The organism is Pedobacter sp. V48, assembly GCF_000523515.1.
Classification (GTDB): Bacteria; Bacteroidota; Bacteroidia; order Sphingobacteriales; family Sphingobacteriaceae; genus Pedobacter.
The window spans coordinates 391029-506371 of the sequence record NZ_AWRU01000034.1 but is presented as its reverse complement, the minus strand read 5'-3'; the positions used below and the strand labels follow the sequence as shown (position 1 = coordinate 506371).

Here is a 115343-nt window from a genome sequence, read left to right as displayed (position 1 = left end):
GGTGAAAATGGAATTGCTTTTGCGCGGCTTTTACCCCAATAGAACCTCCGTAAATCTATTGTTATACCGGACTACCTCCCTATTCCCCTGCTGAAACCGTTATCGCGTTCCTGGCTTTTCCTCAGTTCTTCCTGTTTCTCGCGCTCCAGATTGATTTGATCCTGGATTCTCTTTTGTTGTTTCATTTCAATATCCTCGGGGATTTTCATCACCCAATCCGGCAGTTTCTCTGCCATCGCAGTAATAATCCCGTTTTTGATAGTCATCAAAGAAGCCATTTTAAAAGGCTCATGCTGACCAATTGTACTTTCCAGTATATCTACCGAATCAAACTGATCGTAAAAACAAACCAGATTGTTTAGCCCTCCGTTGAAATTATTACTCACATTTTCCGCATCGACAAAGTGTCCTCCGGCTTTGACTCTCAAATCAACCCTATTTATAGATGCTTCAACAGAGGGTAACCCAATAAAGATCATTCTGGTTTCATATCCCAATTCTCTAAACTGATTTACGGTTTCCATTACTTCTTTTGTTCTGAAATTAGTCTCAAGTGCAAAATCACTTGAGGTAGTGATGGCTTTCTCTTTTCGCGTTTGAAACACTATACCATTTGCAGCTTCGTATAAGGTACCACTGTCGGTCATGGGGTATTGGTGTTTTAGTATTGCCATTTCTTTATCTCCATCAAAGATGTCCGTCCCAGGTGGAACAAATGTTTCAGACAGGGTCGATTTGCCAGCCCCATTGGGGCCGCACAAAACATACAACTGTAAAGGTCTCATTTAATTCAGTTTGCGAACCACCTGAATGCTACCTGTTCCGGCATCCACACTAACCAATTCCTTCCGATCTGAGTACTCGTTAATGAAAAGGTCCGGCGTTGTACAAAGTGAATTCTTATACGTAACAAACGATCCGTTTTCCAGGTTTGCTTTTTCGGCTTCACGTATCTTGCCCTCCAGGAGTTCTGATTTTTCCTTTAAGGATCTTTCATGAAAGGGGACAAATGTTAGATTGGCCATAAGTTTATAAAATGGGCTTTTAGGATCAATGGCAGATCGCAGCCTTGGCCAATCACATAAGAGAACAAGGACACCCTGCGGAATCTCTTTCGCATCCACATAGATGCTTAGTGCCAATGGCATAAAATCTGGTACACTCAAATTTATGGAATTTTTCATGCTTTATCAAGTTAGTGTTATAAGTTAGTGGTTATAGAAATAGTAGGCCAGCCAGCTGGCAAAAGCCAGGAGTAAAATCAGTATGAGAAATACGATGATCACCCGCTTGGTCAATTTTGCGAAGTGATGATGATGCTGAATAGGAATGACATGCGGTATCCTTGATACGAGTTCCTTTATATCGCTCATACTTTGATCCATANWTTTTTGATGGTTGCTATTCAAAAAAGTGTTTACACTTTGCTTGACGGCCTGCAAATCATAGCTGTAATCAGGCACTCTTAATTTGGGATAGTTGGGCACCCTGGATTCCAGTACCCGTATTCTTTCTCCCTGCAATTTCAAATTGCTTTGAATCTCTTTCAGTTCGTTTTGTGACATAATCTATCATCCTTTATTATTAAAAATCACATTCTCATTTGGTAGGACGGCTCCTGGCCCTGCCCCTTCTTTTTCTTCTTTTTACGTTTCGGTTCCTGTGGAGCTGAGGAAACCCCAGGATTGTAAACGGGCTCTAACATGATATTCAGGAATTTGCCGACCGTTGACCCCACTGCTTCAAGCATATTTGCAGAGGTTTCAAACATTCCTTTAGATACATCCTGCACGAGTTCAAGCATCATGTTATTCGGATTATGATTTAGTGGCTCCCCGGCAGCCAAAGTGTCCAGCTGAATTTTTTGCGCTAAGGTTCCGTTCTTTTGAATGTTGGCATAAGCCATGGTATCTATCAACCCACGTTCAAATCCAAATTGTTTATCAAAAAGTGTCTCACCGCATTGTTTGAATGCGACGCGATCAAACTGTCCCATTTTTTTAGAGTGCTCCACGTTTCTTCCCCGGGAACTGTTCATCGGGCTTAACTTAATTTTATTGGTCCAATCTTTTCTGCTTACAATAACCTGGATATGCATTTGGTCTCCCAACTTAAGCTCACCACGCTTTTTTGTTCCATCCTTAACTTCCTTGTCTGTGTGCCCATAATACCTGTGATGTTCCAATTTGGCAAACCAAACTAAATCCTTACTGCTATTGATCCCAAGCCGGTTAAAGTTGCGGGCATATTCATCCATTACGTTAACTGTATATTTTTTGAGCATTTCAGACATTCCAGGTCCACCATATTTTTCCTTCAAATGCTTCAGTTCCTTTTGACTGGGACTGATATTGACCAGAAAAAACTTTGCATCATCTTTCCCGAGCTTGGCAATGTTATTGTCTATGGAGCTCCGAACTTCATAAGGCTCATAATGCCGGCCTGAATGATTGAACCAGCGCTCCGGATCTTGATCCATATATAACCGGTTTTCTTTCTCCAGGTAATTCACCAATTGTCCGCTACTTCCTTTGTTATCTGCGTGTTTATTATCTGTTATATTGGTATACATCATTATAGGCGTTTGATCTGGTTGCGGGTTATGGTCAGCAGTTGTTCCTTTTCCTTCCTGGAACCAATACTTGAAACGTTATCCCGGGCGGAGGCATAACTTTCTAAAATATCCAGGAACAGCCGTTTTAGGTTTTCCTTCTCATGAAGCTGAGTTACTATGTTTTTGTATTGAACCTCCAACTGATGTAGATACTGATTCTGCTGATTCAGCAATTTGGGTATCACTTCATTTTGTTTCAAAAGACCGTTGAATCCGTTTATCACTTTTTTTTGGGATTCAGTCATGCGTTCCATTTCCCGCTTGGCAGGAATGAGCAAGTCTGCTTCCTGAACCTTAATAAACCCTATGTACTCTTTGTGCTGTTTCAATAATGTGGTTTTCAGCAGATCATCATTGATGTCAAGGGGGTCTTTTTTGGTCCTGTAGAAATAATCTATCATTTGCAAGAAGACCTGACGCTTCGACCTGCCCAATTTCAGGGACAGCTTATCCAGCTTTAAACCCTCAGCTTCAGAGTATTTTATTGATCTTAATGTATCGTTACTCATACTAATGTTCCTCATTAAAAACTGCCAGATAATAAGTTAGCAAAGTGGTTGGCTATATAGCTGATTATCTGTATATGCAGCTATATAGCTATAATGCACCTCCCGGGAGGTGCACAAAACCCATCCTATTGCACTTCAGTGCACCCCAAGCACCCCTGGAGGGTGCTTCAAACCTCACTAGCGATAGCGTGGGGCGAGAAAGGTAGGGCTTTGCCCAACCTCCGCTCGCTCCTTTTTTTGAAGGAAAAAAGGACAATAAGCATATCGCATAACCCTCATAATCTGCTAAACTATATTGCTGTCGGTTCACCATTTCATTGGTTCATTCATTCATTTGTTATATATGGTGGCGAAGCATCCGAGTCATCGAATTGTTCCAGCCACCAAATCTGGCTTCCTAGCTGGGGATGATAACTTGGCTTATAACCGATATATTCCTTTTCTCTGAGTTCGCGGATGCACTTATGGTAAGTCGCTACCGATGCAATCTTAGCATATGTCATCAGCATCCTTCTATTCACCATAAATGGACTGACGAAAGCATTGCGCTGCCAGCAAATAAACAGGGCGGTGAATAAACTCATATGGGTTGCAAGCAATGAATTGTCTCTGCTCATTCTCTTAAGCACCGGCAAAAACCCTGTTAAGGGTGATGATTCAATATTTAGCATACTCATTTTAATCCTCCTTCCAGTAATAAATTAATATCCTCTACTTTATAATAAAGAATTGAACCAACTCTTGTATAGCGGAGTGTACCGTTAATTCGCAAATTTTGAAGTGTGCCGGCCGAAATGCCTAGTAATTTTCGTACCTCTTGGCTTTTGAGCCATTTCTTCCCCAAGTTCTGTTCAGGGTTAAGTATCGAACGGATCTCTCCGATGAGTTCATTTTTAAATTCCTTAAGGTCTTCCTTTGTAATTACTTCAATTGCTGTCATAGGCTCTCTGTTTTTTATAGTTAAAATTGCAAGTAGCATCTTCATTCGCTACCAATATCCCTAGTAGGGATAAATAAAGTTTGATTCCATCTTTCGGCTCATGCAATATGCAGGTAAACCAAAGTTCAAAATGGGTAGAAAATCAGGGAGTCCCTGCTTTTGTCCGAGCCGGCATTTAAACGGATTAGTGTTAAATCATACTACCTCCTTTCTTGGGTACCCAAAACTCGGCACTAATCAGGGGTATTTTTGACCAAAGGAACTCGGATGGTCATTTTTGAAGATAAAAAACAGCAAAATCAATTAGCGTTAATTGACTCGCAAACAAACTGGTAACAATAGAAATTAACCAGAAAGACTAAGGCTTTCGTCCCGAAATTTTGATATGGAACAACTTGAATTTTTCCTTAATGGGGGCATGTTTTATACCCGGATCACGTTTATCGCTGGGAAAATATCGGCGGATAGTATCATGCTTAATTTCCTGGTTGTCCTCCCTGAAAAACTTGCAGATCATTTTAGTCCAGGCGGCCTGTGTTTGAGAAAATACCAGTTCTCTGCCATCGGGCAACGTCAGTCCCTGCATTTGGAGCATTAAATCAAGCAATGTATCGCGGTACCCTTCCCGGATATTGATGTAGTCGCTGGTATCCAGTTGTTTGAATTCTTTGAGCAGATTCACCAGCGTCTTATTTTGGCTTTCCAGTTCAGTAATTTTGATTTGCTGTTTAGCAATTGTTGCATCGGCGGTCTCAGTAGAATTCCACAGATCGATAGATTTCAAGAACTCAATTACGGAGACCAAAGTATCCTTCATGACCAAATTCTCAGCATTTTTTTTGCTGTAGATAGAAAGCTTTTTTAACCTTTCTAGATCATCATTCGCTTCATCAAACAGGTATTTATGAAATTTGCTTTCCTCAGCATTTTTCTGAGTCGCCCTGTAATATTCCAGGTGATAATAGTAAAAGTCAGGAAAGCGACCTGCACCTATCTGAAATATCTTTCTAAGAACGAAGCGATTCAGTTGGTCTCTTCTCCAATGCTTATGCCAGGTGCCAATATCGAAAGTATTCGCGGAGAAGCTGAATTGTTTTCGGGGGCAAAAATATAATTCACTCATAAGGGCTATGATTTATACAAAAATACACAACCTTGGAAGGAATAACCMMRYWCYTSAGTTKRGRRSWYRNTNMTTCSKCNCMGRSRWSRTSYATTTTWSYMKMNAWTCNAKAKCMSWWWWGARWGMWKTATMYKWTWRMCYMMRAAARCMRYYMAKMWWMMMSGCCAMTRNAAAAASRSYRSYSYWWWWAMARTGRMMTNTWTYWWMWWSWWATMYATYTYCTNACKTANNCNTTTCCTSACGTANNWTCMKCASRYAMTCMRNASANASTYYWRCAAKTTTTNNGNCWRWWWWWYCSTCKGNAANNARRYYCWMRRSAAWCWGGTNNTYAWWMYWWWCYKGTGWWTMTKCYKYTCCYNTKTWTMTRMMGSWMSNCTYTTTMTWMWKKAARWMWYKTKCTTMYTKAMWRMATRNGCTTNNTRAYWRMNAKWGSTTYAANNTRARTWNGYRRYTSMACAWRWRTWCGCAWNNNCTKMAMAWATWTANCKCNTTWRCWKMWMAYMTTYAWCNCKTWRNAGCTMAYYTNNTYAACMRNTGRSCTRWWYTGMYNARSWWTGGCNCNTSWRMTSCMAGGTTTNGCNCANNARATNCCAAGSNTNTTGNCCWMWRKAYYAMSCRWAYKRASSWMTRGATKRYMSKNNCKRMSKMWKASATGSKARNCWGNCNCTGAYATNNGYRWWYAKSMTGMNTAKTWKYAWTTNTSAKSMGKANGYRYCAMTTTNAKCMSGAAGSRNNAMWYWAYMMMKWRKKWWAWSRRCMWMYYGTWTTNTRSGCMTSMNGYANTTAYGCNATRMKCAKYMWKNTMKRYWCANCCANTTCKKTWNCAYCWNTTSWYYTKSAWCTYYNACCTGRARCWCMNAMSTGWNASCACNAKAAKYNGTYACCAYYWKNAAKSARTCASSWTTYNTTWMSSWRKYRKGYTKCMWNTYMYCKGGYNGTKCTKCNNGYYWTYKRKSAKWTCTWNGCYYNNTAWGATRTCTWKSMYNNTAASANGKCWWWGNTAATWWCNAGGYWWWSTWNTKWYSASSTTKTCWTNNTGANTGRMNTTGTCWTWYTKNASWSGMTTGNTCYKWYWTKNGMMKYWKGCTSMGAMWTKKNCNWTTAGNGCTGASNANNTWTCMKWTMSMRCTKWCWTATCARRNNCAWCTTTNCWTANNTCWNGSRTCKTTNCWKAWATCKGKRTSSYYCWGNATMTYGSTRWSMCYYWSSATMKKRMTGWCAYTKKCRAKWGKAAYNGTYRTYNGCAANNGTRTRMCWGKYRNTMKSAAAYGTAWGSYNTKKYWWKATGMMNNGYANAKGTSTKYKWNTKMTKYYRSATATGYSTKCNAYTTYYTKKWKAYWKGCGTTCATTTTCTGGTTACTGGCAATAGGCAAGACCCGTTCGCTATCCTCTACCTGTGGATGCTCCACATATTTTTCCAATATTTCAGCTGCGATAGGAAGCAGCGGAATATGAGTTGAAATTTTCGTCTTGTGCCTGTTCTTTAAAATCCACATGGTTCCATCAACCCCTTTCCTGACTTCTGATTTAGTCAGTTCCCGAACATCGATAAAACTCAATCCCGTATAGCAACAGAATAAAAAAGCATCACTTACCACCCGAAGTCTTGCAATAGCAAACTCTTTGTTATAAAGTTCTGAAAGTTCATCCGGTTCAAGTACGACCCGGTTTACTTTTTTGATCTTGTTACGGTGGCCAACGAAAGGATCAAAGGTGATCCAGCGGTTTGCTAAACAAATGCGTATCACCTTACCCAGATTTTTCAGATGCTTGACTGCGGCATTATTTGCACAGTTACAGGTAGCTCTTAAATAGAAATCAAACTCAGTAATGAAATGGTAATCCACCTTTGAAACAGCCAGGTCTGAAACCTTATATCTGGCTTTTAGAAAAGATTTGATGTGTTTTAGGGTAGTGTTGTACTTTGTTAGGGTGCCCTTGGTAAAGTCCTTACCTATTAATGCTTCCACCTTGTCGTTGTGATCCTGAAAAGCTACAACCAGGTTGTGCGGTGTTTCCTCAAACCCAAAATATTTGTTTTTGATGGTTTGAACAGATACATCCTTGCCCTCAATAACCAATTCCGTGTGGATCTGATCTATCTGCTTCTCTAAAGTAAACAGATAATGGTTAAAAGTCTTCACTTCCTCTTTATTGCCTGTCATCCTGTTGGCCTTTGCATTCCATCGTGCAGGATCACAACTCTTACCGGAAGTAAAGTCCGTTCTGAGGCCATCAACTGTGATTCTCAAGTAAATGGGCATCGGGCCAGAAGTGTAATTTTTTGGTTTCTTCAAATAGAAGAGGGTACTAACATTGTTTTTCATCATTTTACAGATTAAAAAGTAAACAAAATTAGCATTGCAACACTAAACTATCAAGACGTTCATTGATTGAAGTAGTTGATAATCAATTAATTATAACCATTCTGGTGAGTCATGTCATCCGACAGGGTGACTCACCGAATTCTCCCTTTACAGAGGAGAATAAATGAACCATTCGGGGACTTTTTGAAAACAAAAAAGCCTGCTATCGTATGATTTGCAGGCTTTCGTTAGTCTTTAAGACCTTTTGAGCGGACCGGACGGGACTCGAACCCGCGACCTCCGCCGTGACAGGGCGGCATTCTAACCAGCTGAACTACCGGTCCGTTTTCCCTATTTTCGTTTCGTTGTTTCGTTTCGGGATTGCAAATATAGCGCCTTTATTTAACTTTGCAACATTTATTTTAAAATAGTTATAACTCCTTAATTCTCTGAGAATTATTTTTTAGATCACAGATCCCTCTTTCATTTTCTCTGCATTCTCAGCAAATTGTAAAGCATCAATTAGCTCCTGAACACCTCCATCCATCACTCCACTTAGGTTATAAAGCGTTAAACCAATGCGGTGATCCGTTACCCTTCCCTGCGGATAGTTGTACGTTCTGATCTTCGCTGAGCGGTCACCAGTCGAAACCATAGTCTTACGTCTGGCAGCAATATCACCATTCTTCTTCTGCAATTCAATATCGTATAACTTACTACGAAGCATCTCCATTGCAATAACTCTGTTTCCTAGCTGAGAACGTTCCTGCTGACAAACTACTACAATACCGGAAGGCCTATGCGTTAACTGAACCTTAGTTTCAACCTTATTTACGTTCTGTCCACCCGCACCACCAGATCTGGAGGTTTGCAAATCAATATCTGCCGGATTAATGTAAAGGTCTATCTCCTCAGCTTCAGGCAAAACAGCTACGGATGCAGCCGAGGTATGAACACGTCCCTGAGTTTCTGTGTCCGGTACACGTTGAACCCTGTGTACTCCCGACTCATACTTTAACTGCCCATAAACATCTTCTCCGCTTACTTTCAAGATTACCTCTTTGTATCCACCAGCAGTACCTTCGGTTACATCTACTGTTTCTACTTTCCATCCCTTTTGTTCAAAGAAACGGCTATACATTCTATATAAGTCACCGGCAAACAAAGCCGCTTCATCACCACCGGTACCACCTCTAATCTCAAACACGGCATTCTTTGCATCCTCGGGATCTACAGGGATAAGCATCAAACGAACTTTCTCTTCTAGTTCTTCCTGTTGTACCAATAACAAGTCAAGCTCTTCTTTAGCCATCTCACGCATTTCAGGATCTTTCTCGGTACTCAAGATTTCTTTATTTGCGTCAATGTTGCTCATTACATTCTTGTAGACTTTATACTCTTCTACAATTTTACCTAAATCTTTATACTCTTTATTTAAAGCCGCAAAACGCTTCATATCCTGCATGGTATCAGGATTACTTAACTGCTCCTCAACATCTTCCCAACGCAGTTTAATTGCTTCTAATTTCTCTAACATATTCTTTTATTTCAGAAACTTTATAATTGTACCGTTAGCAACAAATAACACAACCTGTTTGTTAACAGCATCTTTTATCCAGATAACGATTTTTTATTCGGGCAGCAAAAATACGGCTTTTTCAGTTAACGACACTATAAATTTTTATCAGTAAAATATTTAAGGCTCAGCACATCGCCATCAAAAACAGCATATGAATTATAGGTAATCCATTCGCCCAGGTTCACATACTTAGTTCCGCCACCTAAATCCAGATCTAAAGGCAAGTGTCTATGTCCAAAAACAAAAAAATCGTAATGCTGTTTTACCATTTGCTCTTTAGCATATATGGCCAGCCATTCATTTTCAATGCCTTCAAAAACTTCCACATTGCTACTGGCTGCCCTGCTGCTTCTAGACCACCCGTTTGCTATTCCCATTCCAATTCTAGGTGGCACCATTGAAAAGAGCCAGCGGCAAACCGGATTTCTAAAGATTTTCCTCAGCATCTTATATTTTTGGTCGCCGGGCCCTAGTCCGTCACCATGATGTAAAAAGAACCTTTTCCCATTTCTTTCAATTACAAGTTCGTCACTTATAATTTCAATCCCCATTTCCTTTGTGAAATAGTCGTTAACCCACATATCATGGTTGCCCTTAAAAAAATAGACCTTAATCCCTGCGTCTGTCATAGCGGCCAGTTTCCCCTGCAGGCGAATAAACCCTTTAGGTACCACAGTACTATATTCAAACCAGAAATCAAAAACATCCCCCATCAGGAAAAGTTCGTTACATGTGGGCTCAATGGCGTTTAACCAATGAAGAATGCGATCTTCCCGCTTACGACTTTCAAAAAAATCCGGAGAGCCTAAATGAAAATCAGAGGCAAAATATATGTTCTTATTCATCAATAAAACAAAGATAAGTAAAATATTAGCTCACTTTGTTGTCATAAGTTCTACGGAGTATCTAGATTATTTATAAATAGCATCGATATTATAACAAAAGTTTGTAAATTCGCACAAATTTTAAACACATGATTTCTACTGATATAGCCATAATTGGCGCCGGACCCGTAGGTTTATTTGCAATTTTTGAAGCAGGACTATTAAAAATGCGCTGCCATTTAATTGATTATTTACCGCAGGTGGGTGGTCAATTGTCTGAAATATATCCTAAAAAACCTATATACGACATCCCGGGCTACCCAACAGTATTGGCTCAGGAGCTTATAGATAACCTAATGGAGCAGGGAAAACCTTTCCACCCTGGTTTCACTTTAGGCGAGCGTATAGAAGGATTAGAGAAACGTGGAGAAGGTGATTTTGTGCTTACTACAAACATGGGTACTATTATAGAATCTAAAGTTGTGGTAATTGCCGGAGGTTTAGGTTGCTTTGAGCCTCGTAAACCGGCGGTATCTGGTTTAGAACAATTCGAAAACGGAAGAGGTGTAAACTATATGATTCTTGATCCGGAGCAATACCGTGGTCAGAAAATGGTGATTGCAGGTGGTGGTGACTCTGCCCTTGACTGGACTATATTTTTAGCCGACATCGTAGATGAATTAACTTTAGTACACCGCAGCGAAAGCTTCCGTGGCGCACCAGATTCCGTAAACAAAGTAATGGCATTAGCTGAAAGCGGTCGCATAAACCTTGTTTTAAACAGCAATCTAAATTCGGTATCCGGAAACGGAAAACTGGAAACTGTAGAGCTTATTCACAATAAGAGCTTAGAAACTACCGCAGTAGCTGCAGATCATTTAATTCCTTTATTCGGTTTAAGCCCTAAGTTAGGCCCTATTGAGCAATGGAACTTAAACATCAACAAAAGCGCTATAGAAGTTAATACCGACGATTATTCAACAAACGTACCCGGCATTTATGCTATTGGTGATATCAATACTTACACTAACAAATTAAAACTGATTCTTTGTGGATTCCACGAAGCTGCGTTAATGAGCCATAGTGCATACCAATACATGAACCCAGGTGTTAAATACACCATGAAATACACCACTGTAAACGGCGTATCAGAATTTTAAGCATGGAAGACAATAACATTACCCTACACGTACAAAACCCTGATGGCAGCTTAACTACTCTTGAGGCCCCTGTAGATATGGGATTAAGCTTAATGGAGTACCTTAAAGCTTGCGAATATGATATTCTTGCAACCTGCGGCGGCATGGCCTTATGCGCTACCTGCTGTGTAGATGTACTTGAAGGAGAAGATAAGCTAAATGAAATGACAGATGACGAGTATGCAATGCTTGATACTTTACCGGATGTACTTCCAAACTCAAGACTTGCCTGCCAGCTTCAACTAAACCCTGCTATGGATGGTTTAGTTGTTAAGCTACATCATGCTGAATAAAAAAGATCTTTAGTTTTCTGCTGTTGATATTGCTGCAATCGTTTTGGTGGGGCTGCCTATAGTTTTATATTCACCCTCACCTTTTAATACCGCTAGCATTTTAGTGGAGTTGCCTAACAACGCTTTAGCTGCCTGAAGCTCCTTGTCGTATTGGAATGCCTGAATAACCTTACCCTTCTCGTAATAATAACGGCTTACGATCTGCGTCTCTAAAACACGTTTTATTTCGGCTTTATAGGTGATAAGATCAGTTTTTTTAGCGCCAAGCATCTTATCCTTTAAATCATCCAGATCTACCTTAACAATACTCAATTTATTCTCTTTTTCGGCCTCATCTCGCAAATCAGACAACAAACGTTCAGTACGTGAAGCATATGAATAATCGTTACCATCTAATGAAGCTACAAATTGATTGTAATCGTTATCTGTCAATTGGAAATTAGCCGCAGGTGCAATAGTTTTATTTTTCTTTTTATAGTCATTGGCATAGTCAAAAAACAGGTTTTTGCTCATAATAGACATGGTAATGGGACTTGGCCTGCTCGAGTTCACCACCACGTCAGGATAAACCCCGTTTCCATCATAAACGCTTCTGCCTGCACTGGTATTAAACTTATGAGATAGCGAATCCGCAAACTTCAGTGTTTTCCCGTTTGCATCTTTATGCGCATAATCAAGGGCTTGAATACAGCGGCCAGATGGCGTATAATACTTAGCCACCGTAACCTTCACCAGGCTATTGTAAGGCAAATTAAAGGTTTGTTGTACCAATCCTTTACCAAAGCTTCGCTGACCGACAATAATCGCTCTGTCGAGATCCTGCAATGATCCTGCAACAATCTCTGATGCCGAAGCTGAGGAACTACCTACTAGCACTACCAGTGGCATATTCAACAGTAAAGGCTCAGTCAGGGTTTTATAAACAATGGTTTTTTGTGGATTCCGGCCCTTTTGTGTAACAACCAACACATCTCTGTTTACAAAGAGGTTAACTATTTTAACTGCTTCCTGCAAAATACCTCCGCCATTATACCTTAAATCAAGGATCATTCCTTTTGGCTGCTGTTTATTTAATGCAATTGCAGCATCCTTTACCTCCTGAGCAGAATTTTCAAGAAATTTATCTAAACGGATGTAAGCAATATTATCTTCCGTCATACCAGAATAGGGTACATTAGGTTGCTTAATCTCATCACGCACCAGTTTCTTAGTGATCACAGAACCGTCTCTTATAATCAACATATCTACTGTAGACCCTTTGGGACCACGCAACAATTGGCTGATCTGATTACGATCTTTCCCCTTTACCTCATTGCCATTTATCTTCACCAACTGATCTCCGGGTTTTACATCCTGCTTATCTGCCGGATATCCTTCAACTACTTCATTTACAAACAGCTTACCTTCAATAGAAACCGTGCTGGCACCAATACCACCGTATTGCGTGCTCACATACTTTAATTTATAATCTTCAATTTCAGATTCCGGAATGTATTCGGTGTAAGGATCTAGATTTTCCAGCATCGCATCGATGCTGTTTCGCATCAAATCAGATGGGTTGGTCTCCTCCACATAATTGATGGCAATCTCTTTATATAAAGAGGCGAAGATGTCCAGATTTTTAGAAACCTGAAACAAGTCCTCTTTAAAAGACCATGTTAAAGAAGCGAAAGCTATAAGCGCAAAAACGGCAGCTAGTTTATATTGTTTCATCGTTCACCAATCTGTTTAATGGTAAACTTACAAATAAAAACACTCCAAAAAAATCCAATATTGGATTTTAAATACAATTCAAAGCCTGGGAGAGCTTCCCATAAAGAAATGAAGGAAAGTTAAAGTCTGTTCCCATCAGGATCAGCCAGGGCCTTTTTTATGGTAAATTCAACATATTCTCTGTCTCTTTTAACCAAATCCATAAGCTGTTGTACAAGCTGATCTTCTTGTCCCGGAGCAAAAGAAAGATTTACTTGCGCCAAATCACGATATTTTCTTAAAAATTTAATTTTAACCTTTTGCCAGGTTTCAGGAGTAAGAGTAAAACTTGCCATAAATAAATACTTTAGCGCAAAAGTATGAAAATAAGAGATATCTCAGCAATAAAAAATCCCCGGTCATACAACCGGGGACTAACGAGAGATTACATTATTGGATTTTAAGAGTCAGTGTAGCTTTTTTAGTGAGGGTATTCTTATTAACCACCTCTATTTCCATAACCACAGAAGTGCCTTTTGCTAAATCACCAGGAACCTGATAACCAAGCAATAAAGAGTCTGTCCGGCTAACTGAAGAATACGCTTTTTGATAAGGAATGGTCGAAACAAGTGCCTGAGCATTTGCGCCTACAGTTGATCTTAGATTGATTTTATCAATTTGATCATCAGACCAATATCTCAGGTCCAACTGTACATTAGTTCCTGCCGCTACATTGGTAGTTTGCGGAGGTTTAACCGTAAATCCTGCCACTACAGGTACCTTCCCAATAATTGTAATATTATCTTTTAGCCATTGGTCCGGATCATTCTTCTTGCATGCCGAAAACACGATCATGGCAGTAAAAGCAGCTATAAAGAGTTTTGATATTTTATTTTTCATATCCTTCAATATTAATTAAACAACCATAATTTCACAGCCTGATTGGCTACCTGAGGAACATTTGGATTTCTCCCCGGCTCATTATCCGCATATTTTGCACGCTGCACGTAGCTTGTGCCCAATAGATTCTTAAATGGTGGAACTAAACCAGGATATATGGTATTACTATATTGATATCTTCTCATATCTGTCCAGGTTTCCATTTGCAGGAATAGCGCAATGTACTTTTGCAACATCACATCAGTAAGCGTTAAATTAGCAGAGCCTTTGCTGATTAGCGGATCATTAACATATTTATTAATATCATCCGTTCCGACGCCCAACTTCTGCATGTTACCCTTAATTCCGTTTAAGTATGCCGTATAGGCGCCTTCTTTGTTGGTCGCAAATAGTGCTTCAGCTCTTATGAACTGAACCTCGGCATATGTCAATATAGGCACAGGGGATGTTCTTGCACCATAAAAGGTTTTTTCAGTGATATCGCTATTGGCCAAGTTAGCTCCCTGTTGGGTACTCAAGGCGCCAACTGGTCTGCCGATATAAGTGGCTGCGCCAGCATTATCAAACAATTTCGGCAACCTTGGATCGATAAGTGCGTTAAAATACCCCGTTCCATTCATTAAATTAACCATAAAATAAGAAGGGCGGTGTTGTTTTGAGGCAATGGCAGGCTGACCAAGGTTGGTATACCAAGGGCTGGGTTTATCCTGAGTATATTTTACCTGCAAATCGGCTGTTCCGGTAACATCATCGATAGCCAGGGCAGCATCGTCAGCCGCTTTAAGTGCATTTGATGGGTCTTTAGTAGATAAATTGATGTAATACCGGGCTCTTGCACCATATGCCGCCTTTTTCCAGCTGGCAATTACACCTTTAAAAGCCAGGTCAGTAGCACCAACCTGTAATGCTGTATTTGTTGGCACCGGCTTATTCAAATCGGCTATTGCTCCGTCTAAAAGCTCTTTTAACGATACAGTGTATATATCTTGTTGCTTATCATAGGTCGGACTAGGAACTGAAGGTCCTTTAAAAGCCTCTTTGTATGGCAAATCGCCCCATAGATCTGTACACTGCATTAAATTTAAAGCAAGTAATAGCTTTCCAATACCCGCATATTGAGGAGCACCAGACACTTCCGATCTTTGGATAAGATCCTTTAAATTAGGCATTGCGTCCCTATAGGCAGATTCCCATATGTTATCAAACCCATACGGATTATACGAATCTATATTTGCCTCGTATGCATTAAATCCGGCAAGGTATTGCGGATAGGCATTACCATATTGGCCTGCATTAAAAAACGAGGTTGCCGTAAATTGAATTGTTGAGGCCAGCAAGCCCGAAATGGTTGCCTGTTCTGGCGTCAGTCTCGATGGATCATCATTAATGTCCAGCTGTTTCTTACATGCCCCCAATATTACAGAAGCAGTAAGTAGTGCGACAAAAACTTTAAAACTTATATTTTTCATAACTGAATCTTAGAAATTAACATTTAAACCAAGGAATATACTTCTGGTCGTTGGCACACCAGTACCTACATATCCAACAGAATTTGAACCTGCTCCATAAGCGCTTGCTTCAGGATCAAACCCAATAAAAGGAGTGCTTAACCACAAGTTATTTGCCGTTGCAGAAATTGATGCCGACTTAATAAAACTTTTGTTCAGCCAGCTTTTTGGCAATTCGTAAGACAAGGACACATTCTGCAACCTAATCCATGAAGCATCCTGGAATCCATTATTTTCAGGCGCCAGTTTGTATGGGAAGCTGTTCGCATAAAAAAGCTGATCGATAACCACTTGTTTATCATTTGGCGCATATATGGGAGCCTCCGGTGTTCCGATGTTTTTCACTCCTTTAAATATTACCTGTGTATCTCTGATTTGTGTTTCGGCACCTATACCAGTAGAAAATCTTTGTGTTTTAGGAATATCAAATACATCGCCACCCCTTCTAAAGTTAAACATGAACGAGAAGGTTATTCCTTTATATGCTAAGGTACTGCCCAAACCACCGGTCCAGTCCGGATATGCATTACCAATCAGGTAGTTGTTAGATAACGGCTGAGGAATAATCGGATATCCATCAGCACCGATAACCAGCTGCCCGTTATACTCACTATTCTGGTCTGTAACACGGGTATATGGCCAGCCGTACCAATCACCTGGCCTTCCACCTGTTTTTATAATTTGTTTTACCCATGGACTCTCAGGGTTGAACTGGATTTCATTTACTCCCGGAGGCATAGAAAGCACCCTTCCTTTTGTGCGCGACCAATTTGCACTTACATCCCATTTAAAGTCATCACTTTTAACGACTGTTGCTGTTAACAAAAACTCTAAAGATTTATTTCTAATCTTTCCGGCATTGGTTACAAAAATATCATAGCCTGATGCATAACTAATAGGAACAGGTACAATCTGGTCAATACTGTTCAGAATTGCATAGTTTGCATCTAAAGTTAATCGACTTTTAAAGAAGTGAAACTCACCCCCTACCTCTAATCCTTTTGTTCTTTCAGGACGTAAAGATTCAGAACCAATTCTAATGTCACGTCGTACACCACTCACACCATCAAATGCAGCCAATGTAGAGTAATACTCACCTATCTGATAAGGATCGGCATCTTTACCCACCTCCGCATACGAAAGCCTTAACTTACCGAAGTTAAATATGTCGTTTTGCTGCAAGCCCAAAGTCTCTGTAAATACATATGATAGGCTGGTCGACGGATAAAAGAATGAGCGGTTACTCTGCGGTAAGGTAGATGACCAGTCATTTCTTCCTGTTACACTTAAGAAAACAGTATTGTCGTAACTCACATTCAAATCACCAAAAATACCGATGATATTCTTTTTACCCGGATAAGTTAAAGTAGTATATACATTATAGTTATTAATACTCTCTACATTAGGAACAACCGCCTGAGCGCCATTAAGAGAGAGGTTGGTTCTGTTAATATGGGTATAGGAATGACCTAATAAGAAGTTTACCAGCCACTTCTCGCCAAACTGTTTGCTTGCTCTGGCGTAGAAATTAGAATTCACCTCGCTATAGCTAATCCTTTGCTCGGTCATAGACCCCAGCGTACTGATCAGCAATCCTTTTTCATTATAAATCTGTCTGAAATCGGTGTAATTGTCAATACCGGCTTTATAGTTAAACGTTAACCAGTCGTTCGCTTTAAACTCTGCTCCCAAATTTCCTATTACCCTGTTTACATTATCCTTTAAAAAGGCATTTTCAGTAAAATAGAATGGGTTTTGAATAGAGGCATTGTACGTTTTCTCAGTTCCATCCGGATTTAAGTAGTCTGCAGGGTCAACGGTATTGGTGTGGCGCATCAAATAAAATATGGTACCAGAGGTGATACCAGTACGAGGATTTTTACCGCCGGAATTAATATAATTTGCAGATCCTTCAAACTTGAATTTTTCTGAGGCCTTTAATGTTCCCGAAAGTCTGATGGATGTTTTGCCATAATCAGAATTCGGCACAACGCCCTTTTGTTCTGAGTTCGAAATTGAAGTAAAATAAGTAGCATTGTCATTTCCCCCGCTAAAAGTAAAGGAATTCTGTGTTTGATGCCCTGTTTTAAAGAACACATCGTAAGGGTTATAAACGGGTATACCGCTTTCAATTTTTGGCCCCCAGCTGTTTACACTCGGCACATATGCTCCACCGTTACCATTACCATAGGTCGTTTGTATTGGAGGTGTCTTTGTTACGTCGTCAAAACTAACGGAACTTTTAAAATTAAAGCTTGGTTTACCAGACTTACCTGNANYTWAGNTMGKAANGATGATGGCACCGTTGGCAGCCCTTAAACCATATAATACAGAGGCAGCTGGCCCCTTAAGGATGGTCATTGTTTCAATATCCTCCGGATTTATATCACCAGCACGGTTAGGGTTTTGAAAGTTATCACTGTTAATACCAATTAAATCAGTACTGTTGGAAATAGGAATGCCATCAACAACAAACAATGGCTGATTATCGGCCGAAGGGTTCAAAGAGTTAATTCCTCTGATCTGAACTCTTGTACCTGAACCTGCAGCACCACCGGAGCTTGTAATTTGAACACCGGACGCTTTCCCCTTTAACGCGTTTAGTACGTTAGACTGGTTAGTGTTTGTAATATCCGCAGCCTTAATGTCCTGAGTTGCGTACCCTAAGGATCTTTTCTGTTGTTTAATGCCAAGAGCGGTAACCACAACCTCACTTAGTGCTTTTGAGTCTGGAACCATGGCAACATCCAATGTTGTTGTGCTGCCCACAGTTTTCTCTTGCGTGACCATACTCACATAAGAAAAAACCAGCACATCATTTGTGTTGGCGTTAATACTGTACCCCCCGTTATTAGCGGTTTGAACAACGGTAGACGTTCCTTTAATTTTTACGGAAACGCCTGGGATGGGAAGCCCATCTTCAGTTGAGGTGACTTTACCTGTAATCGTTTTTTGCTGGGCAAATGTTTGGGAAATTAGCAAAAAACCAACTGTAATAAACAGAAGTAGTTTTTTTTTCATGAACGATAGTTTGGTTAATAAATTTAAGTTCTCGTTTGGCTATTTGCGGGGAAATACGGTTTTTCAAAACACGCAATTACACGCAAAAAATCAAACCTCTAGTAAATATCATAAATGTTTTTCACTTATTTACAAAATAAACAACTATTTCATTCTTGTTACACAAATCAATATTGCACAAACCTGCATAAACCCGCATTAAATTATTAATCGTTTTTTGTTACTTTAGTCAAAAATTAAACAGATGCTGAAAAAAGAGAGACATGATTTTGTGATGAGGCAAATTAACTTGCACAATCGCGTTCTTACCTCAGACCTTGTTCAGTTGCTGAATGTTTCTGAGGATACCATCAGGCGCGACCTCCAGGAATTATCGGACAACAACAAGCTCTTCAAGGTTCACGGTGGCGCATTGTCAAAATCTTACCAATCTTCTTTTGATGATAGTTCAGTGTATGCAAAGGACGCAAAGATCAGTATCGCCAAAAAAGCCATTTCCCTGATAAAGGATGGAATGGTTGTTTTAACTGGCGGAGGAACCACCATAATTGAAGTGGCCAAGCTTCTTCCAGAGAATTTACATGCCACTTTTTTTACCATTAGCCCTTTTGTAGCGATTGAACTGGCCAAATATGCAAAGATAGAGGTGATCCTTATTGGAGGTTTGTTCTCAAAGAATTCACAGGTAACTTACGGTGGGCATGTGATCAATCAGTTGTCGGAAATCAGTGCCGACCTTTGTTTGCTGGGAACAAGTGCACTTCATCCGACCGATGGCTTAACAGATACGGACTGGGAAATTAATCAGCTTAAAAAAACGATGCTTAACTTTTCAAAAAGAACTGCAGTACTTTGCATCTCCGAAAAGCTAGACATATCATTAAGGCTTAAAGTAGCTGCCCTGGAGAATATAGACTATTTGGTTACCGAGCTCCCTGCAGACGATGTAACCTTAAATGCTTACCATCGTAAAAACCTGCAGATTCTTTAAAAAGGCAAACAGATTTTACCCATACAAATTGATGGAACACCCGCCCTATCGCCAAAATTGATGGCAGTGCCCGTTAATGTTTCATTAGCCAATACGGCAAACAGAACAGCTTCTTTAGCATCCGGATTTATTTGCAGGTCTTCCGTGGTATAAAACCTGGCATTGGGCAATCCGTCTTTAAGCTGCTTTACAAGCAATGGGTTATGCATACCACCCCCGCTCATGTATATAGATGGTTTTTGGTTGTCGCCAAAGCATTTTTCAATGGCATCAACAATAACCTGAGCGGTAAAACTGCATAGGGTTGCCATTACATCTTCATTATTAAGGCTGCTGGTTTTTGATCGCTCCTGTGCAGCCTTTAAATACCTCAGATTAAACAATTCCGGTCCTGTTGTTTTGGGAAACTGTGCAGCTAAAAAATCTGATTGCATCAATTCCTTAAGCAATGCAGCACTCACTACACCCACTTTAGCTATTGAAGCATTTTGATCAAAATATAGACCTTCATAATGATGCTGAACAAATTGGTCCATCAACGTATTCCCTGGACCAACATCTGTAGAAAACACCTTTGCGGCATCATTATCACCTGGCAGATAAGTAAAATTGGCTATCCCTCCTATATTTAACATTACCCGATCTTCTCCCTTTTCAGAAAACAGCAGATAATCGCCATATACGGCCAGTGGCGCGCCTTCACCACCAGCTGCAATATGCTTTTGTCGAAAATCGCATAGGGTAACAATACCTGTTTTTACGGCAATATGATCTCCATCTCCTATTTGCAAAGTCCCATTCGGATAATTAGACAACTTGTGCAAAGAAGCCGGTGCATGAAAAATAGTTTGTCCGTGACTTGCAATTACATCAACATCCTCAGGCTTTAATTCCCACGATTCAATAGCCTTTAAAATCATCTCTGCATGGACTAATCCTATTTTTTCATTCATTAGGCAAACCATTTGCAGGTCTGCATCTTTTCTGGAAAATATCGCTTTAACCTCTGCTTTAAAAGCATTASAMTMWKKMMCYGYTTTAAAATTCTTAACCTTAACCTTAGTTGCTGCACCGTTTCCGCTAATACTGCAAAGGGCAATATCCAATCCATCAAGTGAAGTGCCCGACATTAATCCGATTATTACTCTTTCCTTTTTCTCAATGGTCTGAAAAAGTCTGCTCCAGTTAACATTCATAGTTAAAATTTTGTATCCGCAAGATATTAAATCCTCACATGATTCACACTTCATTCACAATTTCTTCACAAAAAGATACCTGTTTGTGGGTTTGTTATGAACAAGCTCCGAACAATCCTCGAAGAAACTCTAAATCAATTAAAAAAATATTTCAGGCTTGCTATTTTCAAAAACACCGTTTACTCAACATCTCAATCGATTGTGTAAAATGCAATCGGTAATAGCAACCGGTTAACGACCTGAATTTAGCCTTTTTACCAAATTAAAATTCTTGTTATACTCAATAGAGTCGCTATATTTACTGCTCCGTACAAACTTTAAGAACAAAAATAAATGGCAAGATTAAATCTTCTGGAAGAAACGCGTTTTGAAAAATTACCCGTTTCTGTCTTTGAAAACCCTAAAGCCGCATCACTTAGCGTGGCCAAACGTATCGGGGATCTGATTAAAGAAAAACAAAAGAATAACACTCAGGCTGTTTTAGGTTTAGCTACTGGAGCTACACCTATTGCAGTGTATGCAGAATTAGTAAGAATGCATAAAGAAGAGGGTTTAAGCTTTAAAAACGTGATCACGTTTAACCTGGATGAGTATTATCCAATGAAGCCAGATGCTGCGCAAAGCTATGTTTCTTTTATGAACGAGCATTTGTTTGATCACATCGACATCGACAAAAACAATGTTAACATCCCTGATGGGACATTGAGTCTAGAAGAAATTCCTGCTTTTTGCCTTGCCTATGAAAAAAAGATTGGAGATCTGGGAGGATTAGACATCCAGATATTAGGTATTGGACGTACCGGTCACATTGGTTTCAATGAGCCGGGTTCTGCACCAAATTCAGGTACTCGTTTGGTAACGCTTGATGACCTTACAAGACGTGATGCTGCAAGAGATTTTGGTGGTAAATCTTTTGTGCCTACAAAAGCAATTACCATGGGTATTGGTACTATATTCAAAGCCCGTGAGATTATTTTGATGGCATGGAACAGAAAAAAAGCTTCCATCATTAAAAAAGCTGTTGAAGGCGAAATTTCAAGTGATGTTCCTGCTACTTATTTACAGCTTTCTGAGCATGTTGAATTCATCCTGGATCAGGATGCAGCGTCTTTATTAACCCGTTTTGATACGCCTTGGTTGGTAAAAGATTGTGTTTGGGATGAAAAACTAACCAGAAAAGCAGTAATCTGGCTGGCAAATCATTTAGGTAAACCTGTTCTTAAACTTACCGAGGATGATTACAATAACAATGGCATGGCTCAGCTGGCTATTGACAGAGGCCCTGTTTACAACATCAACATAGACATCTTTAATAAATTACAACATACTATTACCGGATGGCCGGGTGGTAAGCCTAATGCTGACGACTCACAAAGACCGGAAAGAGCTGAACCTGCTAAAAAGCGTTCAATCATTTTCTCACCGCACCCTGATGATGACGTAATTTCAATGGGTGGTACTTTTATCCGTTTAGTAGATCAGAAACATGATGTACACGTAGCTTACCAAACTTCCGGAAATACTGCAGTATGGGATGATGATGCACTTCGTTTTGTTGAATTTAGCATAGACTTTTCTGAAAAAATGGGTCTTGGCAAAGACGAGTTAAAAGGATTGTACAACAACATGCGCGATTTTATGGAGAAAAAGCAACCAAATCAGGTTGATACTCCAGAAATTCAAACGGTAAAAGGCTTGATCAGAAAAGGAGAGGCTATTGCAGGTGCACGTTATTGCGGACTGGAAGATGACCATATCCATTTTATGGCGCTTCCTTTTTACGAAAGCGGAAAAAACAATAAAAACCCTGTTACCGATCTGGATATTCAATTAACAATGGATCTTTTACAAAAGGTTAAACCAGAACAAGTATTTGCTGCCGGCGATTTTGAAGATCCACATGGAACTCATATCGTTTGTTTCAATATCATTTTAGAAGCATTAAAGCGTTTAGCAAAAACTGAAAGCTGGGTTAAAGATTGCTGGTTATGGATGTACCGTGGTGCATGGCAGGAATTTGAAACGCATGAAATTGAAATGGCTGTTCCACTTAGTCCACAAGAAGTGGAAAGAAAGAAATTCGCTATTTTCAAACACCAGTCGCAAAAAGACAGAGCTGTTTTCCCTGGTGATGATGCCAGAGAATTCTGGAAAAGAGCTGAGGACAGAAACAGAGAAACTGCCCAGGCTTATGACAATTTGGGATTAGCAAACTACGAGGCGATGGAGGCCTTTGTCCGCTATAAATTTTAATTATATTTATAATCGCTATTGTGTTTACGCAATAGCGATTATTTTGTAATTAATTCCCCATTCATGACTTCTATATCAACTGCTACTACCGCTCCGGCAAGATTATTATCCCTTGATTTTTTTAGAGGTGCCACGGTAGCTGCCATGATACTTGTAAATAATCCCGGAGATTGGGGCAATATTTACACTCCTCTTGAACACGCAGAATGGAACGGCTGCACGCCTACAGATCTAATTTTTCCTTTCTTTCTATTTATTGTTGGTGTTTCAATTGCTTACGCGATGGGAAGCAAAAAAACCAACCCCGCAACACATCGCAAAACCATTTTAAAAGCACTCAAAAGAGCGCTTATCCTATTTGGTTTAGGATTATTCCTATCCTTATTTCCCAAGGTGTTTACTGATCCTATAGGTGCTTTTCAGCATGTACGCATTCCCGGGGTGCTACAACGGATTGCAGTAGTATTCTTTATTTCATCTATTATATTTCTTAAAAATTCCGAAAAAAACATCTTCAGGATATTAATTGCGTTGTTAGCAGTTTACTGGGCATTAATGACATTTGTACCTGTTCCCGGTGTGGGATATGCTAATCTTGAAAAAGAAACCAATCTTGGCGCATGGATAGACAGAGGCATACTAACGGAGGCTCACCTATGGAAATCGGCTAAGACCTGGGATCCCGAAGGCATCTTTAGTACCATTCCGGCAATTGCTACAGGCTTATCCGGAATCCTGGTTGGCGTTTACCTAAAACGTAAAGATGTTGATGCCGCTTCTAAAATAGCCTGGTTATTCACTACAGGTTGTGCTGCTGTAGTTTTAGGCTTGTTATGGGATTTACAATTTCCAATTAATAAATCGCTATGGACCAGTTCTTTTGTCTTGTATACTGGTGGTTTAGCAACTGTAATACTTGCGCTTAGTTATTGGATAATAGATGTTCACCAGTACAATCGCTTTACCAAGCCTTTTGTGGTATATGGGGTAAATGCAATTACAGTGTTTTTCTTATCGGGCTTAATACCACGAATATTAGGTATGATCCATGTAAAAAACAGCACCGGCACTGAAATAACCTTACAAGCCTGGCTTTACTCAGGTTTCTCATCCTATTTCTCGCCAATTAATGCTTCACTGGCTTGGGCAGTTACCTTTATATTATTCTGGCTGATAATTCTTTGGGCCATGTATAATAAAAAAATTATTATAAAAGTTTAAATTTAGCTCATTAACTATTTTTCATGAAAAGAACAATCAACACTCTCGTATGTGGGCTTGCCGCGCTTGTGGCATTTAATACTCCCGTACTTGCGCAAAAAAAACCTACAACTGTAAAAAAGACAGTATCAGCAGCTGCGAAAAAAGCCAATGGCACTTTGATCCCTAACGACCCTAATGTTAAAATTGGGAAACTGGCCAATGGTTTAACTTACTACATCAGAAAGAATGTAGAACCTAAAAACAGGGCTGAATTGTATTTGGCAACCCGAATTGGTTCGTTAATGGAAGAGGATGATCAGCAAGGACTAGCCCATTTTACGGAACACATGGCCTTTAATGGCACAAAAGATTTCCCTAAAAACGATATCATCAATTACCTTCAAAAGGCAGGTGTCCGTTTCGGTGCCGACTTAAATGCTTACACCGGCTTTGAGCAAACGGTTTATCAATTACCCATCCCAACTGATAGTGCCCTGGTATTCAAAACAGGTTTTAAGATCCTGGCCAATTGGGCAGGAAAAGTGGTTATGGAGGGTGAAGAGATTGATAAAGAACGCGGTGTGATCATTGAAGAAGATCGCCAGCGCGGAAAAAACGCTCAGGAACGTATGAGCAAACAATTGCTTCCATTATTACTAAAAGGCTCCCGTTATGAAAACCGCCTTCCTATTGGAAAGATTGATATTTTAAAATCATTTTCTCACGACAGGATCAGAAGCTTTTACAAGGATTGGTACAGACCAAATTTACAAGCTGTGATAGCTGTTGGTGATTTTGATGTAAATGAAGTTGAGCAGTTAATTAAAGTCAACTTCTCTGACCTAACTAATCCGGCAAATCCTAAACCTCGCTTAAATTATGATTTGCCCGACAACAAAGAGCCGCTTGTTAAAGTAATTACGGATCCTGAGCAGCCTTATGATGTTGCCATCATCATGTATAAATTACGTGGCAATGCGACAAAAACTACTGCCGATTTTAAAAAGAGAATCATGTATTCTATGGTGAATAGCATGCTGGGTGCAAGATTTGAAGAGATCTTGCAAAAAGAGAATGCTCCTTTTATTTTTGGACAAAGCTCATTCGGACCATATCAAGGCGGCTTGGTTTCGGGTATTAATGCTTTCCAAACTGTAGTTGCAGCTAAGTCGGGCGAGCAGCTGGAAAAAGCTTTTACAGGTGCCCTTGCCGAAAATGAGCGGATGAGCAAATTCGGTTTTGTGCAATCGGAATTGGATGTCGCTAAGAAAAACATTCTTGCAGGTAATGAAAAACAATACAAGGAGAAGGATAAGACAGCATCATCAAACTTTGTACAGCAATACCTGAATAACTTCCTTAAAGGAAGCACCATTCCTTCTATTGACTATACTTATGCAGAGACCCAAAAAGCGGTTGCTAATATTACCCTTGAGGAGATAAATGCCTTGGTAAAAACACTTACACCAAAAGAGAATCAAATTATTGTGGTTCAAGCTCCTGAAAAGGACAAAGCTAGTCTGCCAACAGAGGCCCAACTGGTAGCCGCTGTTAAAAATGCCGGTGCCGGAATTACGGCATATGTAGACAACTCATTAAACAAGCCCCTGTTAGAGAAAAAACCTACTGCGGGTAAAGTTGTCAGCGAAAGGAAGATTGATGCCGTAGGCGTTACCGAATTAACATTAAGCAATGGAATTAAAGTTCTTTTAAAACCTACCGACTTTAAAAATGACCAGGTCATCTTCAGTTCATTCTCTAAAGGGGGAATGTCTGTAGTTAATGATGAGGATCTTGAATCGGCACAGATGGTAAGTCTGATCGCTCAAAGTGGGGTTGGCGAGTTCAATCCAACACAATTATCAAAGCTGCTAGCTGGTAACACTGGCCGTGCTGGTGCTTATGTAGACGACCTTTATCAAGGCTTTAGCGGAAGTTCTTCTCCAAAAGACATTGAAACAGCTTTTCAAATGATTTATGCCTACGCTACCAATCCAAGAAAAGATAGTGAGATATTTAACAAGAACATTTCTGATTATAAAGTAGTATTAGGTAATAAAAACGCAAACCCTAACAGTGTTTTTAGTGATACTGTTCAGGCGGTATTGTCATCGTACAACAAGCGAGCTATGCCTACCAATCTACAAGATCTGGATAAAGTTTCGCTAGACAAGGCTTTTGACTTTTATAAGGATCGCTTTGCCGATGCCAGTGAACAGACGTTCATTATTGTGGGGGCATTTGACATTAACGCCATTAAGCCGTTTATTGAAACCTATATTGCCAGCTTACCTGCTCTGAATAAAAAACAGGATTTTATTGACCGCGGAGTTAGGGCACCTAAAGGAAAAATCAGTAAAACCGTATATAAGGGTTTGGAAGATAAGGCCGCTGTTGAATTATACATCCACGGAGATTATACCTTTAATGCCGACAACAACATCCAATTAGATGCGCTAAAAGGTGCCCTGGAAATAAAGATACTGGAGCGTTTACGCGAAAAAGAAAGTGGTGTCTATAGTCCACAGGTTGGCTTAAGTCTGGAAAAGTATCCTGCCGGGCATTATTACTTCAATATTTCGTTTAGCTGTGCTCCTGCCAATGTAGAAAAGCTCATTACTGCAGCACTTGATGAAGTAAACAAGATTAAAGCTAGCGGTGCTTCTGTGGATGATATCACCAAATTCAAATCAGAAGCACAACGTCAGTTTGAGCTTAATTTGCGTAACAACAATTATTGGTTAAGCTACCTTAGCAGCCGTTTAAAAAATGGAGAGAATTTAGACCAGCTATTGGGTGAAAAGCAAAGATTAAATAGTGTTTCGGTTGAAAGCACAAAAACTACTGCTCAGAAATATTTAAATGAGGATAATTATATCCGCTTAGTTTTGTTGCCACAACAAAAATAGAGCGGATTATTTAAGCAAGAAGGGGGTGGTTCAAGAGATCTCTTCTATCGTCGAGATGGCGACCGTCCCCTTCTTTATTTTAATGTATTACTAGTTTGGCGCCAGGGCTTCTTTTGCCTGTATACCTACCGGCCCGCTAGGTTCACTTTCATTCTTTAACCGATCCAGTGCCGTAACCAGGTAATTATATCTTTTACCACTATCTACATCAGTATCTATATAGGAGGTAAATTCTTCAAAACTTATTTTAAGAATATTTCTTGCATTTAATATCCCTATTTTCTCACCTTCTTCAAAACGGTAAATCACATATCCTGATGCTGTTTCTCCATCTTCGGCCGGAAGAGGTTTCTCCCATTTTAGATGCACACCATCATTTAATGCATCAGCAATGAGTTGCTGTGGCTGGTTAGGCATTACATCATCCAGCCATGGCATTTGAGGTGGAAGTGCCGGGTATTTATAAAAATCGTTTTTTAAGGAATCTCCAAATGCACGTGCTACAGTAGAGAACGACTTGGAACTGAAGTACACACTACCCTGTACCCGATTATTTTTTCTGATATACCTGATCTGATCAGGCATCTGTTTGGGTAATCGCCACGCAGCCTCCATTCTTTGGTTCACCAGATAAGCTGCCTGTCCTATATAAAGATGCCTGCCATAGGTATTATTACTCCACCAATCTACTAGTGTAGCAAATGGCGCCACTCTGCGTGTAAAGCTAAAATATATCTGAGGGTTAATGTAATCTACCCAACCCTCTTTAACCCATTTTCTGGAGTCGGCAAAAAGCTCTGCATAATTAGACAATCCACTGGTTTCAGACCCAAGTATATCTTCAGATCTGTTTCTCCAGATGCCGAATGGGCTAACGCCGAATTTAACATACTTTTTGTAGTAATGAATGCTGTCATTCAATTGCTTAATAAGTACATCAACGTTGTTTCTTCTCCAATCATTTATATCTGTAAACCCATTCGCATATTTACTAAATGTTGCGGCATCATTTATCCGTTGGCCTTCAACTTTATATGGATAAAAGTAATCGTCGAAATGTATTCCATCCACATCGTACCCTTTTACAACATCCAGGATAACCTGCACAATATATTCTCTAACCTCTGGTATTCCAGGATCAAATTGTTTTTTACCTGCATAAGTAAAGAAAAGCTCAGGTCGTTTTCTGGTCATGTGGCTTTCATGAACCACTGAATTGGGGCTCATTGTAGCTCTGTAAGGATTAAACCATGCATGAAGCTCCATCCCTCTTGAATGTGCTTCTTTAATAGCAAAGGCTAATGGATCATAACCCGGGCTTGGCGCAATACCTTGTCTGCCCATTAACCATTGGCTCCAGGGTTCTCTTGGGCTTGCATAAAATGCGTCTGCAGCGGGCCTAACCTGAAGCATTATGGCATTCATACCATTCTCTTTGTGCTTCTCCAGGATGCCAATAAGTTCCTGCTTTTGCTGATCTACACTAAGGCCGGGTTTAGAAGGCCAGTCTATATTAGCAACGGTTGCCACCCAAACCCCTCTAAACTCTCTTTTTGGAGCAATTTTTGATGTGTCTTGCGCAAAAAGGGATAATGGTTGTACTATGGTTAATAATAGTGCATAAAAAGTGAGTTTAAACATCCTTTCTAATTTGTGATAGATTAAAATTTAGTTTCATTTGTTGTGTTCAGAATACAGTTCAGTTCCCTAATCCTAGCAAGTAAACGATTTTTTTCAAAGTCTCATACAAATAGAATGTTTTTTTTACCAATTGTTATATTTTTATTTATGTTCGCGCCTCAACCTAATTTAGTTAAGAATTGAAGTAATGTCAGATAAGAGTGATCCAGTAAATAAAGGCGACCGCAATAAAATCTACTTTTTAGTTGTTGTTATTGTGGCTTTATTAGGTACCAACGCCTACCTTTTTATCAAAGATAAAAAGGAGAACGAACGATTTGTTACGGTTAGCACAGAGAAAGATCGTTTAAGACTGGAGGTAGAGAAAATTGAAATTGAACTNWGANWMGGWANARCGNCKTKKARSSWWASWKTNWAGWKMWMRRTKAATTAAGGAACAGGAACTTGCCCGTGGAAAGATTGCCGATCTTAAGGCAGCACTCCAAAATGGTGAGCTCACCCAGGAACAGCTTGTTGCAGCTCAAAAAGAAGTTCGGGAACTTCGGGAATTTGTGAAAATCTATAATGAAGATATCCTTCGTTTAAAAAAAGAAAATTCTCTTCTTAAAAGCGAGAGAGATAGTCTAAAGGTCTCCGTCAACGTTGCAAGCGAGAAGGCCAATGAACTGGAAAAAAGAAATCAGGAACTCAGTGCAAAAGTAAAAACCAGTGCCGCGTTAAAGGCAGCTAATGTGCATATCATTGCCTACAGGGTAAAAAGCAGCGGTAAAAACATTGAGGTAACAAAGGCCGGTTCAGCAAAAAAATTAAGCGTAAAGTTTGACATTGCACCTAATCCGCTTGCCCAAAAAGATTATCACAAGATCTACCTCCGTGTATTTGATCCGGCAGGCAACCTCATCGCAAACGAAAACAACATGTTTGAAGCTGATGGACAAGAGATGCAGTTCAGTTCATCCACATCTATCTCCTACAATGACGACAACACTAGTTTTAACATGGATTGGATTAATCCTAATGAATTTATAAAAGGAGAATATTCGATCATTCTATATGCAGATGGCTACACAATGGGCCGCGCAGAAATTGTTTTAAGATAAAGGGAAACTCAGATAAAAAGTAGTACCCACCTCACCAAACGATTTAAACTCCACCGTTCCACCCGCATTCTCTACAGCTTGTTTAACAAAAGCTAACCCCAAGCCAGTCCCAGACGATTTTGTTGTAAAATTAGGCACAAATATTTTATCCTGTAAAGAAGAATCGATACCCTTTCCATTATCCTCTACCTCAATAAATACACGCTCCTGATTATTGGAGATATTTACCTTTATAATACATACCGTATTCACGTCAGCAGCCTCAATTGCATTTTTAAACAAGTTGTTAAAGGTACGCAGTACCTGATCCTTATCGCCCAGCACAACAACATCTATATTAGTGTTATTAAGGATGTAAATTTCAGCATCCTGGGTATTTCTGAAAACATCCCTGGCCTGCCCAATTATAGGTAACAACTGAAGCTTCTCAAGCTTTGTATCAGGCATTTTAGCAAAATTAGAGAACTCTGATGCGATGGTAGAAAGACTGTCGATCTGCTCAATGAATGATTTGCTGAATCTTTCAAATTTCTTTTGAAAATTAGGATCCTTTTCTTTCCACGATTTTTCGAGCAATTGTACGCCAAGCTTTAATGGAGTAAGCGGGTTCTTAATCTCATGAGCCACCTGTTTTGCCATTTCACGCCATGCACTTTCCCTTTCTGAGCGCGCAAGCTTAACGGCACTTTCTTCAAGCGCAGCAATCATCTTGTTGTATTCTTTTATCAGCGATCCAATTTCATCATGACGTGACCAGCCTATTGGCTGATTCTTTTGCCCCAGTTTTGTCTTTTTTATGCTGTCCTGAATAAATGTTAGCGGACTGGTAATTTGATTGGCCAGAAACACCGCAAGTATCCCTATGGCCACAAACACCAGCGCGTATATATTAATCAATGTGTTAATGAACACACCAATCCTGGTTTGATAATCTGCTTCGTTCGCATAATAAGGCATACCAATATAAGCTACGGTTTGATTCTGAGCATTTCTGATCGGCGCGTATGCTGAGGAGTAGATAAAATTACTTATCCGCTCAGAGGGGTTAATATAGTCTGATCCTTGTAATTGATTTAAATGGAGAAATGCCTTTGAAGCCATCCTTCTACTTATAATACCAAGATCATACATTTTTGGCGTCGACGTAAATATTAATAATCCATTGGTATCAAAAAGATTTAAATAGGCAGCATTTATATCCGCAAACTGGTTGAATTCGGTTACTGCTCTATCTGTGGGTGCAGGCACTCCTGTTGCTAAAATCAGTTTTTCATAAGATTGCTGCACTTTTCTCACTTTCTCTTTGATGAAATCCTGTTGTTGCCTCCTGTATTCATTACGGATATAGAAATAGGTAATCCAACCCACAATAAGTAAGGTTGCTACTACCGACAGAACAATAGAAAATTGAATCCTGGTTTTGTAAAGTATCTTGTTAGCATTAATCATTAACGAACGGTTAATGTTAAACCAACCGCTCCAGCTCTCATCAATATTTTTAAGTAACCAAATGAGCGTGTACAATGTGATGGAGAACAGGATGAACACAAGAAAGAAGAAAGATAATGTAGCCAGCTGTATGATAAACGATACGTCTTCTTTGCTGATTACAATTAGTTTTGAAGGCGTAGGATAATAAATCAGGTGCGAATAATTGAGGCTATCCTTAAAAAAGCCCACGGTATTATTGCGTGTGGCAAACCCATCGCTCGAAAGCTTATAGGTATAATTACCAGATTGTCCTTCCAGTCTGCCGTCTTTATAAAGCGCAATAGAGTATTTACTATAATTATCTTCGTTTTTAATGGACCTATCCATTAAAATTTCGGGTAGCTGACCTTTGTAATTATAAAGCTGGGATTTTAACTCAATAACCAGTGTCCCCAATATTTGATTTTCTTCATAGATCGGAATAATTCCAAAATAGTTTTGATACCCAAAAGTATCATTCAAACGATAAAAATAATTTGATTCAGGAACTTTTACAGAACCAGCCTTTACCAGGTTTTTAAAATAACTAAGTGGTATTGTCTGGATGCCGGTAGCCGATGAATCAAGATTATTATACTCGTATAAATTGTATTCAAACCTTGGCAGATAGCGCTCTATGTATTCTTTCTCTATGCTTTTCTTGAGTTCTATTGGACTATTAATATCAGGATCTTTAAAATAATTGAGTACAACCTTATTGGCCAGAATGGTTCTTTCCAGGTTTTCAATCGCACTAACAACCGTAAAATCATCCGAGGAGACCAGTTTCTGCGCCATAGCGAATCTATTTACATGCTCCTTCTCGTCGATAAACCTTAAATATTTAACCGATGATATAAAAGCAAGGCAGAAGAATAACAACGCAAAAACCGCGATTGAAAATTTGTTATTCCTGATGTAAAAGTTCCACGAAATAATAAAAATAAATAGCGCATATGCTATAAAAAAGATACTGAACCCGGTGCCTAACTTATAAATAAGACAGGCAAAAAAGGCAGCAAGAAAAAGAATAACTCTTTCCCTATTGGTCACATTTAATTGCAGCGTTTGCTGCATGAAAATATTTGCAACGAGGTAAATATTAAACCAGACCAGACACAAAACAATAATACTAACCCAACTTATCCCATCAAGATTTATAATATTGGTAATGTCAAAGTTTATTTTTGAATTAATGATCAGCCCAAGGAATACCTGATCAAATAAAAATGCAAGTGCACCAAAAATGAGCAACAGTATAAAGTGAAAGGCCAATCCCCCCAATTTACTTCGTGTTAGCCAACCTGGGAGCTTATATTTATCGTTATAGGTAAAAACAAACAATACCACCCATGTGATGGCTATTACGTTAAGCAGGAAGTCGCCGAGAGAAGGAAGGAAAAAGCTTTCAGCATATATTTTTGGACTAAATATGGGCAAATTAAACTGCCTGTTAAACCAACCGTATTCTAAATCCGTAACCCTTATCGTTACAAAGAAAAGCAAAATCAGAACCGTTGCCGGGACTAAATTACCCCGTTTGGCTAACCAGCCACAAAAAGAATTAAAGAACAAGCAGAAGCTAAAAAGACCCACTATCCACAGCCAAAGTTCTATTGTGCCATAAATACTTCTGGAGTAGGTTGACTTAAGTTTAACTTCGAATATGATTTTACCATCCAGATTACTGATGCCCTGTACTTCAGGATCGATAAAAGTAGCCAGGGAAAGAGAATTGTTATTAGACAGATAACGTGAAAAATCATTCTCGAGATATTGATTCTGGATACTGAATTGGTTTTTAACTTCTATCAAAAAGATCAGGGTATAATTACCCGTTGTTTTCTTAATAACTTCAAACCAACCATTTGCAAATTGAGAAAAAGACGACCCTTCTTTAATGGCTTCCGGATCTGGAGGAACCAACGAATTATAGCTCCAAAATTTAAGTTTATTATCTTGGTAGGTAAGAATATTGATACCCTTATTGCGATATTTATTAATGAAATTTAATCCATATTGATCATTTAGATGATACTGCTTAGCTTTTTCAACCTGAGCAGCATCATTTAAAAAATCGGCTACAAGTTTTTCATTTATGGAGAGATTCTTCTGAAGCTTTCCAGCTTCGTGGGCCAATAACTCCTTTTTTGTTATTGAATGCTTTAGCGATAATGCGGTAACAATACAGCAAGCACCTAATATCAATAAAAGAAATCTGATTTTACCCCCGATACTCACACTTAAATGTTAATTTAATAAAGGTAATATTACCTGGCTTAGATTATAGTTGCAGAACTTGTTGGCATTGCTCTATTCACCTTTTTTACCAGGCCTTGTAATACATTTCCCGGGCCAACTTCAACAAATTCAGTTGCTCCATCGGCAATCATGCGCTCTATGGTCTGTGTCCACTTCACAGCACCCGTTAATTGGGTGATTAAATTTGATTTAATTTTTTGAGGATCTGTATTTGGTGTTGGATCTACATTCTGATAAATAGGACACACCGGAGGCAATATGGTCACATTCTCGATAGCCTCTTTTAATTCTATTCTTGCAGGTTCCATCAAGGGAGAGTGAAATGCACCACCTACATTTAGCTTTAATGCACGCTTAGCGCCTGCTTCTGTTAACTTCTGACAAGCGATATCAACGCCTTCAATACTTCCTGAAATAACAATTTGTCCGGGACAGTTATAATTTGCAGCTACCACTACTTCATCAATGTCATTGCAAATATTTTCGACTACCTCATCTGCTAAACCAAGTATAGCGGCCATAGTTGATGGCTGAAGTTCGCATGCTTTTTGCATTGCATTTGCCCGTGCAATAACCAGTCTCAAACCATCCTCAAATGACAATGCTGATGCAGCAACAAGCGCCGAGAATTCGCCTAGTGAGTGTCCGGCAACCATATCTGGCTTAAATCCTTCGCCTAATGTTTTGGCTAAAATAACAGAATGTAAAAATATTGCAGGCTGTGTTACCTTAGTTTCTTTAAGTTCTTCATCCGAACCAGAGAACATGATATCACTGATGCGGAACCCGATAATTTCATTTGCCCTTTCGAATAATGTTTTGGCCTGCTCATTTTCGTATAGTTCTTTTCCCATACCTGAAAATTGGGCACCTTGACCTGGAAATACATATGCTTTCATAAATATGTTGGTTCTTTTTTAATGTAAGTTGGCTGTTATTAATCTTAAAAATTCAGCTCTTGTTTTATCTTTCGCAAATTCTCCTGTAAACGCTGATGTGGTGGTAACAGAATTTTGTTTTTGTATCCCTCTCATGGCCATGCATAAGTGCTTGCACTCTATCACCACTGCAACTCCAGCGGGCTGAAGGGTTTCCTGAATACAATCCCTAATCTCGTTTGTTAAACGTTCCTGAACCTGTAATCGTCGGGCAAAAGCATCAACAATACGCGGTATTTTACTTAAACCAACAATATGTCCGTTAGGAATGTAAGCAACGTGTGCTTTACCAAAAAAAGGAAGCATGTGATGCTCGCACATAGAAAAAACCTCTATATCTTTCACCACAACCATTTGACTATAGTCTTCCTTAAACATGGCTCCACGTAGTATCTCGGCCGGATTAAGGTCATAACCATGTGTTAAATACTGAAGGGCTTTAGCCACACGCTCAGGAGTTTTTATTAACCCTTCCCGTTCCGGATTTTCGCCTAACTGACTTAAGATATCTTTATAATGATTAGCTACCGAGGTGATTTTTTCTTCGTTATAACGGTCAATTTTTATATACCCGTCCTCTGTCTCATCTAAATGATCTGTATGATTCATATCTGTGATTATTAACCGAAATACTCAACAAAATTATTCTCGGTTTCGTAAATTTTTATGCAATGCAATTGAGCTCCTGATTCGGCAATAAGCGCATATAATTCATCCCATATTGCTATGGCTAAATTCTCTGTTGAGGCAAGTTTTCCTTTCATAAAATCAACATCAAGATTTAGGTTCTTATGGTCAATCTTATCAACTACCTGGGTATTTGTAATGTCCTTTAACCATTTTAAGTCGACCAAAAATCCTGTTTCAGGATTGATTTCTCCTTTAACCGTTACATACAGCTGATAATTATGTCCATGCCAGTTTGGATTAGCACATTTTCCATAAACTTCCGTATTTTTATCTTCAGTCCAGTCTGGCCTCGAAAGTTTATGCGCTGCGTTAAATGATGCTTTTCTTGTGATATATATCATTATAAAAGGTTATTGTTTGTAATTAACAAACAAATATACGCAGAAAGCTTAAAGTAGAAAGGTTTAACAGTAACTTAGATGTTTATGAAGATTCTGCTAGTTGTCGCCACAAGGCCAGAAATCGGGTTATTAATCGAGCATTTTAAGCTCCCTGAAAAAGATTTTATGCAAACTCCCGAATTTGACATCCTAATTACGGGCGTAGGAATGACAGCAACGGCATTTGCTTTAGGACAGCATCTATCGGCTAAATATAATCTTGTTTTAAACCTCGGTATCGCCGGATGCTTTGATCATTCAATTCCCCTGGGTTCTGTGCTAAACATAATTGCAGATGAGTTCGCAGAGCTTGGGGCCGAAAACAAGGAACATTTTATCAGTATTGATGAACTTGGATTCGGTAAAAGCAGCTATTCAGCATACAACAACCTGCTAAGCGAGTCAGTAACCAAGCTGAAAAAAGTAAAAGGGATAACCGTTAATCGCGTTCATGGAAATGAAGTAAGCATTTCTGCCGTTAAAACCCGCTTAAATCCTGTAACAGAAAGTATGGAGGGAGCTGCTGTATTATATGGGTGTGAAAAAGCCGGCATCCCATGCCTGCAGATCCGCAGCATTTCCAATTATGTTGAGCCAAGAAACAAAACCGCCTGGAACATTGGTCTTGCCATAAAAAACCTAAACGAGTGGACTCTTGGATTTTTGACAAATACATAACTATTCAACTTTTCATACTCCTTATCTTTAGGCCATGAAACTAAGTCTTGGCTTTTCTCCGTGTCCAAATGATACATTTATTTTTGATGCCCTCATACACCATAAAATTGATACTGAAGGTTTAGACTTTGAGGTATTCTTCGATGATGTGGAAACCCTAAACCAGAAAGCTTTCAGAGGAGAGTTAGACATTACCAAACTAAGTTTTCATGCTTTTGCCCACGTGTATAAGCAATATGCCCTATTGGACGCAGGAAGTGCCCTTGGATTTGGTGTAGGCCCTCTGCTTATCTGCAAAAATGAAAGCCTTATTCATAACCCAGAGGAATTAACAGCAAATCTTAAAGTTGGAATTCCCGGAAAGTATACTACAGCAAATTTTCTATTGGGGATCGCCTTTCCCCATTTAGTAGACAAACAGGAAATGATTTTCTCTGAAATTGAGTCGGCATTAATTAATAATAAGATTGATGTTGGCCTCATCATTCATGAGAATCGTTTTACTTATTTTGACAAAGGACTTCATAAGATTATTGACCTTGGAAGCTACTGGGAGCAATTAACAGGGTGCGCCATACCTCTTGGAGGAATTGTAATTAACAGAAATCTTGACAGAGAAATACAGGAAAAAGTAAACAGACTGTTGCGAAAGTCTGTTGAATTTGCTTTTGCTAACCCTAAATCAGGCATAGGTTTTATTAAAGAGCATGCTCAGGAAATGAGTGAAGAGGTCATGTATAAGCACATTGAGTTATACGTGAACAAATACTCCATTGATCTCGGTATTGAAGGAAGAAAAGCAATAGATGTACTGTTTAAGCTAGCCATTGAAAAGGGATTAATTCAGCCTATTGAACATGAGCTATATTTAATTCCCTAAGCCCTCAATTAGTTACAAGGCCCGTCAGGTATTTCTTTAGTTATTTTAAGCACTTTGGTTACTACCATCGTAGAATCAAAATCTGCGGAGACAATTAAACTGTCAGATTTGATTAAGTGACACTCCACTTCAATGTAAACGGGTTCGTACGGCTTCTCGAAATTGAAGTTACTATAAGCGAGCTCGAGTGTTTTTGCGCTATCTGCTACCCAATATTCCCTGCCCTCATCACAGTCTGTAAATGACTTTATTTCGGGGCCATAGCTATACAATCCTTTTATTACTCTTGTAGTTCCTGCTGTCTCTTCGGCATCCTTCCTGTTACAGGCCATAATTACTCCTGTAAGCAACACTAATAAAACTACTGAATTCTTATTAAATCGATTCATATGATTAGAGATCTTGATTTAAGTGGTTTATCTTCTTCACACTTAAGTTAGATGACAAAGCTGATGCCACAAAAGAAAACACACTTACAGTTAAAAACACCAACAGAAAATCCTTCCATTTAAATGCCACTGGATACGCATTGGTGATTACCAAATTATCTTGTGACATTTTAATAAGTCCGGTTTTTTGTTGTAATAAACAGAAGAGAAATCCAACCACCAAACCAACGATACAGCCGGTCATCGTAATCATCATTCCTTCAAATAGAAATATTCGTTTAATCAATTTTTTTCCAGCCCCCAAGCTGCTTAATACGGCTATATCCTTCAGTTTATCTATAACCAACATGGTTAAAGAACCGATTATATTAAAGATAGCGATAATTAAAATAAAAGTAAGAATAATATAAACCGCCCATTTTTCACTCCCCAGGATGTTATAAAGCACTTTGTTTTGCTGTATTCTGTCCTTTACTTCAAAACGCTTACCTATATTCTCTTCAATATTCTTTTTAAAGGCATCTGCATTAATTCCTGGTTTTAGATTGATCTCGATAGAAGTGATTTTTTGAGGTTCTCCTAATAAACTCCGTGCAAATTTTAAAGGAACAATAGCTACATTATCAAAATCCTGCTGAACTTCAAAAACTCCAGACACGGGAATTGATAATACCGTAAAATCATCTGCTGGATTAATCGAGCTCGTTTTACTGCCTTTTTTTGGAGAAAATATCTGCAATGGATTAAAGGGATCAGTAGTATTTACCATCAGATAAGTTTGAATTGCCGACCCGATTACAGCATAATTGCCACTACTATTTTCAAGCAGAAACTTACCTTCAATAGTAATGCTGTCCAAACTTTTATTTTTCAAATAATCCGGACTAACCCCTTTTATTAAACCAACGGACTGCTTATCATTATACCTTAACAAAGCATTTTCTGAAAGCACCTCGCTATAGGAATAGATGCTCTTATTTTGCTTTAATTTATTAAAATAACCCGTATTTGGGTCAAATGTTTTACCCTGAACAGGAGAAATAACAACCTGCGGAGTAATGGTATTAAACATTTTCAATACAACTTCCTCAAAGCCATTAAATACAGATAAAATAATAATTAACGCCGCACTCCCTACAAAAACACCAACCACAGAAATTGTAGAAATGATGTTTATAGCATTGGTAGATTTTTTCGCAAAAAGGTACCGGCGAGCTATGTAGAAAGGTGTATTCAATTATTTATTAATAAAAGTTACTGTAAAAAAGGATTATGTTGTTTCTCAAAGCCTATGGTTGTAGGTTGCCCATGCCCGGGGAAAACTTCACAATCATCTGGCAATATAAACAAGTTATTTTTGATACTNGYTNNGATCRRWTGCATGTGATTGCCTCCCGGAAGATCCGTGCGACCAATACTTGAATAAAACAGTACATCACCTCCGATAAGAAAATTATCAGCGGCAGCATAAAAACATAAATGTGCCGGTGAGTGCCCTGGCGCAAAAATTAAATCAAGTTCACTGCTACCAAATTTAACCTTACCCGTCTCGGATAAGAAAACCTCGGGTTCCGGAGAGAGTTCATAACGTAAACCCATTTGAGGCAAATAGCCTGGTATTGCTTGCAGCACATATAACTCGCCTTTATGGAATTGTGGTTTTAACCCCCAATTATCATAAACGAACTTATTCCCAAATACATGATCATAATGACAATGGGTATTTAGTAAGAGTACTGGCTTTAGGTTATGCTCTTTTATGAATTTAACTAGAATGTTTTGCTCTTCTCCGTCATACATCCCAGGATCTATTATTACACACTCACCCGTTTCATCGTATAGAACATAAGTGTTTTCCCTTACCGGGTTAAAAGTAAATCTTTGTATACTGATCATTTTAAATTCTTATCTGGCCTTATTTTATCCACTTAAATGTACTAATCATTCTGTCAATATCCTTTTTAATAAAGGAAACGACAGGTTGTATGGAATCGTACTGCGGTCGCTCGTTAAAATATAATGCCCCTCTAAAATAGTGTTTGGTGCTGTCTGTTAAAAAGAATTGAACGGATGACGCGGTATTTCCCTCTATTGCATAATATACTCCATAAACCTTCTTTTCCGGATAATTAATCAATTTCTGGTCTATTGAGTTTGCTTTAACTGTATGCTTAAATGCAAAAGTCCTTGCGTCTTCCACCAAACCTTCATATTCCTTTTTAGAAGAGATATCATAATATGTTAAATGTAAACGTGCGTTAAATTGATTAAAAGAAAGGTTGTACCAGCAAGGTCTGGTGTCCTTACTACTGTCTTTTAACATCTCTGCATAGACCGGGTAATCAAATGAATAAGCACMTYYCTTNTTAAWSRWTTTANACRCNWYKTTTRSMATTTCAATATTAAAATATCCTCTTGGCTTAGGGGAATAATCGCTCCCTGTGCAAGCATTGAGCAACATCATTAACATAGAAAGAGAAAAAAAAGTGAACTTATTCATCTATTTGTTCCAAATATACCAGGACCGCTCAGCCTGAAGATACAGCATTTCTAATCCATTTTTAACACTAGCTCCACTAGTCCCGGATTTTGCAAGAAATGTTGTCTCTTCCGGATTATAAACCAGGTCGTAAGCCAAATGACGCTCTGTTAATGCTTCATAAGGGATATCCGGGCAGGTTTCGGTATTTGGAGACATCCCTAAGGGTGTGGTATTTATCAAAACTGTATAATCCTGAAGTAGCTCTGACGTTACAGCATCATAAAGAATACTATCCAAAGTTGGCGATCTTGTAACTACAATAAAAGGAATGCTTAGTTTATTTAAAACATACTTTACAGCCTTAGCGGCTCCGCCATCTCCAAAAATGAGGGCCTTTTTATGGTGCTCATTTAGCATTGGCTTTAAAGACTCTTCAAAACCATAAGCATCAGTATTGTACCCTGTCAGTAATTCCTTTCCGTTATTACGATGAATAGAAATACAATTTACGGCCCCTATTTGCTCAGCAGCCTCATCTACTTCATTTAAAAAAGGCAGTACTGCAAGTTTATAAGGAATAGTTACATTTAAGCCTTCCAATTCAACATTTTTAGAAATAAGCTCAGGTAAAAGCTCAATATGTTCAATCGGAAAAAGCTCATATTCACAATCGGGAATATTTTCATTTAAAAATTTCTCAGTAAAGAATTTTTTTGAAAAGGAATGTGATAACGGAAATCCGATTAACCCAAATTTTCTCATTCTGATAAGTTATAATTAAAGGGTAATATTTATAAAATTACAACTTTGCCAAATTCAGGAAGTGATCAAAAGTATCCCCTCTCAGGCCTAAACGAATGGTTTCTAAAGGTATAACCTCCGCTGGAGCTATATTCCCGAGATTCACATTTGAGCCAAGTAGCTTAATAAACCATACCTGTTGTTCCTTTTGCGGAGCCTCCCAAATGATTGTTTCTTCCGGGATTTGGGTAAGGATCTCATCAACTAAGCCCTCTCTAACCTCTCCTGATCCTCTGTAAATACCTACGTTACCACCCTCTCTGGCTTCGGCGATCACTTTCCATGATCCAGCTTCTATTTCGGCCTGCATAAGTTTGATCCATTTATACGGGGCAAATATTTTAGCTGCATCTTTGGATCCTACTTCCGAGATTACGGTAACCTGCTTAGATAATTTTTGAATAAACTCGCATTTCAAATCATGCTCAATGGTAATTGAGCCATCAGAAACTTCAACGTATTCCATATCGAACTGTTCCAGCACGCGACAGTAATCATCGAACTGATTTCTGATAATAAATGCTTCAAACAGCGTACCACCAAAATAGGTAGGGATACCTGCAGACTTATAAATAGCCAATTTCTCTTTCAGGTTCGGAGTTACAAAAGAAGTAGCCCAGCCTAGCTTTACAATATCAGTATGTATTCCGGCAACGTCTATAAAATCTTCTGTTTGTCTTAAGCTTAGCCCTTTATCCATAACCATCGTAATTCCTTTGTTCCTAGGTTTTACAGGTCGTTCGGGTATATTATTCAATGGGTAATTCATATTGTTCACAAAGGTGAAAAAAAATCGGACAGTTTTCATCAGCATAACTAATAAAAACTGTCCGATCTTTTATTTTAAATAACGATTGATTACTTCTAGTATTGAACCGTTCTCCTGTAATTGGGGCAAATATTCAAATAATATGTAGTGTTTATCTGGATCTGTGGCCAATGCGGTCTCAAGATATAACAAAGCGTCGTTCTTTTCTCCAAGGGCAAACAAGTAAGCTACCATCCTATAATAGAGCTCAGCTGCATCAGGGTTGTTTTTTATAGCGTCAGCAATGGTTTCTGAGGCTTCAAGCAATTTACCTTGTTCATATAGAACTGTCGAAAAATCCAACCAGGCTTCAACATCCACCGGATTATATTCAAGAACTTTGTAATAAGCTTCAACAGATTGCTCTATCTGACCCAGCTTATAGTAAGCGTCGGCCATTGCAAACCAGAAGTCAGGATTCTCCTCATCAAGTTCAATCGCTTTTTTGTAAAAATGAAGTGACTCAAAGAAACGCTCCTCAAAATTAAGCGTTACTCCTATTCCAAACCAGGCATCAGCCATCTTGGGATCCATCTTTACAGATTTTTTATAATAGGATCTCGCTTCATCCATACGCTCCAATTTCTCGTAACATTCCCCAATTGCGCAATAGGTGTCAGCATTGGGCTTTTCGTATTCAAAAGTGTGCTTATAAACTTCTATAGCTTCTGCAAAACGATCAAGTTGAACTAAAGCATTTCCTTTATTATAGTAAGCAGACGCAAAATTATCCTTAATCAGGATGGCGTAATCATAAGCATCAATTGCCTTCTCAAAAAGATCCAGCTTGTGATAAGAATTTGCAAGATTATACCATGCGGCGTACGAATAAGGATCATTATCTATATATTCCTGATAAAACTGAATACTTTCTTCTTGCTTATCTAATATATCATAACAGAAAGCAAGCTCGTACAACCCGTCCTTGTTTTCCATATTCTGTTCCAAACTCTGCTTTATGTAAACAATAGCACTCTCGTAATCGAGCATGTTTTGATACACATAAGCAATTTGCAGCAGGATCTCATCTGTAGTTTCGGCAAATTCAAGTGCTTTTTGAAAATTATCCAATGCCTCTGAATACCGCTCAAGGCTATTATAGATATTCCCCCTAAGGATATAGATTTCTGCTTCCGATGCTTCGAGCATTTCTGCTTTCTGCAGTGCTAAAAATGCACGTTCGGTTTGATCAGTAACAAAGAACAACTGAGCCTGCTTCACCAGGAATACTGCGGCATAAGGATGCTGATTTAATGCATATTCAATTACCTGCAATGCCTTTACGGGGTCGTTCTTTTCAATGTAGTAATCAATAATATTTTCAAAAGCCTGGGCATCAAAAAAGTACTGATCCTGATTACGTATCATCTCTTCGTAACGTTCTACTGAACGTTGCGCATCATCGCTAAAATCAAAATAAAATTCCTCTTCCATGTATCAAATAATTAAAGAACAGATCCCTGTGTTAAAAATACATTATAAGTTTACAACAATTATTAGTAGTACTAACCAAATAATTTTCAACATACACACACCCTTGCCCATAAACAACTGAAATAATAATAGTTAGCCTAAACATCTACCCTCAGAATGTTTTAGCAAGATAGAGAATGAAACAAGGGTTCTGGTCCTAATTCAATACAAAATAACGTAACTTTATTTTAAGACGGGTAATATTCCCGTCAAGAAAACATCAACCCTTTATGCAACAGTTCATGAAAATGAAAAAATGTAACTTTTTAATTATTGTTTTTCTTACAACGGTATTTAACGTCTCTGCCCAAATCCAGCAACATGAAGAAGACCTTGTTAAAGGCACTATAAACAAATTGTTTGAAGGTATGAGAAATACCGACAGCGCCATGGTAAATGCTACCTTTGCGAGTAATGCAATCATGCAGACCATCCATAAATCCAAAGACGGTGAATTTAAATTAAGTGATGAGAAGGTCGCCGATTTTATCAAATTTACAGGAACGCCACACAAAGAAAAATTTGATGAACGAATTGTATTTACAAAAATTTTGATAGATGGGAACCTTGCCAGTGTGTGGACGGATTATAAGTTCTATATTGACAATAAATTTAGCCATTGCGGTGTCAATTCGTTTCAATTGTTTAAAGATAAAACCACCTGGAAGATCATCTATATTGTTGATACACGCCGGAAAGAGAATTGCCTATAAACTATTTAGTTATGCAGAATAATATCAGCCAGGTTTTAAAAAACCTAAACATACTGGATTTAAATCCGGCCTACAGCACAGGAAATCAATGGGGAGCCTCCTCAGACGCGAAAATAATTAACAGCGATTCTCCGGTTAATGGGAATAAGATTGCAAGCGTAAAGGTAGCCAGTGCCCAAAATTACGAAACAATAATCAAAAAAGCAGAAGAGGCTTATTCATTCTGGCGCAGCTTACCGGCCCCAAAGCGTGGCGAGATTGTACGGCAGTTTGGCGATGCACTCCGTAAAAACAAAGAAGACCTGGGCACCCTTGTTTCTTATGAAATGGGTAAAAGTCTTCAGGAAGGATTTGGTGAAGTACAGGAAATGATAGATATCTGCGATTTTGCAGTAGGCCTGTCCCGCCAGCTCTATGGCTTAACAATGCACTCTGAGCGCCCCAGCCATCGGATGTATGAGCAATGGCACCCATTAGGAATTGTTGGTATTATCTCTGCTTTTAACTTCCCGGTAGCCGTTTGGAGTTGGAATGCTGCATTGGCCTTAGTTTGCGGCAATGTTTGCATCTGGAAGCCATCAGAAAAAACACCAATCACAGCCATCGCATGTCAGCATATTATTGCGAATGTCTTTAAAGCAAATGACATTCCAGAAGGCGTTTGCAATCTGATTATTGGAGATAAGCAAGTGGGCGAGCTCATGACAAATGACAATCGTGTACCCCTGATATCCGCCACAGGATCTACCCGCATGGGAAAAGCTGTTGCTGTAGCAGTTGGTGCTCGCTTAGGAAAAAGCTTACTGGAGTTAGGCGGCAACAATGCCATTATTATCTCGGAACACGCAGACCTGGACATGAGTTTAATCGGTGCTGTTTTTGGAGCAGTAGGAACGGCTGGTCAGCGATGTACTTCTACCCGCAGATTAATAATCCACGAAAGTGTTTACGACGCGTTTACTACAAAACTGGTAAAGGCCTATGGTCAATTGCGCATTGGGGATCCCCTTGATCAGCACAATCACGTTGGCCCGTTAATCGACACCGATGCTGTTGCCAGCTACCTTGATTCCATTGAAAAATGCAAAACCGAAGGTGGAAAATTCATAGTAGAGGGAGGCGTTTTAGAAGGCCCGGCTTATACCAGTGGTTGTTATGTAAAACCATGCATTGCGGAGGTAAAAAATGATTACAAAATCGTTCAGCATGAGACCTTTGCTCCAATTCTATACCTGATAAAATACAAAACACTGGACGAAGCTATCGCTTTACAGAATGGTGTACCTCAGGGTTTATCCTCGGCAATAATGACGCTTAATCTGCGGGAAGCAGAACAATTTTTATCTGCTCAGGGCTCCGATTGTGGCATTGCCAATGTCAACATTGGGACCTCAGGTGCTGAGATAGGCGGAGCCTTTGGTGGTGAAAAAGAAACAGGCGGTGGACGCGAGAGTGGTTCCGATGCTTGGAAAGCTTACATGCGCAGACAAACCAATACAATAAACTACTCAAATACACTTCCTCTGGCTCAGGGAATCAAATTTGATCTTTAAAATATCATTGCATAAAAAAGCAGCGGGTACATCCAGCTGCTTTTTTTATACCGTAGAATTATTTTTTTAATTCTTTTTGTTGGCTGCAACCATTATCTGATTCAATGGAGTTGTTGTGGTTTTTAAAGCTACCAGGTGATCTGTGTCTAATTTAGAGATGTCGTCTTTTACCAAGTTATGATCTGCAGTTGTACCGCTTAACTTCAAATCAGCATGATCTTTTATATAAGTATACATACTTTCAGTATTTGCTTTCACAGTGGCCTTTGCATCATCTTTTAAGAATACCTGAAGATATTTAACATCAAACATACCATCAGTTTTCACTATAGCCTTATCTGAGGCATCTATACGTTGTAAATCATTTACTGAAACCAAAACAGTTATACGATTAGCTTCTGTTGAGTTAATGATTAAAGTATATCCAAGTCTTTTAATAGAGGTTTTGTCCAGATTGTAATCTCCATTTATGACTTCGATGTGCTCTCTTTTACCTTGCACCAAAATAACTTTTACATTTCCACTCACTTTAACCTTGTTAAAGGTCATCGGAGCAGCAGATTCAACTGGTTGTTTATCAATCCCGTTGGCGAACGTTGTTACAGCTGTTGAAGTCATAAAGATAACTGTCAATGCTGAGGCGAATAATGTTTTTGCTAGAGTTTTCATATTTTTGAGTTTTAGGGTTTTTGTAGGCTTTTTTGTTATTAAGACCCTCATTTCCAGCAAACGTTTCAGCCAATCCGGCTCTTTTATACCATCAGAAGTTAACTCACGACCAACGGTCTGATTCCCTCGACGAACGCTTTATAAAAATTTAGCCATATTATGAGATTCCATTTGAAAAGAACTTCAATTTGACGTATGTTTAAAGATTTTTAAATGCTTATCCTCCGATTATTTTAATCTTTAGTCAATGTTACGCGTAGATAGTACCAAGCCCTGCAAAATTGTATACTCATTGTGTAAACACGCGTATTTCGGATATTTAATCGAACCTCACATGGTTCAGTTAAATCCGCAGGGCGATTTCTCTCTTACCTATCAGCGCCTGTTCTCACATACTGCTAAAGAGTTTGCAAAACATTTAACAGATAATGATTTTAAGCTTATCAAAATCCTTGATGAGACAGAGCAGGACTTTATCATAAAAAAGCATCACAAGAAAGCGATAAGACCCGGAGAGTTCTTTAGCAAGTTTTTTAACGATAAGTTCTATGAAACTGTCCGTCCAAAAATTGAGAAGAAACTATCTGAAGTTCTGGAAGCCCTCAAAGCAGATGGTTCATTGTATTTAATGGATAATGATGGCTGGCCTGCAGAGCGAAAAATAGATATTGCGCTAGAGCCTTCTACGGTACTGTTCCATTTTAGACGTAATAATATTGAAACGCGCTATTTTCCTACCATAAAGTACCAGGGATTAAGAATCGATTTCATGTTCAAGGATGCTCAGATTATAAGTAATCAGCCAGCATGGTTATTACTTAATGATATGATCTATTTCTTTGAGCAGGATATTGAAGGAAAAAAATTACTCCCTTTTTTAAACAAGCGCTACATAACCATACCAAAGACCACCGAGGAAACCTATTTTGAAAAGTTTGTTTGTCCACTTATTGAAAAATACCATGTTTACGCCGAGGGCTTTGATATAAAAACAGAAAAGCATGATCCAACCCCAACGCTAAAAGTTATTTATGTAGAATCGGGAGTTTCTCAGCTTCAGCTCTACTTTAAATACGGGGAATATGCTTTTGCCATGGGTAATGAAAAAAAGGTAACTGTTCGTCTTGCCAAAGAGGACGACAACTACATTTTCACCCGTATAAAAAGAGATACTGCATTTGAGAAACAGAAATTTGATGCGCTGCTAAATCTTGGACTAAAGAAAACCAGCGCTCTTTTTCACAACCTCGAGGTTTCAGGTAATCACGATGAAGACCAATCTTATGCCATCATCAATTGGGTAAACGAACATATAGAAGGTTTAAAAAACCTTGGTTTTGAAATAGAACAACATCATGGAGCAAAAAAATTCTTATTTGCTGCCAATAAAATTGATTTTGAGATTAAAGAAGATAACGATTGGTTTGACATCAATGCCATAGTGTACTTTGGTATCTTTCCGGTACCCTTTCTATCTCTTAAACAACACATACTTCATAAAAAGAGGGAATTTACGCTTCCTGATGGCACAATTGCTATCATTCCCGAAAAGTGGTTCTCTCAATATGGAAGTCTTTTCAGTTTATCAGAAGGAGGCAAGTCGATACACCTGAAGAAACATCACATAGGGCTCATCAATGAACTGGCAGAGGACAGCATAGCCAACATAACCCTAAGCCGTAAACTTGAAAGATTAAATGATTTCGAGAACATTGCCGACACCCAAATGCCGCTCCATTTTAAAGGCGACCTGCGTAGTTATCAAAAGGCTGGCTACAATTGGTTTAGTTTCCTGCGTGAGTATAATTTCGGAGGATGTTTAGCTGATGATATGGGTTTGGGTAAAACCATCCAAACACTGGCAATGCTGCAAAAGCTTAAAGAAGAAAATGAGCAAAATTCAACTCATGGCACTTCTTTAATTGTTATGCCAACCTCCCTAATTTACAACTGGCTAAATGAAGCCAAAAAGTTTACGCCTAAGCTCAAAATACATGCCCATACCGGAACTACAAGAGATAAAGATGTAAGTATATTTGCGAAGTATGATATCGTGATAACAACTTATGGAATTACCAGGGTTGATATAGATATTCTGAAAAACTTCTACTTCAGCTACATCATATTAGATGAAAGCCAGAATATAAAAAACCCTTCGTCAAAATCATTTAAGGCGGTTAAGGCGTTAAAATCTAAATACAGACTAATCCTAAGTGGTACTCCTGTCGAAAACTCTGTAAGCGACCTTTGGACCCAGCTTACCTTTTTAAACCCCGGTCTGCTGGGTACGCAATCATTCTTTAACGAAGAATATGTTCAGGCCATCGAGAAAAGGAAAGATGAAGAAAAGGCCCGTAAGCTGCAAGCAATTATAAAGCCTTTTGTTTTACGCCGCACAAAAGAACAGGTTGCGGCCGAACTGCCTTCCAAAACGGAACAGGTGTTTTATTGCGATATGAGTGAGGATCAGGCTGCATATTATGAAAAAACAAAATCTGCTTATCGTAACGACCTGCTAAGCAGCATGGATGATGGCTCTTATGCAAAAAAACAAGTACAACTCTTACAGGGTCTAACGGCACTACGTCAACTGGCAAACCATCCGGTTATGATAGACGACACTTACGCTTCTGATTCAGGTAAATTCGAAAATGTAATCCATACACTCGATAATGTACTTAAAGGCGGGCACAAGGTCCTTATCTTTTCGCAGTTTGTAAAGCACCTGAATATCTTCAGGGCCTATTTCGAAAAAGAAAGCATCTCCTTTTCTTATCTTGATGGATCAACCAAAAACCGCGGAGAAATCGTTGCTGAGTTCCAGAAAAACACGGAATTAAAGGTATTCTTAATTTCTATTAAGGCAGGTGGTGTAGGTTTAAACTTAACCCAGGCAGATTATGTGTTTATTCTTGATCCATGGTGGAATCCCGCAGTAGAGCAACAGGCAATAGATCGTACACATAGGATTGGCCAGGAGAAGAAAGTGTTTATCTATAAATTCATTGCAAAAGATACAGTAGAAGAAAAGATATTGGCATTACAAAACCGTAAGAAACGATTAGCCAGTTCTTTGATCACCACAGAAGAAAGTTTCTTCAAATCCTTAAGTAAGGAAGACATCAAAGAGATTCTGAATTAATCTTTCAGGAATTCATCATATTGCTTGCGCGAAATCATTTCCGCCCCTAAACTCATCAAATGATCATTGGGCAGCTGGCAGTCTATTAGCTTAAACCTATCGGTTTTACACAGCCATATCAGTGCCGTTTTTGAGGCATTACTTACCAAGCTAAACATACTTTCGCCACAAAAAACATCACCCACTTCCACGCCATACAACCCTCCAACCAATACATTATCTTTCCATACTTCTACACTTTTAGCATAGCCCTTTTCATGCAAACTAATGTAGGCATCCTGCATTTCCTGAGTAATCCATGTGCCTGGCTGATCTTTTCTTCCCACCTTTGCGCAGTTAACGATTACCTCCCGAAATGCTTTGTTAAAGGTTACCACAAATGCGTCTGATTTAAGAACTTTAGCCATGCTTTTACTCACCTTCACTTCTGCCGGATATATTACACAGCGTTCATGCGGTGAATACCAACAAATCGGATCATCATCACTAAACCACGGAAATATACCATTGTGATAAGCCAAAAGCAATCTTTCAATGCTCAAATCTCCACCTACAGCCAGCAATCCATCCGGATCCGCCAAGGCCGGATTAGGAAAAACAATCTCATCTTCTGGTAGTCTAAAAACCATTTACAATAATAAAACATTAGGTTTAATGTAACTAATCTTGCTATATTTCATCCTAATAAAAAGCGTAACATGAACTTAATAGGCAATATCATCTGGATCATTTTTGGTGGAATATTTATTTTCTTTGAATACATAATCGGTGGTCTTGTCCTATGCCTTACTATTGTGGGAATCCCATTCGGAATACAGTGCTTCAAGTTTGCCTTTGTTGGCCTTGCTCCTTTTGGCGTTAAAATAACCGATACCTCTTCCAATACTGGCTGCTTATCGACCGTTATGAATATCATCTGGTTAATATTTGGGGGCTTCTGGATTGCCCTTACCCATCTTTTCTTTGGTATCTTGTTCTGCATTACCATTATAGGTATTCCATTTGGCCGACAACATTTTAAATTAATGAATCTGGCCTTTTCTCCATTTGGAAAATCGATAAGCTAATCTGCAATCAGCCCTATCTTTTTAGAATGTTCAATTGCATCTACACTGTTTTCAAACAAACAGGTACGGATGTTTTGTGCCTCTATTCTTTTCAATAATGCCCGGGTTGGCTCTTCCATATCCTTACGGATATTTCTGATGTAAACAGCCGCAATGTTTTTAGGGTATTTCTCTGCAATAGCAGTATATATTTCCGGGTCCTTCTGTGTATTGTCTCCAAAAAAGACAAACTTTTGATTTGGAAAAGCATCTAAAATTCTCATCACTCTCATCAATTTCCCTTCGTGACCGGTTTTACCCGTTTTAATAAGATCCCTCCACTGCTTAATCTGATTCAATAAAAAGGCACCATCCGGTAACTTATTATAGCTGAAAATCTCTACCAGATAATCATATAAATTCCACTCACTGCTGGATACATAGAAAAAGGGATTAGGCTGATCTGCCGTGGTATGTGAAATTGCCAGGGCAGTGTAATGCGTGTATGTACCTTTAAACGTTTTCCGGGTTCTTGGGTTTTTAATAAAAAGCTCTCTAAGTCTTCTTCTGATAGTTGCCGAATGCGAAACCATCACCGTATCATCAATATCAGAAATAAAAGCAAACTGAGTAATGTGAGGTACAAACACCTGACCTAGCCCTATCGCCAGTATTTTTCCATCCTTATCTAAAGCCTCAATCTTTACCCCATGCCATCCCGCATTCACGTTTTCATTGGCCGACCACTCAAACTTAAAAAAGCCATCGTATTCAGTTTTGCGGTATACCTCCTGCCCATTAAAAGTGAGCCTTACCTGTACATGAGGGTATGGCTTTAGTACAAATAACTTTAGCAAATGGATAATGTTGACGAATAAATTATTGCTAAAACCCTGCATTGTTTTGGCCCTAAATTTAAACACATGACCGTATACCACAAGGTTATGCGTGTGTCCGTATCCATGGTATACCTTAACACTTACAGATTTATTCATCAATAATTAAAACAGAGTAATTCTAAAGTTGTTTGTGATATTAAAGAAAATGTAATGGGAGAAAAATCCGACCAATTGAAATTGCTGTTTATCGTGAATCCGGGATCTGGAAATGGTGAGATCAATTTTGCCGATGCCATAAGCGCATATTTTGAATCGCTCCCTCATACTGCGGAGATTTATGAGCTGCCATTAAACTGTTCTTTCGAAAAACTTAAGGAAATAATAGCCTGTGCAAATGCAGACCGCGTGATAGCCGTTGGCGGCGATGGAACGGTGAAATTGATTGCCGAATGTTTGCTCCAAACAGATACCCCCATGGGTATTATACCTGCCGGATCTGCAAACGGCATGGCCAAGGAATTAGGCATTCCCACAACCATTAAGGAATCATTGGATATGATACTGAACGGGCAGCCCAAAAAAATACATGTCATAATGGTAAACGGTGAGCTATGCATTCACCTTGCCGATATAGGTTTTAATGCCTATCTCGTTAAAAAATTTAATGACCTGCCGCAGCGTGGAATGTGGGGATACACTAAAGCCGCATGGAAAGCGCTATGGAGTCATCATAAAATGGAGGTACTGATTAAGGTAAAAGATAAAACCATCCGTTCAGAAGCAGCTATGGTGGTTATAGCAAATGCCACCATGTATGGCACAGGCGTTAAAATTAATCCTGATGGCAAACTGGACGATGATTTCTTTGAAGTAATTCTGGTAAAAGAATATTCCGTGATGGAGATTTTAAAACTAAGGTTTACCAATATGGCTTTAAACCCGAAGAATATTGAATCCTTTCAAACCACTAGTCTCAACATAAAAACAAAACATAAAGCGCATTTTCAGGTTGATGGTGAATATATGGGCAAGGTAAGCAGAATTGAAGCCAACATAGTACCTGCGGCCGTTAGCGTTATTGTCTAATTGCAGTATTTAGCGATCTGCTCGTCCGCCAAATCATACCCCATGTTCTTCACAAACATAAAATCCTCACACGCGCCTTGCCTATCCTTCTGTTTCAGTTTCTTCAAACCATCATTTATCCTCATTTTCATATACTCTTCATCATAACCAAGGCTTGCTTTCAACGCTTCAATCCTTCGCTGCTCATCAGCAGTAAATTTACCTGTTGCCTTATGCCTGTAAAAATTAAGCACTGCATCTGTCATACCTACATTGGATTTATAGGTTTCTATAGCCTGTTTTATATCTTTCTGGCTTTTATTCTGGCAATCATCTCCAGACAGTTTAAAGTTTATGGGTACCACAACAGATATCGTAGTATCGTGATCAGCAGGAACTATCCACTTACCGCTGCTTAGTCTGATCAACCTTAGTGCCTCGTCATCAAGATCTGTTCCAATGCCTTTTTGAATCTTAGAGAAATAGACCTCTCCCGCTTTATTCAATTTAAAGCTTATGGTAACACTTCCATCAATGCAATTTTGTAGTGAATACCGGGGATAAACCTTATTGTTCATCACGAAAGACTCCAGCCCACCTTTTAAAGTTGGCTGGGCTTTAACATTTAACCCCAGCAAAAGAAATAATGCTAAAAGAATCTTTGACATATACCAATTTACGTATTTTAAAGTAAAGCCGATTAAAATGTGTGTTTTAAAATTACTGCAGGATCGGGGCAATTCTTTAGATAAATATCTCTTTTAGTGTATTGGCATACACCCGGATAATCACCTTTTAAAGCCTGCATATTATATATCAGTTGAAAGTGTAAATGCGGAGGCCAGTAACCATTTTCTTCCTTTTTACCAAAAGCAGCAAATCGCGTCCCGGCAGGAATAAACATTCCCTCTTCCAGCCCCTGTAAAGATTCCAGACTCAAATGTCCATATAAGGCATGAATTACCGCATCTCCCAAAACATATTTCAGAATAATGGTTCCTCCATAGTCACCAAAGTTATTGTTGAATTTAAAGCTATGGACCACTGCATCATGAAAATTGTAAACAGGTGTTCCCGCAGGCCCCCATATATCTGCGCCTAAATGCAGCCTTCTGGGTTCTTCGGCTGTATCAAAATGAGCACTGCGCGCATAGATAGACCTGTGTTCGTTATAGCCGCCAATGCCATATCTACAGTTATTTAAACACAATTTTTTATCAACCCAACTAGTAAAAAGGTCGGTATCATCTAAAATATCGCTTGTGAGTTCTTTATTTTCGACTGTAAGATCCAGAGGATACAGCAAGTCATGAGCAGGATCAAAATCGACTACTTTACCAATTATGATATCACTCCTATTTAAGGCAGCTAGAAGATCAATCGGCTTGCTCATCCGTCTCCTTACGGTCTCTGGATATTTTATCGAATAGCTTATCCATATGCTCTACGTACTCATTCGTATCGTCTAAAAAGAAGGTAAGCGTAGGGATTACGCGAGCCTGGTGACGAATACGTGCACCCAGTTTATACCTGATCTCACTTGAATGTGAATTCACCTCAGCAACAGATAAGGTTGTATTGTTTGTATTTAAAAAGCTCAAATAAACCTTTGCTACCGCCAAATCCGGAGAAACGCGAACCTTAGTGATAGTAACCAGTGTATTGGGTAAATATGCAGAGCCTTCGCGCTGAAAAATAGCAGCTAATTCCTCTTGTATCACCCCGGCAAATTTCTGTTGACGTTTACTTTCCATAATTTTTCTCTTTCTTCTTTAACGGCATTAATTAATATAACAGCTTATCATAAGGATAGCGCTCGGTATGCAAAGCAACAACTTTATCGTATAATAATTGTTTAAATTCCTCCAAATTCTCTTTGTGCAGGGCAGATATAAATATAGAAGGGGCATTATGATTTGCCATCCAGCTACGCTTAAAATCATCAAGCGTAAGCACAGCTCTTTCTTCATCTTCATGATCAGGCTCAGGACTCACATAAGCATCCATTTTATTGAATACCATGATGGTCTCTTTATCCCTTGCGCCAAGATCTTTTAAGGTCTCATTCACTACATTGATCTGATCTTCAAAGTTAGCATGCGATACATCCACAACGTGGATCAGTACATCTGCTTCGCGTACCTCATCCAATGTCGATTTAAAACATTCTACTAAATGGTGGGGTAACTTTCTGATGAACCCTACTGTATCTGATAGTAAAAACGGCAAATTCTCAATAACCACCTTTCTCACCGTAGTATCCAATGTGGCAAATAGTTTGTTTTCGGCAAACACTTCAGATTTAGAAAGCATATTCATAATCGTTGATTTCCCTACGTTGGTATACCCAACAAGAGCAACCCTTATGAGTTGTCCGCGGTTCTTTCTTTGTGTTTCGTTTTGTCTATCAATCTGGCTCAGCCTGCTTTTTAAAAGGGCAATCTTTTCAAGGATCATCCTTCTATCACTCTCAATCTGGGTCTCACCCGGACCTCTCATACCAATACCACCCTTTTGACGCTCTAAGTGAGTCCATAAGCGGGTAAGTCGCGGTAATAAGTATTGCAACTGTGCCAGTTCAACCTGAGTCTTAGCCTGTGCAGTTTGTGCTCTGCTGGCAAAAATATCAAGGATCAGGTTACTCCTGTCCAATATTTTAACCTGTAATTCCCGTTCAATATTTCTTAGTTGTGATGGTGAAAGCTCATCATCAAAAACAACCATATCTATCTCTTCAGACTTTACGTAAGCCTGTATTTCTTCAAGTTTCCCTGTCCCTACAAAAGTTCCACGGTCAGGTTTAAGCATCTTCTGCGTAAATTCATGTTCCACAACACCACCCGCCGTATCTACCAGAAAAGCAAGCTCATCCAGGTATTCCCTGGTTTCCTCCGGCTTTTCACCAGGCCTGATTACTCCTACAAGTACCGCCCGTTCCGGCTTAAGTGCCGTGTCGTAATATTTCTGTTTTCCCATGTAAAGTACAAAGATACAAAAGTTATACCGAGATCAATTCACTGACAAACTCTCTGATTGCAAGTCCCGGATCTTCAGTTTTCATGAAGTTTTCGCCAATCAAAAAGCCATTAAACCCGGCTTGTTTTAATAATTTAATTGTAGGAGTATCGCTGATGGCACTTTCAGATATCTTCATAAAATCAGCAGGAATCTGATCTGCAAGATCAAACGAAGTCTGAATGTTTACTGTAAAATCAGCAAGGTTTCGGTTGTTAACGCCTATGGCATCCAGATCCTTGCATATGCTCCTTTCAAGCTCTTCCTGGTTATGCACTTCCAACAGCACATTAAGCCCCAAACCCTTCGCTGTGCCCGCTAGCGTTGCAATTTCCTGCGGAGTAAGGATCGCAGCAATTAATAAAATGATATCAGCACCCCAGGCTTTTGCCTCAAGGATCTGATATTCATCAATCATAAAATCCTTTCTCAGAATAGGAACTTTGTTCGCAGCCCTCGCTTCCAGCAAATCTCGTTGATGACCTCCAAAGAAGTCTGTGTCTGTTAGTACCGACAATGCCGAAGCTCCTGCCGAAGCATAAGCCGTAGTGACATCAGCAACTGTAACTTTGTCATTAATAACACCCTTAGATGGAGACTGGCGCTTAAACTCAGCAATAATACCAGTTCGGTCATCTGCTAATAAAAACTCCTTAAAAGAATATGGATTGCGATTAAAGTGCTGTGCAGCTTCCAGCTGTTTAACAGAAACATGTTGCTTAGCCAAAGCCACTTCTTCCTTCTTTCTCAGTACAATTTTATCTAAAATATTCATATTAACTTTCTAACCAGTTCTGCATCATTTGTTTTCCATACTCAGTAAGCACACTTTCCGGATGGAATTGTACACCACGAACATCAAGCGTTTTATGGCTCAATGCCATAATCTCATCTGTTTCATCAGTTGCTGTAACCACAAAGCAATCAGGTAGCCCTTTATTACTAACCACCCATGAGTGATAGCGACCTACTTTAATTACATCGGGGCAATCTTTAAATAAAAGTTCACTCTTATCCAACACGGTAATCGGTGTAGCAATTCCATGCATAGGCCTGCCTAAATTTAACAAACTTCCTCCAAATGCTTCAGCAATAGCTTGCTGACCCAGGCAAACACCAAGAATACTCTTGGTAGGCGCATAGGCTTTGATTACATCAATTAGTAAACCCGCCTCTTCAGGTATCCCTGGTCCCGGCGAAAGCAAAATCTTATCGTACTGCTCAACATCGGCAAGTTCAAATTTATCATTCCTCCACACCTCAACATCCCTGCCCAATTCATTTACTAAATGCACCAGGTTATAAGTAAACGAATCGTAATTATCTATAACCAAAACTTTCTTTTGCATGATCTTATTATTCTCCATCTTAAATTTGCGCAGCCATTTCTATTGCCCTGCGCAAAGCAGCAATTTTATTATTTACTTCATTCAGTTCATTTTCAGGAATAGAGTCGGCAACAATACCGGCACCTGCTCTGTAATGAAGCTGGTTGTTTTTACTCATAAATGTCCTGATCATGATGCAGTGATTAAACTCATCGTTAAAGCCCATGTAACCAAGTGCCCCGGCATAAAAGTTCCTTCCAAGCCCTTCATTCTCATCAATCAATTGCATAGCCCTGTATTTAGGTGCCCCACTTAATGTTCCTGCCGGATAAGTGTCGGCAACAACCTTAAATGCAGATACATTTTCCTGCAGGTTGCCACTCACTTTAGAAACCAGGTGAATCAGGTGAGAATAGTATTGAACTTCTTTAAAAGATTTTACCTGAACACCACTGCAATGCCTGCTAAGGTCATTCCTGGCCAAATCTACCAGCATTACATGCTCAGCACTTTCTTTAGGATCCTCTTCCAGCTTTTTTGCTTGTTCCGCATCCTCTATGTCATTTCCTGTACGTTTAAACGTACCGGCAATAGGAAAAATATTAGCTACATTATTCTTTATGGTAATTTGAGCTTCAGGTGATGACCCGAAAAGCTTAAAGCTTCCGTAATCAAAATAAAATAAATACGGCGATGGATTTATTGATCTTAAGCATCTGTAAACATTAAACTCATCTCCTAAAAAACCCTGGTTATAAGCTCTTGAAGGAACAATTTGAAAAACATCTCCACGCAATATGTGCTTCTTAAGTTTATCAACCATGTTCATGAAATCTTCGTTTGTCAGGTTAGAATGCTCTTCACCATTCGTTTTAAAACTATACTCAGGATAGTTCTTGTTCTGAATAATGTATTCCATCTTTTCCAGGTCCTCATTATCATCGCCATTAAACCTGTTTTTAAACAAGGTGATCTCATTACGGAAATGATCAATAGCAATAATGTACCGGTAAATATGGTACTGCATTGTTGGGATCTCTTCGCCTTTCGGAGTTTCAGAAGAGAAGGTAATATCTTCAAAATGCTGTACAGCGTTCCATGTAAAATATCCAAACAAACCACTAGAAATATGTCTGTTGCCATCAATTACATCCGGTGTAAAAGCAGCCTTAAAAGCATCTATTTCTTCGGTTAGTACAAACTCCGTTTTTTCCGCTTTCCTTCCATCTGGAAAGTAAGAAGAAAGCACACCATCTTGCAGTATAATACCCGCAACAGGTTCAGCGCACACATAACTCATAGAGTTCTCACGACTATGGTAGTCGGAGCTTTCCAGTAAAATTGTATTTGGAAATACATCTCTCAATCTCAGGTAAATACTTACCGGAGTAGTGGTATCTGCAAGTCTCTTTTTATAAGCTGTGTTAATGGTATAATTATTCATAATAACATTTTTTTCAATTCATTTATTCAAATTGCCGGATCATAAAAAAACCCGGCGTGTGGTTACGTCGGGTTTTACAATGTGGTTTGGTTTAGGTTGATAAACTATAAGGTACACAAGGTTACGACGAAACTCTTTTCAGAATTACCACGCCACTGCCAAGTATGTATATTGTTAATCATGTGCAACAAAAATATAAATAAATCTTACTAAACAAAATTAAATTGTGAAATTTATGAAACTCCAAAAAAACTACGACTAGGATCAGCCATAGTCATCTGTATAATTGATGCGATAATCACGATTAATCCTAATCCAAAATATAGCGCAATAGTGCGATGTTTGCCCGAGGGATCCTCTACTCTTTTCGATCGTGCATTACCTACAGTAACTAAAATGGCAGCAAAAATCATCATTGCAATATGTTCCATTTTCCAATATCTTATTCCTGCTTCAACAAGTGGGCTCACAAAGTACAATACCAAACCAAATAAAATTTGGATATGTACAAAGATTAAAGTAAACACATTCAATTTTCTATTTCCTTCTGTATATGGTTTTTTTCCAAGCCATCCTGCAATTGCAGTTACTATTGCCACTACCAATAAAATTAAGACGAGATAACGCCATCCTGAGTGTGCACTCTTTAAAATGTGATAAAATTTCATAACGGTTTTTCTTTCAAACTTAAGTAATTACTTTATGCTTTATGTAATAGCGAATTACTAAATGATATTTAAAACGATTCTATTTTAGGCCTCAACTGCATCATAAACAACTACTTTCTCCCATAAATGGCTGTAGTTTTTTATAAATTCCAGGTGTATTGGGTGTGTTTGATAAGTTGCCTGACCTTCAAGATCACTAAAGAACATCAGTTCAGATACTCCCCAGCTGCTATCAATAACATCACGTTTTTCAGTACTGGCTACAATACCCACGTGTAATTCTTTTACTGTCGGGATTTTAGAAAGCGCTTTCACGCCTGCGGCTAGTTTATCACGATCTTCTTTTGAATCTGGATTTTTCAACCAGAAAAACACATGGTGTACCACCGGATAATTTTTTTTCATATTTGATAACGGCATAGCGGTTGCAGCTGTCCCCACTGCAAGTACTGCAGCAGTTCCAATAAATTTTCTTCTGTTAGACTTATTCATAATGCATAAATCTATGAAAAAAATATTACTTCACTTCATATGTCCCAGCTATTGTTCCAAAAGACTTTACCAGCCTGTTCCATGAATTTATTTGGGCAACGGCCAATGAAAGATTTGCAATCTCAGCATTAGAAAAATGCTTTTTAAGTTCATCATGCAGATCATCTGATTCTCTTTCTTCCTGAAGATTGGTTAATCTTTCAGCGAAAGCCAATACAGCCCTCTCTTTTGGTGTGTAATAGTCCGTTTCTCTCCAAACCGACAGCGAGATAAGCCGCTGTAATGTTTCCCCTTTGTGTACCGCTTCCTTCGAATGCATATCCAAACAATACGCGCAACCATTAATCTGCGAAACTCGCACATCCAATAAATCAATTAATAGTGGATCAATTCCTGAACTGCGTAGATAATCCTTTATCTGCCACATTGCTTTAAATAACCCTTCCGGGATTTCATTCTGACTGATTCGTAACATAAAATATCTTTTTCTCTTAAAGACAATCGGCATATCTAAAGCGTGACAGCTTATCTGGATTTCGGATAAAAAAGATATTAGCAATTTCATTTTGCTCAAAAACAAATATCTGACAGCTTACCATCACCCCGTCTTCATAATGAAACATTGCCGGTTGATGATTGATCCATCCATATTTAAAGGTTCGTTTGGAAAAGAATTTCGTTTGCAACCCCTTTAAAAACTTAATTACATTAGCCCTACCCAAAACAGGCCTTAAAGCAGCCAGCACTTTTCCTCCGCCATCCGACATCACAGAAATATCGGCCTTAAGCATCAATTCCAGCTCCTGAACATCACCCCTCTTTATTGCATTTACATATTTTAAGAGCGATTCTGTTTCCACATCATTTTTACCCGGCTTCTCCCCCTGCTGCAAGCTTTGTTTTGCTCGCTTCAAAATCTGCCGCGAGTTATCAATTGTTATTTCCAATACCTCAGCAATTTCATCATGGCTATAATCAAAAGCTTCCTTTAGAATAAAAACTGCCCTTTGGCGAGGCGTTAATTTTTCCAGAAGCACCATTAAGGAATAAGAAAGCACCTCTTTTTTACTCAAGGCAGAATCCGCCTCATTGGTGTCAATAGGTTCCGGCAGCCATACTCCCGGATATTCATGCTGCAACCGCTCACTTTGCTTCTTGTAATTAATAGCCAGATTAATTACCGATCGCACCAAATAAGCTTTCTCATCAATAACATTAGTGGTATCTATCTGCAAGAATTTTAGAAAAGCATCTTGTACGATATCGAGTGAGGCCTCGTAGGATCCTGTAATATTGTATGCATATGTAGCCAGCAAAGGCCTTAAATGATTCATCGTACTTCTATTTCAAACTTACAGAAAAAAAGAGATATTTACTTAACGCTACAAACGCTCATGAGAACATCAACGCTACTGCCATTTATCCTTTTACTCTTCATATTTATGGGGTGTAAACAATCTAAAGAGAAATTAATTCTTAACATCCCCGATCCTAAAACACTTAACGAATCATATGTAAGCAATCCGGACAAAATACTTGCAGACGAAACGGTATATACATTAAATGAAAAACTCAGGGAATTAGACCAGTCGGGAAAAGCACATATCGATGTGGTATTTGTCAAGAGTATTGGAGATAATGTGCCCAAGGAAATTGCTACAATGTTATTCAACTCATGGAAAATTGGTGACAAGAAAACCAATAATGGCCTACTTATATTTATAGTTGAAGACCAACACCGGATAGAATTTGAAACAGGTTATGGGTTAGAGGGTATACTGCCTGATGTAACATGTTACAAAATCCAGCAAGACTACATGATTCCCTATGCCAAACAGAACGACTACGACAGCGCAGTAAAAAAAGGCGTAGATGCGGTTATTCAACATATAACCAGCGAAAACAATGCAATATACCAAGCACCCGACAGCATCTCAGTTGCAGATGTTGAGGCCCCACCGGCTATTATTGACCCTGGCATTTCACAACCTTACGATATCACCCCACAAGCCCTCGCAGCGCCAGTAAAACAAAGGGTAGCTCCCATTTTTGATTTCCTTTCGCTCATTATCCTTGCCATTTATATTGTATTTTCTTCGCTGGTTGGTCAGCGGTTAACAGCACACAAAGGCATACCGCGACTAAAAAATCCTGTGATCTATTTTCTTTGGATAGCACCTGTTACCCTGGTTATTTTATTAAACATATACCTGCCATTTGAATGGCATAACATCAGAACAATTCTAATACTTTATTTCTTTTTATGGACGTATGTGAACTTGCACTTCTATTTTTTAGGCAGGAGGTTAACTGCCACCCTAAAGGACAAAACACCACACGAACAGTATCTGGCATGGCAATCTAGCCATTTACCATCCCAATACATCAGAAAAGCATTCCCTACAACATTTTTAAGATCCTACTGGAATAGTTACACTGAACTGCTGCATACTTTGCGATCAAGCCCAATGATATGCGAAAAATGCAGCAATAAGATGATTGTACTAAATGAGGAAAAAGATGATCAATACCTGTTAAAAGGAAACATTATAGAAGAGCAAATTGACTCAATAGATTATGATGTATGGGTGTGCAGGTCTTGTAAAACAGAACTGATACTCGATTACAAGAATCCTGAATCTAAAGCCCAGGAATGCTCAAAATGCCATTTCCATACCTTTTTATATAAACGAAGGGCTATCCATAAAGCTTCAACCACAGAGAGTGAGGGCTTCGGCTATAGTTATTATCTATGCGAATATTGCAAATACGAAGAGAAGATAAAGTTTATCATTCCAAAGGTAGCAACCTCAAGCGGATCCTCCTCTTCGGGTAGCAGCAGTTGGTCTTCTTCTTCCAGTAGCAGCAGCAGTAGCAGTTCTTCAAGCAGCAGCGGAGGCTCATCGGGAGGAGGCGGGGCTGGCAGCAGTTGGTAAACTCACATTAACCAATTAATCATGAAACAAATTATACGCTTAATCTTTATTATTTTACTTAGCACCGGTTCATTAAAAGCCCAGGAATCTTTTACGATAAGGGGCACTGTGTTTAACGCCAAAGAAGAAATTATACAAGGTGCTACTGTGTTTATTGATGGCTCTGAAAAAGGTACAGCAACCAATGCAAAGGGCGAGTTTAAATTCGCCAATATAAAACCAGGCACCTATAAGGTCATTGTGAGCATGATTGGTTATGCTTCAACAAAACAAAATGTAATTATTCAGGACCAGTCGGCCTCATTAACTATTCATATTAAAGAAAAAGCAACTGTTCTGCGTGAAGTAGTAATTGGTAATGATTCTCAGCGCAAAGAAAACATAAAAATATTTCTTAAGAATTTCCTGGGTGAGTCTGGTAATGCAAAAAAATGCAAGATACTAAACCTCGAAATTCTTGATTTTTCGACCATCAAGACCATACTGGAGGCTACCTCAGATGATTTCCTGATTATTGAAAACAAAAGCCTGGGCTACCGCATAAAATACCTGCTCAGAAACTTTCGTTACAACAAGGGAACGGGAGTTACAAGTTACGATGGCGAATCTGTATTCGAAAATTTAGCAGGCACTGAGGAAGAGAAAAGCACCTGGATTGAAAACAGGAAAAAAGCGTACCAGGGTTCCCTTATGCACTACTTAAGGTCGCTCTATAAAAACAACTTGCGGCAAGAGGGCTTTATTACTCTTGAAGTAAAGAACAACAGTCAGCCGCTACAATTAGCTCCCAATCCGGTAAACATGGAGCAATATATCAATACAGTTGACAGCAATTTTATCCAGTTGAAATTCAAAACCAGGCTATATATTGTTTTTGATAAAGAGAATGCGCTGAAAGCTAACGACCATGATCAAAATGGTACAATCACAAAAATGATGGGTAAGGACGGTTCTATTATGCGTCTGTTTTTAGATGATGCCATCATAGACAGCAAAGGCAGCTATGTAGATTACAGAAGCTTTTTTATACAAGGCTTTTGGGGCGGCAAAAGAATTGGCGATCAACTCCCATTTGAATACAACTAGATTCATCTATCTTTATGTTGATCATCAAAAAATAGAAACAAATGGAAAAGACTATTCCAACACTTTATGAATGGGCGGGCGGCATGCCTGTTTTTGAGAAACTTATGAGTTCTTTTTATAAAAAAGTTCTGCTGGATGACACTCTTGAACCTATTTTTAAACATATGTCTGCCGATCATCAGCTGCATGTAGCACATTTTATTGCAGAGGTTTTTGGTGGTCCTAAAATGTACAGTTCCCAGGAAGGTTCGCATTTTAAAATGATTCAAAAACACCTGGGTAAACACTTAACTGAAACCCATAGAAAACGTTGGGTACAACTTCTTATAGAAACCGCAGACGAGCTTACTTTACCTGATGATCCTGAGTTTCGCTCAGCATTTGTAGCTTACATTGAATGGGGAACCAGGATTGCTGTTCTGAATTCTTCAGAAATGGAAATGACGCTAAATCCGGATGAACCCATGCCCAAATGGGGATGGGGAGAACCCGGCGGGCCTTTTATCCTGTAAACACAATCATTCGGATTTTTTGCATTCCTTCCCAATAGCTCATTCGTAAAAAAGTCATTTTTCTCGAACAAGCTTAAAACAAGCGACGAACTAGCTTTAACCAGACTGTACAAAAAAGGGTTGTCAGGGGCAACTTTACGCCCTGACAACCCTCATAAATTGTAGTAATACTGAATAACCTCAATATCCCTGATTTTGATGAAATGCCTTGGTTACATCTAACGTTGATTGAGGTATTGGAAATATCCTTCTGGTAGGCTGAGTTGTTGGCTTGGCGCTAAAAGGAAGCTCATATTTTCCAAAACGGATCATCTGTGGTCTTCTGAACATTTCCCAATACGTTTCAAAAGCAATCTCTTTATAAAGGGCAGCCTCGTCAAGCGATGTTATCGCTACACCAGGTGCATTTCCGTAAAGCGATTCTCTTTTTCTTGAAGTGCGTAAAATGTTGATGTCGTTTAATGCCAAGGCAGTTTGTCCTTTACGGAAATAAGCTTCTGCCCTCATGGTATAAATAACCCCTAAACGGAACAACGGAATGTCAACATTGCTGCTACCATTTCCTTCTTCAGGGTCAAACTCGAACTTAAATACCCGTGCTCCTCTGTTGATCTGGTTTTGAGCAAATACAGCTTGTGTAGGATTAGTAAAATTAAGCTCAGGTGTAAAGTCCATGCGTGTACCGGTGCTTTTTTCCATATAAAGCTCAGAAACTTTAATCCTTCCGTTGTCAGTCATTTCAAAACCACCCGAAGCATTAAGTTTAGGACCATACTGAGGCCCAACCATGATACCGCGATTGAAGTGAAACCATGGTAGGTTATTACTTTTAGGGACAATATCCGATGCGGGAACACTACCTACTGCATCGTTCATAAACCAGGTTCCATCGCTATACTGATATTTTCTGGTAAACCTAGGATCGTCATGGTTTCCATTCCAGGTAGCATAAAATTCAGGACTGATACATGCTGCATTAGTTCCTCTGTTTGCAGGAGACGGTTTTTGGTTACGCTCTACCCCAACATAGGCAAAGGAATTAGAACCATTTCTGATGTAATCTATTTTTTGTACCACCACAAAGATAAGTTCAGAACCGCCTGAATTTTTGATAGCGAAGTTGTCGAAATAGTTACTTTCCAGACGGAATTTACCAGGGTTGATCAATAATGAGGTATAATAGATCACCTTATCCATGTCGGTATCATTGCTGTTTACCGACTTCTCATTAAAATTAAAGGAAGCCGCATAGCGATCTTTATACACTGCGCGGTTAAGGTACATGTTGGCCAATAATCCGTAAGCTGCTTCTTTAGTAAACCTTCCGTTATGAGTAGATTGCTCTCCCAACGTGGCAAGACTTGGGATTAAACCCTCTACCTCTGTAATAAGTCCGTCTATTGCCGATGCCGCCTGTCTAATTTCGAGCGGGGCATTTTCATTAGCCGGATCACGGTAAGGAGCTTGCCCAAACAGATCAAGTGTGGTATAGGTATAGTAGGCCAGTAAGCCTTTAGCTTCGGCAAGAAAAAGGTCTTTTTGCGCACCAGTGCCTGTACTGTTTGCTTTTATAGCGGTTAATGACCTGGTGATCCCGTTGGTAAGCATATTCCAGTTATCTGTTACAATAGGGTTGTCTGCTGCCCAGGTAAACTCATGCATAGAACGCCACTTACCCCCATCGCCCCAATCGCTTCCACGTGTAGGCAGCAGGGCCTCATCTGTAGTATATTCCTGTAATGAAAATACCGCCCCATGATCTACAAAGGTTCCGTCGCCCAACCTGTCGTAAGCTGCCGCTAAAGCACCCGCAGGGTTGGAAGCATCTTCACCTAATACTTCATCAAGCACAACCTCGTTTAATTTTGTACAGTTGGTAAGAAACAAGGCTCCAAGTAGAAATATGATATTTCTTGCTCTAAATAGTTTGTTTGTTTTCATTTTTATAATTTTATAGTTGCGCCAAAAAGAAACGTTTTTGCAGTTGGATAACTAGAATAATCTATACCCAATGATTGGTTTCCACCACTCGCTTTTGGRCTRTWAWTTWANRGKTCNNAACMANCTGWMYTKRSTKAWTGNRWWTANRMWTTTRTNNGKTAMCRKAMAWRMYTWAWYYAYTAARYMASSWCMSSWYRTTGAACTTAAAATTATAGCCCAAACGTGCTGAATTAAGCCTTAAAAAATCTGATTTCTCTAAGTAAAGTGTAGAAAGCTGAGGCGGATTTGCAGGATTGGCACCAGATTTAAAATAACGGCGGGAAACGTTTCTGTCTGAAGCCAGGTTATTAATGTTTAATGCATTTAATCCTGTATTATTTACTAAATAACCACCCGACTGCCCTATGATTGAAAAGGAGAAGTCGAAGCTTTTGTAATTCATCTGGCTGTTAAAACCATAAGTAAATTTGGGAATTGCACCCTGAATAATCACACGGTCATTGTTATTGATTACCCCGTCGTTGTTAACGTCCTTAAAGATGTTAGCTCCTTTATCATCATATCCGATATGTTCCAATAAATAAAATGAGCCCGCAGCATAACCACTTTTATAAATATTGGCTGCTACGCCTGATTGTCCGGGACCTGATATGGTTCCTGAAAGGATTTCTGAAACGGGTAGGTTTTCGATTTTATTTTGGAGTGTAGCACCGTTGGCATCAATCGACCAGCTGAAATTACCATTATCGATCAGCTTGGAGCCAAGCATAAACTCAAATCCTTTGTTTACAATTTTACCATCAATATTTACCCATACCGTATTGGTTGGACTTAAAACCTGTGAGGGGATATTAAGAATCGCATCAGTTGTGGTTTTTTTGAAGTAATCTAATGTTCCATATAATTTGCCTTTCCACAGTTCAAAATCCAATCCCACGTTGTATTGGGTTACCACTTCCCACTTTAAATCAGGGTTTGGTGTTCTGGTTACAGAGATACCATTTACCAGAGCTAAATCATTATAAAGGTAGTATCCATCGCCTGTAGATAGTGCGTAACTGGCTTTGGTGATTTTGTTTTCAACCTCCTGGTTACCGGTTTGGCCCCAACTGGCTCTTAATTTCAGGTTATCAAGGAAAGAAACATCTTTCAGGAAATCTTCCTGCGACATGTTCCAGCCAAGCGCAAAGGAAGGAAAGTAACCATATTTGTTGTTTTTTCCGAAACGGGTAGAACCATCGGCACGTACAGACGCTGTTAACAGGTATTTGTTGGCATACGAGTAGTTAACCCTTGAGAAAAAAGACTGCAATTCATTTTCCTGTGCAAATCCGAATACGCCTGTTTGTTTACCTGCAAAGCCTGGGTTATTTTCAGGTAAAACACCTGAGCTTTCAGCAGCTATTCCATCAATGCTAAAGCTATTTCCGCCCCGCTCAAACTTTTGATACGAGAATCCGCCAAGTACTTCCAGTTTGTGTTTGCCTTCTAACAGGTTATAGTTCAGGTAGTGCTCCATAAGCGTGCTTTTGGAGTTTAAATTGTATTGTACGTATTTTCCTGTTGGGTTAATATCTGTAAGGTTAGGGAATATAGTGGTATTCCTTTCAGCTACAGAACGATCTAAGCCCAGGTTAAATTTGTATTCAAGGCCTTTTACTATTCTGAAAGAAAGGTCCATATTTCCGAGAACCCTTAACGTACGTGTTCTGTCGCGATAAACGCTAAGCAAATAAGCCGGGTTGTAATGTGCATTCATATTGAAATTGGTGTATTTACCATTTTCATCAAATACCGGACGTGTTGGATTAGACATTAGTGTCTGGATGATCAGCTGTCCATTAGACCCTCCATCATCACTGGTTGGAACGCCATCATCTTTTGTTTCACTTGCGGTAAGATTTACCCCGATTTTTAAACGTTGGTTGTCAAGAAAAGATTCGGAAGCGTTGATCCTGCCAGATGTACGTCTGAAATCACTGTTTTTAACAATACCTTCCTGATCCATCTGCGCAGCAGACACATAGTAGTTTCCGGAATTTGTTTGTTTTGAAAACGATAACGAGCTGTTTCTGGTTTGGGCACGACGGTAAATGACATCCTGCCAATCGGTGTTCCCCCCGTGATCAAATGCCTTCTCGGTAATTGCATTACGATATTCATCAGCGGAAAGCAAATCAAGCTTATGTGCTACGGTAGAAAGGCCAAGGTAAGAATCGGCTGTAAAGGTAGCTTCTCCCTTTTTCCCTTTTTTGGTGGTTACAATAACAACACCGTTGGATCCGCGGGCCCCATAAATTGCTGCCGCAGAAGCATCTTTTAAAACAGAAATAGATTCAATATCACTTGTATTTAAAAAGTTAAGCGGGTTCTTTGCCTTCGATGATCCGAATCCTACGTTTTGTCCGGTCGGACTCACGTCGTCATTAGTTAGAGGTACTCCATCTACTACAAAAAGCGGTGTGCTTCCGCTTCTGATAGAACCTACACCACGGATGGTTACATCCACACCGCCACCCGGCTCACCACTGCTGTTCACTACTCTTACACCGGCAACTTTACCCTGTAATAAGTTATCAGCAGATACCACAACTCCTTGTCTGAAGCTCTTCTCATCCAATTGGGTAACTGAACCGGTTACATCCTTCTTTGTTTGTTTACCATAGCCTACAACTAAAACTTCACCCAAACTAGATGCATCGGGGTCCAGTTTAATGGTAAGTACATCGGCATTAATTACAACGAGTTTACTCTTATATCCAATAAAAGATACTTCTAAGGTCTTTCCTTTGGTAGACCTGATTTCAAATTCCCCTTTGGTCCCTGTACTAACAGCATTTTTAGAATCTGTTTCTCTGACTGTTGCACCTATAAGCGGCAGGTCGTTTTCATCCAACACCTTACCCTTTATGATTTGCTGAACGGAAGACACTTTAGCAGGTGTTTTATCTTTTTTATTCTTACTGATCAGTACCAGATTTTCAAGAATGCTATAGCTAAAATCGGCTTTCTCTGACAGGTCTTTAAGCAGTTCTTTAAGTGGTTTGGAATAGGTTACCGGGTATGTCTTCTTATCGGCAATTACCGCCTCACTATAGCTAAACTTATAGCTGGTTTGCCTGCTCAATTGTAAAAAGATGTTTACCAAGGTCTCGTTGGATGCCTTAGTATTCTCATTGAAGTAACTGTTAACCAATGTTTTTGACTGTGCAGGTTGCATAAGCAGGAAACCCGCAGCCAGAAAACATATCTTTTTCAGGTTAAAAAAAGTATATTTATAATGCATATTTAAGKTATTAATTTATTTGATACTTAATAGTTAGCCGTAGTTGTTCTCAGCAACTGCGGTTTTTTTTNAATGACTTACGGTTACTGTATCTCCATATGGTTTGAATTTTAGGTGTGTAACATAATTTATTTGATCCAGGATATTTTGAAGGGATAAACCGCCTTTGATATATAGCGTTATCCTTGTGTTTAGTATTTCTTTGTCTCCAGGTTTAAAGTTTACCCCATATTTGAAATTAAGGAGTGTAAATACTTTATGCAGGGTTACATTGTTTAAATCTATATCCTTCTTATACCAGCTGTAAAGCGACATATCGCTTACTCTTTGCTTTTTGAGTCCTGATGCAGTAAAAACCGCTCTTTCATTAGGCTCCAGATAGGTAATCTGCTTATCTGAAGATACGCGCACATGTCCTGTGATTACGGTAACGCTTGACCTGCCTTTATCAAGACTGATATGGAATGAGGTTCCCAATACTCTTGTTTTAATGTGAGCAGCGGTAATGATGAAAGGATGCTTTGGATCTTTTGTTACTTTAAAAAAAGCATTCCCTTTTAGGAGGGTAACAGATCTGGTTTTGCTATTAAATTGTTCAGGGTATTTAAAAACCGAGTTTGCAGCAAGGTAAACCAACGTACCATCATTAAGCTTTACAGAATCGGTAGCAGATTTGGTTGTTACGGTAATATCTTTAACATCAACCTTAGAGTTTAAAAAGATTCCAATGCCTACCATCAAGACAATACACGCAGCGGCTGCGTACTTATAATAGATTGCGAAAGATTTTTTTACGGTGCCGTGGGCTTTTATGTTCTTAAATATATCGGCAGAAACATTTTCCTTGGAACCCATTTTAGTGCTATCCCATTCCGCATTGTCAAATTCTTTTTTTAGAAAATCCTCTAACAGATTTTTCTCTGCTTCAGAAATTTCATTTTTCTCGCTTTTCTCTGTCAGATGCCTGAGATAGTGTACCTTCTTTTTTGTCATAATACTTATAAATCAACTATAAGTACCAGCGATGGTAAAAAAGTACTATCCGAGTTTGTTAAATAATTGTTAATTGTAAAGTATCTTCTTAAAACTGCCGTCATTTCGACCACAGGAGTGGACCAGGTGTACTATAGCATGAGGTGAGTGACAAGGCACATTCCAATTGCAAAGATTAGCAAAGATGTTTCTCCGGCGTGGAGTCTTAACTGCTTTAATGCAGAAGAAACCTGGTTTTTTACCGTTTGTTTAGAGAGGTTTAGTTTAGCTGCAATTTGCGCTATATCCATTTCCTCTAATTTATTCATAATCAGAATTTCTTTTCTTTTTTCAGGAAGATGTTCCAATAAGGAATAAAGTTTATCCAGCAATTCGGGTTCCAGCGAAGAAGTGTTCTCGACCAGGTAGTTCTCAAATTTTTCCTCAATAACTACGGTATCAAAGCGCTTTTTTCTGTATTCTTTTAATACCTGGTTTTTGGCGGCCCTAAATAAATAATGTTCTATGGATAAAATATGGACTTTATCTCTTCTGTCCCAAAGGTCGGTAAAGATATCCTGTACTATGTTTTGTGAAACATATTCGTCACCCGTCATCTTAAAACAGAAGGCATATAATTTCTCCCAATGCTGGATATAGATATATTCAAAGCTTTTAAGGTCTTTCATTGGAGCTTGTCTGTTTGTGCGCTAAGTAACAAAACTTAAATAGCCTCAATTTTATTTAAAGGTTATATTTAAATTAACTCTTAGTATTTGGTTAGCTGAATATACTTATTTTAAACTACCAAGCAAAGACCAACGATTGCATTTCTAACCAAAATTCATTCGCAGCATATGCACACCGGCGCAATTCAGGATATTCTTTCTACATTTTGATGCATATTATACACTGGCTCTTTTGGAGATAGCTGGGTATTAATACTTTAAAGCGCTTTTTCTCGACTGGTCTTGCTTTTGCATAACCATATATGTCCGGGGAGGGCCTTTTAGGAAAGTGAGGGAGATACGCGCAGGAACCAGGGTGGGTGTTTAGGGTTCATCCACCCTTCTTCTTGATTAAACCAGTTTTATTCCCAAATTGCGATAAGCATCCAATCTGCTATCGTCACTTGGGATATCAGTAATCAGCACATCTATTTGCTGCATATCGCATACCTTAAAGCTATGCACACCATCCAATTTCTCCGTGTTACTCAATGAAATCTTTTTTATTGAGGCATTTAGCATTGCCTGTTTGACTTCTCCATCTTCATTTATTGCGGCGGTAATTCCGAATTTACTTTGCACAGCACATGTTCCCATAAGATACAAGTCTGCTACATAATGCTTAACCTCTTCGCAAGTCTTAACACCGGTATTGGTTTCCGTATTACGGTTATAAACCCCACCAAGTACAATTATTTCAATTTCTTTAAACTTTGACAGTATTGGAATAAGCGCCTGATTATTAGTAACTACTCTAAAGCTGGAATCTAGCGGCAAATGCGCAGCAATTGCACAGATAGTAGTTCCCCCGTCCATAAACACGGTTTGCCCCTTTTTTATAAATTGCTGGGCCTTTAGGGCTATTACATCTTTTCCTTCGGTAAGATACGCTGTACGATTCTGAAAACTTAATGGGTTTCTTGAAGGTAAAATAGCGCCCCCTCTTACCTTGGTCAATAATCCGTTACTATGAAGTGTTTCAATATCTCTTCTGATGGTATCTTCAGAAACATTTAGTTGGGCTGATAGTAAATCGTAAGCTACTTTGCCATCACGCTTTAAAAGACTAATGATATGATCAAACCGTTCTTCTCTTAACATAACACTAGTGTTTAGGTTTCATTTTATAGAAAACAGCTACCAGAATAAGCAAAAAGCCGCTGAAGCCTAAAGCAATGGGCAATGAATAATGATGAGCAATGAATCCAAGCATTGCTGGTCCGGCCAGTTGTCCGGCATAGCCGATGGTGGTAATTGCGGGAATGGATACTGAGGCCGAAACATTTTTTAACCGTCCACCTTCGCTAATGAACACAGGAACAATATTGGCTGCGCCTAAGCCCAATAAGATGAAACCTAGCAATGCAGTAACCAACCAAGGCGTAAGTATTACTAAAAAGATACCTGCGGCACCAATAAGGCTTCCACCAATAACAACTTTTGGCCCATCAAGATGGGAAACCAGCTTATCTCCAAGTAATCGCATAATGGCCATTGCAATTGAAAATGCTGCATAACCAACACCAGCCAGTTCTTCGTCTATTTTTCTGTTTTCTGTTAAAAAGACTGCACTCCAGTCTAACATCGATCCTTCGGCCAGAAAAACAGCGAAACACATTGCTCCTAGAAAAAGAACACCTCCGGTTAGCCACGAGAACGAGCTGGAATTGCTATTCTGATCATGTGAAGAGAAATCTTTAATGGCATCTCTTTCGGTCTGCTGGTCAAATAATGAGCTGTATTTCCATGAAACAATAATGATCAGCAAAACAGCAATACTTACGGCGGCAGTTATTGGTTCCAGGCCAAGTTTCATCAGGAACCCCAAACCCAGGGAGCCCAAAAGCCCGCCAACACTGAAAAGCCCGTGAAGGGACGACATAATTGGTTTACCAAATCTGTTTTGCACATGTACTCCGTGAGAGTTCATGGCCACATCAACAGTACCAACCGCTGAACCGAATATGAACAGTACCACTCCCATCCAGATCACATTATCCATAATTAAAAGCAATGGAAGCGTGAGCGCCATAACTAAAGCTGAGCAAAGCATAACTATCCGGCTCCCATAGCGATTTGACAAAATACCACTTACGGGCATCATGCTGATTGCGCCGGTACCTAAAAGCAAAAGAAGCAAGCCTAAATTTGCATCGTTTAACTGAAGCCTTTCTTTAGCATAAGGAACCATTGGTGCCCAACTCGACACGCCGAGTCCGCATACTAAGAATACTGCTTTGGTGGCTCGCCTTGCCTTTATCGTTTTTTCAATAAGGTCCATAATACATATTATTATGCAAATAAATGCAAATTTGCATAAATACGCAAGAACAATATGATTTTAGATAAAAGACGTGAATCGGATTACCCGTAATAGCAGATATAAGCTACATCGTCGTTACATATAATGTCAAAAGAAGTACCCGCAGCTACATGGAAATTTTCCTGGCTTTTATACTCCTTATAGCTTTCATCCGGAAGTTTTACATGCATAATACCAGACACTACTACCATTTCTTCTGGTGATGATGCAGAAAATGTATACGTTCCCTTTTTCATTACGCCAACTGTAGCTTTGCCTTTTAGCGTTTCCAGGCCAAGGCTTTGTACTTTGCCTTCAAAATATACATTGTGAGATACTACCTCGTTAAGTTCAGAAGAGTTATCAGAATTACTCATGATTATTGTTTTTTATTCGGTTAAAGGTTGTTACTAAACGCAAATGTATTAATTAATAAATCTCCATTGTTAATTTTCATAAAGTTTACTGACTGGATTTCCAAACCAAAATTTGGGTTTTTTAATGCCATTTTTGGTTTGGTTAAGTTTTAGAAAAATTATATTTTTACAACAATGGATTACTTTAACGCTCTCGAACCCTTACTAAGGGCATATTGGTATATAGCTATACCCGTAAGTTTGATATTTATAATTCAAACTATTTTAACATTTATTGGTGTTGATTCTGCAGACGGAATGGACGCTGATTTTGATGGAAATCTTGACCATGCTGATGCCCCCTTTCAGTTATTCTCATTCAGAAATTTAATTAACTTTCTTTTGGGGTTGAGTTGGGCCGGTATCTCATTTTACTCCATTATTACGAATAAACCTTTACTTATCACCATATCCGTTTTAGTGGGAGCTGGTTTTATCTTTTTGTTTTTCCTAATAATGAAGCAAATTCAAAAGCTGGCCGAGAACAATACTTTTAAGATAGAATCAACCTTAAACAAAAATGCTACTGTATATCTGCGCATTCCCGCAAATAAAACAGGAACCGGTAAAATCCAGATCAGCATTAACGGATCCTTTCGGGAAATTGATGCCATTACCAATGGGGAATCAATAGAAAGTGCATCAACTGTAACCATCATTAGTATAGAAACCCAAAACATAGTCCTAGTAGAAAGAATTTAGAATGGAAAACATCTTACAATCACCACTTACCATCATCGTTGTTGCCGTTATCGTTATTTTTGTAATGCTATCGGCATTAATTGCCCGCTACAAAAGGTGTCCTTCCGACAAAATATTGGTTATTTACGGAAAAACCGGGGGTACTTCTGCAAAGTGTATTCATGGCGGAGGCGCCTTTATCTGGCCGGTTATTCAGGATTTCGCATACCTTGACCTTAAGCCGATTTCAATTGAGGCGAACTTAGTAAATGCGCTAAGCCGTCAGAACATCAGAGTTGATGTTCCTTGTCGCTTTACAATTGCCATTTCAACAGAAAGCGACAGCATGAACAATGCTGCTGAACGATTGCTTGGCCTTGCCGCACCAGAGATACAGGAATTGGCAAAGGATATTCTTTTTGGACAGCTCCGTTTGGTTATTGCCACCATGACCATTGAAGAAATAAACTCCGACAGGGATAAGTTTCTGGATAACATCTCGAAAAATGTAGATGCTGAGCTTAAAAAAATCGGACTCAAACTGATCAACGTTAACGTTACAGATATCAAGGATGAGTCTGGATATATAGAAGCGCTTGGTAAGGAAGCCGCAGCAAAGGCTATTAACGAGGCTTTGATTAGTGTGGCAGAACAAACCAAAATAGGTGAAACTGGTAAAGCTATTGCCGACAGGGAAAAAGACGTTCAGATTGCCGAGACCCAGCGTGAGCGTGATGTTAAAATTGCCATCACTCAAAAAGATCGAGAAATCAGCATTGCCTCAGCCGTTAAAGATGAGAGAATTGGTAAGGCTGAAGCGGAGAGAGATACACGTATCAAAACTTCAGAAGCCAATGCCATCGCTGTAAAGGGGGAAAATGAAGCAAAAATAGACATTGCTAATTCCGATGCACTTCGTAGAGAGAAAGAAGCTGAATCGCTAAAAATAGCTGTTTCTGCTGAAAAGGTTCAACAGGCTCAGGCTTTAGAAGCTTCATACCTTGCTGAACAAAAAGCCGAGGCGGCCCGTTCTGAACGAGAAAGGGCAACACAGATTGCCAATATTGTTATTCCTGCTGAAATTGCCAAGCAAAGGGCAATTATACAAGCACAGGCAGACGCCGAAACCATTAGGGAAAATGCGAAGGGTGAAGCAGATGCCATCTTTGCAAAAATGGAAGCTGAAGCAAAAGGTTTATTCGAAATACTAACGAAACAGGCAGAAGGTTATAAAGAAGTAGTAGCCGCTGCGGGTGGCGATCCAACCAAAGCATTCCAGTTATTGCTAATTGAGAAATTACCGGAATTGGTGAAAACACAGGTCGAAGCAGTGAAAAACATTAAGATCGACAAGATCACGGTGTGGGATTCTGGCAATGGTGCTAATGAAAACGGCAATTCATCTACCGCCAATTTTGTTTCGGGAATGATGAAAACTGTTCCCCCGCTTAATGACTTGTTTAATATGGCCGGATTAAACCTGCCTAATTATCTGAAAGGTTCGGAGCCCGCGGATGCACAAGATGCTGCCCCTACCAAAAGCGAAATAAATAAGGCCGACGAAAGTCCAATGCCCTAAATTAAGCTGAAAAGTCATAAAAAAAGCCCGGTAATACCGGGCTTTCTCATGGATTAAGCGTTTTATTTTACTTTATTGCCGCTGTTTTATCAGCACTCATAATCACCCCTTCACTTAAATTCTCTGTTTTCAAACTGGCAAAATTATCAAATTTAACATTCTCCATATTGCTTGCGATCAAGGTATGCTCATCTGAACTACCACTCATCTTTAACACTGCATCCTCACTGATCACTGTATATAAACTACCCACCCTAGAGTTAATTTTAGCTGTTGCACTTTGGCTTAAAAACAACTGAAGATATTTTACATCAAAGGTGCCTTTGGTCACAACTACTGAACCACCTGCCGCTTCTATTCTTTGCAGATCCTTTACAGAAACATTTACGGTAACCTGATTACTTTCTGTAGAGTTGATAAACAAAGTTTCTCCTCTTCTTAAAACTGATGTATTATTTGCATTGAAGTTTTCATTAACAAAAACCCCTTCCTTATCACTTTGGGTCAATACAATCTTCACATTTCCCGCAACCCAAATTCTGTTGATTCCTTTTGAAGTTGTTTTTACTGAAGTAATCTCAATGTTATTGGCAGCTAAAGTTGTCATTGCCAAAGAGGTTAAAAAGATTGCTGCTAATGCTGTTCCGAATAGTGCTTTTGTTAGGGTTTTCATGACTTTATGTTTTAGGATTTTTCTTATTGTTTTTATTAATAAGACGTCACTACTCCCCTTTCGTTTCAGCCAAATTCGGCGTATTATACCAGCATCGTGTAACTCACGACAAACTCCCTAAAAATTTCGACCAACGGCTGTAATTATTTTTTAGATATGCAATCAATCGACACTTAAGCCGAGTTGTTCCAGTTTCATTTTGGTGTCTTCATAGTCTGTATGGCAGATTCCGGTTAGCCCCAGCCCCTCCGCTATCTGCACAAAAAGCATCCTGTCGTCTATATATATACTTGTTTCGACATCGCTTTGAGAAATGTCTATAGCGACCTTAAAGATATCTGCATCAGGCTTTCTGAAATGGACAAAACTCGAAGAGATGAAAAAATCAACAAATTCATTTAATTTGAAAGTACTGATCCGATACTGATTAAGCTCTCTCCCTTCGTTACTGATCACTGCCACCTTTAAGTTATACTTCTTCTTTAGATCGCATATCAGTTTAATCATATCATGATATGGAAGAGATTTACTGACCATAAACTCTTTGAAGTCTTCCTTGGAATAATCCCGGTCTTCATAAAACACAAGCCTTTCCAAGTACTCATCAAGCGTAATTTTTCCAACCTCGTAAGTATCAAAAGTGAGGTGATGTCTTTCTTCCACCTCTATAAGATCCAGATTAAATAGTTGTGCTGCTTCGGCTCTTGCCTTCCTGTCCCAGCCGTTAGTGAGTAATACCCCACCTATATCAGTAAAAAGTGTAGTGATTTTTTTGTTCTGAATCATCATAAATTATTTATTTTACTACGGCAATAGCCATTCCGTCATATTCTTTAACACCAACTGTTTGAAGTATGGTGGCAGTAACACTTTTATTGGAAGCTAACATTTTATTGAAACGTTGCACACCTATAACCCTATCATCTGTACTATTCTCATCGAGTACCTTACCTTCCCGGATAACATTATCGCAAATGATTACTGTCCCAGGATGAGAAAGACTTAACGCCATTTCAAAATACTCAGCGTAAGGAGGCTTATCTGCATCAATAAATATAAGATCAAAAGGTTCTTCTTTGGCTTCTTTTATTTCCAGCATTAGGTCCATGGCTTTACCTACTCTTATATCTACTTTATCCAAAAGCCCTGCATTTTTAATGTTCTCCTTTGCAACATTTGCATGACGAGGATCAAATTCGATTGTAACAATCTTACCATCTTCGGGAACTGATCTTGCCAGCCATATCGTGCTGTAGCCAGCAAGCGTGCCCAGTTCAAGCACTCTTTTTGCATGACACATAAGCGCAATAACCTGCAAAAACTTGCCCTGGTTTGCTGTAACGCTTATCTGAGGCATTTCTGCGGTGTCTAAAGATTTTATAGTTTCCTGAAGAACTTCGTCTTCGGGGGCCAACATCTGACTGATGTAATGGTCTACTTTACCAAATATTTCCTGATCCATATACAAATATAAAATTCGCAGCGGCATGTACAATGATAAACCCGGGGGTAATCTTTTCGAAATTTATATATTTGGTAAACAACACAAATGTTTAAATTAAAATGAAACTCAGAATTAAAAACCTAAGCTTAATGCTGATCGCTCTACTTGCATCTTTTAATGTAAGTAAGGGCCAGAAAACAAAAAGTTTTACCAAGTATGTAAATACTTTTATTGGTACCGCACCACTTACCGATTCAGCGATCCTTGGTTATAACTTACCTAAAGGATGGAGATCGTGGGCAGGACTTACCTTTCCAGGCAGTTCTATGCCTAACGCCATGGTACAACTTAGCCCCATTACAGAATATGGATCGGGTGCCGGATATGAATATGAAGACAATATGATTTATGGTTTTACCCATACCAATAAAGGCCACTGGAATCTTTGCAATATCCCTATCCTTCCTGTTTCCGGAAAATCAACAACTCCAGATCAGGATGGCAAGTTCGGTTCCCATTTTTCTCATAAAAAAGAGAGTTCAGCACCGGGCTTTTATCAGGTATACCTGGATGATTATGATGTTAACGTAAGTCTTACCTCTACATTAAGATCCGGCTATCATAAATATGAATATAAAAACAAAACCGGCCGCAAAATCCTCTTTGACCTTGGTAAAGCAAACAACAGAGTAGGAAACTGGAAAATTGAACAGGTAGGAAATACCGACCTGCAAGGATTTCAAAACGTTGGCGAGGTAATTTATTTTTATGCCAAACTGAACAATAATATTGAAAAGCTGGAAAAACAGGAAGAAGGTTCAAGAAAAGGCTTTGCTATGGTTCACCTGGCAGATGGAGGCAAAGAACCGATTGAACTTAAAATAGGTTTGTCTTTTGTAAGTACTGAAAATGCAAAAGAAAACCTTGAAAAAGAAATTGGAACTAAATCGTTTAATCAAATCCGCAACGAAGGAACCCAAACATGGGAAACGATATTGTCATCTATACAGGTAAAAGGCGGTACTGAAAAGCAAAAACAAATGCTTTATTCTTCTTTGTACAGATCTTTGCTATGGCCTGCATTACGAAGCGATGTAAATGGAGAATATACAGATGCAAAAAAGAAGGCAGGGAAAGCAGACTTTAACTACTACACAGAACCTTCCTTATGGGATACATATCGTAATAAAGATGTGCTTTTAGGACTCATTTCTCCTAAGGTTGCACTAGATGTGATCAAATCAATGAAGGATGTTGGCGATAAAACTGGATTTATCCCTACGTTTTTCCATGGAGATCATGGCGCGTCATCTATTGTTGGAGCATACTTGAGAGGAATTGACAATTTCGACGTGGAAGGCACTTATAAGCTGCTTTTAAGAAACGCAAATGTATCGCCAGGTGCACGACCTCATCTGGAGGAATACATTCAAAAAGGTTACATCTCGGATCCTGATATTGCTAATCCGCATGTAGAAACTAAAGCCAATGCAGGGGTATCAAAAACCCTGGAATATTCATATGATGATTATTCCCTTGCACAAATGGCGAAGAAGCTTGGCGACACAACCAACTACAGGATTTTAATGGCCAGATCAAAAAACTTTAAAAACATGTTTGATCCCTCTACACGTTTCATGAGGGGTAGATTGGCAAATGGCGATTGGATTAAGAATTTTAACCCTCAGTATCCATACTATGAGTATATGTACAGAGAGGCTAATGCCTGGCAGGTATCTTTCTTTGCTCCTCATGATATGCCGGGATTAATTGAATTGTATGGCGGACCAGCGGGTTTTGAATCAAAACTTGATTCATTGTTTACCGTACCATGGAACCCTAAGTACATCGCCCGAAATGTAGAAACAATGATCGGTCAGTACTGTCATGGCAATCAGCCAGATCATGAAGCTCCTTTTGCTTATCACTTTATAGGCAAGCCAGAAAAGTCACAGAAAATCATCGACAAAATATTGAACGAGCTGTATGGAATTGGCCCTGAGGGCCTCGCACTTTCCGGAATGGATGATGCCGGAGAAATGTCTGCATGGTATGTGTTGAGCGCATTAGGTTTGTACACATTTTCTGCAACAGACCCTGAATACCTCGTGACAGCCCCTCTCTTTGATGAAGTGGTTTGGAAAACAAACACCAACAAAACATTAACCATCAAAAAACCTGGAAAAGGACGAGGAATTACCGCTATAAAAGTTAACGGAGTAGAGAACAAAGGCTACTTTGTATCCCATGACCTGTTTAAGAGCGGCGGCAATCTAGAAATCATCACAAAATAATGAGGATTCTTGCTAGCTTTTGTAACAAATATGCAAAAGCTAGCAAGAATTTATAGTTTTTAGCCCTGGACACAGACCACAAGATTTTAATTCCGGCTTTTTTGTAATAGATTTAGGGACTTAACTAAATTTTATGAAGAAAATTCTGCTTAGCCTGGCTCTGGTTTTCTCTGTTACGCTCCTGTTTGCCCAGCAAACTTATCCGGTTAACGGCTCATACGACATCAGACAAGGCACTTACGCTTTCACCAATGCGAATATTGTAGTTAGTGCAAATCAAATTATCCCTAATGGTACATTACTAATTAAAGGACAAACCATTCAATCTGTAGGAACTGCCACCTCAATCCCTAAAGGATATGTGGTGATCGATTTAAAGGGAAAATTCATATACCCTTCTCTTATTGATGCCTTTACCTCATACGGATTACCTGAAGCCAACCGTGTTTCCGGTCCGCGTCAATCTATATTTACTTCTACAAAAAAAGGTGCTTATGGCTGGAATGAGGCAATAAGACCCGAAACAAAAGCAAGTACCTTTTTTGCTGCGGACAGTAAGAAAGCTGATGATTTGCGTAAAGCAGGTTTTGGAACGGTAAACGCAATTAACAGAGATGGTATTGCCCGCGGAACATCTCTTGCAGTAACACTAAGTGATGAAAAAGAAAACAGCACCATACTTAATCCACAATCGGCAGCAAACTACTCTTTCAGCAAAGGATCTTCGCAAAATGATTACCCAACTTCTTTAATGGGTGCGATAGCCTTACTGCGTCAGACTTATTACGATGCGCAATGGTATGGCAAACAGAAAGAAGAATACAATATCTCCTTAGAAGAGTTTAACAAACAACAAAACATTCCTCAGATTTTTGAAGTAGAGGGATGGCAAAATATACTAAGGGCCAGCAAAATTGCACAGGAATTTGGCAAGCAGTACATCATAAAATCTAATGGTGATGAATACCAAAGAATAGAGGCTGTTAAAGCAACCGGGGCAAGTCTTATTATCCCTATTAATTTCATTAAAGCCTATGATGTTGAGGATACTGTTGAAAACAGGAATATAACGCTGGCGCAAATGAAAGCGTGGGAAATGGCCCCCACCAATCCCGCAGCGTTGGAAAAAGCAGGAATTAAATTTTCACTTACTGCTCAGGGTCTGGAAGCGCCAAAAGATTTATGGGCAAACATACGCACCGCCCTTGACAATGGGCTAACGCCAAAACAAGCGCTCTTATCACTTACCGAAATCCCCGCCGCGATGATTGGAATAGCGGATAAAGTAGGTACGCTTGAAAAAGGAAAACTGGCCAACTTTATCATTACATCAGACAGCCTCTTCAAAAAAGAAAATGTAATTGAAGAGAATTGGGTGCAGGGCAAACGTTTTATTCTGTTTAAAAAAGATGACGCTTTAAAAGACACGACAAACAAAGCGGTTGCTAAATCCAATGAACCAAAGACAAAAGAGGCTGTAGGTTCTTTAATTTTTCCATTTACCGCTTTTGGCAATGCAACTCCTTTAAAACAGGAAAGTGTTTTATTGAAGAATGCTACGGTATGGACAAATGAAAAAGATGGTATTTTACAAAATGCCGATGTCCTTTTAGAAAACGGCAAGATCAAAGCTGTAGGCAAAAACCTAAATGCCGGAAACGCAAAAGTAATTGACGCAACTGGTAAACATGTAACCCCTGGTATTGTAGATGAACACTCCCATATTGCAGGTACCGGAGGTATCAATGAAGGTGCACAATCTGTATCTTCGGAAGTACGTGTGTCAGATATTATCAATTCTGAAGATGTAAATATTTATCGTCAGTTAGCGGGAGGAGTGACTACTTCACAGATTCTACATGGCTCTGCAAACCCTATCGGTGGTCAGTCACAATTGATTAAATTAAGATGGGGCAAGTTACCCGAAGAGTTAAAATTTGCAGGAGCTGATGGCTTTATAAAATTTGCGCTTGGAGAGAATGTAAAACAGAGCAACTTTGGCACCGGAGCACGATTCCCGGTTACCAGAATGGGTGTTGAACAGACGTTTGTAGATGAATTTACACGTGCAAAAGAATATAAATCAGAACTGGCCAAAAAGGGCAATACTGTTCGCAGGGACTTGGAGCTGGATGCCATAGTAGAGATTCTGGATAATAAGCGTTTCATTACCTGTCACTCTTATGTACAGTCCGAAATCAATATGCTCATGCATGTTGCAGATAGCCTAGGTTTTAAGATTAATACTTTTACGCACATTCTTGAGGGATATAAAGTAGCCGATAAAATGAAAGCCCGCGGGATCAACGCTTCTACATTTTCTGATTGGTGGGCTTATAAAATGGAGGTTGCCGAAGCAATTCCCTATAATGGAAAAATCATGCATAGTGTGGGCATAACAACTGCATTTAATTCTGATGATGCTGAAATGGCCCGCAGATTAAATCAAGAAGCAGGGAAAGCTGTTCTATACGGCAATGTACCTGAAGAGGATGCATTTAAATTTGTAACGCTAAACCCTGCAAAAATGCTCCACATAGATAACAAGGTGGGTAGCCTTAAGCCAGGGAAAGATGCTGATGTGGTAGTTTGGTCTGATAACCCGCTATCTATTTATGCTAAGGCCGAGAAGACTTTTGTAGATGGTATTGCTTACTGGGATATAGATCGCGATAGCCAGATCAGAAAAGAACAACAATCGGAACGGGCACGGTTAATTCAAAAAATGAAGGACAGCAAAGACAAGGGAAGCAAAACGCAACGCCCTAAGACAGAACAAAAGCACCTGTACGATTGCGAAACAATGGAAGATTATTCTTTTGAACTTAATGAAATGGAAAGGACTCATGACCATGAATAAGTATATTTTAACCCTACTGATATCGGCATTTGGACTTAGCTCCTTTGCACAAGCAAACATTTCGCCGGCAAAACCGCAAGATAAAAAAACCATTGTGATGGGGGCCAAACTTCATGTAGGCAATGGAAAGGTGATTGAAAACAGCTATCTCATTTTTGATAAAGGGAAAATTACAGGCGTTGGGGATGCAACCGTTGCCCGCATTGACATGACTGGCTCAACAGTAATCAATGCAAACGAAAAGCACATTTATCCCGGCTTTATTGCCCCAACAACCAATCTTGGTTTAATTGAAATCAGCGCGGTTAAAGCTACGCTTGATTATAACGAGATTGGCGATTTTAATCCGCACATCAGAGCTTTGGTGGCTTACAATACAGATTCTAAAGTGCCTGCAACCGTAAGAAGTAACGGTGTGTTAATGGCCCAGATAACTCCACAGGGTGGTACAATCTCTGGCAGCTCATCAGTAGTACAGCTCGATGCATGGAATTGGGAAGATGCTGTGATCAAAAAGGATGATGCCATGCATTTGAACTGGCCGGTAACGCCGAAATTCAGAAACACTGGTAACAGACCTGTTGTTTCTGCCGATGAGCTTAAAGAACGTACGCAAAACCTTATAAACGCCCTTGATCAGTTTTTTGCTGAGGCAAAGGCCTATGCCGAAACAGATAAACCTGTAGTAACAAATACAAGACTTGCAGCGATGAAACATTTGTTTGATGGCAGTCAGCGGTTATTTATTACCGCAGCTGGCGAGAAAGACATTATTGCAGCGGTTAAGTTTGCCAAAAAATATCGCATTACCCCTGTTATTGTAGGTGGCGATGAAGCTTATTTAATTACCAGTTTCTTAAAGGAAAACAACATTGCAATTATAGTAAATGAGCCTCATACCTTACCCGATTCTGATGATAGTGATGTAAATATGCCTTATAAGAATGCGGGGATATTGGCCAATGCAGGACTTGATGTAGTGATGGGCATGCACAGTTACTGGCAGCTAAGGAATCTTCCTTTTATGGCCGGTACTATTGCTGCCTGGGGTTTGGATAAAGAAAAAGCTTTGCAGACCATTACCTTAAATACTGCAAAAGTATTAGGAATAGACAAAACGGCCGGAAGTTTGGAAATTGGTAAGGATGCAACGTTTTTTATCTCCGCTGGTGACGCCCTTGATATGAAAAGCAATAAGGTTGAGCAGGCCTTTATTCAAGGCAGAGACATTAATCTGGATAACCTCCACAAGCAACTGGACAAAAAGTTTAGTGATAAATACAATGCAGGGAAGAAGTAGGGCTTGAATAGTTATTCCGAGATCCTGAAATAAATTCAGGGCGACAAATTCACAAGAACCAGGGTGTATCATCAAATCATGATACACCCTGGTTTTATTTCATAACATCATTAACATCCAAATCCTTGCAGAATTTCTTAATATAAATCTATTTCTGAGCTAATATTCCAACCTTAATTTCGTCATCAAAAATCACCCCATTAACTCAGATGATGAAAAATTTACTATGTACAGCTCTCCTGCTTCTATTCTGTTGTTTTGCCCAAAATAAACTCCTGGCACAAACAACACAGACTTCAATATCAGGAACCGTTACTGATACTCAAAAAAAACCTGTTCCAGGTGTATCTGTCAGGGTTCGTAATGAATCAACCGGTTTTAGTACCACCACCACAACGAACAGCAATGGCGTATATACCTTTAAAGAACTTCCCCTTGGAAAGCCCTACACCATTACTGCAACTTACGTTGGTTTTGGTGATCAAAAAATAACCGGCTACTCGTTAAACCAGGGAGACGCCCTGAAAATCAATATTACCATGCAGGATGCAGTAGAAAACCTTGCTGTAGTAGAAATTGTAGGATCAGGACTTAAAAACAAAACTGAAAACCTGGGTGCTGCAACCACCATTACAGCCAGAGACATTGAGAAACTTCCCGTAAACGGCCGGAATTTCACCAATCTTATGGACTTGTCTCCGCTAAGCCGTGGCGGCACAATATCTGGCCAACTGGGCTCTTCTACTAATTATACGATTGATGGCATGACGGCCAAGAACCCCACTTCAGCGGGTTCCACCACCAGCCGAAGTGGCGCACCTTATTCTTTATCTATGGAAGCGGTCCGTGAATTTCAGGTGGTAACAAACCAGTATGATGTAACCTTTGGCAGAAGTGGCGGTGGTACCATTAGCGCAGTAACCAAATCGGGTACGAATACTTTTAGTGGAGGGGCATTTACCTACGGCCGGGCAGACTGGCTGGCAAGTCCTTATGCCATCAATGGCAACAAACGCCAATCTGATTTCTCCACCTATCAATATGGATTTTCATTAGGCGGTCCGATCATTAAAGATAAACTGCATTTCTTTGCTGCATGGGACCATCAGCGTGATGCAAGGCCTTTGATGATTGCCAATCTGGAAACCGACGCCGATATTACTCGACTGAGGATTACTCCTGCCACGCTAAAAGAGTTTGTGGACATAGCCCAGGATAAATATGGGGTAAAGGGACGCCAGACTGGAGAATTTGATAAGCTACGCGGCTCAGATGCCGGTTTTGCAAGAATCGATTGGCAAATCAACGAGAAAAACCTGTTGACAATCAGAGACAACTACACCAATGACCGCAACAAGCAGGGTCTGGAAGACAATAGCCCGATCAATTTGTACGAATCCTATGGAAATGACAAAAACGTAGATAACAGCTTACTGGCTACTTTACGTTCATCCATCAATTCGAAACTAACCAATGAGCTAAAGGTACAGCATTTGTACACCTACCAATTAAGCAGTCCCGGTGATCAGTTGCCTGCCGCAAACATTCCAAGAGCCGTTGTAGAAAACGTAATTTCAAGTATTAATGGATCCAATGCAGCAACAAATATTCAGATAGGAGGTCACCGTTTTGCACAGGAAGGCTTTACTAATAACGTATTCCAGATTGTAAATAACCTTTATTACAACACAGACAAAATTAAATATACTTTTGGTGCAGACCTGATGTATACCCGTGCACATTCTATTTACGGAAGCGAGCTGAACGGTAGGTTTTGGTTTAGAAATACTGCAGATCTTGTCAATCCGGCAAACAACAGAACTGCCTTACAGAATTTCAATGACCTTAAACCATACAGATATACAAGGGAAGTGCCTTTAGTGGCAGACCCAAGTGTAACTCAGGGGATCTTCAATACTGCCCTTTATGGACAAATGCAAACTAAGCTTGCAACCGGTCTGGAGATGACTGCGGGTATTCGTGCCGATTACAGTTTCTATCCTGCCGCACCTCTGAATCAGTTGGTTCTGGATGAGCTCGGTTTGCGCACAGACAACTCGCTGTCAACTTTCCAGATCCAGCCAAGGCTGCAGTTCACATGGGATGTAAATGAGGAGCACAGGGATTTCATCAGGCTTGGTGCTGGTATCTTCGGATCAGACATCAATAATTACATGACGATCAACAACCGGGTATTTGACGGAACGCGCATTGCCTCAGTTGATGTGAGAGCACCTAATGTACCGATACCAAATTTCATAGATTACCGCAATAACCCTCAGAATGCACCCGGACTGGAATTGTTTGACATCCCAGGTGTTAACAAACTCCTCACGATCAACACCAACGCAAGTGATGCCCGCGTGCCTGTAGTTTACAAAGCAAATGCTTCTTACTCTCATTTTATTAATGAGAAATTTAAAGTTACTATAACTGGTTTTGCTACGTTAGGGCGCAACAATTACGTGTATGTTGATCGCAATATGGCAGTAAATCCCTTCTTTAGATTGGAAAATGAAGGCGGCCGCGGTGTGTACGTTCCGGCCGCAAGCATTGCCAATGCTGCTCCGGATTGGCAGCTGGGACGTATTAGTCAGAAGATCGGCCGGGTATTGGAGATGAACAGCAAAGGACGTGTAAACCAGTTCGCAGCAGTGCTGGATGCTACTTATCAATACTTTAAAGACGGAACAATCTCCTTCAGCTATACCCTGAACGATACCAAAGACAATACTTCTTATAATGGGAACGTAGCGAATACCGCTACACTAGCCCTGCCAGTAAAAGATGATCCAAGAGACCTGAGTAAGATGAGTTATTCAGATAACCACTTCAGACATAAAATTGTATTCTATGGCACGCTACCTACCTTCTATGGGGTGAGTGTCGGTATTCGTTATTCTGGCATTGGTGGCACACGCTATTCTCTATTGTCGGGTGGTAATACTAACGGAGACTTTGTTTCGGGAACAAATGATCTTGCTTTTATTTTCGACAGGAACAACACAGCTGTACCAGCTAACATTCAAACTGGTTTAAAGGCCATCATGGATAATCCCAACACAAGTCAGAGCCTTAAAGACTACATCAACAAGTACAGTGGTCAGATCGCTGAACGAAATGGTGGCATCAATGGATTCTATGGTATTTTTGACCTTAGGATCAGCAAGAAATTTAAGGTTTACAAAACCCACAGCATTGAAATTTCAGGAGACCTTTTCAACGTAGCCAATCTCTTGAATAAGAAATGGGGTGTCAACGAATCGATGGGTAACCAGGCACTATATTCAGTCAATTCCTTCAACAACACAACCAATCAGTTTGTTTATAACGTAAACAATTCTGGCATTGCCAATCCATCTGGAAATCCTTACCAGGGTCAGATCGGTATCCGCTACGGTTTCTAAACTTTCGGTCTCAAAAACAAAAAGGGTGTGATTCATAATCTGAATCACACCTTTTTTGTTTCGGATTTCGGATAAGGTAATAACAAAAAAAGAGTGGCCCTATCCGGGGTCACTCGTTTTTTAACTAACTTATTATTCATAAAAAAACTGGCTGTTGGGGAAGGAGTCGAACCTTCAAGGGGTAGTTAGCTACAGTTCAAAAATTAATTTGTGGTCAACCCATAAACTGCGTTTATCCATTTATCCCCACCACCGAGACAAGAAGGCGTGTCTGCCAATTTCACCACCCAACATTATATAAAGTACTAATTCTTAAGTAGTAGATTTAGGTTGATTTAACTACTTAATAGCTGTAGGGGAAGGAGTCGAACCTTCAAGGAGTGGTTAGCCCTTACGGGTTTTCCAAATTCTCCACCACCGAGACAAGGAGGTGCGTCTGCCAATTTCACCACCCTACAGAGTATAAACAAGTTTTAAAGAACTATTTTTTGTTACTTGCTTGATACAAATGTAACAACAACCTATATACGTTGCAAATATTTTAAACATTTTATTTTATTTTTACGAAATTTCTAATTAACTTAGAATATTGTTACCAAATATCAAAACGATGCTTAAAAAAGAAACCCAAAATTTAGAAATTGATAACCTGGATATTGATATCTTGAAGCAACTGATGCATGATGCAACGAAGCCATACACAGAAATCGCTAAAGATCTGATTGTTTCTGGTGGAACAATACATGTCCGCATGAAAAAACTTCAGGAAATGGGTATCATCAAAGGATCACACCTGATCATTGACCCGCAAAAGGCGGGTTACGACATTTGTGCCTTCCTTGGTATCTATCTTGAAAAAGGAATTCAGTATAAAGATGCTGTAGAACAATTAAGTAAAATTAAAGAAGTTGTAGAGCTTCATTACACCACCGGGGCTTATAGCATGTTTGCTAAGATCATTTGTCGCGATACGAGCCACCTAAGACATGTATTAAATGAAGAAATCCAGGCTGTATCCGGCATACAACGCACGGAAACATTAATCTCTCTTGAAGAAAGTATCAAAAGACAGATTGAATTGTAGTAGTATACAGGATGAAATAAAAGAGCCCGGTGCAATACCGAGCTCTCGTACAAGAAACTTAATTTTGTTAATCTGTCCAACTTTTTGGGGTCACATCAAAATTGATTCGGGCTCTTTTATTATTTAAACATGTTTTTCAATGCTTCAAGCTTCAATTGTAAATCCCCATCTGGTAGCGGCTTATCTTTCTTTCCGCTGTTATTAGTTTGAGGTTTTGACGGCTTTCTATGTTGGTCAGGTTTACCGGCACCTACCGGTTTTTTAAAGTTATTAGGTTTTTGATCTGCCTTTTTAACCTGAGGTTTTGGAGCAGCAGCTGCGGTTTTCATAGAAAGCGAAATCCGCTTTCTTACCACATCCACTTCAACCACCGTAACTTCTACCTTTTGATGAACTTTAACAACATCATTGGCATTGGTTACAAATTTATTGGAAAGCTGACTGGTATGCACCAATCCATCCTGATGAACCCCTATATCTACAAAGGCTCCGAAATTGGTAATATTGGTGACGATGCCAGGCAATTTCATGCCGATCTTTAAATCGGCTATTGCATTTACGCCATCAGTAAAGCTAAATATTTCGAATTGCTCACGAGGATCTCTTCCCGGTTTTGCAAGCTCACTCATAATGTCGTTTAAGGTTGGCAAACCAATTTCTTCACTTACATATTGCTGAAGCTTGATCTGTTTTCTTAACTCGGCATCTTTCATTAGCTGAGCTACACTACAGTTCAGGTCTCTTGCCATTTTATTAACCAGGGCATACCGCTCAGGGTGAACAGCACTCGTGTCAAGCACATGCTCCGCATTTCTAATTCTTAAAAATCCAGCGGCCTGTTCAAAAGCCTTATCTCCTAAACGAGGCACTTTTTTAAGGCTCTCTCTATTTTTAAAAGCACCATGCTCGTTACGGTAAGTTACTATGTTTTGGGCAAGCTGTGGACCGAGCCCAGAAACGTACGCTAAAACTTGTTTCGACGCAGTGTTCAATTCAACCCCTACCGCGTTCACACAACTCATCACAGTGTCATCTAAAGAAGCCTGTAGTTTATTCTGATCTACGTCATGTTGGTACTGTCCCACACCTATAGACTTAGGATCTATTTTAACAAGTTCAGCCAATGGATCCATCAAACGACGTCCAATTGAAACGGCACCACGAACGGTGATGTCCTGAGTAGGAAATTCTTCTCTGGCAACCTCAGAAGCCGAATAGATAGATGCGCCATTTTCATTAACCATTACCACAATTACATCTGCTATAGCCAACCCACGGATAAATACTTCGGTTTCTCTGCCTGCAGTTCCATTTCCAATAGCGATAGCTTCAACATTGTGCTTAGCACATAGCTTTTTGATGGTTTCGGCAGCTTCAAGAACGCCTCTTTGACCATTGTGCGGATAGATAGCAGTATTTTCAAGTAATTTACCTTGCATATCCAAACAAACAACCTTGCATCCGGTACGGAATCCAGGATCTATTGCCAGAACATTCTTTTGCCCCATTGGAGCAGCCAGCAGCAATTGCCTTGCATTCTCTGCAAATACACGGATGGCTTCTTCATCGGCCTTTTCTTTTGAAATACTGCGAACTTCTGTTTCCATTGCTGGTCCCAGCAAACGCTTATAGCTATCCTGTATGGCTAATTTAACCTGAGCTGAGCTGCCATTGTTGCTTTTTACAAACTGCTTCTCCAGAATCTGAATTGCTCCATCTTCCTCAGGCATCGTTTCAAGCTTTAAAATATCCTCATTTTCTCCTCTACGCATTGCAAGGATTCGATGAGAAGGGGCCGATTTAAGTGGCTCGTTCCAGTCAAAATAATCTTTGTATTTGATCCCCTCTTCTTCTTTACCCTTTACAAGGGTCGATTTAAAAACCGCATTGTTTTGAAAATATTTTCGCATTGATGTTCTTGCATCAATGTTCTCATTTATAATCTCTGCAATGATATCTCTGGCTCCTGCAAGTGCTTCATCTGTCGATGACACGCCAAGTTCATCATTAAGAAACTTACCGGCTTCAATTTCCGGATTTTGCTTGCTTTGCTCTAGTAAGGTAATAGCAAGAGGCTCCAAACCTTTTTTACGGGCTTCTGATGCTCTGGTTTTACGTTTTGGTTTATATGGAAGATAAATATCTTCAATGGTAGCAATATTTGTTGCTGCGTTTATTTTTGCTTCAAGCTCTGGCGTAAGTTTTTCAAGCGCAGTAAGTGCTTTTAAAATTGCTTCTCTACGCTTATCGAGCTCACGAAGCTGCTGAAACCTATCGCGGATGGCGGCAACCTGTACCTCATCCAAACTCCCTGTCATCTCCTTGCGGTAACGGGAAATAAAGGGAACAGTTGCTCCTTCATCCAATAATTCAATAGTAGCGATAACCTGCTTTTCCGCTACTGCGAGTTCAGCAGCGATTATTGTAGAGTGATTACTCATTTTGATCTCTATTTGATGTTGTAAAGTACAGTGGGGTCAAAAATAAAAAAAATCCCGCAGAGGGTTTAACCAGCGGGATTATATTTCTTTTAAATAATTAGTCTTATTTTGCTACGTACATAACTTCCTTTACAGCTTTAACTACCTTTTCTGCATTAGGTAAGCTGGCCGCAATAAGAGTTGGTGCATAAGGCAACGGTACATCTGCGCAAGTGATACGCAATACCGGAGCATCAAGATAATCGAAAGCATTTTTTTGGATATTAAATGCAATTTCAGAAGAGATAGAAGCCAATGGCCAAGCCTCTTCAACAATTACCAAACGATTAGTTTTCTTAACAGATTCAATGATAGTTGCATAATCAATAGGACGTACAGTACGTAAATCGATTACTTCAACACTAACACCTTCTTTAGTTAATTCTTCTACAGCTGGGTTTACAACACGAGTAAGCATTTTACCAAAAGTTACGATGGTTACATCAGTGCCTTCTTTTACAACGTTAGCCTTACCCAGAGGGATATAAAACTCACCTTCAGGAACTTCGCCTTTATCACCGTACATAACCTCAGATTCCATGAAGATAACCGGATCCGGATCAATGATAGATTGTTTAAGTAAACCTTTAGCTTCATAAGGAGTAGATGGAACTACAACTTTTAAACCCGGGCAGTTTGCATACCAGTTCTCAAAGTTTTGAGAGTGCTGAGCACCTAACTGACCTGCATTTCCAGTTGGTCCGCGAAATACGATAGGCACAGAAAACTGTCCGCCACTCATAGACAGCATTTTTGCTGCACCATTAATGATCTGATCTATAGCAACCAGAGAGAAGTTAAAAGTCATGAACTCTATGATTGGAACCAATCCGTTCATTGCTGCGCCAATACCTATACCGGTAAAGCCCAACTCAGCTATAGGCGTGTCTATAATGCGTTTGTCGCCAAATTCATCCAACATTCCCTGACTAACTTTATATGCACCATTATATTGTGCAACTTCTTCGCCCATCAAAAAAATGTTTTCATTTTTGCGCATTTCTTCGCTTAAGGCCTCACGTAAAGCTTCTCTAAATTGAATCTCTCTCATTGTATATTCAAATGTTAATTGCGGCAAACTTAGATAAAATTGTTTTTATATGCAATTTATTCGCACCACAGCCCGCCTTTGAAAAGAAAGTTTTACACTTGAAATATATCCATGATGGTTTAATTCCTTAACTATCTCTGACAAATGTCTTTATAAGGGCAATACGAGCAGTTTTCTTTATTCTCAGTTTGCAGAAACGGAATGTTTTCATCAAACAGTTCATTCAGCTTTTCATTTAATTTATCGGCAAACATAGATTTAAACACTTCAAGGCTCTGATCCTGCAATACCAATCCCCCTTTTTGCTTTTCTTTAAATAAAGTACCCTCTTTAAAATCTCTAACGGTATAAAGATGAGGCTCTACATATTGCCGACCTTTAACCTGCTCATATACATACGTGTAGAATAATGTTTGTATAAGCGCTTTGTTATGATCTTTTGCCTGATCCTCGAAAAGAGAAGGGAAATCTTTGTACTTAAGCTGATCTTTGCCTGTTTTATAATCAACGATCCTGATCTTTCCATCTTTTACATCAACGCGGTCAATGATACCATATAGCCAAATATTACGATTCTGCCCCCCCTTGTCTATTGGATAAAGCATCACGTAATCGCTTTTATTTTCAAGTTCCTCTATTTTAAAAGGTGTAAGCTTTTCATCATTTCTTAAAATTTTAAGCGCATACTGCTCTAATACCTGTAATACAATTTGTTGCAAAGCCGGAGTTTGCGTTCCGGCTTTGGCCGCATTAAGCTTTAGTTCTTTAGCCAGTGCAAATTCACAAATGTCTGATAGCTTCTTTTCTCTTTCCTTAATAAAATCGGCTGTTATCTCAGCTCCTACACTGGGCTCATAAAAAACTTCCATTACCGTATGCAGAGCACTTCCAATTAGATTGGCTTCTATTCTATCTGGTAAATCTTTAGGCTCTTTTAGACCGGCAATATTTTTATAGAAAAACCTTAAGGAACAGGTATTATAATCTGTAAACGCAGTAGCAGATATTTTCTTGTCGTACTTCGGGGTAGAGTTTCTTTTGAAATATTTCTCCAGTCCTTTTAATACTTCTCCCTTTTTTTCTACAACAATTTTCAGGTTTCTGGGATTCTCGATTGATTGGTTCTGCTGCACCCTATGCGAAAACGTACATTTGGTTTCGAACTCCAGCTGTTTTACAAAACGACTTTCCTCTCCTGTACTTTTCTCGTCTGTAACACCATTATAAACCAATGTCACCTTTTTGGCAACATGCAGTAACCTATAAAACAGGTAAGCCGAAATTGCATTCTGATGTTCAAGTATAGGAAGGCCAAAAGCACGCCTAATATTATCAGGAATAAATGATGGGTTATTATTGATTTTAGGGAGGATGCCTTCATTTACACCCAAAACGATAAGTTCGTCAAAGTCCAGGTTCCTGCTTTCCAAAAGTCCCATTACCTGCAAACCGGCCAAAGGTTCTCCTTCAAAGGGCACGGTTAATCCTTGAAGTGCTCTTCTGATAAGCTTAAAAACAAACCTCGGATTCAAATCCTTTGCTCCCTCTGCTTTTAGCTCTTCAAAACTATCTGTAAGTGCATTAAGTGCTTTGACTGCTTCGGTAGATAACAAGCTATCCATTCTCTGCAACTTACTTTCTTCTGAAACGTATAACAATACACTTGCAAGATGCCTTATCGTTGTAAAGGAATCGGCAAAAGAGTTGAACGTGATGGTTGCGATCTTGCCTATACGCAAGAGTTCGGTTCTATCAAAAGATACCTTTTTTTCATCAACGATCTTGTTATGCAACTCATTGCGTAAATCCGGATCTATAGGAATCAACGGATTAAAAAGGAAAGATAAAACATGCTTATAATTAACCTCTGCATCAGACAACAAGGCTTCCTGAATACTGAGCCAAAGATCACATAAGCCATATAAGGCCGATTGCTCAAAGGGATAGCCCATAGTAACATTCACACTATCGTCATCAATAGTTTGCAAAGCCGGGATTAACAACTTCTCATCGGCTAGAATAATTGCTTTTCCGCCTGCTCTTTTAGCTCCATTTTCTGATAAAAGTTCCGAAAGCAACTTGCCCTGAGCAACATTACCCAGAGCCTGCACAACAACAAATTCCTTTGCCGCATCGTTCAGTCTTGCCGGCGCAAATTTAAACTGGTTAACCAGTCCAACGGTATGTATATTTCTTCTAATAAAATGTCCGGCTTCCTGCAATGGATTTGAAAAATAATGCGCATCTACATCAAAATAGAAAGAACACCATCCTTTTTCCTGCCATTGCTTAAAAAACTGCTCTTCTGCTTTCGACAAAGCATTGAAACCAACAAATACAGTATGCTTAAATGTTTTTAAAAATTCAGGATCGGAGTGCTTACCTTCTGCAAGGTTACGGTACATCTTGGCATTGGTAACCAGATTTTCTTTAGCTAATCTCGAGTGAAAATTAACATAAAGTAACGGCATTCTTTGCCATAACTCTATAAACCTCTCCTGCATTTGGTTCTGCTTTTTTGCAGAAAAAGAGCCCCAGAAAGTTCGCATAAACTGTAATTGCTCCTCGTCAAAGTTTGGAAATTGCAATTGCAGTTCGGCTATATCTTCAATTAAGCCAAATATCTCTTCAGCATTTGCCAGATAATAATCTACCTGACTAAAATCGCCAAGAATAATTTCTGCCAGTGGATAAAACTCATCCGGCGAAACATCTTCTTTACCCTCTCCTCTTAATAATTCATTATAACAGGTATATAAAACAAAGAATTGTTTAAGCTGACCTGCAGGAACAAGTGCTGTTCCTCGCGAAAGAAATTCCTGAATAGTATACATCTGAGGGCTCCAAATTGGCTTACCACTCACCTCTGCAAGGTATTTCTTTAGGTATAGCTGAGGCCTTTTATTATTAAAAACAATGGCGACATCCTGTAATTCATTAGCAAAACGTTCTAAAAGATCGGCAGCAACCCTGTTCAAAAACTTTCCTTCGTTCACACTTTCCATTACGATACTTTTAATAATTTTCCTGTTTCGGCATACCAGATGTAGGCATCTATTTGTTTAAACTCATCCATTTTCAACAGATTTTCCCTGTAATGATTGATGTCGTCTATATATTTATTATGAGGTGCCCCAAATTTAAAATCGAGCAAAACAGCCTTATCCTCCATTACAAAAAGCTTATCCGGACGTTTCACTTCCCCCCCCTCCAAAATCATATCTCTCTCACTAATTATACTTTTAGAATTCCTAAACCATTCTGCTATTTCCTGCTGATTAACCACATCTATAACCGCTTGCTTTACTTCGTCGCGCTCACTACGCCTGATCAGGCCTTCCTGCATTTTTACCGCGATCAATTTATCAAGTTCTTTTAAATCTGTAATGGTTTCCAGAATACTATGTAACACCACTCCTTTTCTTTGCCGGGCATTAAACCAGCCATCGTCATTATTCCTTTGGTAATTAAACTTAGAGGTCAGGCGCTCATTCACGTAATAATTAGACACCTTTATGGCGCTTTCATTAATCTCAGATTCTATTTTAACTGCAGGCCTTAATTCTCCAAAAGACATCAGGTTTTCTTCAAGTACAAAGCCGGATTCGTCTTCATTTTTAAAAAGGTTCAACAATATATTCTGAAGCTCGTTTTTAGCCGTGCTTTCCTTTTTCTTCTCTACAGTTGTTGTTTTAGGGCATACCAGATATAAATATTCCCTCGCTCTGGTGGTTGCTACATATAATGTATTTAGGGCATCCATGTAGTTGAGCAGCATTTCTTCAAAGTACTCGCGCGCAAACGATGTAGACGCAAGTTTACTACTATAATCCACCGGCAAAGTATTAAAACTTTCAAACCCTGCCTGTCCGGCATTTACCCATAGTATTTTCTTAATAAATCCACTTGGGATATTTAATTTCCAGTTTAAAAATGGAATAATTACCGCCTTAAACTCTAATCCTTTCGATTTATGAATGGTCATGATTTGCACCGCATCCTGGTCATCAGCATTAGGCAAAGCTTTATTTAAGCCTTCTTCATCCCACCATTCCAGGAACCTACCCAGACCCTGATCACCTCCTCCGGCAAAAACACCTATCTGATCCCTAAGCGCCATAATAAAAGGAATATGATTTTCATTCCGACCGGTCCCCAATCCGAAAAACTGCACCATTCTTTCCATTAAGCTGGTCATAGGCAATTGCCTGAAACTCTCAAAACCACTACAGAATTCCTCTGGGAAATACACCGTAAGGTTTTGAACAGGCTGATTAGCAATAACCATCCAGTCCTGAGCAGTTAACGCTACTTTCTGTTCTATCCCATCCGGGTTGTTGATCTGGGTATAGAGCCTTGCACATATAGCCCTATAAATAGCCTGTTCATCCTCTCTTGCCACCAACATTCGAAATATATTGATCAGCAACTGGACGGCAAGGTTAGACGATATCTTTAAAGCATCTCCGGAAATAACCTGAAACGTTTTGCCCGCAGCGGCCGATAAATCATCTTGTCTATCTAATAAGGCTGAAATCATTATTTCTGCCTCTCGATTAGTCTTTACCAACACACAAATATCTTTCATGAAAAAACCATGAACAGCTAACAGTTCAATGATTTTGTTAACGGAATGTACAGCTGCAACAGGACTTTCATCCTCTGCCTCTGCGTCATCTTCCTTGTTCAGAAATTGTATCTCGATTTTACCCCCCGTTAGCGTTTGAGGAGTAACGTTTTGAAAGCTCCCTTCATAAGCGCTATCAATAATCTGGTTATACTCCTGATTCCAATAACTTAAAAGATCTTCTCTCTCAGTCTCTGCCAGGATTCCATTGAGTTGTCTTTGCAAAATAGATGGCAAATGACTGTACAGAAAATTGTTAAATGCAATCACATTAGCTGTACTTCTCCTGTTAAACTCCAGGTTCTCTTCTATAACATTATGCGCTTGTACATCATGTCTTACATTACTATGCAAAATGCGCCAGTCACCGCTACGCCACCGATATATCGACTGCTTTACATCACCTACAATGAGGTGCTCGGTAGTACTCCCTTCAAATTCTGACAGCGCATTTCTGATAAGCGGCAAAAAATTAAGCCACTGCATGGTGCTGGTATCCTGAAATTCATCAAATAAAAAATGCTTATACCTATTTCCTGTTTTTTCCCAGATAAAGGAAGGATTTTCAGCATCTGCTCCTGTTATGCCAACCAATAGCTGTTGGGCATCACTGATAAGGAGTGCTTTATTTTCGGCCCTGTAATTCTTTAATTGCTGTGCCATTTCCTGCATCAACCGTAAATAAGAACTGTTTTTATGAATAGCCAGCCATGTTGAGTATTGTTCAGCACCTTCTTGATAAAAGTCAACGATTTTCTTTAAGCCCGGATTAAGGTCATCATACAACTGCCTTACGCCTGATGTATCCTTTAATGAGGTATGCGGCCACTGCTCAAAATCATCAACCATATTGGCCAGTGCAGGAAGAATACTATAATCTTCATTCAATATCTTATCCAGCTTTAACAAAGGGTTAACAGATTTACGTGCCAGTTCTTCGGGCAAAACACCAGAAAGATCGAATATGTATTTCAGATCCGTAGCTTGATCAAACAAGGTTTTATTAAATGCTTTTATCCCTGAGGTTACGGTATGTTTTAAAGCATTGAATGCTGCTGACCTATCTTCTCCCATAAGCAACATCGCTTCCTGAAAAGGATAGTATCGTTCTTTAAAAATCTCATTAGCCAGATCCTTTAACGCACGCTGATAATTCCAGTCCTTACCATCACTTATCCGGTCTATGGCAAGTGCCGTTACCCATTCCAGCAATTCAGGATCAGCTTCCATCTGTAAATTCAGTGCCTTAACCAGTTCTTCTTTTACTTTATCATGGTTCATCTCCAGCTTATATCCACTGTCCAGATTGAGTTCAAAAGCAAAGCTTCGAATTACCTTTTGAACAAAACCATCAATTGTGCTTACAGAGAACCTACCAAAATCATGAAGAATATTGCTGTAAATTATCTGTGCTTTTGCTTTAATCTGCTCATCAGAAAGCTCAGGATAGCTAGCCTTTAAAAGTGGCTTAAAATCTGAGGGGTCGCCTTTTGCGATCGCCTGTAAGGCTCCCAATATCCGCTCCTTCATCTCGGCCGTTGCCTTATTTGTAAAGGTAACTGCAAGAATTTCTCTGTATTTACCCGGGCCGCTAAATAAAAGTGTAAGGTAATGCAGGGTTAGGCTAAAAGTCTTACCCGATCCGGCAGATGCTCTAAGCAATTTTAAAGGTTGTTGAGGCATTACGTAAAGCTATAACTTATTTAGAAAAATATGGCTACAAATAAAATCTACTATTTAACTAGAGAATATTAAACTGGTATTACAATTGATGTTAGCTATTCTATTAATTTTGCAATTAAATTATTGAACAATGAAAAGGATAGCCTTAATACTACTTGTTGCCATAGCAACTGTAGGCGCAAGCTCTGCACAAGAGAAAAAAGAAGCGGTGCATATATATAATCCACAGGCCAATGCCCGCGCAGATATTGATGGCGCTGTAGCTAAAGCTAAAAAAGAGGGGAAACATGTGTTTTTGCAAATTGGCGGTAACTGGTGCAGCTGGTGTATTGCTTTTCATAAAATGGTAGACAATACGCCTGAATTAAAACGATTCATTAACGACAACTACGAAGTTGTTTTGGTGAACTATAGCCCGGAAAATAAAAACGAGGCTGTGCTTGCCAGCCTTAATTACCCACAACGTTTCGGATTCCCTGTTTTTGTAATACTTGATGGTAGCGGGAAATTACTGCATACTCAAAATTCTGCTTACCTGGAAACGGATGAGAAAGATACAAACGGCAAAAAGAAAACGGGACATAGCGTGAAAGCTGTTACCGACTTCTTGAAAAACTGGACGCCAAAAGCAGTTGATCCGGAATCTTATAAACAACAAAAAGCAAAGTAATTTAACAATTACTCTTTGTCGCCATACTTAAAGAAAGTATTCACAGTAACGGGCAGTCTCCCTGTAGGAATCAGTTGATTCTTAATTACAGATGCTGCTGCTTTTTGCATGAAGTCCTCTTTTTGATAGGCTACTATAAGCCCCTTGCTGTTCTCAAGACCAGGCAATGCCGATAGGTTATACGGATTGGCAAACAAAGCAAAAATTGCATTACTTAACGACATATCCTTAATAAACATCTTTAAGTCGTTACTTAAAATCATCCCGTTTCCAGGCCTGATACGAGTATCATGAATGCCAATAATTACCTGATCAAAAACATTAATATATCTCAAAATTTTTGCAATAGCTGTAGCATTGGCATTCCTGTCCAATGTATAGAATACTGAATTTTTATAGTACGCACCTAAATCACGTTGAAAATCTGTAACTCCAGGTGTGCCTAAGCTGATGATTACCGTTCTTCTATCCTTAGACAACTGACTAATGTTTGCCTTTCCTCTTAACAGGGTCATAGAGGCATCAGCTAGTTTTTGCAAAAGCACCCTACTTTCTGATCTGTTTACATCAGCAACCACATTTCTTTCATTAATTGAATCGCGGACATTTAGGCCCGCCCAATATTTAGCAGTAAGGATCTTTTTAACACTTTCATCAATTCTGTCCATACTTATTCGATCCTGTCTAACCGCTTTACGAACCAGTTTTATTGCTCTATCGCTATTTTCTGAAAGTTCCAGAATATCGTTGCCTGCAATTACACCCATTACATCAGCTTCTCCGTCCTTAAAATATTTAACCACCCCTTTCATACCCATAGCGTCAGAAATAATCAGTCCCTTAAAACCCAATTCCTGCTTTAAAATACCAGTAACAATGGGCTTCGATAAAGTTGAAGGCATATTTTGTGTATTATCTAATGCCGGAATATTCATGTGTGCAATCATAACACCTGCAGCACCCTGACGGATCAATTCCCTAAACGGATAAATCTCCAAACTATCCAAACGGGCTTTAGAAAACTTCAGTTGAGGAAGATCATAATGAGAATCTACATCGGTATCACCATGCCCGGGAAAATGTTTAATACTAACCAACAAGCCTCCATCCTGCATCCCCCTCATATATTCACCCGCCTTGGTGGCTACATTGTATTTATTTTCTCCGAAAGAACGATAATTTATAACAGGATTTTTAGGATTATTATTTACATCAACATCTGGTGCAAGATTCATGTGCATACCAATGCGTTTATAATCTTTTGCCACTTCCAATCCCATTTTATAAAGCAGTTCTTTATCCTGAATAGCTCCTAAAGCCATTTGGTAAGGATAAGAGATAGTGCTATCCAAACGCATCCCCAAGCCCCACTCTCCATCAGAAGTAATCAATAAGGGTACTCTTGATAGAGACTGGTATTGATTTGTTAAAATAGCTTGTCGGCCAGGACCTCCCTGAAAAAACACCAAACCACCAACATCTTCCTTTTTAATTACATTGGCAATAGAATCTTCATAAGCCTTCCCCAGATTGGTATGCGCCCTTACAAAGAACATTTGGGCAATTTTCTGACGTCTGTTCAATTTATTGAATACAGAATCAACCCATTGATTCTTCTCTGTTAAAGTTTGTAAATAAGATTTTTTTTGAGCCTTTGTTGACGATACTGAGATAGATAAAAGGAAGGTAGCAATAAGCAGATGTTTAACGTTCATTACGGCAGTGGATTGTTTAAATTTCAAAGTTATAAAAAAAAGCACCCTATTCAGGATGCTTTTTAAGGTTAAATAGGAATATTATCCTCACACACAATTAGGGATTAATTTCTTTCCTGCTCTCGTTGGTTATCTTTTTGAAGTATGATGGAGAAGCAGATGCCTCTTTCATAACTTTTTAAAGTTACATGCAATTTTTGATATTCTTGCAAGGACCTCAATTTCTTTCACTTACACTTCAAAAACCGGCCAACTTAAAAAGTGTAACCTAATGACAATGCAAATCCTTTATTCTTAATCTTATCCTGATTTACATCATCCTTAAGTGCTTTTTGGAAGTCCATCATATATCGTGCGTTCACATTGATATTTGGTGTGATACTATAGCCCAGACCAACTACACCACCGGCCAACGACTTACTAAAATTCTCTGTGTCGGTCGATTCTCCCTCAATACCATTATTAAGTGCACCTGTTGATTTTTGTGAAAGAAGGAATGATACCTGAGGGCCTGCAAATACAGTTAACTCTGGCGTAGCCTTATATCCGATTAATACAGGAATGTCTATGTAAGACACTTTAGTATCAAAATCAAGACCGTTTTCACTTAATTTAGCTCCCTTTTGTATAAACATCGCTTCTGGTAAGAAGGCAAACCCTCCGCCCATTGGTAAATCGGCATAAATACCTGCCTGAAATCCGACTCTTGAGTCTGTTGAATAATCTTGGCCACCCCCCTGGATTTTGCCCATATTCATCAAGTTGGCACCGGCTCTAATACCGAAGCTCATTTTGTCATTCGCAGCCGACTGTGAAGTCTGTGCATTTGCCTTAAAAGCTAAACTACTTACTGTTAGTCCTAGTCCTATAATGAATAATTTTTTCATAGTTTTCTATTTAAAATTCACAGGGTGTATTGTAATAACCATGCCAAAGAAACCAAAACCAACGATTAAAAGGGAAGCAAGAAACCAGACAAACAACTCATTTTCTGATATTTACAAACAAAACCACGTATTCATCAAAACCTAGTAAACTAGCGCGTTGTGAGTGTCTCGGATTTGATACACTCTAGTGAGATTAGCTTAAATAAAAGGGCCTGATCAGTTATGTACTGATCAGGCCCTTTTTCAAAAATCGAGTATTTAATTCTCCAACCCAAACAATTAGAATTTCAATCCTAACCCAACAGAGAACACCTGGTTCTTATATTCTGGAGTTTCCTTTGATCCATTCTCGTTGTTTTTCTGGAAATCCAATGCATAACGACCATGAAGGTCTATCTTATCAGTTACATCGTATCTAAATCCAATTACACCACCAACCAGGCTTTTCTTAAATCTATCTGATTTATCTTCAATGATTGTTTCTTCAGCAGCTCCAAATCCATTTTCAAATTTGTTTTTAGTTGAAGTAAGGAAAGATACCTGAGGACCAACCACTAAATTCAATCCTGAACCACCAACGTTAATACTTGCTAAAATAGGAATATCAATAAAATGAGTAGTTTGCGTAAATTCACCAAAAGGAGTCTCTGCTTTATACCCTTTTGTAGAATATAGTAACTCCGGAGTAAATGCCAATCCTTTAATCAGATTGATATCTAAAGTAATACCCGCATTAAAACCAGGATTAACTTTTGTTTTAAAATCATTATTACCGTCACCCTTAATAATGTTCGGTAAGTTTAAGCCTCCCTTAACACCCAATCTAATCGGGCTCTGTGCATTTGCTGCACCGGCTACAAATAGGCCTATGGCCAAAACAATTAATTTTTTCATTTTGTGTAGTTTTTTCATGTTCATCAGAAAGAAATGTGCCAATTTTAAAAACAACGCCATCATATCCCCTTTAAATACTGGTTACCACTCGTTTAAAACTTGTTACAACATTCATTTTTGCTTACAAATATTATCTTTCAATTAGTTTGCTCCCTATTAAATTGTATCTAATTTGATACAAACAATTAAATACAGACCTTCCTAAAACTATAGCATAGAAAAACAAATAATTTCACACTACTTGCTTTTACTTTCGATAATGATTTCTTATACTTACGTTTTATTACACATTATTCCAAATATAAAGTATGAATAAATATATTCTATCCTTTGACCAGGGAACTACAAGTTCGAGAGCAATTGTTTTTGATAAAGAAGGGAGCATCATTTCAATTGCACAAAGAGAGTTTAAGCAAATATATCCTCAACCAGGATGGGTAGAACATAATGCTACCGAAATTTGGTCTAGCCAGGTTGCGGTAGCAACCGAAGCGATCATAAAAGCAAGTATCACACCTAACGACATCGCTGCTATTGGCATAACGAATCAGCGGGAAACAACAGTACTATGGGACAGAAAAACCGGAGAACCACTACACAACGCCATTGTCTGGCAAGACAGACGCACATCTGCCTACTGTGACGAATTAAAAGCACAAGGGCTGGCCAAAACCGTACAGGAAAAAACGGGACTTATTATAGATGCTTATTTCTCGGCAACAAAAATCAGATGGATACTGGAAAATGTTCCCGGAGCAAGAGAAAAAGCTGAAGCAGGAGACATCGCCTTTGGAACTATAGATTCGTGGCTGATATGGAAGCTAACTGATGGCAGAGTCCATGTTACCGATGTGACCAATGCATCAAGGACAATGATTTATAACATCCACACCCTAGACTGGGATCAGGAATTGCTTGACCTTTTTAACATCCCGCGCAACATCCTTCCCGAAGTAAAATCATCGAGTGAAGTTTATGGTGAAACCACAGGCAATGTCCTTGCAGCTAAAATACCTATTGCAGGCATAGCTGGCGACCAACAAGCCGCTCTTTTTGGTCAAATGTGCACAGAAGTAGGTATGGTTAAAAACACTTATGGAACCGGATGCTTTATGCTGATGAATATTGGAGATAAGCCTATCGTATCGCAAAACAACCTGGTAACTACCATTGCCTGGAAAATAAACGGAAAAGTACAGTACGCGTTAGAAGGAAGTATATTTATAGGAGGTGCAGTTGTACAATGGCTAAGGGATGGGCTAGGCTTAATTGCCACATCTGCCGATGTAGAAGAACTAGCTTTAAGGGAAGAAGACACGGGTGGCGTATACCTTGTTCCTGCATTCGCAGGTCTTGGGGCTCCACATTGGAATCAGGATGCCAGAGGCACCATTACGGGAATTACCAGGGGCACAAATGCCTCTCACCTTGCCAGAGCAGCCATTGAAAGCATTGCTTTCCAAACAATGGAGGTTTTAAAGGCTATGGAAGCAGATTCAGGACTTAGAATTAAAGAGTTAAGAGTAGACGGAGGCGCAACCGCCAACGACATACTTATGCAATTTCAGGCTGATGTGCTTGAAACAACAGTAATCAGACCCCAGGTAACAGAGGTTACCGCCTTGGGGGCAGCGTACCTGGCAGGTTTGGCTGTGGGCTACTGGAGCAGCATGGACGACATTAGTGGTCAGTGGAAAATAGATAAAAGCTTTAAAGCCGGAAAGGCAAAAAATATAGAAGAGCGTATCAAAGGATGGAATAGAGCTGTAAAAGCGGCAAAAGCATACGCTGAAAATTAACCAAACGAATAACTTATTTAAATCTTATCAGCATGTCTGCATTTTCAGCCGAAATCCTCGGCACTATGTTTATGATTTTATTGGGCAACGGTGTTGTTGCTAATGTCGTTCTAACCGGAACTAAAGGAAATAATGGGGGCTGGATGGTAATTACCACAGCCTGGGCGCTCGCTGTATTTGTAGGCGTTGTAGTTGCCGGCCCATATAGCGGAGCTCATCTTAATCCAGCCGTAACAATTGGTTTGGCAATTGCAGGAAGGTTTAACTGGGCAGATGTCCCCTCTTATATTGCCGCTCAATTTATAGGCGCAATGCTGGGATCATTTCTGGTCTGGCTTTTATTTAAAGATTTCTATAAAGGAACTGAAGATAAAGGGGCAAAACAGGCTACCTTTTGCACAGCACCAGCTATACCAAATACCATTTCAAATCTGATTAGTGAAATAATAGGCACTTTTGTGCTGATTTTTGTGATATTTCATTTTACAGACGCATCATTAGGTACAGATAGATCTCCAATTGGCTTGGGCTCTGTTGGCGCTATACCTGTAGCCTTCCTGGTTTGGGTTATTGGACTATCTCTTGGTGGTACAACAGGATATGCCATTAATCCGGCAAGGGATCTTGGCCCCCGAATTATGCACGCCATACTTCCTGTTGCAGGTAAAGGTGGAAACAACTGGAGTTATGCCTGGATACCGGTATTAGGGCCGATTATAGGTTGTTCACTGGCCGCTTTGTTATATTTATGTATAAAAATTTAGTTTTTGGGACCGTAGCGGTGTACTGTTTAAATTGAGGTTAAAATATTACATTAGAGTAAATTTTTTTGTGTTGACAAATTATAGATTTTTATACCTTTGTAATAGGGATAAGTCTATTCATTAGACATACTAAACAAATATAAATTAACGCTCTATGGCCAAACACATACTATTATCGTATGAACCAGATCCAAGTACAGCACATAATGCCGTTGGTATCATATACATATTAAAGATACAACGCATAACCTGGTGGGGCTTAAGAAAACGTATTATCGAACATCACGCGCTAATCCCATTTCATTCAGACTCCCAAAAGTATTTTGACGCCTGGGATGCAGATATTGGCAAGGAAATCAAATAACTTAAACATAAACTAGCGTAGTTTATAGCCGGATTTTACTTGAGTGCCAAAAGGCTAACAAACGACAAAAGGTCGTTCAGAGTCGTATCAAAGTCATTCAAGAGTCGTTGGTAAGTCGTTTAAATAATATAGCAGAACTACTCCTTTTCAGAATAATTCCTTTGATCTTATATTCCGGAGAGATGCTTTAGAAAACAAAAAGAGGGTGTACGCCCTCTTTTTATTTTTCAATCCTTTACATGCGGAGAGTGAGAGATTCGAACTCTCGATACCCTTTTGAGGTATACACACTTTCCAGGCGTGCTCCTTCAACCACTCGGACAACTCTCCTTTTTTCAGGATTGCAAAAGTAGGATTTTTTTTTTCTNTTACTGAATATTAATCAATAACAGTGATTTTTAACATATTWRTKWTRCSKYKMYSWYCSAKWKSWAYASYMKYWSYSTWMAYRANCRCNTCTYCYKNTYTTARCNNTTTNGTATNTNSCTKAWSCWSRCTRWTWWCATCWWSAWWSRWMTCATCAGTACTTTCAAATTTGTCATAGTAAAAACCTTGAACACCCCAAAGAAGGCTCAAAGTATTTAATAGAGATCTGTTACTGGTGAAGATATAAGTTAAAGCCTTAGGTCTGTGGCTTGAAATTTCAAATGCAGTATATCCGCTCACAGTCATAGAGACGATACCAACTGCGTTTGTTTGTTTAGACAGGAAACAAGCAGTATCGCAAACTGCATCGCTTAAGAAGCTCTCAGATTTCGGTTTAAGGAACTTTTCAGGGTGGAATGGATAGTTATTGGTTTCGATGTTCTGAATGATCTTCTGCATCGTCTCAATAACGATAAGCGGAAACTCACCTACTGAGGTCTCGCCACKWWGYANKAMYGSATNWGSRCYWTCANNWWYRKWSKTARYRMYRWMRWYAWCYTYWGSANRMRKTRKCSTARGTGWWGTAANNATMCNSTYCWWCATTTSSKWSGCAAKAATNYAYMGGWWWTGAWGNNCRGMTYTACATNYWYKTACRATNAYTTTTTGTAAMRAWGKAAMWKCWTCSWWWGGCATKTNAAMTCCNYWSKTCANNYCMYRKGCANNMYYRYGWTRCCATSAKRRWMAGCWRYAAWTNNRYSWRTWWTYGMAAYTNNSCTTMARGNWTTTCGATTTTTGCGATTACACGAGCAGTTTTACCTCTTTGTTTGATGATGTCTTTTAATTCAATAATGTCTTCAGCATTACGAACAAATGAAAGCCCAATCCATTCTACATCGTTTTCGAGAACAAACTCAAGGTTTTTTCTGTCTTCAACTGTAAGAGAAGGAATAGAAACTTTTGTATTGGGTAAATTCACCCCTTTTCTTGAGGTAAGAATACCACCGTGAACTATTTCGCAAAGAACTTCGTCTTTAAGGTTAGTTTCGATAACACGCATTTGCAGCTTACCATCATCTAAAAGGATGATTTCGCCAGCTTTTACATCTTTTGGAAAAGTATCGTAAGTGATGTAAATCCGTTCTTCATTTCCTATGCATTCTTGCGTAGTAATGATGGTACGGTTTCCATTAACTAAGTTAATACCACCATCCTTAACCATACCAATTCTAATTTTAGGTCCCTGTAAATCGGCAAGGATACCTACATTATAATTGTATTTTTCATTGATATTACGAATGGTATCCAATACTTCCTGATGATCTGCCTGAGAACCGTGAGAAAAATTTAAACGGCAAACGTCTAATCCGGCGTTAAACATACTGTATAAAACTTCCGGTTTAGCTGAAGCAGGGCCCAGGGTGGCCACAATTTTTGTTCTGGAATGAAATGGTTTCATTTAGTTACTTAAATTTATTATTGACGGGCAAATCGATGATTTTTCACATAAAAAACCCATGCCCGTCTGATTATTAATGTTATTTGTCTGATAATGTAAGTTCAAATATAGTGTATTTAATACACCTACAATATAAAATTTACATTATCAAATTTTCCCTCGACTTCAATTTGCGTGGATCTATCTGCGCAGCTACCTGAATATCAGGTAGTTTATTCAATCCATTGATTATAAAATTAAGATCTTCTTTATCAATGTACTGATGAATAATCATAAAAAAATCTACTTTATTCATTTCAGGAATTAAAAACCCTTCGGCATTTCGGTTGTTAAGGATATAATATTCAATTTCACCTTGTTCAACGTAAAAATAATACTTTGAAAACGGTAATGGGTCTTCATCAATATTAAAGTAAACCTCGTGATCCTCAACCTTTTCAAAATTAAAATTAAGACTAGTATTTACTTTATGACAAAGCATATAATCCTTTAGCGATGCAGTAATGGCAATTAGTACAAAATCGAGGTCTAACGATAGTTTTAAATAAGTTTTGTTCAAAACGCAGTATATTTACGGGATTACGAAATTATAAAACTAATTTTACTTTAATGTTCGAAATAAAAACATTAAAATTGATAGAGAAATAAAAACATTTGAAATGTGTAAGAATTTATTTTTCTTTGCACTGAATTATTTAACCATTAAATTATAACATTATGTCTGATATTGCTTCAAGAGTTAAGGCTATTATCGTTGAAAAATTAGGTGTGGATGAAAGCGAAGTTACACCAGAGGCTTCTTTCACTAACGATTTAGGTGCGGATTCTTTAGATACAGTAGAACTTATTATGGAGTTTGAAAAAGAATTCAATGTAGCAATCCCTGATGATCAGGCTGAGACCATTGGTACAGTTGGTCAAGCAATTGCTTACTTAGAAAAAAACGTTAAGTAAAATACGGTCTCCGTATAATCCGTATAAATGGAAGTAAAAAGAGTAGTAGTTACAGGGTTGGGTGCGCTCACTCCTATTGGCAGTACAATCCCGGAATTCTGGGATGGCCTGTTAAATGGGGTGAGTGGCGCTGGCCCCATTACAGGTTTTGATACCTCAAAGTTCAAGACCAAATTTGCATGTGAGCTTAAAAACTTCAATCCAGAAGATTTTTTGGACAAAAAGGAAGCGCGCAAGCTAGATCCATTTGTTCAATATGCTTTAGTAGCCACAGATGAAGCTGTAAAGGATGGCAATTTCGATTTTTCACAAATCGATACCAACCGTGTTGGCGTAATTTGGGGCTCAGGCATCGGCGGCTTTAAAACATTTCAGGATGAAATGAAGAACTTCTTTTTAGGCGACGGTACTCCGCGCATGAATCCGTTCTTTATTCCGAAAGTAATAATTGACATTGTTCCGGGCCATATTTCTATAAAATATGGACTTAGGGGGCCTAATTTTGCTACAGTTTCTGCATGTGCTTCGTCTACAAATGCAATGATCGATGCGTACAATTATATTCGTTTGAATATGTGCGATATCGTGATTAGCGGTGGATCTGAGGCAATCATTAACGAAGCAGGTATTGGTGGTTTTAATGCAATGCATGCCTTATCGACCAGAAACGATGATCCTCAAACAGCGTCAAGACCGTTTGATAAAGACCGAGATGGCTTTGTTGCCGGTGAAGGTGCAGGAACCATTATTTTGGAAGAACTGGAACATGCTAAGAAAAGAGGTGCTAAGATCTATGCCGAATTAGTTGGTGGTGGAATGAGTGCAGATGCTAACCATATTACAGCTCCACATCCGCAAGGATTAGGCGCAAAAATGGTAATGACAAACGCGCTTAAAGATGCTGGTTTAACTACTGCGGATATTGATTACATCAATGTTCATGGAACCTCAACTCCTTTGGGAGACATTTCTGAGACGAAAGCTATCGTTGATTTGTTTGGAGAGGATGCTTATAAATTAAACATCAGCTCTACTAAATCTATGACGGGACATTTATTAGGTGCTGCAGGCGCCATAGAAGCAATTGCATCTATCCTTGCAGTAAAAAATGATATAGTACCTCCTACTATTAATCACTTTACTGATGATCCTGCGTTTGATCCGAAATTGAATTTCACGTTTAATGTGGCACAAAAGAGACCTATCCGTGCTGCATTAAGTAACACTTTTGGCTTCGGAGGTCACAATGCTTCTGTGATTTTTAAAAAATACGAAGAATAAAAAGCACTTTGCGGAGGCTATTGTTAGCCTCCTTTAATTTTGCAATAATTAATGCCATTATTTGACCTGTATAAGCTTTATCTGTCATCCGATAAAGACTTTATAAAAAAGTTGAACAACATTTTAGGCTTTGTGCCTGGAAATACTGTTTTGTATAAAATGGCGTTCAGGCATAGGTCTGTGGCAAAAATCCTAAAAAACGGCAGTCGGAGTAGTAATGAACGTTTAGAATTCCTAGGCGATGCTATTCTAGGCTCTGTAATTGCCGAATTACTGTTTAAAAGCTATCCTTATAAAGAAGAAGGTTTTTTAACGGAAATGCGTTCAAAAATTGTAAATCGTGCCAACCTCAATCAGCTTGCCAGAAAGATGGGCTTTGATCAATTGATCGTTTTTGACCAAAAAGCTGTAAATATCCAAACCAAACATCATTCTATGTTGGGAGATGCATTTGAAGCCCTTGTTGGCGCTGTGTATCTTGATAAAGGATATAATTTCACCAAAGATTTTTTACTTAAAAGAATAGTGAAACCCTACATCGATATTCACACGCTGGAGCTCACTGAAACTAATTTTAAAAGTAAATTGATCGAATGGTGCCAGCGTCATGGAAAAGATATATCTTTTGATATGGTTCAAAATAGCGAAGGCGAAAGCACAAAATTATTTACGATACAGGCAGTTATTGAAGGCGAAAGTTTTGGTACGGGCAGGGATTACAATAAAAAGAATGCTGAAAAGCTTGCCGCAGAAAAAGCATGTGAGGCCCTTTCTATTTAGAATTTTAGCCTATTTTTTTAAGGTGTCTGTATATGATTTATAAGACTCTTTTATGTATTTGACAGCGTCGTATTCTGTCCAATTTTTAGCTTTTTCGTATTCCGGCCTATAATCAAGCATGTATTTTTCCAATGCTTCTCCCTTTAAATCGGTATTGTTCTGAATGATAACTTCATTAAAGAATCCATCTATTAAAGACTGTTGCATCTCCGTTTCATAATAGCGACCAAATCTTCTTGCATTTTTAGGTGTCCGGCCTAACAATTCATAAACAGCGGTAAGTGGCTTAAAAAGAAATGACAAAAGTGGTGGCTTTCCTTGGTAGAATGAGCCTTTATTTTTAAAATCCCTTTTTATATCGTTCAGTTCCTGTTTTTTGCTTTGTCCTGTAATGTTAACCTCTCTAAGGGTTCTTCCCCTATCTAAATAAACAATGAGGTCTTTACCTGCTGCCGGGACCACTGCTTCGGCATCCGAATATTCAATTTTAATTACCACAAGCGTATCGCCTGGTACAGCTCTGATCTGAAACAACCCAAAGTCGCTGCTTAAAACAGATAATCCTGTTCTTTTATTTATAATTTGTGCAGCTGCAACACGTGTAGAGGCTCCTTTTTCCATTACAGCTCCTTTAAGAATAAACTCTTGCTGAGCTGAGACAGAGGATACGGATGTCACAAAGAACAATAGGAATACTAAAATATTTAAATAACCGGGCCTTATCATCTAACGAATATTTTTTGTAAACTTAACCATTGTTTGCCAATGAACTAAGTTAAAAAAAGTTAAATGAGTTTGAAAAGGCAATAAATTATATCTTTGCACATGATAAAATCAATGACAGGGTATGGCCTGGCTTCTACTGATCACGAAAACGTAAAGTTTGCAGTAGAGATAAAATCTTTAAACAGTAAGTTCCTGGAACTGAATTTAAAACTACCAAGAGCTTTCTCGGAAAAGGAATTATTGCTGCGTAATATCTGCAGCAAGGAAATTGAACGCGGAAAAGTAAGCGTTTCTATAAACATAGAACGCAGCGAAGAAAACTTAAAAGGTGCAACTATTAATGCTGCTCTATTGAGCAAATATTACAAGCAACTTGAAGAAATCAATATCCAATTAGGAGCCAACTCTAATAATCTTTTACAGGCTGTTCTTAATTTTCCTGAGGTAATCAGTTATTCTGACGAAGATGTTAATGAAAATGACTGGGACATTTTAAACAATACGTTTATTAAGGCCCTTGAAAGTTTTAACCAATTCAGACTTGCCGAGGGGGTTGTTTTAAAGACTGACCTTGAATTGAGAATTAAAAATATTCTTCAATTCTTTTCGGAAATTGAAGTTTTGGAACCCCTTAGAATTCCTCAGATCAGGAGCAGATTAAATCAGTTCCTTGAAGATAATGTAGGAAAGATAAATGTAGATCAGAACCGCTTAGAGCAAGAGCTAATCTATTATATTGACAAACTTGATATTACTGAAGAAAAGATTCGCCTGAGAAGTCATTGTGATTACTTTATTGAAACCTTAAAAAGCAAAGATGCCAACGGAAAAAAACTTGGCTTTATTTCTCAGGAAATAGGCAGGGAGATCAATACCATGGGTGCAAAAGCTAACGATGCGCAAATACAGCAGTTGGTTGTGGGCATGAAAGAAGAGCTCGAAAAAATTAAGGAACAATTATTAAATGTTTTGTAAGCCATTGGCTGAAAAACGACAACACAAAAATGAAACAAGGTAAACTTATCATATTTTCTGCACCATCTGGAGCCGGAAAAACAACAATTGTAAAACACTTACTTAAGAAGTTTCCTTCCCTAAGTTTTTCTATCTCTGCAACAACACGCCAGTTGCGGGGAGATGAAAAAAATGACAAGGATTATTACTTTATCTCTAAAGAAGATTTTCTGCACAAAGTTGCTCATCAGGAATTTGTAGAATTTGAAGAAGTTTATAACGGTACTTTTTATGGCACTTTAAGATCTGAAATTGAACGCATCTGGAATGATGGCAAACATGTGATATTTGACATTGATGTAGAGGGTGGATTGCGCCTAAAGCGCAAGTATGAGGATGATGCATTAGCTATCTTTGTTCAACCGCCTTCTTTAGAGGTGCTAAAAGAACGTTTGAGTGGTCGTGGCACTGATAGTGCCGAAAAACTACAGGAACGTTTTATAAAGGCCGAAAAAGAGCTTGGCTACGCAGATAAATTTGATGTTATCTTAAAAAACTACGAATTAGATACGGCATGTGCCGAAGCTGAAAAACTTGTTGGAGATTTTATCAATAGCTAAATGATGAAAACAGGGTTATTCTTTGGTTCTTTTAACCCCATACATACCGGACATCTGGTAATTGCCAATTATATGGCAAGTTTTACCGGGCTAAAGGAAGTTTGGTTAGTAGTTTCGCCTCATAGCCCACTGAAGAATAAAAACGGTCTGACAAATATGTACGACCGATTGGAGATGGCCAAGCTAGCAATCGAAAACTCAGAAAAAATTAGGGTTAGCGACATCGAATTCGGTCTTCCACAGCCTTCTTATACCATTGATACGTTGGCTTATCTACAAGAAAAATATCCTGGGAAAGAATTTGTATTAATAATGGGAGCAGATAATTTGGTTTCCCTTAAAAAATGGAAAAATTACGAGATTCTTTTAAAGAATTATCAGATATATGTATATCCAAGACCAGGTATAGATATTGGCGAATGGGAAAATCATCCTTCAATTATTATTACCGAAACTCCACAGATGGATATTTCATCTACTTTTATTCGCAAAGGGATTAAAGAGGGCAAAAATGTTCAGTATTTTGCCCCCGACAATGTTCTTGCTTTTATAGAAAGCAAAAATATGTACCGCTAAACCTGACGGTACAGCAAAAAGATTGTCGGCTTTTTATGTAAATCTATTCGTTCTTTCCTCCACAATGCAATTGGCATTGTCTTAATGTATTCTTCATCCGACGTAATGTTGCTGGCAATACTAAGTAAGGTTTGAGGTTGGCAACTCTTTAACACATCCTCAAATAAATGATTGTTCCTAAAGGGCGTCTCTATAAAAATTTGGGTCTGTTTATTTTTATCTGCCAATTGCTCCAGTTCCTTAATTTTCTTTCCCCTTTCTACTTTATCAATCGGTAAATAGCCATGAAAAGTAAAACTTTGTCCGTTAAACCCAGAGGCTATTAATGCCAGTAAAATAGAACTTGGACCAACAAGAGGAACTACTTTAATGCCTCTTTTATGTGCTTCTGCAACAATATCAGCTCCCGGATCTGCAACTCCCGGACACCCGGCTTCGCTCATTAAACCAACGTCTTTTCCTGTCATTAGTTCCTTAAAATATGGAACAAAGGAGTCGTTGCGCTTATGTTTACCATAATCATGAATTACAAGATCACTCTGAGGTACTTTTATTCCTGCTTCCTTCAAAAACTTACGCGCTGTTTTCTCATTTTCAACAATGTAGGTATTTATGGAATTGATGGTATCTCCAAGAAAGCTTGTAAAAGATTTATGGGCTGCGTTTTCTGCCAGAGGTACTGGAATAAGAAATAAGGTGCCTTTTGTCATAGATTTTGTTTTGCTTACAAAAGAAGAAAATAATTTGCTGGAAAGCGCATTTGATGAAGTAAATATTATAAGCAAAGGGTAATCTTCTATCTAAATATAACCGCTTGCAAATTATTTTTCGTAATTTGTTTAAAAGGCAAACCGATTATACATTGGCCTAAATAATACTTAAACCAATAAAATTACGTCATACCTCATAATCGTAATGTAATATTTCTTAAACAGATTAAACTTTTTAGATTATTTGGAACTCAAATTGATAGATAAAGATCGTTAGGTAAATTTAAACACACACACTATGAAAAACATCATCAAATTACCGGCTATTGTGCTGGGGCTTATGCTCCTCTTAACCGGGACCGCACAGCGGGTTATGGCACAAGACGAGGATATCTCCTTGCAATCTTTTTATGACGAATTATCGCCTTATGGCACTTGGATTCAGGATTCTCAATATGGCTATGTTTGGCGACCAGATGTAGAACAAGAAGACTTCAGACCATATTATTCAAATGGCCGATGGGCTATGACAGAATATGGTAACACATGGGTTTCTGATTACGACTGGGGATGGGCTCCTTTTCATTATGGAAGATGGGTTTATAACCGTTATAGCCAATGGGTATGGATTCCTGATACTGTATGGGGTCCGGCATGGGTAAGTTGGAGAAGCGGTGGCGGCTATTATGGATGGGCCCCAATGGGTCCTGGTATGAATATTAATGTCAACATCAATATTCCGGATCTTTGGTGGGTATTTGTTCCTCAAAGAAATATCTATTATAGCAATTTCCCGCGTTACTATTCGCGTAGAAACGTAACTATCATTCACAATACAACTATCATCAATAATGTTTATTCAAGAAACAGCCGTAATTATTATACTGGCCCAAGGGCAGACGACATCAGACGCTCGACCAGACAGGCAGTTCCTGTTTATAACATAGATAGAAGCAGCAGACCCGGCAGAAGTAGTATTAGCGGAAACAAAGTTGAAATCTACAGACCAAATGGCAGAAGTAGCAGAGAAACTAATGCCGGAAATGTAGCTCCAAGAAATCCGGTTCGTGGCGAAGGGTATGCAAGTCCTAGAACTGACCGCAGCAGCAATGATAGAAGTAATGCTGATGGAAGAGTAACTAATGGTAGGGTATCAAGAGATGGTAGCCAACCAACTGACAACAGAACAAATGAGGGCACAAGAGTAAACAGCCGTCCTGAAAGAGTACAGCAAGGAAACACTTCTCCTTCTCAAAGACCTGCTCGTTCTACAAGAGAGAATCAGGCTCAACCGAGACAGGAAGCTCAACCTCAGCAACAAAGACAGGAGCCGGTTCAACAGCCAAGACAAGAAAGGATTCAGTCGCAACCTAGACAAGAAGCGCAACCTAGACAGACTCAGCCCAGACAAGAGCCGGTTCAACAACCTAGGCAAGAAAGACCTCAGCCTAGACAAGA

Annotated in this window: 93 protein-coding genes, 4 tRNA genes and 6 pseudogenes (1 of these 103 only partly in view); 35 read left to right on the top strand and 68 right to left on the bottom strand. The window is 39.1% G+C overall.

Going from position 1 to position 115343, the window contains the following annotated elements; genetic code table 11:
• Positions 1–71: 71 nt before the first annotated feature.
• The 11 genes and pseudogenes from N824_RS27695 to N824_RS27640 all read right to left on the bottom strand — a co-directional run bounded on the left by N824_RS27695 (position 72) and on the right by N824_RS27640 (position 9917).
• The gene (locus N824_RS27695) at positions 72–785 is read right to left on the bottom strand and encodes an AAA family ATPase (RefSeq protein WP_048908314.1); all 714 of its coding nucleotides are present in this window, start codon (positions 783–785) and stop codon (positions 72–74) included.
• Positions 786–1184 carry a hypothetical protein gene (locus N824_RS27690; RefSeq protein ID WP_048908313.1) on the bottom strand — a complete coding sequence of 133 codons (399 nt, stop codon included), beginning with the start codon at positions 1182–1184 and terminating at the stop codon, positions 786–788.
• 407 nt (positions 1185–1591) lie between these two features.
• On the bottom strand, positions 1592–2575 hold the full coding sequence (locus N824_RS27680) for a DUF5712 family protein (RefSeq protein ID WP_306413944.1): 984 nt from the start codon (positions 2573–2575) through the stop codon (positions 1592–1594).
• Positions 2575–3123, bottom strand: coding sequence for a BfmA/BtgA family mobilization protein (locus N824_RS27675; protein ID WP_152542475.1), 549 nt, complete (start codon positions 3121–3123; stop codon positions 2575–2577). Before N824_RS27675 ends, N824_RS27680 begins: the two co-directional genes overlap by 1 nt.
• Positions 3124–3449: 326 nt before the next feature.
• On the bottom strand, positions 3450–3752 hold the full coding sequence (locus N824_RS27670; RefSeq protein WP_235207340.1) for a hypothetical protein: 303 nt from the start codon (positions 3750–3752) through the stop codon (positions 3450–3452).
• Between the two features lie 44 nt (positions 3753–3796).
• Positions 3797–4063 carry a helix-turn-helix domain-containing protein gene (locus N824_RS27665; RefSeq protein ID WP_048908388.1) on the bottom strand — a complete coding sequence of 89 codons (267 nt, stop codon included), beginning with the start codon at positions 4061–4063 and terminating at the stop codon, positions 3797–3799.
• A 358-nt stretch (positions 4064–4421) separates the two neighbouring features.
• Entirely contained in the window at positions 4422–5186 is a 765-nt protein-coding gene (locus tag N824_RS27660; protein ID WP_048908309.1) for a hypothetical protein, read from the bottom strand.
• A 1101-nt stretch (positions 5187–6287) separates the two neighbouring features.
• Positions 6288–7514: pseudogene (locus tag N824_RS39380) on the bottom strand (site-specific integrase).
• 249 nt (positions 7515–7763) lie between these two features.
• A tRNA-Asp gene (locus N824_RS27650) sits at positions 7764–7837 on the bottom strand.
• Positions 7838–7956: 119 nt separating this feature from the next.
• On the bottom strand, positions 7957–9030 hold the full coding sequence (gene prfA / locus N824_RS27645; RefSeq protein WP_048908307.1) for a peptide chain release factor 1: 1074 nt from the start codon (positions 9028–9030) through the stop codon (positions 7957–7959).
• Between the two features lie 134 nt (positions 9031–9164).
• Entirely contained in the window at positions 9165–9917 is a 753-nt protein-coding gene (locus tag N824_RS27640; RefSeq protein WP_048908306.1) for a UDP-2,3-diacylglucosamine diphosphatase, read from the bottom strand.
• 128 nt (positions 9918–10045) lie between these two features.
• Between N824_RS27640 and N824_RS27635 the strand changes: the two genes are divergently transcribed.
• Both N824_RS27635 and N824_RS27630 read left to right on the top strand, forming a co-directional pair.
• The gene (locus N824_RS27635; protein WP_048908305.1) at positions 10046–11056 is read left to right on the top strand and encodes an NAD(P)/FAD-dependent oxidoreductase; all 1011 of its coding nucleotides are present in this window, start codon (positions 10046–10048) and stop codon (positions 11054–11056) included.
• A gap of 2 nt (positions 11057–11058) precedes the next feature.
• Positions 11059–11388, top strand: a complete 330-nt coding sequence (locus N824_RS27630; protein ID WP_048908304.1) for a 2Fe-2S iron-sulfur cluster-binding protein — start codon at positions 11059–11061, stop codon at positions 11386–11388.
• Positions 11389–11397: 9 nt separating this feature from the next.
• Here N824_RS27630 and N824_RS27625 read toward each other — a convergent pair whose 3' ends face one another.
• The 5 genes and pseudogenes from N824_RS27625 to N824_RS27605 form a co-directional block, all read right to left on the bottom strand.
• Positions 11398–13101, bottom strand: coding sequence for a S41 family peptidase (locus tag N824_RS27625; protein ID WP_048908303.1), 1704 nt, complete (start codon positions 13099–13101; stop codon positions 11398–11400).
• A 119-nt stretch (positions 13102–13220) separates the two neighbouring features.
• Complete coding sequence (locus N824_RS27620; RefSeq protein WP_048908302.1) at positions 13221–13436, bottom strand: hypothetical protein; 216 nt, start codon at positions 13434–13436, stop codon at positions 13221–13223.
• Positions 13437–13530: 94 nt separating this feature from the next.
• Entirely contained in the window at positions 13531–13980 is a 450-nt protein-coding gene (locus N824_RS27615; RefSeq protein WP_048908301.1) for a hypothetical protein, read from the bottom strand.
• A gap of 11 nt (positions 13981–13991) precedes the next feature.
• Complete coding sequence (locus N824_RS27610; RefSeq protein ID WP_048908300.1) at positions 13992–15449, bottom strand: SusD/RagB family nutrient-binding outer membrane lipoprotein; 1458 nt, start codon at positions 15447–15449, stop codon at positions 13992–13994.
• A 9-nt stretch (positions 15450–15458) separates the two neighbouring features.
• Positions 15459–18509: pseudogene (locus N824_RS27605) on the bottom strand (SusC/RagA family TonB-linked outer membrane protein).
• 244 nt (positions 18510–18753) lie between these two features.
• Here N824_RS27605 and N824_RS27595 point away from each other — a divergent pair.
• Positions 18754–19500 (top strand): DeoR/GlpR family DNA-binding transcription regulator, encoded by a 747-nt coding sequence (locus N824_RS27595; protein ID WP_048908297.1) that lies wholly within the window; start codon positions 18754–18756, stop codon positions 19498–19500.
• On the opposite strand, the pseudogene N824_RS27590 reads toward N824_RS27595, so the two are convergent.
• Positions 19497–20696: pseudogene (locus N824_RS27590) on the bottom strand (anhydro-N-acetylmuramic acid kinase). The gene N824_RS27595 and the pseudogene N824_RS27590 sit on opposite strands and share 4 nt — an antisense overlap.
• Positions 20697–21029: 333 nt before the next feature.
• Between N824_RS27590 and nagB the strand changes: the two are divergent.
• From nagB to N824_RS27575, 3 genes are all read left to right on the top strand, one after another.
• Entirely contained in the window at positions 21030–22949 is a 1920-nt protein-coding gene (gene nagB / locus N824_RS27585; protein ID WP_048908295.1) for a glucosamine-6-phosphate deaminase, read from the top strand.
• 63 nt (positions 22950–23012) lie between these two features.
• Complete coding sequence (locus N824_RS27580) at positions 23013–24170, top strand: acyltransferase family protein (RefSeq protein WP_048908294.1); 1158 nt, start codon at positions 23013–23015, stop codon at positions 24168–24170.
• 23 nt (positions 24171–24193) lie between these two features.
• On the top strand, positions 24194–27061 hold the full coding sequence (locus N824_RS27575) for a pitrilysin family protein (RefSeq protein ID WP_048908293.1): 2868 nt from the start codon (positions 24194–24196) through the stop codon (positions 27059–27061).
• Between the two features lie 90 nt (positions 27062–27151).
• Here N824_RS27575 and N824_RS27570 read toward each other — a convergent pair whose 3' ends face one another.
• Positions 27152–28702 carry a glycoside hydrolase family 10 protein gene (locus N824_RS27570; RefSeq protein WP_048908292.1) on the bottom strand — a complete coding sequence of 517 codons (1551 nt, stop codon included), beginning with the start codon at positions 28700–28702 and terminating at the stop codon, positions 27152–27154.
• Positions 28703–29253: 551 nt separating this feature from the next.
• Between N824_RS27570 and N824_RS27560 the strand changes: the two genes are divergently transcribed.
• Positions 29254–29802, top strand: a complete 549-nt coding sequence (locus tag N824_RS27560) for a hypothetical protein (protein ID WP_152542474.1) — start codon at positions 29254–29256, stop codon at positions 29800–29802.
• On the opposite strand, the gene N824_RS27555 is transcribed toward N824_RS27560, so the two are convergent.
• The 4 genes from N824_RS27555 to N824_RS27540 are packed head-to-tail and all read right to left on the bottom strand — an operon-like array spanning position 29794 to position 35503.
• On the bottom strand, positions 29794–33513 hold the full coding sequence (locus N824_RS27555) for an ATP-binding protein (RefSeq protein WP_235207329.1): 3720 nt from the start codon (positions 33511–33513) through the stop codon (positions 29794–29796). The genes N824_RS27560 and N824_RS27555 overlap by 9 nt on opposite strands.
• A 38-nt stretch (positions 33514–33551) precedes the next feature.
• Complete coding sequence (gene fabD, locus N824_RS27550) at positions 33552–34433, bottom strand: ACP S-malonyltransferase (protein WP_048908289.1); 882 nt, start codon at positions 34431–34433, stop codon at positions 33552–33554.
• Between the two features lie 18 nt (positions 34434–34451).
• Positions 34452–35081 carry a GTP cyclohydrolase I FolE gene (folE, locus tag N824_RS27545; RefSeq protein ID WP_048908288.1) on the bottom strand — a complete coding sequence of 210 codons (630 nt, stop codon included), beginning with the start codon at positions 35079–35081 and terminating at the stop codon, positions 34452–34454.
• A gap of 11 nt (positions 35082–35092) precedes the next feature.
• Entirely contained in the window at positions 35093–35503 is a 411-nt protein-coding gene (locus N824_RS27540) for a 6-carboxytetrahydropterin synthase (protein ID WP_048908287.1), read from the bottom strand.
• An 84-nt stretch (positions 35504–35587) separates the two neighbouring features.
• On the opposite strand from N824_RS27540, the gene mqnB reads away from it, so the two are divergent.
• On the top strand, positions 35588–36220 hold the full coding sequence (gene mqnB / locus N824_RS27535) for a futalosine hydrolase (RefSeq protein ID WP_048908286.1): 633 nt from the start codon (positions 35588–35590) through the stop codon (positions 36218–36220).
• 34 nt (positions 36221–36254) lie between these two features.
• Complete coding sequence (locus tag N824_RS27530; protein WP_048908285.1) at positions 36255–37100, top strand: menaquinone biosynthesis family protein; 846 nt, start codon at positions 36255–36257, stop codon at positions 37098–37100.
• A gap of 8 nt (positions 37101–37108) precedes the next feature.
• Here N824_RS27530 and N824_RS27525 read toward each other — a convergent pair whose 3' ends face one another.
• The 7 genes from N824_RS27525 to N824_RS27495 form a co-directional block, all read right to left on the bottom strand.
• Positions 37109–37489 (bottom strand): hypothetical protein, encoded by a 381-nt coding sequence (locus N824_RS27525; protein WP_048908284.1) that lies wholly within the window; start codon positions 37487–37489, stop codon positions 37109–37111.
• Between the two features lie 4 nt (positions 37490–37493).
• A complete protein-coding gene (locus N824_RS27520; RefSeq protein ID WP_048908283.1) occupies positions 37494–38726 on the bottom strand; it encodes an ABC transporter permease in 1233 nt (410 codons plus the stop codon).
• A 17-nt stretch (positions 38727–38743) separates the two neighbouring features.
• Positions 38744–39385, bottom strand: coding sequence for an MBL fold metallo-hydrolase (locus N824_RS27515; RefSeq protein WP_048908282.1), 642 nt, complete (start codon positions 39383–39385; stop codon positions 38744–38746).
• Positions 39386–39404: 19 nt separating this feature from the next.
• The gene (locus N824_RS27510) at positions 39405–39812 is read right to left on the bottom strand and encodes a hypothetical protein (RefSeq protein WP_306413943.1); all 408 of its coding nucleotides are present in this window, start codon (positions 39810–39812) and stop codon (positions 39405–39407) included.
• Between the two features lie 177 nt (positions 39813–39989).
• Positions 39990–40733, bottom strand: coding sequence for a shikimate dehydrogenase (locus N824_RS27505; protein WP_048908280.1), 744 nt, complete (start codon positions 40731–40733; stop codon positions 39990–39992).
• Between the two features lie 37 nt (positions 40734–40770).
• On the bottom strand, positions 40771–41541 hold the full coding sequence (locus N824_RS27500) for a phosphosulfolactate synthase (RefSeq protein ID WP_048908386.1): 771 nt from the start codon (positions 41539–41541) through the stop codon (positions 40771–40773).
• Between the two features lie 69 nt (positions 41542–41610).
• The gene (locus N824_RS27495; RefSeq protein WP_048908279.1) at positions 41611–43014 is read right to left on the bottom strand and encodes a lipopolysaccharide assembly protein LapB; all 1404 of its coding nucleotides are present in this window, start codon (positions 43012–43014) and stop codon (positions 41611–41613) included.
• 287 nt (positions 43015–43301) lie between these two features.
• Here N824_RS27495 and N824_RS27490 point away from each other — a divergent pair, with 287 nt between their 5' ends.
• Together N824_RS27490 and N824_RS27485 are read left to right on the top strand one after the other, a co-directional pair.
• Positions 43302–43766 carry a nuclear transport factor 2 family protein gene (locus tag N824_RS27490; RefSeq protein WP_048908385.1) on the top strand — a complete coding sequence of 155 codons (465 nt, stop codon included), beginning with the start codon at positions 43302–43304 and terminating at the stop codon, positions 43764–43766.
• An 11-nt stretch (positions 43767–43777) separates the two neighbouring features.
• Positions 43778–45319, top strand: a complete 1542-nt coding sequence (locus N824_RS27485) for an aldehyde dehydrogenase family protein (RefSeq protein WP_048908278.1) — start codon at positions 43778–43780, stop codon at positions 45317–45319.
• A gap of 66 nt (positions 45320–45385) precedes the next feature.
• On the opposite strand, the gene N824_RS27480 is transcribed toward N824_RS27485, so the two are convergent.
• Complete coding sequence (locus tag N824_RS27480) at positions 45386–45988, bottom strand: GIN domain-containing protein (protein ID WP_152542473.1); 603 nt, start codon at positions 45986–45988, stop codon at positions 45386–45388.
• Between the two features lie 247 nt (positions 45989–46235).
• Here N824_RS27480 and N824_RS27475 point away from each other — a divergent pair, with 247 nt between their 5' ends.
• Positions 46236–49130 carry a DEAD/DEAH box helicase gene (locus tag N824_RS27475; RefSeq protein WP_048908276.1) on the top strand — a complete coding sequence of 965 codons (2895 nt, stop codon included), beginning with the start codon at positions 46236–46238 and terminating at the stop codon, positions 49128–49130.
• Here N824_RS27475 and aat read toward each other — a convergent pair.
• The gene (aat, locus tag N824_RS27470; RefSeq protein WP_048908275.1) at positions 49127–49759 is read right to left on the bottom strand and encodes a leucyl/phenylalanyl-tRNA--protein transferase; all 633 of its coding nucleotides are present in this window, start codon (positions 49757–49759) and stop codon (positions 49127–49129) included. The genes N824_RS27475 and aat overlap by 4 nt on opposite strands.
• Positions 49760–49828: 69 nt before the next feature.
• Between aat and N824_RS27465 the strand changes: the two genes are divergently transcribed.
• Positions 49829–50197, top strand: a complete 369-nt coding sequence (locus N824_RS27465) for a YccF domain-containing protein (RefSeq protein WP_048908274.1) — start codon at positions 49829–49831, stop codon at positions 50195–50197.
• On the opposite strand, the gene N824_RS27460 is transcribed toward N824_RS27465, so the two are convergent.
• Positions 50194–51171: an App1 family protein gene (locus N824_RS27460; RefSeq protein ID WP_048908273.1), complete on the bottom strand. Its 978-nt coding sequence runs from the start codon at positions 51169–51171 to the stop codon at positions 50194–50196. The two genes, N824_RS27465 and N824_RS27460, sit on opposite strands and share 4 nt — an antisense overlap.
• Positions 51172–51225: 54 nt before the next feature.
• On the opposite strand from N824_RS27460, the gene N824_RS27455 reads away from it, so the two are divergent.
• Positions 51226–52101 (top strand): diacylglycerol kinase family protein, encoded by an 876-nt coding sequence (locus tag N824_RS27455; protein WP_048908272.1) that lies wholly within the window; start codon positions 51226–51228, stop codon positions 52099–52101.
• Here N824_RS27455 and N824_RS27450 read toward each other — a convergent pair.
• From N824_RS27450 to N824_RS27400, 11 genes are all read right to left on the bottom strand, one after another.
• Positions 52098–52748: a TonB family protein gene (locus N824_RS27450; RefSeq protein ID WP_048908271.1), complete on the bottom strand. Its 651-nt coding sequence runs from the start codon at positions 52746–52748 to the stop codon at positions 52098–52100. The genes N824_RS27455 and N824_RS27450 overlap by 4 nt on opposite strands.
• Positions 52749–52780: 32 nt before the next feature.
• Entirely contained in the window at positions 52781–53473 is a 693-nt protein-coding gene (locus tag N824_RS27445) for a peptidoglycan DD-metalloendopeptidase family protein (RefSeq protein ID WP_048908270.1), read from the bottom strand.
• A complete protein-coding gene (rbfA, locus tag N824_RS27440) occupies positions 53457–53834 on the bottom strand; it encodes a 30S ribosome-binding factor RbfA (RefSeq protein ID WP_048908269.1) in 378 nt (125 codons plus the stop codon). Before rbfA ends, N824_RS27445 begins: the two co-directional genes overlap by 17 nt.
• 31 nt (positions 53835–53865) lie before the next feature.
• The gene (gene hflX, locus N824_RS27435) at positions 53866–55056 is read right to left on the bottom strand and encodes a GTPase HflX (RefSeq protein WP_048908268.1); all 1191 of its coding nucleotides are present in this window, start codon (positions 55054–55056) and stop codon (positions 53866–53868) included.
• A 22-nt stretch (positions 55057–55078) separates the two neighbouring features.
• Entirely contained in the window at positions 55079–55870 is a 792-nt protein-coding gene (trpC, locus tag N824_RS27430) for an indole-3-glycerol phosphate synthase TrpC (protein ID WP_048908267.1), read from the bottom strand.
• 1 nt (position 55871) lies between these two features.
• Positions 55872–56444, bottom strand: coding sequence for an aminodeoxychorismate/anthranilate synthase component II (locus N824_RS27425; protein ID WP_048908384.1), 573 nt, complete (start codon positions 56442–56444; stop codon positions 55872–55874).
• Between the two features lie 19 nt (positions 56445–56463).
• On the bottom strand, positions 56464–57867 hold the full coding sequence (locus N824_RS27420; protein ID WP_048908266.1) for an anthranilate synthase component I family protein: 1404 nt from the start codon (positions 57865–57867) through the stop codon (positions 56464–56466).
• Positions 57868–58100: 233 nt separating this feature from the next.
• Positions 58101–58535: a hypothetical protein gene (locus tag N824_RS27415; RefSeq protein ID WP_048908265.1), complete on the bottom strand. Its 435-nt coding sequence runs from the start codon at positions 58533–58535 to the stop codon at positions 58101–58103.
• 84 nt (positions 58536–58619) lie between these two features.
• Entirely contained in the window at positions 58620–59027 is a 408-nt protein-coding gene (locus N824_RS27410; RefSeq protein ID WP_048908264.1) for a Dabb family protein, read from the bottom strand.
• Between the two features lie 25 nt (positions 59028–59052).
• Complete coding sequence (locus tag N824_RS27405; protein ID WP_048908383.1) at positions 59053–59502, bottom strand: carboxymuconolactone decarboxylase family protein; 450 nt, start codon at positions 59500–59502, stop codon at positions 59053–59055.
• Between the two features lie 16 nt (positions 59503–59518).
• Positions 59519–60361 carry a sigma-70 family RNA polymerase sigma factor gene (locus tag N824_RS27400; protein WP_048908263.1) on the bottom strand — a complete coding sequence of 281 codons (843 nt, stop codon included), beginning with the start codon at positions 60359–60361 and terminating at the stop codon, positions 59519–59521.
• A 60-nt stretch (positions 60362–60421) separates the two neighbouring features.
• On the opposite strand from N824_RS27400, the gene N824_RS27395 reads away from it, so the two are divergent.
• Genes N824_RS27395 through N824_RS27385 form a run of 3 tightly spaced genes read left to right on the top strand, consistent with a single transcriptional unit; the run spans position 60422 to position 63561 of the window.
• Positions 60422–61963, top strand: coding sequence for a YgcG family protein (locus N824_RS27395; protein WP_161662373.1), 1542 nt, complete (start codon positions 60422–60424; stop codon positions 61961–61963).
• 21 nt (positions 61964–61984) lie between these two features.
• Positions 61985–63049, top strand: coding sequence for a carboxypeptidase-like regulatory domain-containing protein (locus N824_RS27390; RefSeq protein ID WP_048908261.1), 1065 nt, complete (start codon positions 61985–61987; stop codon positions 63047–63049).
• 41 nt (positions 63050–63090) lie between these two features.
• Entirely contained in the window at positions 63091–63561 is a 471-nt protein-coding gene (locus N824_RS27385) for a group II truncated hemoglobin (protein WP_048908260.1), read from the top strand.
• 180 nt (positions 63562–63741) lie between these two features.
• Here N824_RS27385 and N824_RS27380 read toward each other — a convergent pair whose 3' ends face one another.
• The 7 genes and pseudogenes from N824_RS27380 to N824_RS27350 all read right to left on the bottom strand — a co-directional run bounded on the left by N824_RS27380 (position 63742) and on the right by N824_RS27350 (position 73167).
• On the bottom strand, positions 63742–65502 hold the full coding sequence (locus tag N824_RS27380) for a RagB/SusD family nutrient uptake outer membrane protein (RefSeq protein WP_048908259.1): 1761 nt from the start codon (positions 65500–65502) through the stop codon (positions 63742–63744).
• Positions 65503–65563: 61 nt separating this feature from the next.
• Positions 65564–68788 (bottom strand): annotated as a pseudogene (locus tag N824_RS27375) (SusC/RagA family TonB-linked outer membrane protein).
• Between the two features lie 33 nt (positions 68789–68821).
• Complete coding sequence (locus tag N824_RS27370; protein ID WP_048908258.1) at positions 68822–69781, bottom strand: FecR family protein; 960 nt, start codon at positions 69779–69781, stop codon at positions 68822–68824.
• A 131-nt stretch (positions 69782–69912) separates the two neighbouring features.
• Positions 69913–70449 carry a sigma-70 family RNA polymerase sigma factor gene (locus N824_RS27365; RefSeq protein ID WP_048908257.1) on the bottom strand — a complete coding sequence of 179 codons (537 nt, stop codon included), beginning with the start codon at positions 70447–70449 and terminating at the stop codon, positions 69913–69915.
• Positions 70450–70839: 390 nt separating this feature from the next.
• Positions 70840–71589, bottom strand: coding sequence for a DeoR/GlpR family DNA-binding transcription regulator (locus N824_RS27360; protein WP_048908256.1), 750 nt, complete (start codon positions 71587–71589; stop codon positions 70840–70842).
• A 4-nt stretch (positions 71590–71593) separates the two neighbouring features.
• Complete coding sequence (locus N824_RS27355; RefSeq protein WP_048908255.1) at positions 71594–72769, bottom strand: MFS transporter; 1176 nt, start codon at positions 72767–72769, stop codon at positions 71594–71596.
• Between the two features lie 83 nt (positions 72770–72852).
• Positions 72853–73167, bottom strand: a complete 315-nt coding sequence (locus N824_RS27350; RefSeq protein WP_048908254.1) for a pyrimidine/purine nucleoside phosphorylase — start codon at positions 73165–73167, stop codon at positions 72853–72855.
• Positions 73168–73341: 174 nt separating this feature from the next.
• Here N824_RS27350 and N824_RS27345 point away from each other — a divergent pair, with 174 nt between their 5' ends.
• Positions 73342–73908: a hypothetical protein gene (locus N824_RS27345; RefSeq protein ID WP_048908253.1), complete on the top strand. Its 567-nt coding sequence runs from the start codon at positions 73342–73344 to the stop codon at positions 73906–73908.
• Position 73909: 1 nt separating this feature from the next.
• A complete protein-coding gene (locus N824_RS27340) occupies positions 73910–75466 on the top strand; it encodes a flotillin family protein (protein ID WP_048908252.1) in 1557 nt (518 codons plus the stop codon).
• A gap of 67 nt (positions 75467–75533) precedes the next feature.
• Here N824_RS27340 and N824_RS27335 read toward each other — a convergent pair whose 3' ends face one another.
• From N824_RS27335 to N824_RS27325, 3 genes are all read right to left on the bottom strand, one after another.
• A complete protein-coding gene (locus tag N824_RS27335; protein ID WP_048908251.1) occupies positions 75534–76139 on the bottom strand; it encodes a GIN domain-containing protein in 606 nt (201 codons plus the stop codon).
• A 162-nt stretch (positions 76140–76301) separates the two neighbouring features.
• Positions 76302–76928: an HAD hydrolase-like protein gene (locus N824_RS27330; RefSeq protein ID WP_084498472.1), complete on the bottom strand. Its 627-nt coding sequence runs from the start codon at positions 76926–76928 to the stop codon at positions 76302–76304.
• 7 nt (positions 76929–76935) lie between these two features.
• Positions 76936–77601 carry an O-methyltransferase gene (locus N824_RS27325; RefSeq protein ID WP_048908250.1) on the bottom strand — a complete coding sequence of 222 codons (666 nt, stop codon included), beginning with the start codon at positions 77599–77601 and terminating at the stop codon, positions 76936–76938.
• A gap of 101 nt (positions 77602–77702) precedes the next feature.
• On the opposite strand from N824_RS27325, the gene N824_RS27320 reads away from it, so the two are divergent.
• From N824_RS27320 to N824_RS27305, 4 genes are all read left to right on the top strand, one after another.
• Positions 77703–79877 carry a GH92 family glycosyl hydrolase gene (locus N824_RS27320; RefSeq protein WP_048908249.1) on the top strand — a complete coding sequence of 725 codons (2175 nt, stop codon included), beginning with the start codon at positions 77703–77705 and terminating at the stop codon, positions 79875–79877.
• A gap of 133 nt (positions 79878–80010) precedes the next feature.
• Positions 80011–82737: an amidohydrolase family protein gene (locus tag N824_RS27315; protein WP_048908248.1), complete on the top strand. Its 2727-nt coding sequence runs from the start codon at positions 80011–80013 to the stop codon at positions 82735–82737.
• On the top strand, positions 82706–84037 hold the full coding sequence (locus N824_RS27310) for an amidohydrolase family protein (RefSeq protein ID WP_235207327.1): 1332 nt from the start codon (positions 82706–82708) through the stop codon (positions 84035–84037). Before N824_RS27315 ends, N824_RS27310 begins: the two co-directional genes overlap by 32 nt.
• A 209-nt stretch (positions 84038–84246) precedes the next feature.
• On the top strand, positions 84247–87444 hold the full coding sequence (locus N824_RS27305) for a TonB-dependent receptor (RefSeq protein WP_048908246.1): 3198 nt from the start codon (positions 84247–84249) through the stop codon (positions 87442–87444).
• A gap of 148 nt (positions 87445–87592) precedes the next feature.
• On the opposite strand, the gene N824_RS31105 is transcribed toward N824_RS27305, so the two are convergent.
• Together N824_RS31105 and N824_RS31100 are read right to left on the bottom strand one after the other, a co-directional pair.
• A tRNA-Asp gene (locus tag N824_RS31105) sits at positions 87593–87737 on the bottom strand.
• A gap of 57 nt (positions 87738–87794) precedes the next feature.
• Positions 87795–87902: transfer RNA gene (locus tag N824_RS31100), tRNA-Asp, on the bottom strand.
• 152 nt (positions 87903–88054) lie between these two features.
• Between N824_RS31100 and N824_RS27300 the strand changes: the two genes are divergently transcribed.
• Complete coding sequence (locus tag N824_RS27300) at positions 88055–88528, top strand: Lrp/AsnC ligand binding domain-containing protein (RefSeq protein ID WP_048908245.1); 474 nt, start codon at positions 88055–88057, stop codon at positions 88526–88528.
• Between the two features lie 119 nt (positions 88529–88647).
• On the opposite strand, the gene N824_RS27295 is transcribed toward N824_RS27300, so the two are convergent.
• The 4 genes from N824_RS27295 to N824_RS27280 all read right to left on the bottom strand — a co-directional run bounded on the left by N824_RS27295 (position 88648) and on the right by N824_RS27280 (position 98369).
• Positions 88648–90969 (bottom strand): Tex family protein, encoded by a 2322-nt coding sequence (locus tag N824_RS27295; protein WP_048908244.1) that lies wholly within the window; start codon positions 90967–90969, stop codon positions 88648–88650.
• 103 nt (positions 90970–91072) lie between these two features.
• On the bottom strand, positions 91073–92059 hold the full coding sequence (locus N824_RS27290) for a pyruvate dehydrogenase complex E1 component subunit beta (RefSeq protein WP_048908243.1): 987 nt from the start codon (positions 92057–92059) through the stop codon (positions 91073–91075).
• 131 nt (positions 92060–92190) lie between these two features.
• The gene (locus tag N824_RS27285) at positions 92191–95064 is read right to left on the bottom strand and encodes a PD-(D/E)XK nuclease family protein (RefSeq protein WP_048908242.1); all 2874 of its coding nucleotides are present in this window, start codon (positions 95062–95064) and stop codon (positions 92191–92193) included.
• On the bottom strand, positions 95064–98369 hold the full coding sequence (locus N824_RS27280) for an exodeoxyribonuclease V subunit beta (RefSeq protein WP_048908241.1): 3306 nt from the start codon (positions 98367–98369) through the stop codon (positions 95064–95066). The genes N824_RS27285 and N824_RS27280 overlap by 1 nt, the downstream gene beginning before the upstream one ends.
• Before the next feature lie 130 nt (positions 98370–98499).
• On the opposite strand from N824_RS27280, the gene N824_RS27275 reads away from it, so the two are divergent.
• Entirely contained in the window at positions 98500–99039 is a 540-nt protein-coding gene (locus tag N824_RS27275; RefSeq protein ID WP_048908240.1) for a thioredoxin family protein, read from the top strand.
• An 8-nt stretch (positions 99040–99047) separates the two neighbouring features.
• Here the strand turns inward: N824_RS27275 and N824_RS27270 are convergent, their stop codons facing one another.
• From N824_RS27270 to N824_RS27260, 3 genes are all read right to left on the bottom strand, one after another.
• The gene (locus N824_RS27270) at positions 99048–100754 is read right to left on the bottom strand and encodes a glycoside hydrolase family 3 protein (RefSeq protein WP_048908239.1); all 1707 of its coding nucleotides are present in this window, start codon (positions 100752–100754) and stop codon (positions 99048–99050) included.
• A 254-nt stretch (positions 100755–101008) separates the two neighbouring features.
• Positions 101009–101641 carry a porin family protein gene (locus N824_RS27265; RefSeq protein WP_048908238.1) on the bottom strand — a complete coding sequence of 211 codons (633 nt, stop codon included), beginning with the start codon at positions 101639–101641 and terminating at the stop codon, positions 101009–101011.
• Positions 101642–101920: 279 nt separating this feature from the next.
• Positions 101921–102535: a porin family protein gene (locus tag N824_RS27260; protein WP_048908381.1), complete on the bottom strand. Its 615-nt coding sequence runs from the start codon at positions 102533–102535 to the stop codon at positions 101921–101923.
• A gap of 308 nt (positions 102536–102843) precedes the next feature.
• On the opposite strand from N824_RS27260, the gene glpK reads away from it, so the two are divergent.
• From glpK to N824_RS27245, 3 genes are all read left to right on the top strand, one after another.
• Positions 102844–104334: a glycerol kinase GlpK gene (glpK, locus tag N824_RS27255; protein WP_048908237.1), complete on the top strand. Its 1491-nt coding sequence runs from the start codon at positions 102844–102846 to the stop codon at positions 104332–104334.
• 32 nt (positions 104335–104366) lie between these two features.
• The gene (locus N824_RS27250) at positions 104367–105098 is read left to right on the top strand and encodes an MIP/aquaporin family protein (RefSeq protein WP_048908236.1); all 732 of its coding nucleotides are present in this window, start codon (positions 104367–104369) and stop codon (positions 105096–105098) included.
• A 154-nt stretch (positions 105099–105252) separates the two neighbouring features.
• Positions 105253–105462 carry a hypothetical protein gene (locus N824_RS27245; RefSeq protein ID WP_048908235.1) on the top strand — a complete coding sequence of 70 codons (210 nt, stop codon included), beginning with the start codon at positions 105253–105255 and terminating at the stop codon, positions 105460–105462.
• A gap of 242 nt (positions 105463–105704) precedes the next feature.
• Here N824_RS27245 and N824_RS27240 read toward each other — a convergent pair.
• The 4 genes and pseudogenes from N824_RS27240 to N824_RS27230 all read right to left on the bottom strand — a co-directional run bounded on the left by N824_RS27240 (position 105705) and on the right by N824_RS27230 (position 107843).
• Positions 105705–105792: transfer RNA gene (locus N824_RS27240), tRNA-Ser, on the bottom strand.
• A gap of 182 nt (positions 105793–105974) precedes the next feature.
• Positions 105975–106335: pseudogene (locus tag N824_RS39375) on the bottom strand (pyruvate kinase alpha/beta domain-containing protein); the annotation flags it as partial.
• A gap of 277 nt (positions 106336–106612) precedes the next feature.
• Positions 106613–107284 (bottom strand): annotated as a pseudogene (locus N824_RS39370) (pyruvate kinase); the annotation flags it as partial.
• 139 nt (positions 107285–107423) lie between these two features.
• Entirely contained in the window at positions 107424–107843 is a 420-nt protein-coding gene (locus N824_RS27230; protein WP_048908234.1) for an IPExxxVDY family protein, read from the bottom strand.
• Positions 107844–108001: 158 nt separating this feature from the next.
• On the opposite strand from N824_RS27230, the gene N824_RS27225 reads away from it, so the two are divergent.
• The 3 genes from N824_RS27225 to rnc are packed head-to-tail and all read left to right on the top strand — an operon-like array spanning position 108002 to position 110299.
• Positions 108002–108238, top strand: a complete 237-nt coding sequence (locus N824_RS27225) for an acyl carrier protein (RefSeq protein ID WP_008508386.1) — start codon at positions 108002–108004, stop codon at positions 108236–108238.
• Positions 108239–108265: 27 nt separating this feature from the next.
• Complete coding sequence (gene fabF / locus N824_RS27220) at positions 108266–109519, top strand: beta-ketoacyl-ACP synthase II (protein ID WP_048908233.1); 1254 nt, start codon at positions 108266–108268, stop codon at positions 109517–109519.
• 51 nt (positions 109520–109570) lie between these two features.
• Positions 109571–110299, top strand: a complete 729-nt coding sequence (gene rnc, locus N824_RS27215; RefSeq protein WP_172662244.1) for a ribonuclease III — start codon at positions 109571–109573, stop codon at positions 110297–110299.
• Between the two features lie 9 nt (positions 110300–110308).
• Here the strand turns inward: rnc and N824_RS27210 are convergent, their stop codons facing one another.
• Positions 110309–110920 (bottom strand): hypothetical protein, encoded by a 612-nt coding sequence (locus N824_RS27210; protein ID WP_235207326.1) that lies wholly within the window; start codon positions 110918–110920, stop codon positions 110309–110311.
• A 216-nt stretch (positions 110921–111136) separates the two neighbouring features.
• Between N824_RS27210 and N824_RS27205 the strand changes: the two genes are divergently transcribed.
• From N824_RS27205 to nadD, 3 genes are read left to right on the top strand one after another with little or no spacing between them, the layout of a single operon-like run.
• Positions 111137–112000 carry a YicC/YloC family endoribonuclease gene (locus N824_RS27205; protein ID WP_048908231.1) on the top strand — a complete coding sequence of 288 codons (864 nt, stop codon included), beginning with the start codon at positions 111137–111139 and terminating at the stop codon, positions 111998–112000.
• Between the two features lie 29 nt (positions 112001–112029).
• Positions 112030–112599 carry a guanylate kinase gene (gmk, locus tag N824_RS27200; RefSeq protein ID WP_048908230.1) on the top strand — a complete coding sequence of 190 codons (570 nt, stop codon included), beginning with the start codon at positions 112030–112032 and terminating at the stop codon, positions 112597–112599.
• Between the two features lie 3 nt (positions 112600–112602).
• A complete protein-coding gene (nadD, locus tag N824_RS27195; protein WP_048908379.1) occupies positions 112603–113175 on the top strand; it encodes a nicotinate (nicotinamide) nucleotide adenylyltransferase in 573 nt (190 codons plus the stop codon).
• Here nadD and N824_RS27190 read toward each other — a convergent pair.
• Positions 113172–113885 (bottom strand): SAM-dependent methyltransferase, encoded by a 714-nt coding sequence (locus N824_RS27190; RefSeq protein WP_048908378.1) that lies wholly within the window; start codon positions 113883–113885, stop codon positions 113172–113174. The genes nadD and N824_RS27190 overlap by 4 nt on opposite strands.
• Before the next feature lie 298 nt (positions 113886–114183).
• Between N824_RS27190 and N824_RS27185 the strand changes: the two genes are divergently transcribed.
• Positions 114184–115343 carry the 5' portion of a DUF6600 domain-containing protein gene (locus tag N824_RS27185; protein ID WP_048908229.1) on the top strand. 154 nt of this gene lie beyond the right edge of the window, so 1160 of the gene's 1314 nt are visible here — the first part of the coding sequence; its start codon is at positions 114184–114186; the stop codon falls past the right edge of the window.

Coding starts and splice junctions, on each gene's coding strand:
- N824_RS27380 (WP_048908259.1), bottom strand. CDS start 65,502: ATGAAAACAAACAAACTATTTAGAGCAAGAAATATCATATTTCTACTT.
- nadD (WP_048908379.1), top strand. CDS start 112,603: ATGAAAACAGGGTTATTCTTTGGTTCTTTTAACCCCATACATACCGGA.
- N824_RS27625 (WP_048908303.1), bottom strand. CDS start 13,101: ATGAAACAATATAAACTAGCTGCCGTTTTTGCGCTTATAGCTTTCGCT.
- N824_RS27315 (WP_048908248.1), top strand. CDS start 80,011: ATGAAGAAAATTCTGCTTAGCCTGGCTCTGGTTTTCTCTGTTACGCTC.
- N824_RS27485 (WP_048908278.1), top strand. CDS start 43,778: ATGCAGAATAATATCAGCCAGGTTTTAAAAAACCTAAACATACTGGAT.
- N824_RS27620 (WP_048908302.1), bottom strand. CDS start 13,436: ATGGCAAGTTTTACTCTTACTCCTGAAACCTGGCAAAAGGTTAAAATT.
- N824_RS27420 (WP_048908266.1), bottom strand. CDS start 57,867: ATGAATAATTATACCATTAACACAGCTTATAAAAAGAGACTTGCAGAT.
- gmk (WP_048908230.1), top strand. CDS start 112,030: ATGAAACAAGGTAAACTTATCATATTTTCTGCACCATCTGGAGCCGGA.
- mqnB (WP_048908286.1), top strand. CDS start 35,588: ATGAAGATTCTGCTAGTTGTCGCCACAAGGCCAGAAATCGGGTTATTA.
- N824_RS27355 (WP_048908255.1), bottom strand. CDS start 72,769: ATGGACCTTATTGAAAAAACGATAAAGGCAAGGCGAGCCACCAAAGCA.
- N824_RS27300 (WP_048908245.1), top strand. CDS start 88,055: ATGCTTAAAAAAGAAACCCAAAATTTAGAAATTGATAACCTGGATATT.
- N824_RS27280 (WP_048908241.1), bottom strand. CDS start 98,369: ATGCCTCAACAACCTTTAAAATTGCTTAGAGCATCTGCCGGATCGGGT.
- N824_RS27275 (WP_048908240.1), top strand. CDS start 98,500: ATGAAAAGGATAGCCTTAATACTACTTGTTGCCATAGCAACTGTAGGC.
- N824_RS27405 (WP_048908383.1), bottom strand. CDS start 59,502: ATGTTACGAATCAGTCAGAATGAAATCCCGGAAGGGTTATTTAAAGCA.
- N824_RS27690 (WP_048908313.1), bottom strand. CDS start 1,184: ATGAAAAATTCCATAAATTTGAGTGTACCAGATTTTATGCCATTGGCA.
- N824_RS27570 (WP_048908292.1), bottom strand. CDS start 28,702: ATGTTTAAACTCACTTTTTATGCACTATTATTAACCATAGTACAACCA.
- N824_RS27530 (WP_048908285.1), top strand. CDS start 36,255: ATGAAACTAAGTCTTGGCTTTTCTCCGTGTCCAAATGATACATTTATT.
- prfA (WP_048908307.1), bottom strand. CDS start 9,030: ATGTTAGAGAAATTAGAAGCAATTAAACTGCGTTGGGAAGATGTTGAG.
- N824_RS27270 (WP_048908239.1), bottom strand. CDS start 100,754: ATGAACGTTAAACATCTGCTTATTGCTACCTTCCTTTTATCTATCTCA.
- N824_RS27455 (WP_048908272.1), top strand. CDS start 51,226: ATGGGAGAAAAATCCGACCAATTGAAATTGCTGTTTATCGTGAATCCG.
- N824_RS27385 (WP_048908260.1), top strand. CDS start 63,091: ATGGAAAAGACTATTCCAACACTTTATGAATGGGCGGGCGGCATGCCT.
- N824_RS27335 (WP_048908251.1), bottom strand. CDS start 76,139: ATGAAAACCCTAACAAAAGCACTATTCGGAACAGCATTAGCAGCAATC.
- N824_RS27265 (WP_048908238.1), bottom strand. CDS start 101,641: ATGAAAAAATTATTCATTATAGGACTAGGACTAACAGTAAGTAGTTTA.
- N824_RS27640 (WP_048908306.1), bottom strand. CDS start 9,917: ATGAATAAGAACATATATTTTGCCTCTGATTTTCATTTAGGCTCTCCG.
- fabF (WP_048908233.1), top strand. CDS start 108,266: ATGGAAGTAAAAAGAGTAGTAGTTACAGGGTTGGGTGCGCTCACTCCT.
- N824_RS27475 (WP_048908276.1), top strand. CDS start 46,236: ATGTTACGCGTAGATAGTACCAAGCCCTGCAAAATTGTATACTCATTG.
- N824_RS27510 (WP_306413943.1), bottom strand. CDS start 39,812: ATGTTAAAAGACAGTAGTAAGGACACCAGACCTTGCTGGTACAACCTT.
- N824_RS27290 (WP_048908243.1), bottom strand. CDS start 92,059: ATGAGAGAGATTCAATTTAGAGAAGCTTTACGTGAGGCCTTAAGCGAA.
- glpK (WP_048908237.1), top strand. CDS start 102,844: ATGAATAAATATATTCTATCCTTTGACCAGGGAACTACAAGTTCGAGA.
- N824_RS27665 (WP_048908388.1), bottom strand. CDS start 4,063: ATGACAGCAATTGAAGTAATTACAAAGGAAGACCTTAAGGAATTTAAA.
- N824_RS27615 (WP_048908301.1), bottom strand. CDS start 13,980: ATGAAAAATAAAATATCAAAACTCTTTATAGCTGCTTTTACTGCCATG.
- N824_RS27340 (WP_048908252.1), top strand. CDS start 73,910: ATGGAAAACATCTTACAATCACCACTTACCATCATCGTTGTTGCCGTT.
- N824_RS27595 (WP_048908297.1), top strand. CDS start 18,754: ATGCTGAAAAAAGAGAGACATGATTTTGTGATGAGGCAAATTAACTTG.
- N824_RS27320 (WP_048908249.1), top strand. CDS start 77,703: ATGAAACTCAGAATTAAAAACCTAAGCTTAATGCTGATCGCTCTACTT.
- hflX (WP_048908268.1), bottom strand. CDS start 55,056: ATGGGAAAACAGAAATATTACGACACGGCACTTAAGCCGGAACGGGCG.
- trpC (WP_048908267.1), bottom strand. CDS start 55,870: ATGAATATTTTAGATAAAATTGTACTGAGAAAGAAGGAAGAAGTGGCT.
- N824_RS27360 (WP_048908256.1), bottom strand. CDS start 71,589: ATGTTAAGAGAAGAACGGTTTGATCATATCATTAGTCTTTTAAAGCGT.
- N824_RS27245 (WP_048908235.1), top strand. CDS start 105,253: ATGGCCAAACACATACTATTATCGTATGAACCAGATCCAAGTACAGCA.
- N824_RS27465 (WP_048908274.1), top strand. CDS start 49,829: ATGAACTTAATAGGCAATATCATCTGGATCATTTTTGGTGGAATATTT.
- N824_RS27695 (WP_048908314.1), bottom strand. CDS start 785: ATGAGACCTTTACAGTTGTATGTTTTGTGCGGCCCCAATGGGGCTGGC.
- N824_RS27480 (WP_152542473.1), bottom strand. CDS start 45,988: ATGAAAACTCTAGCAAAAACATTATTCGCCTCAGCATTGACAGTTATC.
- N824_RS27305 (WP_048908246.1), top strand. CDS start 84,247: ATGATGAAAAATTTACTATGTACAGCTCTCCTGCTTCTATTCTGTTGT.
- nagB (WP_048908295.1), top strand. CDS start 21,030: ATGGCAAGATTAAATCTTCTGGAAGAAACGCGTTTTGAAAAATTACCC.
- N824_RS27660 (WP_048908309.1), bottom strand. CDS start 5,186: ATGAGTGAATTATATTTTTGCCCCCGAAAACAATTCAGCTTCTCCGCG.
- N824_RS27580 (WP_048908294.1), top strand. CDS start 23,013: ATGACTTCTATATCAACTGCTACTACCGCTCCGGCAAGATTATTATCC.
- N824_RS27675 (WP_152542475.1), bottom strand. CDS start 3,123: ATGAGTAACGATACATTAAGATCAATAAAATACTCTGAAGCTGAGGGT.
- N824_RS27610 (WP_048908300.1), bottom strand. CDS start 15,449: ATGAAAAATATAAGTTTTAAAGTTTTTGTCGCACTACTTACTGCTTCT.
- N824_RS27445 (WP_048908270.1), bottom strand. CDS start 53,473: ATGAGCAAGCCGATTGATCTTCTAGCTGCCTTAAATAGGAGTGATATC.
- fabD (WP_048908289.1), bottom strand. CDS start 34,433: ATGAAAGCATATGTATTTCCAGGTCAAGGTGCCCAATTTTCAGGTATG.
- N824_RS27205 (WP_048908231.1), top strand. CDS start 111,137: ATGACAGGGTATGGCCTGGCTTCTACTGATCACGAAAACGTAAAGTTT.
- N824_RS27390 (WP_048908261.1), top strand. CDS start 61,985: ATGAAACAAATTATACGCTTAATCTTTATTATTTTACTTAGCACCGGT.
- N824_RS27345 (WP_048908253.1), top strand. CDS start 73,342: ATGGATTACTTTAACGCTCTCGAACCCTTACTAAGGGCATATTGGTAT.
- N824_RS27415 (WP_048908265.1), bottom strand. CDS start 58,535: ATGAAATTTTATCACATTTTAAAGAGTGCACACTCAGGATGGCGTTAT.
- N824_RS27285 (WP_048908242.1), bottom strand. CDS start 95,064: ATGGAAAGTGTGAACGAAGGAAAGTTTTTGAACAGGGTTGCTGCCGAT.
- N824_RS27395 (WP_161662373.1), top strand. CDS start 60,422: ATGAGAACATCAACGCTACTGCCATTTATCCTTTTACTCTTCATATTT.
- N824_RS27500 (WP_048908386.1), bottom strand. CDS start 41,541: ATGAATTACCCATTGAATAATATACCCGAACGACCTGTAAAACCTAGG.
- N824_RS27400 (WP_048908263.1), bottom strand. CDS start 60,361: ATGAATCATTTAAGGCCTTTGCTGGCTACATATGCATACAATATTACA.
- N824_RS27250 (WP_048908236.1), top strand. CDS start 104,367: ATGTCTGCATTTTCAGCCGAAATCCTCGGCACTATGTTTATGATTTTA.
- N824_RS27190 (WP_048908378.1), bottom strand. CDS start 113,885: ATGACAAAAGGCACCTTATTTCTTATTCCAGTACCTCTGGCAGAAAAC.
- N824_RS27460 (WP_048908273.1), bottom strand. CDS start 51,171: ATGAATAAATCTGTAAGTGTTAAGGTATACCATGGATACGGACACACG.
- N824_RS27630 (WP_048908304.1), top strand. CDS start 11,059: ATGGAAGACAATAACATTACCCTACACGTACAAAACCCTGATGGCAGC.
- N824_RS27410 (WP_048908264.1), bottom strand. CDS start 59,027: ATGAATAAGTCTAACAGAAGAAAATTTATTGGAACTGCTGCAGTACTT.
- N824_RS27350 (WP_048908254.1), bottom strand. CDS start 73,167: ATGAGTAATTCTGATAACTCTTCTGAACTTAACGAGGTAGTATCTCAC.
- N824_RS27680 (WP_306413944.1), bottom strand. CDS start 2,575: ATGATGTATACCAATATAACAGATAATAAACACGCAGATAACAAAGGA.
- rbfA (WP_048908269.1), bottom strand. CDS start 53,834: ATGGAAAGTAAACGTCAACAGAAATTTGCCGGGGTGATACAAGAGGAA.
- N824_RS27310 (WP_235207327.1), top strand. CDS start 82,706: ATGAAATGGAAAGGACTCATGACCATGAATAAGTATATTTTAACCCTA.
- N824_RS27525 (WP_048908284.1), bottom strand. CDS start 37,489: ATGAATCGATTTAATAAGAATTCAGTAGTTTTATTAGTGTTGCTTACA.
- N824_RS27425 (WP_048908384.1), bottom strand. CDS start 56,444: ATGCAAAAGAAAGTTTTGGTTATAGATAATTACGATTCGTTTACTTAT.
- N824_RS27225 (WP_008508386.1), top strand. CDS start 108,002: ATGTCTGATATTGCTTCAAGAGTTAAGGCTATTATCGTTGAAAAATTA.
- N824_RS27325 (WP_048908250.1), bottom strand. CDS start 77,601: ATGGATCAGGAAATATTTGGTAAAGTAGACCATTACATCAGTCAGATG.
- N824_RS27490 (WP_048908385.1), top strand. CDS start 43,302: ATGAAAAAATGTAACTTTTTAATTATTGTTTTTCTTACAACGGTATTT.
- N824_RS27365 (WP_048908257.1), bottom strand. CDS start 70,449: ATGAAAGACCTTAAAAGCTTTGAATATATCTATATCCAGCATTGGGAG.
- N824_RS27540 (WP_048908287.1), bottom strand. CDS start 35,503: ATGATATATATCACAAGAAAAGCATCATTTAACGCAGCGCATAAACTT.
- N824_RS27575 (WP_048908293.1), top strand. CDS start 24,194: ATGAAAAGAACAATCAACACTCTCGTATGTGGGCTTGCCGCGCTTGTG.
- N824_RS27295 (WP_048908244.1), bottom strand. CDS start 90,969: ATGAGTAATCACTCTACAATAATCGCTGCTGAACTCGCAGTAGCGGAA.
- N824_RS27210 (WP_235207326.1), bottom strand. CDS start 110,920: ATGGAAAAAGGAGCCTCTACACGTGTTGCAGCTGCACAAATTATAAAT.
- N824_RS27450 (WP_048908271.1), bottom strand. CDS start 52,748: ATGTCAAAGATTCTTTTAGCATTATTTCTTTTGCTGGGGTTAAATGTT.
- rnc (WP_172662244.1), top strand. CDS start 109,571: ATGCCATTATTTGACCTGTATAAGCTTTATCTGTCATCCGATAAAGAC.
- N824_RS27635 (WP_048908305.1), top strand. CDS start 10,046: ATGATTTCTACTGATATAGCCATAATTGGCGCCGGACCCGTAGGTTTA.
- N824_RS27505 (WP_048908280.1), bottom strand. CDS start 40,733: ATGAGAAAATTTGGGTTAATCGGATTTCCGTTATCACATTCCTTTTCA.
- N824_RS27330 (WP_084498472.1), bottom strand. CDS start 76,928: ATGATGATTCAGAACAAAAAAATCACTACACTTTTTACTGATATAGGT.
- N824_RS27495 (WP_048908279.1), bottom strand. CDS start 43,014: ATGGAAGAGGAATTTTATTTTGATTTTAGCGATGATGCGCAACGTTCA.
- aat (WP_048908275.1), bottom strand. CDS start 49,759: ATGGTTTTTAGACTACCAGAAGATGAGATTGTTTTTCCTAATCCGGCC.
- folE (WP_048908288.1), bottom strand. CDS start 35,081: ATGAATCATACAGATCATTTAGATGAGACAGAGGACGGGTATATAAAA.
- N824_RS27260 (WP_048908381.1), bottom strand. CDS start 102,535: ATGAAAAAATTAATTGTTTTGGCCATAGGCCTATTTGTAGCCGGTGCA.